This is a genomic window from Micromonospora sp. DT178, assembly GCF_049841695.1.
Taxonomy (GTDB): domain Bacteria; phylum Actinomycetota; class Actinomycetes; order Mycobacteriales; family Micromonosporaceae; genus Micromonospora.
This window is the reverse complement of record NZ_JBNCKV010000005.1, coordinates 167,229-280,332: the sequence shown is the minus strand read 5'-3', so window position 1 is coordinate 280,332 and position 113,104 is coordinate 167,229. Positions and strand designations below refer to the sequence as shown.

The following is a 113,104-nucleotide window of genomic DNA, read 5'->3' as shown; positions in this document are numbered from 1 at the left end:
AGCGCCCCGGAACTGCTCTCCGGGCCCGGCGTGGCCGGCCCGGCGGTCACCGTGGGCGTGCTGGGCGTCGCCGCGATCGGCGTACGCCACGCCCTGCGGCACAGCCGGCTCGTCGAGCGGGCCGTACCGGCACGGCCCGCGTCACCGCGAGCGGCCGGGCCCCTGCACGTATAGCAGTTCCAGGATCGCCCGGGTCGCCTCGAACCAGCGGTCGAGCCAGCCGGGCGGCGGGACGCTGCCCTTCGGCGGCAACTCCATCAGCAGCCCGCGCAGCAGCGGGTGGTCGACCAGCGACTCGGTCGGCTCCACCGACCAGTTGCCGGGCGGGAACGACGGCTCGGTCAGCGGGTTGGGGTCCAGCGAGGGCAGGGAGAGCGGCGGACCGGGCTGCTCCGGCGGGGCCGCCGGGCTCTCCCGGCCCCCCATCTCGGTGTCGGTCGACACCACCTCCGTGAGGACGGTGTCCCGCCGTGCCCCCCGGTACTTGCCCCCGAACCGTTCCGGCTTACCCGGCCCGTTGGTGAGGTTGTCTGACCCGATCGTCGTCATCCGTCTCGCCCTGCCTCGCTCGGTTGCCGATCCCTGCGGCGGGTTGTCGACCAGCGCCGTACCGAGGGGTACAACGACACGGGACCCGATGTGGCGACGCCGAGGGCGGGACGTCTTCGCGGTCGGCCCGGACGCGGGCACGGCGATGCCCCCGCCCGGCTTCGTCGCCGGACGGGGGCATCCCGTCATGTCCCGGTCCGTCAGCCCTTGTCGAACACACCGCCCCTGGCGCCGGCGACGAAGGCGTGCCAGCCACCCGGGGCGAAGACCAGGGCCGGGCCCGTCTTGTCCTTCGAGTCCCGCACGCCGACCGCCCCCGTCACGTACGCCACCTCCACGCAGTTGTCACAGTTCGGCCCGCTCTTCGAGCTCTTGAACCACGTCGCCTGCGTCAGGTCCACGGGGAACCCATTGGTCGCCATTTCCACAACGGCTCCTCTGCCAGTTTCGCGATGTGTGCGATGGACTCCTCTGGACGTATGGCCGCCGCTCGGACGTGATCGAAGATGAAGCTGTACTTCTGCAGTTCGTCACTCTTCTCCAGGAAGAGCCCACCCGTGGCATTCTCCGCGTACACGACATCCGGATCACCGGGCTCAGGGAAGCTGAGGATCGTGAAGGTGCCGTCCATGCCGGCGTGCGCCCCCACCGTGAAAGGCAGGATCTGGAGCGTCACGTTCGGCAGTTCCGCCACCTCGACCAGGCGTTTGAGCTGGTCACGCATTACCTCGTCCCCGCCCACCGGACGGCTTACCACCGCCTCATCGAGCACCACCCACAGATCGACCGGATCATCCTGCGTCAACAACGACTGACGGCCCAGACGGACACGCACCCGTTGCCGCACCTGTTCGGGAGTGAAGTCGGGCCGGGCGGCCCGGATCATCGCGCCCGCGTAATCCTCCGTCTCCAGGAGCCCGGGCACCACCTGCTGCTCGTAGGCCCGGATCGAGCTGGCCGCCGCCTCCAGTCCGACGTACGCGCCGACCAGCACCGTGCTGTAGGGGTGCCACCAGCCCTTCTGCCGCGCCTCCCGGGCGATCTGCACCAGCTCGTCGCTCTCGGCACCCACCACGCCGTAGATCCGCAGCATGTCCCGCACGTCGCGTGGCGTCGCCGTGGTGTGGCCGGTCTCGATCCGCGAGACCTTCGACGCCGAGCACTCCAGCTGCTCGGCGACCGCCTCTATGGTGATACCGGCCGTCTCCCGCTGCCGGCGCAGTTCGGCGCCGAGGCGACGCCGCCGGATGGTGGGGCTGCGCCGCTCGCTCACGACACGACCCCGCCCACTGGTCGGGACCACCGCCTGTCAGGCCTCATCCGGTCCACCTCCGCCTCGCCGTGCGCCACTGTCGTCACCCGCCAGGGGCGCGACCGTCGTACGGCGGGCGTCGTTCGCGGCGTGGGGTGGTGCCGGTCATCGGCCGGCCGCGACGGGCGAAACCGGCTCCCAGTGTGCCGGGCATACGTGAACGGCTTCAAGCGCTGCTTTGCACGAGCCGCTCACGTATCGGCAAAAGTCGACGTGCAACTTGCATGAAGCACGTCGCTGATGCACTCTGTCCGTATGGCACGGGTTACTCACCGTCTTCGTCCGCTTCCTCGCCGTGGTGACCCCACGGGCCGCGGGACGCGCGGCGGTGGGACCGCCCGACAGTCGACAACCAGACCTGCCCCGGGTTGATGACCCCGCCGCTGCACGCCAGTTGGCTGCGGCGGCGGGAGCGGTACCCGGAGCAGCCGGGTGTTGGTCGGGTGGCGGTTCGCCACCAGCGGGTACGGCCCGACCACCACCGCCCGCACCACCGGTCCACGAGGCACGACCCCGCCACGGGCCATCGACGTCCCCCGACCCTCACCGCCGGCCCGTCGGCCGGCCGACCCTTCCCAGGAGCCCATGTGCTTCCCCGCTCCGGTGACGTACTGCACGTGACTCGCGCGGCGAGTGTCCAGTTCCTCAGGCCCATCATGTTCCGGGTCATCCGGGTGCTCGACTGGCCGACCTACGACGGCTGGATCTGGCTCGAAGGCTACGAGTTGAACGCATCGGGGGACGCGGTCAGCCGGCGGTCGATCTTCGTCCAGCGGGAAGGGCTGCGCCACCTGCGGTCGGCCCCCGAGCCGCGGCCGCACACCGTGCGCGCGCCGCGCCGGCCCGTCGCCCGCACCCCGGTCCGGGTGGGCTGACCTGCGCGATCGGCAACCGGGGGGCGTGCCGTCGCCATAGGATGAGGTACGCCCACCCCGGCACGTTCCACCCCGCGCGTCCAGGACCCCGAACCTGGGATGGCCATGGTCAATCAGCCCGCCGCGCGGCGGCACCACCGCTCCCGTATCGCCTACGCCTTCGGACTACTGGCGCTGATCGGCGCCGCCACCACGCTGGTGGTCGTGGTCCGCGATCCCGCCCTCTCGTCCACCACACGGCTGACCACCCCGGTCCCGGCACCGGAGATCACCGTGGTGGACGAGGACCCGCCCGACGGCGACGACGGGCCGGACGCCCTCGACGCCCCGTACGCACTGACCGGACCGGACGAACCGGACGCGCTCGGCGCCGCCGACGAGTCCGGGCCCGCCGCCGGGGCCGGCGTTCCCGCAAACTCCACGAGCGGCGCGGCGCATGCCGCCCGCCCCGCGCCGGACGACGTCCGCCGTTCCCTCTTCTGGTCCGGCATCTTCGGACTGGCCATCTCGCTGGCCGGGCTCGGCATGGTGGGGACGAGACGACGAATGTGGTGACCGGCGAGGCAGGTGGGTGACGCAGAGGCGCAGGTGGTGACGCGGCGGCGTCCCCGCCGGCGGCGCGGTCAGCGGCTCACCGGGTGGCGGTCGGTTCGACCGACGGCGTGATCCCGCCGGTCGGCGAGGCGGCGTCGCGGGCCACCACCAGCGTGACCTCCTCGTCCTCCGGCACCAGTTCCCCCGCCTCCGGCTCGGTGCGGATCACCGTGCCGGCCGGCCGGTCCGACGTCTCGTACTCCACCCGGTGGTCCAGCCCGACGTCGTCCAGGATGGCCTGCGCCGTCTCCAGCGGCAGGTTCACCACCGGCGGCATCGGCAGTTCGGCCGGCACCGAGGGCGTCGGGGACGCCGAGGGCGACGAGCTGGTGGGGGCGGCCGAGGTCGGCGCGGCGGTGGTCGGCGACGCGCGGGTCACCGACGGCGACGGCGACGGCTCCGGCCCGCTCGGACCGTCGTCCGCCGACCGGAGGGCCAACCACAGCCCGGCGCCGAGCAGGCCAAGCAGCAGCAGCACGAGCACGCCCCACAGGATCGGCAGCCACCAGCGCCGCGCGTCCTGCTCCTCGGCGTACCACTCGGCCTCCGGCTGGTCGACCGGCCCGCCGGGACGCACCTCCGCCCGGCCGGACCACGCCGCCGGCCCGGACCGCTCCGGCGGCCCGGCGGCCGTACGGTCCAGCGGGGCGGTGCCGTCGACGGGCATCGGTCGGGTGGCGTCGCCGCCGTCCGGGGCGCTCCGGTCGGGGCGGGGCAACGGCTGCGTCCGGTCGGGTTCAGGCCCGGCCGAGGGACCGCCCGGCGGCAGCGGGCGGGTCCGGTCGTCGTGTTCCCCGGCGGGCGGTTCCTGGCGGTCGTCGCTCATGCCAGCACTCCGCTGCGCTGCGTGCCGACCTGAGACACCACCACGCCGTGCCGATGACTCGCTCGCTGACGCTCACTCATGCCGGCACTCCGCTGCGCTGCGTGCCGACCTGAGACACCACCACGCCGTGCCGACGATTCGCTCGCTGACGCTCACTCATGGCACGTCCTCTCCCGGCCCGGGCGGGCGTCGCGGGCCCCTGACCGCCAACCTAGCGGTCCCGGAGGCCATCGGCCGGGATCAGCGTGCCGGACGCTCCGTCACGGCGTCGGGGAGGGCGAACCGCCGTCCTCCGGCGCGTCGCCGCACCAGATCGACACCTGGTCGTTCCACCGGCCCGCACCGTCGCCGGCCGGATCCTGGCGGCTGACCTTGCCGGTCTTGCCCGTCCGGTAATGCGGGTAGAAGCCCTCGTCGACGAGCTCGTCCGCCGCGTCGTCGCAGTCGTCGCCCACCACGTCCGGCACGGTGGCGGACGGCGCCGGGCCGCTCACGTAGAGCGTCACGGTGCGTCCGGGCTGCACCTCGGAACCCACCTCCGGTGAGGTGCGCTCCACGGTCGTTCCCGTGCCCCGACCGAAGACGAGCCGCCAGCCCAGCCGCTGCTCGCGCAGCTCGTCGCGGGCGTCCGTGAACTCCTCGCCGACGACCGGCGGGACCGTCAGCCCGGCGGAGCGGCTCGGGGCGGTCGTGCGGGGAGCCTGTGGCGCGGACCGGCCCGGGGTCGGCCGGGCTGCGCCCGGGGTGCCGGTGGAGGGCAGACTCTCCGCCGCCGCCGTCGGCGGGGCCGGCGGGTCGTCCTCGCCGGCCAGGAGCCAGCCGCCGGTCGCGCCGACGGCCGCGAGCAGCACGACGGCCAGCCCGCCCCTGAGCAGCAACGCCGACCGGTCCGGCCCGGCGTCGTCCCGCGCGCCCGTGTCCCCGTCCGTCATACGCCCACCCCGCCTCGATCACCGGCGACCGTACCCGCTCCCGTCGGCACCGGCGTCATCGCGGTCGCCCCGGCCGGACCGCCACGACTCGCCGCGCCGACCACGGGACGTTACGCTCCCCGGCATGGCCAGACGGGGCTGGGGAGGATCGATCGCGACCGCGGTCGGCGTCGCTGCCGGCGCGGGCGCGGCCCAACTGGGCTTCGGCTACGGGCTGGGCATCATCAACTGGGCGCCGGCGGACGCGACCGCCGGCGCGACCGCCTGGGTGGCGGGTCTGATCTGGGCCACCTGGATCGCGGCCACCTCGACGGTCTTCGGCGCGGTCTGCGCGCAGCGGCTGCGCGACCGCGCCCCGGCACCGGACACCGACCCCGCCGACCCGGCTCCGGCCGGACCGGGTGGGGGCGCCCTCGGCTCCGTCGCGCTCGCCGTGGCCGCCGGGGTGGGCGCGCTGATCACCGTGCTGCTGGTGGCCGTACCGGCCCGGGAGGCGGTGACGGTGGCGGACACCGGCTCGCCCCGGAACGTCGCGGCGGCCTACGCGGCGGTCGGCGTGCTGGTCGGGGTGCTGACGGCGGTCTGGGCGCTGCGCTCGCGGGCCGCCGCGAACAACGTGATCGCCACCGTCGGCTGGCTCTGGCTGCTCGCCGTGATCGCCGTCGTGGACGGCGTACTGGCCGGGCGCGGCCTCACCAGCGCCCAGCTCGGCATCTGGCAGCTCGGCCCCGACGACGGGCGGTACTGGATCCGCGACTACTTCTACTGGCCGGGTGCGCTGCTGTCCCTCGGTTCCGCGCTGGTGATCGGTGCCCTCGCGGCCCGTCGGGACGCCCGGGATCCCGACCACCGGGTCGGGGCGGCCGTTTCGGGTGCGGCCGGGCCGCTGCTCGTCGCGACCGCGTACTTCCTGGCGGTGCCGAGGCTGACCGCGATCAGCCCGGAGCAGGTGTCGGCGCACCTGATCGCGCCGTACGCGGTGATCATCGGGGTCGGCGGCGCCGTCCTGGTCACCGCCCTCGCCCAGCGGGCCGCCCGACGGGCCGCGGCCCGGGGAACGGTGCGGGTGCCCCGCCAACGCACCGGCGAACCCGCCGACCACCCGGGCAACCCCAGTCCGGGGCGACACACCTCTCCGGCCGACGGCGACGCCCAGGCGACGCCCGCCGGCAGCGACACCCTCACGCCGCCGGGCGGTGGCGCCGCTTTCCCAGGGCCGGGCGGCGGCGACACCTCCAGCACGCCGGGCGGCACCGCGCCGGACGGGGACGCCGTCGCGGCGGGCGGAGGAGCCCTCCCGGCTTCCGCCGCCGACCGCGAGCCTGCGCCCGACCCCGCCGAGGGCGAACCCGCGCCGGTCCCCGCCGCCGCGAGGCCCGCGGCCACCTCCGGCACTGCCGGGGAGCCGGCCGCCCCGGCCACCGGGGACGGCACGCCGGCGTCGGCGACGACCGGGGAGCCGCCCGCGCCGGCCGCCGACGATCCGGCGGAACCGCAGCCCACCGGCCGCCGACCCCGCTCCGGCCGCCGCGCACGCTGAACCCCGCGGTGCCGCCGAGGCGACCGCCCCGCTGGGGGTCGGCCGCGCCGAACGACGAGGAGTGACGGCGTCGGGGCGCCACCGCCGCGGAGCACGGGGTAGGACGGGTGCGACCGGAGCGTCAGGGGCCGGAAGCGCGGGCGGTCGCGTACCGGGACTCGCGCCGGACCGGATCGGCGCCACCGCCGCGGAGCACCGGGATGCGGGTCAGCTGCGGCGCACCGGGACGCGGGTCAGTCGACGGGCCAGGTGTGCACGGGCTCGTTGCTGCGTTGCAGCTCGGCGTAGCGCTGCACCATGTGGTGCAGGGCGGCGTCCCGGTCCATGCCGCGGTGCCGCTCGGCCGCCCAGACCGCCTCGGTCTGCCAGACCGCGCCGTTGCGGCCCGTACGGCAGCGCTGCTCGATGATGCCGAGCAGCCGGTCGCGTTCGGTCGGGGACACCCCGAACCGGTCGAGCCCGGCGGCCGCCTTGGGCAGCAGGACGTCCAGGACCAGCTTGGTCACCGGCACCTCGCCGAGGCGGGGCCAGTGCAGGACGGCGTCCATGCCGCGCCGGGCGGCGGCGTGGAAGTTCTCCTCGGCGGAGCTGAAGGTGAGCTGGCTCCAGATCGGCCGGTCGGACTCCGCCAGCCCGCGCGCCAGCCCGAAGTAGAAGGCGGCGTTGGCCAGCATGTCGACCACGGTCGGGCCGGCCGGCAGCACCCGGTTCTCGACGCGCAGGTGCGGGCGGCCGTTCATGATGTCGTAGACCGGCCGGTTCCACCGGTAGACGGTGCCGTTGTGCAGGCGCAGCTCGCCCAGCTCCGGTACGCCGCCGCCGTGCAGGACCTCGACCGGGTCCTCGTCCTCGCAGATCGGCAGCAGCGGCGGGAAGTAGCGGACGTTCTCCTCGAAGAGGTCGAAGATCGAGGTGATCCAGCGTTCGCCGAACCAGACCCGGGGGCGTACGCCCTGCGCCTTCAGCTCGTCCGGCCGGGTGTCGGTGGCCTGCTCGAACAGGGCGATGCGGGTCTCCGCCCAGAGCTGCCGCCCGTAGAGGAAGGGCGAGTTGGCCCCCACGGCCACCTGCACCCCGGCGATGGCCTGGGAGGCGTTCCAGTAGTCGGCGAAGCTGTCCGGGGCGACCTGGAGGTGGAACTGGAGGCTGGTGCAGGCGGCCTCGGGGGCGATCGAGTCGGTGTGGGTCTGGAGGCGTTCGACGCCTCGGATGTCGAGCTCGATGTCCTCGCCCCGGGCGCCGACGATCTGGTCGTTGAGCACCCGGTACCGCTCGTTGGTGGAGAGGTTGTCCTCGACCAGGTGCCGCTCGGTGAGGGTGGGCAGGATGCCGACCAGGACGATCTTCGCGTCCGACTTGGCGGCCCGCTCGTCGGCGCGGGAGAGGCTGCCGCGCAGGTCCTGCTCGTAGTCGGCGAACCCGCTGCCCTCGATCAGCCGGGGCGGCGCGTTCAGCTCCAGGTTGAACTGGCCCAGCTCGGTCTGGAAGAGCGGGTCGGCGATGTCGGCGAGGATCTGGTCGTTGCGCATCGCCGGCTCGGCCGCCGAGTCGACCAGGTTCAGCTCGATCTCCAGCCCGGTCATCGGCCGGTCGGCGTCGAAGCCGAAGTCGTCCAGCATCAGGGCGAAGACGTCCAGGCACCGCCGGACCTTCTGTCGGTAGCGGACCCGGTCCTCCCGGGAGAAGGCGCCCTGCTCGACGTCCCTGCCCATGTTTCCTCCCGGCGCGAGGCGCAGTCGGACCGTGCCGGCCCGGTAAGCGCGTGGTGAACCCTCCACGTTAGGAGTGTCGGCATCGCCGGGACCAGAGGAGGTCGCGGCGATCCCACGGCCGGGACGACCGTACTCCGGTCGGCGGACGCGCTCCCGGCGGCATCTCTACCCAGCCGGTGCCGCCCGGCACCCGATCGAACCGCGAATGAGTCGTGACAAATCGCACCCGGTCGGCGGCCCTCACCCTGCGTACGCGCGTCGGGCCCGCGCCGTGATGCGGCGCGGGCCCGGAAGCGGTACGGCGGATCAGGCCTGGCGGACGGCCTCGCCCTCGATCTCGATCTTGATCTTCTTGCCGACCAGCACGCCCCCGGTCTCCAGGGCGACGTTCCAGGTCAGGCCGAAGTCCTCGCGGTCGATCTCGGTGGACGCGGAGAAGCCGAAAATGTCCTGCCCGAACGGGCTGCGGCCGACGCCCTCGAACTCGACCTCCAGGTCGACCGGGCGGGTGACGCCCTTGATGGTCAGCTCGCCGGAGAGGACGAACTCGTTGCCGTCGCGGGACTTCACGGCGGTGCTGCGGAACTCCAGGGTCGGGAAGGCCTCGGCGTCGAGGAACTCGGGGCTGCGCAGGTGCGCGTCCCGGTCGGCCTGGTTGGTGTTGATGGTGGCCGCCTGGATGGTGGCGCTGACCGTGGACTGCATCGGGTCCTCGGCGACGGTGATGGTGGCGCTCGCGTCAGCGAACTCACCGCGTACCTTGCTGACCATCATGTGCCGGGCGACGAAGCCCACGCGCTTGTGCGCCGCGTCCAGCAGGTAGGTGCCGGCGGTCGGGATCGTGAGGCCGTCCCAGTCGCGGGTGACCGGTGCGGTGCTGCTGGTCATGAAGCTGCCCTCCGTGGGGAAAGTTGTTTAGTAGCCCAACGACTGCCGCAGCAACTATAGGCATAGCAATATTCCTCGTGTCAAGTACTGCTACGATGGGCGCGTGGACCAGAACGTGTTCGACGACCCCCGGATCACCGCCGTCGGCCTGCTCGTCGAGGCGCACGCCGGGCTCTCGGCCCGGTTCGCCGCCCAGTTCGAGGAGCACGGCCTCTCACCGGTCGAGTTCGAGGTGCTGACCAGACTCGCCCGCTCACCCGGCAACCAGTTGCGGATGACCGACCTCGCCGCCCAGACCTCGCTCTCGACGAGCGGCGTCACCCGCGTGGTGGACCGGATGGAACGCGACGGGCTGCTCGCCCGCCGCGCCTGTCCCTCCGACCGGCGCAGCTCGTTCGCCGTGGTCACCGCCTCCGGCCTGCAACGCCTCGACGAGACCCTGCCCGGGCACCTGCGGATCATCGAGCAGTGGTTCACCGGCCAACTCGACCCGGAGGCCCTGGACGCCCTGCTCGACGGGCTGCGTCGGGTCCGGGACGCGGTGCACCCCGGCGCCACCGCCGGAAGCACCGGGTCCGCCGCCGACTGCGACGGGACGGTCCCGCCCTCCTGACCCGCCCGGCACCGGCAGAAAGAGCGGCAGAACTGCCGTACCCACGGGACGATAGACGTTCAAACCGGACGAAGCCGCGTGCGGGCGGTGGCTAGTCTTCGGGCAGTGGGGACGCACCGGGGGGTGACGGCGCGGGCGACGAGCGAGGGGTAGCAAGAGGGGCTTCGTCGCCCGCGTCCCCCCGGTCGCTCCGCGGAACTCCCGCACGGCACCGGCCCCGACGCCGGCACGGCCGGTCTGCCCGGGTCACCCGCTCCGGCTCGCGGCCCACGGGCGCAACTGCTCCTCCTCGTGCGGCAGCAGCCGCACACCACTCTGCCGGAAGGCCCGGTCGAGGCGGTCCAGCACGGCGGGATCGCCCGAGCTGGCGGCCAGTCCCACCAGCGCCTCCACCACGTCACGCCGATCCTGACCGCCGGCACCGGCTTCCGCGGCCGCGGCGAACCACTCCGCCGCCAGCTCACGATCGCCCCGGCACAGCGCCAGGTTCCCCTCGATCAGCGCGCAGATCCCGTCCTCCGGGCGCACCCCGGGCGTCGGCGCACCCGGCGCGCGCCCGGGCGACCAGACCTCCTCGGGGCGGGGCACCGGCGGCCCCGGGGGCGGGCGCAGCTCGGCCAGCACCCCGGCCGCCTCGGCGGACCGGCCGTCGCGGGCCAACGCCAGCCCCACCGTGCCGAGCGCCCGGCGACGGTGGCCCGGGTCGCCGAGGTCCGCCAGCGCCGCCACCACCCGCCGGCCCTGGTCGACGGCGTCCGCGTACCGGCCCTCGAGGCGGGACACCTCGGCGAGGTTGGCCCGCGCGAGCACCCGCAGCCGCTGCTCCCCGACCTGCGCGGCGAGCCGGTCGACCGTGGCCAGCCGGCGCCGGGCAGCCGCCAGGTCACCGACCCGGATGTCGTGCCAGGCGAGGTTGTTCTGCGCCACCGCCATGTCCCGGACCCGCCCGTGCCGGACGGCCAGCGCGAGCACCGCCTCGGCCTGCGTCCGCACCTCGTCGTGCTCGCCGAGTGCGATCAGCAGCGCGCAGAGCACCGCTCGCGCCTCCAGCTCCCCGGTGACGTCGCCCGCGTCCCGAAACGCGGCCAGCGCTCCCCGCGCGGCCGGCAGCTCCTCCGCCCCAGCACCGTGCTCGGCGGCGAGCCGGGCCACCCCGAGGAACGCCCACGCCCGCAGCACCGGGTCGACATCGGCGGTACGCGGATCCGCCAGCAGGCGCCGGAGCCACTGCCTGCCGGGGACGTCACGCCCCCGGAACCGCCACCACCGGGACAGCGCCGCCGCCAACCGCAGCGCCGTCAACGGGTCGTCGACGGCGGCGTGCGCCAGGGCGGAGCTGATGTCGCCGGTCACCTCGTCCAGGCGGTGCACCGCCGCCGGCAGGTTGGCCCCGACCAGCTCCGGTGCGGTCCGCGCCACCAGCCGGGCGACGACCTGCGCGTGCCGGCGCCGGATCGCGGTCAGCTCGCCGGCGCCCGTCGCCTGCTCGGCGGCGAAGTCCCGCACGGCGTCGAGCAGGCGGAACCGGAACGGCCCGGCGCCCCGGACGCTCAACAGACCGAGTTCCACGAGCCGGTCGAGCAGCGGCACCGGGTCCACGACCACCGTCCCGTCCCGGTCGGCGGGGTCGGCGAGCATCTCCTCGGCCAGCTCGACCGACCAGCGGTTGCCGAACGCGGAAAGCCGGCGCAACGCGGCCCGCTCGTCGGGGGCGAGGAGGCGGTAGCTGACCGCCACCGCGTCCCGCAGGGTCTCCGCCACCGCCGCCCGCGGGCTCTCCGGACGGCCCGGCTCCGTGCTGTCCCAGCCCGGCCGCCCGGCCGCCCCCGGCGAGGTCGTCAGGTCGAGGACGCGGTCGCCGTACCGGTCGAGCAGCTCGTTGAGATCGAGGATCCGGCCCCGGGCCGCCATCAGCTCGATGGCGAGCGGGAGCCCGCCCAGGCGGCGTACCAGGGCGGCGAGGGCAGGCAGCTCGGCGGGACCGGGCGGCTCCCGGCGGACCTGGGCGAGCCGGGCGGTGAAGAGGGCCACGGCGGGGTAGCCGGCCAGCGCCGCCGGGCCCTCCCGCTCGCTGCCCGGCGGCGGTACGTCGAGCGGGGCGACCGGCCACACCCGCTCCCCGGGCAGGCCGACCGGGTGCCGGCCGGTGACCAGCACCCGCAGCGACGGCACCGCCCCGGCGAGCCGGTGCACCGTCTCGGCGACCGCGTCGGGGGCCCGCTCGGCCGCGTCCACGAGCAGCAGCGCCGGCCGGCCGTCGAGGCGGACGGTCAGCTCGGGCAGCCGGGCGACGCCGAAGACGGCGACCGAGGCGGAGAGCATGTCGGCCGCGTCCGAGCCCTCGCCGATGAGCACGCCGGCCGCCCCGCCGGGATGCTCGCCGGCGACCGCGTGGGCCACCGAGAGGGCCAGCGCGGTCTTGCCCACGCCGGCCAGCCCGACCAGGCTGACCAGCCGGGGCCCGCGCCCGTCGGTGAGCAGCCCGACCAGCTCGGCCAGGTCGCGGTCCCGGCCGACCAGCGCGACCGGGGGCGGGAGCGCGGCCGGCGTACCGGCGTGGTGGTCGAGGTCGACGCGGGCCGGCGGGGCGCCTCCGGGGGTGGCCGGCGGGGCGGCCGGGACCGGCCCCCGGGCGGCGGCCAGGAACGCCGACCGGACGGCCCCGGCCAGCTCCAGCGCGCCGGCGAGCAGCTCGACAGTGGTGCGCTGCGGCCGGGACGAGCGGCCCCGCTCCAGGTCGCGGACGGTCCGGACGCCCACACCCGCCCGGCCCGCCAGCTCGGCCTGCGTCAGGCCGGCGGCGAGCCGGTGCCCGCGCAACAGCTCCGGCAGCCCGGTACGACCGCCCGGATGCGGCGAACGATCATGATCCGGCGTCATGGGCAGGAAGGGTACGGACGGGGTACGACCGCCGGCAGCCGAGCGTCGCCCTGCCGACGCCCCGGTGCGGATATCCGACAGCGGGCCGGACGGACGACGACGCGGAACGGACCCGGCGGCACGAAACGGACCGGCGGCAGGGACCGTCACCCCTGGGCCGGTGCCGGCTCCGGGGTCCGGGCCGGTCACGCCGGACGGGCCGGTCACGCCGGACGGGCCCGGCGGTGCGGAGGCGGCTGCCCCGACGCCACCGGACCCGTCGCCGTCACATGCCCAGATCGCGCGCGATGATCATGCGCTGCACCTCGGACGTGCCCTCGCCGATCTCCAGGATCTTGGAGTCGCGCCAGAACCGGGCCACCGGGTACTCGTTCATGAAGCCGTAGCCACCGTGGATCTGGGTGGCCTCGCGGGCGTTGTCCACCGCGATGGTGCTGGCGTGCAGCTTGGCGATGGCGGCCTGCCGCTTGAACGGCTCACCGGCGAGCATCCGCGCCGCCGCGTCGTAGTAGGCCAGCCGGGCGGTGTGCGCCTTCATCTCCATGTCGGCGATCTTGAACTGGATCGCCTGGTAGTTGCCGATCGGCTGGCCGAACGCCTGGCGCTCCTTCGCGTACCTGATCGACTCGTCGACGCAGCCCTGCGCGAGGCCGACGGCCAGGGCGGCGATGGCGATCCGCCCCTCGTCGAGGATGCGCAGGAACTGGGCGAAGCCCCGGCCGCGCTCGCCGAGCAGGTTCGCCGCCGGCACCCGGCAGTCGTCGAAGGTCAGCTCGTGCGTGTCCGAGGCGTTCCAGCCCACCTTGGAGTAGCCCGGCGCGATGGTGAAGCCCGGCGTACCCGAGGGGACGATGATGGTGGACAGCTCCTTGGCGCCGTCCGGGCGGGTGCCGGTGACCGCGGTGACGGTGACCAGCGCCGTGATGTCGGTGCCCGAGTTGGTGATGAAGGCCTTGGAGCCGTTGATCACCCACTCGTCCGTGGACTCGTCGAGCACCGCGCGGGTCTGGGTGCCGCCGGCGTCCGAGCCGGTGCCCGGCTCGGTCAGTCCGAAGCCGGCCAGCGCCTCGCCGCTGAGCAGCTTCGGCAGCCACGTCGCCTTCTGCTCGTCGGTGCCGAAGCGGTAGATCGGCATCGCGCCGAGCGAGACCGCCGCCTCCAGGGTGATGGCGACGCTCGAATCGACCCGGGCCAGCTCCTCCAGCGCGAGGCAGAGCGCGAAGTAGTCGCCGCCCATGCCGCCGTGCTCCTCGGCGAAGGGCAGGCCGAACAGGCCCATCTTGCCCATCTGCCGGATCACCTCGTACGGGAAGGTGTGCTTCTCGTAGTGCTCCGCGATGACCGGGGCGACCACCTCGCGCGCGAATTCCCGCACGCTCTCCCGCAGCGCCTCTTGCTCCTCGGTGAGCCGGAAGTCCATGGAATCCTCCTGTGTGGATGGGCCGCCGGGCGCTCGTGACGCCGGGAACGGACGGGTCGCTGGTGCGGTGCGGGCCCGCGCCGGCCGGGTGGGCCGGCGGCGGGATCAGACCGGGGTGACGCCGTGCCGGCGCCGGGAGAAGTGCCGCTCCTTGGTGCGGGCGGCGGCGAACCGGCGGACCAGCTCGGCGCGCAGCTCGTGCGGCTCGACGATCGCGTCGATGACCAGCTCGCTGGCGAGCCGGACCACGTCGATGTCGCGCTCGTACTCCTCGCGCTTCGCGGCGACGAACGCGGCCCGCGCGGCCTCGTCCCCGATCGCGGCGATCTTGTTCGCGTAGACCGCGTTGACCGCCGCCTCCGCGCCCATCACGGCGATCTTGGCGGTGGGCAGCGCGATCGTGGCGTCCGGCTCGAAGCCGGGACCGGCCATCGCGTAGAGACCGGCGCCGTACGCCTTGCGGACCACCACGCAGATCTTGGGTACGGTCGCCTCGGAGATCGCGGTGATCATCTTGGCGCCGTGCCGGATGATGCCCTGCCTCTCCACCGCGCTGCCGACCATGAACCCGGGCACGTCGGAGAGGAAGAGCAGCGGCACGTTGAACGCGTCGCAGAGCTGCACGAAGCGGGTCGCCTTGTCGGCCGAGTCGACGAAGAGCACGCCGCCCTTGAACATCGAGTTGTTGCCGACCACGCCGACGACCTCGCCGTTGAGCCGGCCGAAGCCGATGGTCAGCTCCTTGGCCCAGAGCGCCTGGATCTCGAAGAAGGAGCCGTCGTCGAGCAGGCCCTTGACGTACCGCCGCATGTCGAACGCCTGCCGCTCGCTCGCCGGCACCAGCGCGGCCAGGTCGGCCTTCTCCGGCGCCTCGACGGCGGGCGCGGCCGGCGGCTGCTGCGTCCAGTTCGCCGGCAGGTACGACAGGTAGCGCCGCACCACGTCGAGCGCGTCGGCCTCGGTCTTGCAGAGGAAGTGCCCGACGCCCGACTCGGCGCAGTGCACCTTGGCGCCGCCCATCGCCTCCAGCGTGGTCTTCTCGCCGGTGACCATCTCGACCATCCGGTCGGAGCCGAGATACATGCTGGCGTTGCCGTCGACCATGGCGACCACGTCGCAGAACGCCGGGATGTACGCCCCGCCGGCCGCGCTCGGCCCGAACAGCGCGCAGACCTGCGGGATGGAGCCGGAGGCGCGGACCTGGTTCCAGAAGATCTTGCCGGCGCCGCGGCGGCCGGGGAAGAGGTCGACCTGGTCGGTGATCCGGGCGCCGGCCGAGTCGACCAGGTAGACCATCGGCACGCTGGTCGAGTAGGCCCGCTCGATGATCCGGATGATCTTCTCGACGGTGCGGGCGCCCCAGCTGCCGGCCTTGACCGTGGAGTCGTTCGCCATCAGGCAGACCGGTCGGCCGTCGATGGTGGCGGTGCCGGTCACCACGCCGTCGGCCGGGAGGCCCTCGGCCATCGCGTTGGCGTAGAGGCCGTCCTCGACGAAGGAGCCCTCGTCCACCAGGAGCGCGACCCGCTCCCGGGCGAAGAGCTTGCCCTTGGCGGCGTTCGCCGCGTGGTACTTGTCCGCACCGCCGGCCCGGGCCCGCTTGCGCAGCTGCTCCAGTGCCTCACCGTCGAGCGTCACGCCGACTCCCTCGCCACCTGAGCCGGCCACCTCGCGGGCGGACCGACTGACCTGAACGATCGTTAGGCTAGCGCATCCCCCCACCCCCCGGCGACCCACGGACGGCGGCGGCGACATCGCCCTGTCGCGACCCTCGGCGAGGCATTGAAAATCATGAATTTATAGGGCTACGCTCCGGACACCCCTCCTCCCGGAATGGAGTCAACGATGACCTCACGGCTCAACCGGCTCGCGGTCGCGTTCGTCGCGACGGCACTCGCCACGCTCGGCGTCACGGTCGCCAACCCGTCACCCGCCTCCGCCGCCATGACCATCTGCTACAACACCAGCCAGGCGGGGAGCTTCGCCGGCACCGCCAACCAGGCCGCCTCGATCTGGAACAACGCCACGTCGAACCTGACGCTCACGGCGAACTGCGGCTCCAACCTGCGGATCTACCAGATCACCGGCGGCGGCTCGTACGCCGTCCGGACCAGCCTGGGCAACGGGCGGGTCTACATCGACACCCAGCAGGCCCAGCAGTACAGCCCGCTGCGGATCATGACCCACGAGATCGGGCACATCCTCGGCCTGCCCGACAACTACAACGGCAACTGCGCGCTGCTGATGTCCGGCGGCAGCGCCGGCACCAGCTGCACCAACCCGTACCCGAGCACCACCGAGGCCAACCGGGTGACCAGCCTCTTCGCCGGCACCCTCAGCACCAACCGCGCCGGGTCCCAGATCTTCCGCGACAGCTGGCCGGCCGCGCTCACCACGGTGGGCTGACCGACCGGGCACGTCGGAGGGGCCGGCACGACGCCGGCCCCTCCCCGCGTCTCCGAGCGGTCAGCCCGGCAGCGGCGTCAGCCGGGTACGTGGGCCCGCGCGGAGCACCCCCGACGGGAGCCGCTTGCCGACCAGCTCCTCGGCCAGCTCGGCCACCTCGACCAGGGCGTCCAGGTCGATGCCCGTGTCGACGCCCATGTCGTGCAGCATGTGCACCGCCTCCTCGGTGGCCAGGTTGCCGCTGGCCCCCGGCGCGTACGGGCAGCCGCCGAGACCGCCGACGCTGGCGTCGAACTCGGTCACGCCCAGCTCCAGCGCGGTCAGCATGTTGGCCAGCGCGGTGCCCCGGGTGTTGTGGAAGTGCAGCAGCACGGGAACGTGCGCGTTGCGGTCGCGTACCGCCGTCAGCAGCTCGCGGACCCGCCGGGGCGTACCCATGCCGGTGGTGTCGCCGAAGGCCACCCGGTCGGCGCCGTCGCGGACCACCCGGTCCACGATGGCGGCCACCCGGGCCGGGTCGGTGTCCCCCTCGTACGGGCAGCCGAAGCTGGTCGCCACGATCACCTCGGCCTGCGCGCCGGCGCCGTGCAGCAGGTCGATCAGCTCGGCGATGTCGTCCAGCGACTCCTCGGTGGAGCGGTTCACGTTGCGCCGGTTGTGCGTGTCGCTGGCCGAGACCACCACCTCGATCTCGGTGAAGCCGGCGGCCAGGGCCCGCTGCGCCCCCCGGGTGTTCGGCACCAGCGCCGAGTAGCGCACGCCGTCGGCCTTCGCGGCCCGCTGCCACACCTCGTCGGCGTCGGCCATCTGCGGGATCGCCTTCGGGTGCACGAACGAGACGGCCTCGATCCGCTTCACCCCGGTGCCGGAGAGGGCGTCGAGCAACCGCACCTTGGCCTCGGTCGGGATCGGCTCCTCGTTCTGGAGCCCGTCGCGCGGCCCGACCTCCCGGATCGACACGGAGTTCGGCATTTCCGCCATAAGGGGTCACCTCACTGTGACGCAGTGCTTGTGCTGGGTCCCCCCAGCCTCCCACCCACCCCGCCCGTTCCGCACCCAACAGCGTCGATCATGAGGTTGACCGCGACGACAGCGACGAATCGCACGGCCAACCTCATGATCGACGCGGCAGCCCCGAAGGGTCAGCGCATGCGGGAGACGATGCCCGTGTCGTAGTCGCCGGAGAGGAACTCCTCGTTCTCCAGGAGTTCGGCGAAGAAGGGGAGGTTGTTCTTCGGGCCGGCCAGCTCGAACGCGGCCACCGCCGCCCGCGCCCGCTCGACCGCCTCGGCCCGGGTCGCGCCGCTGACGATCAGCTTGGCCATCAGGCTGTCGTAGAACGGGGTGACGGTGTTGCCCTCGACGTAGCCCGAGTCCACCCGGACGCCCTCGCCGGTCGGCTCCACCCAGGTCCTGATCACGCCGGGGCCGGGCAGGAAGCGCTTCGGGTCCTCGGCGTTGATCCGCAGCTCGATGGCGTGCCCGCGCGGGGCGAGCGTGTCCGGGTCGAAGGTGGGCGCCAAACCGGCGGCCACCCGCAACTGCTCCTCCACCAGGTCGACGCCGTAGACCAGCTCGGTGACCGGGTGCTCCACCTGGAGCCGCGTGTTCATCTCCAGGAAGAAGAACTCATCGGAGTCGGGGCCGTCACCCCTGGCGTCCCGCGGGACCAGCAGGCACTCGACCGTGCCCGCGTTGCGGTAGTCCACCGCCTCGCCGGCGCGCACGGCGGCGGCCAGGAGGCGCTCGCGCAGCTCCGGGGAGACCGCCGGCGACGGCGACTCCTCGACCAGCTTCTGGTTGCGCCGCTGCACCGAGCACTCCCGCTCGCCGAGGGCGACCACCCGGCCGTCGGCCAGGCCGAGGATCTGCACCTCGACGTGGCGCACCCGGGGGAAGTACCGCTCGATCAGCACCGAGCCGTCGCCGAACATCCGCTCGGCGAAGGAGCGCACCTTGTCGTACTCGGTGCGCAGCGCGGCCTCGTCGGTCGCCACGCCCATGCCCATGCCGCCGCCACCGGCCGCGGCCTTGACCATCACCGGGTAGCCGATCTCCGCCGCCGCGGCGACCGCCGCGTCGAGGTCGGCCGCCGGGTCGGTGGTGCCGGGCGCGACCGGCACGCCGGCCGCCGCCATCAGGTTCCGCGCGTTGATCTTGTCGCCCATCGCGGTGATCGCGTCCGCGCCGGGCCCGACCCAGATCAGCCCGCTCGCCTCGACGGTACGGGCGAAGTCGGCGTTCTCCGACAGGAAGCCGTAGCCGGGGTGGATGGCCTGCGCCCCGGTCGACTTGGCGGCGGCGAGGACGGCCTCGACGTTGCGGTAGCTCTGGGCCGGGTTGGCCGGTCCCACGCACACCGCCTCGTCGGCCTCCGTGACGAACGGCAGGCCGGCGTCGGCCTCCGAGTGCACCGCGATCGCGCGGACGCCGAGCCGCCTGGCGGTCCGGATGATCCGGCGGGCGATCTCGCCCCGGTTGGCGACCAGCAGCGACTCGATCATGTTTCCTCCCAGCGTCCAGGGTCGGGACGGTGCTAGGGAACCACGGCCGGGAGGTTACCGACGAGTTGGGGCCGGCGTCAGGATCCGGGGTGGGCCAGGAGGGCGGCCAGGGTGGCGGCGCGGAGCAGCTCGGCCCGGCGGCGCCGGTCCACCTCGCCGCCCAGGAACGGCGTCGAGTTCATCAGGCCGAACGCGGCGTGGGCCAGCACCCGCGCCTCGCCGTCGGGCATGCCCGGATGCAGCGTGGTCAGCACCGTCACCCACTGTTCGACGTAGAGCCGCTGGAGCCGGCGGATCCGGCGGCGGGGCTCGTCGGGGAGCCGGTCCAGCTCGTGCAGGTGCAGGGCGATCACCGCCGGGTTGGCCAGCGCGAAGTCGACGTGGAAGTCGATCAGCGACTCCAGCGCGCCGCGCGGGTCGTCGGGATGACCGGTGGAGCGCTGCTGGCCGCCGGCCAGCAGCTCCTCGCTGACCGGGATCAGCGCGGCGACCAGCATGGCCTCCTTGCCCGCGAAGTGGTGGTAGAGCGCCGGGCCGGTGACCCCGGCGGCCGCGCCGATGTCGTCCATCGAGACGCCGTGGTAGCCCCGGGAGGCGAAGAGGCCGACCGCGATCTCCAGGATCTCGTCCTTGCGGGACCGGCGCCGGCCCGCCCCCGCGGCACCGTTCGCCCTGCCCCGTGCCTGCTGCTCCACCGTCACCGGGCAAGCGTAGACCTCGACCGGCCCGGCGTGGAGCCTTCGCTACCCGTCGGTTGGCTCACGTCCGGACCGGTACCGGACACGTCGGGTACCGGTGTCCGATCCGTCCCGGCCCTTGACCCTCGACCCGGTCGAGCCCCAAGGGTCGCCGGCATGACCGCACCTCCGCTCGGCCGCGACTACCGGCTGCTCTGGTCCGCCGCCGTGTCCTCGCGGCTCGGCGACGCCCTGCGTACGCCGGCACTGGCGCTGCTGGCCGCGACGCTGACCCGCGATCCCCGGGTGATCGCGGCGGTGACCGTGGCCGGGCAACTCCCGCCGCTGCTGTTCGGCCTGCTCGGCGGCGTGTACGCGGACCGCTGGGACCGCCGCCGGACGATGGCGGTGGTGGACGGGCTGCGCGCCGCCGTGGTCGGTGGGCTCGCCCTCGCGGTTGCCCTGGACCGGGCCGGCGTCGCCGCGCTGGTGACGGTGGCGTTCCTGCTCGCCGCGCTCGGCACCCTCTTCGACGCCGCCTCGTTCGCGATGCTGCCGTCCGTGGTGCCGCCGGCGGCGTTGGCCCGGGCCAACGGCCGCCTCCAGGCCGGCTCGGCGGTGGCGGGCGGCTTCCTCGGCGCCCCCGCCGCCGGCGTGCTCTTCGCCCTGGCCGCCCCGCTGCCGTTCGCCGTGGACGCCGCCACCTTCCTCTGCGCCGCCCTGCTGACCCTCGCCCTCCGCCCGGCCCCGCCGCGCCCCCGCTCCCACCCCGGGCGACGGCGGTCGGTGTGGCGGGAGGGCGTCGAGGGGGTGCGGTGGGTACGCGGCGACGCGATGCTGTGGCGGCTGACCGTGGCGACCGCCGGGAGCAACCTGGCGATCAGCGGGCTGATGGCGGTGCTGGTGCTCTACGCGCTCGACGTGCTGCGGGTGCCACCGGCCGGGTACGGCCTCTTCGCCGCCGGCGCGGTCCTCGGCGGGCTGGCCGGTGGGCTCGGGGCGGGTCGGCTGGCCGCCCGGCTCGGCACGATGCCCGCGCTGCGTGTCGTGCTCGCCGGCCAGGCCGTCGCGCTGACCGGGCTCGCGCTCGCCCGGCACCCGGTGCCCGGCGGGCTGGCGCTGGCCGTGTTCGCGGCCGGCACCACGGTGTGGAACGGCCTGTGGGCCTCGTACGGGCAGCGCCACGTGCCGCCCGCCCTGCTCGGCCGGGTGGGCGCCGCCCAGCGGATGGTCGGCCTGCTCACCGCGCCGGTCGGGGCGGCCCTCGCGGGCGTGGCCGGCGCGGCGTACGGGGTGGGACCGGTGGCGGCGGCGGTGGCCGGGATCTTCGTGCTGGTCACCCTCGCGGCGTGGCGGGCGCTGCGACCGGCCGCGCCGGCACCGGCCGCCGGGCCCACCAGCGTCGGGACAGCAGCCCGGCCAGGGCGGCGCCCGTCGCGTTGAGCAGCACGTCGTCGGCCGAGGAGACCCGGCCGAGGTCGAGCGCGTACTGGAGCGACTCGACCAGCACGGAACCGGCCGCCCCGAGCAGGAACAGCCGGCCGACGCCGGCCAGCGCGGCCAGGCGTACCGGGGCGAAGAAGCCCAGCGCGGCGAAGACCAGCAGGTTGCCGACGACCTGGACCACGGCGGTCGTCGGCGGCCCGGTCAGCAGGTCCACCAGGTCGCGCAGCGGCACCGGGTCGACCTGCCGGGGCGCGGGCCGGGGGGTGAGGATCATCCACACCCACGGCAGGGTGCCGGCAACCGCGCCCACCTCGGCGACGCTGCGCCGCCAGGACTCCCCGGCCGTCGCGGCGTCGCGCCGGTGACGCGCCAGCACGGCGGTGAACAGGGCGAGCAGGGGCAGCCCGGCGGCCACGGCGAGCAGCACGCCACCCCAGTCACGCCACACCTGACCCACCGGGGCAGCCTAGCCGCGCGTCCCGTCGCGCCGGTCGAGCCCGGAGAGGTGCTCCGGCTAGCCCCGATGGTCGACGCCGACCCGGCCGAGCTGGTCGCCTGGGTCGCGCCGACCGTCCAGCGCTACCTGCGCGGCGCACCCGACGCCTGACCCCGCCGACCACGGGCCACAGCACCCGCGCCGGCCGCCGTCGCACCCGGCACCGCGGCTGCCCGGCACCGGCGCGGCGAGCAGCCGGCGCCCCGCCCAACCTTTCCGGGCCCCGGTGCGTCTAGGTGGTGACGCGAACGCGCGACGGCCGGCCGGAGGGAGGGCGGATGGGACCGCCGACGATCGACGACGGGCGGGACGGCTACGTCACCTTCGTCGAGTGCCACCAGCACCGGCTGCTGCGCGCGGCCTACCTGGTCTGCGGCAACCGGCACCAGGCCGAGGACCTGCTCCAGGAGGCCCTGCTCAAGCTCGCCCTGCGCTGGCCCTCGGTGCGGCACGGCGACCCGGCCGCGTACGTGCGGACCATCCTCTACCGCGACGCCGTCTCCTGGTGGCGCCGACGCCGCCGGGAGTGGCTGGCCGCGTACCCGCCGGAGCGGGCCACGGCCGAGGGCGACGGGGAACTGCGGCTCGCGCTGCGCGACGCCCTCGGGCACCTGCCGCCCCGGCAGCGGGCCGTGCTGGTGCTGCGCTACTTCGAGGACCTCACCGAGGCCGCCACCGCCGAGGCGCTCGGCGTCACCGTGGGCACCGTCAAGAGCCAGTGCCACGCGGCGCTGCGCCGGCTGCGGGAGGTCGCGCCGGATCTGGGACGCGACGAGGGACGGCCCGGCGGCGGCCTGGTCACCAGGATGGAGGTGAACCCGTGAGGGAAGAGGAACTGCACCGGCTGCTCACCGTCGCCGCCGAGGACGTCCGGCCGGCGCATCCCGCCGCGACCGGCTGGGAACGGGCCCGCCGGGTGCGTCGCGCCCGCCGCGCCGCCGGCGCCACCGTGCTCGCGGTAGCCCTGCTCACCGGCGGTACGGCACTGGCGCTGCGCCCCACCGCGCCGCCGCCACCGGCCACCACCGCGACACCGGAGGGGAGCCCGACCCCGCACCCCGTGCCCGTGCAGACGCCCCCGGCCGACCTGGCCTATCCCGGGCACCCGCTGGGCCGACTCGGCGACCCCGTCGGCGCGACGCTCTCCGACCGGCCGGTACGCCGGGCGCTGGCGCTGCACCAGCCGATCGACCCGGCGACCGGCGTCGCCGGCCGGATCCGGGTGCTCGGCGACGACGGCGTCGTACGCGACCTCGACGTGGTCACCCCCGCCCCGACCCGCGACGCCGCGGGCAACGAGGCGGTGCCGTTGAAGAGCGGGAGCCTCTCCCCGGACGGGCGGACGGCCGCCTTCGCCCAGACCGACGAGGTGATCGTGGTCGACCTGACCACCGCCGCCGTGCGCCGCCACCCGCTCAAGGGCTACCTGGAGCACGTCCTCTGGTCCGGCGACCGGCTGCTCGTCGGCGACACCGACACCACGTACGAGCTGGACCGGGCCACCGGCACCGCCCGGAAGGTGCCGGTGTCGCCCTGGGACGTGGTCACGCCCGACCCGACGGCCCCGCCGAACATCCTGCTCGAACTGGGCGGCACGCCGCCGAACGGAGTGCAGGTCCGGTGGGGCGGCGACGGGACGTACCGGAGCAACGGCGCGATCGACTTCCGCGCGCTACCGCCCGGTCACCGGGTCGACGAGTTCTACGGGCGGGGCTGGCAGCGCGGCGACCGGGTGGCCCGCGCCGGCTGGATCAGCACCGGCACCATGGGCGGGGTGGAGGGCGTCGCGCTGCTGAACGCCCGGACGCGCGTGGTGACCCACCTGCTCGACCTGGGCCGGGACCGCTGGAAGGGCTGCTGCGAGGTGCTCGGCTGGGACTCCGACGGCGCGGTGCTGCTGCGCCACAACCCGGGCGGGCTGCTGCGCTGGCGGCCGGAGACCCGCGAGGTCACGGGCGTGACGCGGAACCTGTTCGGGGCGGTGTCGCTCCCCGCCGGTTGAGCGGGTCGCCCGTGCCGTCGTACCACCGCAGGGGCCGGTCCCCGCGCGACCGCGACGGGCGCGCGGGGACCGGCCGGCGCGTCAGCCCGCCAGGCCGCCGGGCTGGTCGCCCTTCACGACGGGGGCCCGGACCAGGTTGCCCCACTCGGTCCACGAGCCGTCGTAGTTGCGCACCTGCGGGTAGCCCAGCAGGTGCCGCAGCACGAACCAGGTGTGACTCGACCGCTCGCCGATCCGGCAGTAGGCCACGATGTCGTCGTCCGGGCTCAGCCCGAGCTGGTCGGCGTAGATCGCGCGCAGCTCGTCCGCCGCCTTGAACGTGCCGTCGTCGTTGGCGGCGGACTTCCACGGCTTGCTGACCGCGCCCGGGATGTGCCCGCCGCGCAGCGCGCCCTCCTGCGGATAGTCCGGCATGTGCAGCATCTCGCCGGTGTACTCGCCCGGCGACCGGACGTCCACCAGCGGGCGGCCCGCCGCCACGTGCGCCATCACCTGCTCGCGGTACGCCCGCACGGGCGCGTCGTTGCGCTGCGGCACCGGATAGTCGGCGTGCGGCCGGGCCGGCTTGTCCCGGGTCAGTTCACGGCCCTCGGCGACCCACTTCTGCCGGCCGCCGTCGAGCAGCCGCACGTCCGGGTGGCCGAAGAGGGTGAACACCCACAGGGCGTACGCGGCCCACCAGTTGAAGTTGTCGCCGTAGAAGACGACGGTGTCGCCCCGGCCGATGCCCTTGGCGGCGCACAGCTCGGCGAAGCTCTTCGCGTCGAGGTAGTCGCGGGTGACCTGGTCGTTGAGTTCGGTGTGCCAGTCCACCTTGACGGCACCCGGGATGTGGCCGGTGTCGTAGAGCAGCACGTCCTCGTCGCACTCGACCACGACGAGGCCCTCGTCGCCCAGGTGCTCGGCCAGCCACCCGGTGGTGACCAACCGCTGCGGGTCCGCGTACGACTGGAGTCGGGGATCGGGATCGCTCGGCACAGACATGATCCCCAAGGTACGCCGCATCGCGGGCCGGCGGCCGGCCATCGGGAACAGCGTCGCCGGACGGTCAGGCGCGGCGGTGGGCGATCCGGCCGGCGACCACGGTCACCAGGCAGGTGCCGTCGGCGTCGAGGACCGCCAGGTCGGCCCGACCGCCGGGTGCCAGCGCCGGCGGTACGGCGGCGGGCAGCACCAGCAGGTCGCTGCGCTCCACGGCGGCCCGCAGCGCCGGATCGGTCAGGTGACCGGCCAGCACGGCGGTCACCCCGAGGCGCAGCAGCGCGTGCACCCGCTCGCGGGGGGTGTCGGCGGCCGGCAGCGGCCCGTCGTGCACCAGCCCCGGCCCGAGCGTGCCCGGCCAACGGCGGATCCGGGCTCCCGCGTACTCCCCGGTCAGCTCGGCCAGCGGACCGACCGCGACGATCCGGTCGGCCCGGACCGCGACGGCGGCCCCGGCGGTGGGCGGGGCGTCGGGCACGGTCCGCAGCAGCGGCGCGGTGTGCAGGGTGAGCACGTCTCAGTCGGCGATCGGGCCGAGCAACGGGCGCTTGGCGGTGACGGTGTCGCCGGAGGAGCGGCCGGTGAGCCGACGCTTGATCCACGGCGCCAGGTGCCGCCCGGCCCAGCGCAGGTCGGCGGCGCGGGCGGCCAGCCAGGGCGTCGGCGCCGGGTGCGGCGGCACCATCAGCCACTCCTCGTCGCAGCCGACGCCCAGCGCGTTGAGCACCTGCGCCGCGACCCGCCGGTGCCCGGCGGCCGACAGGTGCAGCCGGTCGGTGCTCCAGAGCATCGGGTTGAGGTACGCGTCGTCGGCGTACAGGTCGACCAGGATGGCGCCGTGCCGCTCGGCGGTCTCGCCGACGGCCCGGTTGAGCAGTTGCACCCGGGGCGCGACGAGGCGCTGACCGGGCAGCCGGGCCATCACGTCGGCGAACCGGAAGAGGACCACGTCGGCGCCGCCGGAACGCAGTCTCCGCACGACGTCGTCGAAGCGGGTGACCAGGGCCTCCGGGTCGAAGGTGCGGCGGAGCACGTCGTTGCCGCCGGCCGCGAAGCTGATCAGGTCGGGCTTCATGGCGAGCGCGGCGGGCACCTGCTCGGCCACCACGCCCGGGAAGAGCCGACCCCGGATGGCCAGGTTCGCGTACCGGAAGTCGGGGCCGGCCTCGGCGGCCAGCCGGGTCGCCACCAGGTCCGCCCAGCCCCGGTAGCTGCCGTCCGGGTACGCGTCGTCCATGCCCTCGGTGAAGCTGTCCCCGACCGCCACGAAACTGCGCCAGCGCACCTGATCATCCCTCCGACGTGCGGCAGGGAAGGGCGCCTCGTCATCGCTTCCGGTGGAGGAAGGGTCCCTTCCCGACGCGGGACAGTCTTCACCAGGAGGGCCGGCGGCGGGGGTGGCCGACGGACAAACGTGGCGGAGGTCATCGTGGACGGCCGGGCCTGGTCTTCGCTCCGCTCGCGATCAAGGAGTTCGATGGCGCTGCCGGCCATCCGTCGGAGCGTTCCATTTGCGGGGACTGCCGGCCGGTCGGCTCGGTCCGGTCAGGTGGATGGCGACGCCAGCAGGTGCGCCGCGGCCCCCGGTGTGCGAGCCTCGTCCAAGCCCTTTTCACGAGGTCGTAACACCTGTCACCGCCGGGTCACCCTCTGCTCAAGACGGCGACGCCGCCCGTAAGTTCTGGGAGAAACACCGTGCCGAACCTCGACATGGCACTGAAAACCGCGATGAGCATCGACGGCGCGATCGGCGCCGCACTCGTCGACTACAACAGCGGGATGACGCTGGGCGTGGCCGGAGGAACCGGGGAGATCGACCTCACCGTCGCCGCCGCCGGCAACACCGATGTCGTCCGCGCCAAGCTGCGCACCATCGAGATGCTCAAGCTGAACGACGAGATCGAGGACATCCTCATCACGCTCGGCACCCAGTACCACCTGATCCGCCCGGTGACCAGCCGCACCGGCAAGGGGCTCTTCCTCTACCTGATGGTGAGCAAGAGCCGCGCCAACCTGGCGATGGCACGCCACCAGCTGCGCAGCATCGAGGAGAACCTGGAGTTGTGAGCGGGATCGACGACACCGAGACTCCCCTTCCCCGCCGCAGCGCACGTACGGGCACCCTGCCGCCACCCCGGCCGTTGCCCCCGTCGCTGGCCGGGAACACGTCGCTGCCGTACCCGGCGATCGGGCACGAACTGTCGGAGCTGCGCCTCCAGATCCCGGGGGTGCACGGCTGCGTCCTCGGCGGCGTGGACGGCCTGCTCATCACCCACAACCTGCAGACCGACGTCGACCCGAACGACCTGGCGGCGCTCGCCGCCACCACGTACGGGCTGGGCCGGCAGGTCGGGCTGCGGCTGGGGCAGGGCGCCTTCCAGCAGTCCACCGTCCGCAACGCCGGCGGCTACCTGAGCGTCTACGCGGTCAGCCCGCAGGCGCTGCTCGCGGTGGTCGGCGAGGACAGCATCAACGTGGCCCGGCTGCACCTGCACGCCCCGCCGGTGGCCGAGCGGCTCGCCGCTCTGCTGGATCAGTCCGTCCACGCCGGCCAAGGGTCCTGAGGGCAGACCCTCTTCGGTGGCACGCAGGGCTGCCGCCGACGGTCGGGCGGAACGCGGGCCCGCTCCGCCCGACCGGCTCCGGCAGATCGTCGGCCCGGGCGCGGGCCGCGTCGACCGGTCAGGTCGCCGACGACCGCCGCCCGCCGCGCAGGCGGACGGCGAGCAGCGCCAGGGTGGCGCCGGCCAGCGCCGCCCCGGCCAGGAACGTGCCGCGCGTCGAGGTGGCCGCCTGGACCGACCCGAGCAGCAGCGGCGAGACGAACAGGCCGGCGAAGGTGGCGCTGGCCAGCAGCGCGGTGGCCTGACCGCGCCGGGCGGGCGGCGAGTGTTCGGCCACCAGCACGGTCAGCGCCGGCACGACCAGCCCCATGCCGACTCCGAACACGGCCGGCGCGACGAGCATCAGCGCCGGCGAACCGGCCAGCCCGAGGGTGACCAGCGCGACCGCGAAAACTGCCAGGGTGACCGCGAGCAGCCGCGCCTGCCCCAGGCGGGCACGGGCCCGCGCGTAGCCGAGACCGACGACGCTCATGGCCAGCGACGGGGCGGCCGTGAACAGCGCCACGGCGGCCGTCTCGGTGATGCCGACCTCGGCCAGCCGCTGCGGCAGGAACACCAGCACCCCGTACAGCAGCAGGCTGGTCACCGCCTGGAGGCCGTAGATCCCGACGAGCGGGGGGTGCTGACGGAGCAGGTTCCACAGCGACCCCGACCGGCCCGGTGGCGCGCCGGAGCCGACGGCGGCGCGACGGGCCGGGAGCACCCGGAGCGTGACCAGGCCCAGGGGCACCCCGGCCAGGTAGACGCCGAAGGGGGCGTGCCAGGAGAGCCCGCCCAACACGCCGCCGAGCAGCGGAAAGAGCACCCCGCCGAGGCTGATCGCGGTGGACCGCCAGCCCATCGCCCGGTCGCGGGCCGCCCCCGCGTAGAGGTCGAGCAGCCCGAGCGTGGTCCCCGCGAAGACCAGCGCCGCGCCGACGCCGAACAGCAGTCGGGTGACGATCAGCAGGGGATAGCTGTCGGTGACCAGCCCCGCGCCGCCGGCGAGCCCGTACACGACCAGCCCGAGGGCCAGGGGGGTGCGCACCCCCCACCGGTCGATGGCGCGGCCGACCAGCGGGCCGGCGAGGGCGAGGGAGAGTCCGTGCGCGGTGAGGACGAGCCCGGCGGCGGCGCCGGTGAGCCGGAGTTCGCCGCGGATCAGCTCGACCACCGGGGTCAGCACCGCGCCCGCGAGCACGGTCAGCAGGGAGCCGGCGAGCAGGACGGCAGTCGCCGCCCGGCGGCCGGCGACGGGGCCGGTGGCGGCGGGAGCCGCGGCGACGCCCGTCACGAGCGGGCCGCCTGTTCCGCCCCCCGCCGGGCGGGGTCGGCCCCGGGCGGCCGGGCCGGATTCGCCGTCACCGACGGGGCCGGGGCCTCCGGCGCCGGCCGGCGGACCGGGGCCAGGGCCACCGCCCAGGTGAGCAGTTCGTCGAGCATCGCGGCCAGGCTGCGTTCCTGGTGCGCGGCGGGGGTCGGGCGCTCCCCGGTGAAGTCGGTGGGCAGGGACAGCCCGACGGCGGTACGGACTCCGGCGACCCGGACCTCCGCCAGCACCAGGCGCAGCGCCTCGACGGCCCGCCAGCCCCCGGTCACGCCGTAGGAGACGAAGCCGGCCGCCTTGTGGTGCCACTCGGCGCACAGGTAGTCGATCGCGTTCTTGCAGGCGGCCGAGGTGGAGTGGTTGTACTCCGGGGTGACGAAGACGAACCCGTCGCACGGCTCGACGGCGGCGGCCCAGGCCCGGGTGTGCGGGTGGCGGTAGTCGCCGAACGCCGCCGGGACCGGCTCGTCCAGCAGGGGCAGGTTGAAGTCGGCGAGGTCGAGCATCCCGAACGCGACACCGGGGTGTCGCTCGCGGGCGAGGTGGTGCACCCAGTCGGCCACCGCCCTGCCCCGCCGTCCGGGCCGCGTCGACCCCACGACGATTCCGATCCGTGTCGGCTCCATGATGCGAGTCTTCAACCTCGACCATGGTCGAGGTCAAGCCGTTAGCATGCCGACATGGCGAGCCTCCCGCCCCACCACACCGAGCTGACCGTCGGCCAGGTCGCGGCCCGCACCGGCGTCGCCGTCACGGCCCTGCACTTCTACGAGGCCAAAGGGCTGATCCACAGTCGACGCACCAGCGGCGGACAGCGCCGCTACCCCCGCGACGTGATCCGGCGGGTGTCCTTCATCCGGGTCGCCCAGCGGGTCGGCATCCCGCTCCGGCTCGTCGCCGAGGCGTTGGCCGGTCTGCCGGACGGGCGTACCCCGACCCGGGAGGACTGGGCCCTGCTCTCCACCACCTGGCAGGCCGAGCTCGACCAGCGCATCGCCCAGCTCCAGCACCTGCGCGACGACCTGACCGACTGCATCGGGTGCGGCTGCCTCTCCATCGACCGCTGCCTCCTGCGCAACGCCGACGACCACCTCGGCGAGACCGGTCAGGGCCCGCGCCGCCTGCTCGGTCCGCGAGCCGTGCCGGACGAGCGCCCCGGCACCTCTCCCACGCCCTCGGAGGCTGATCCGACCCGGAGCCGTCGCGTCCCATGACACGACGGCTCCGGCGACAGGGGCCAGTCGGGGGAGCCGGACGACGGCTCAGGGCACGTACGCCAGCAGCGCCATGTTCCGCAACGAGGCAGTCTCGGCGACCGTGCCGCGCGGTGCGAAGGTGCTGTCCAACACGCTGATTCCGGTGGTCCGCTTGACGATCACCCGGTTGTCGACGGTGAACAGGATGCTGCGGATCTCATCCCGGCCCGGCAGCTCCACCACCTTGCTCGTGGTGGTGTCGACCACCGCGAAGCTGCCGTCCCTACGGGACGGGTCGGTGCCCAGCCACCCGACCGCCACGTACCGGCCGTCGATCGACACGCTCTGGGCCCGCCAACCGCCCCAGCGCGCGGCCTCCTCCTTCGGCGGCGTGTAGCTGTACTGCCGCGACTGCGTCCCGTCGGTCACGAACGGCGCGTCCTCCACCATCGCGGCCAGCCAGCCACCATCGGCTGACCAGCACCGGTCGGTCTCCTGCCCCGGGTCACCGTTGACCCGCTTGCCGGCCGCCACGTCGAGCAGCACCGACTGCCCGCTCTTCTTCCGCACCATCAGCAGGTCGCCGCCCTGCCAGACCAGCGGCCTGGCGTCGAGGCAGTTGACGTCGTCCAGCAGCCTGGTCGCCCCCGGCTTCCCGATCGCGCCGGCCATGAGCACACCACTGGTGTTGCCGTCGGTGCTGTCCTGCACCCAGGCCACCCGCTTGCCGTCCGGCGAGATGGTGAGGGTGTTCCACTCGCAGCCGTAGGTGTCGTACTCGACCTGGTGGACCACCTGGTCGGTGCTGCCCCGGACGGCGTGGATCCGGGCTCTGGTGGACGTGGTCTCCAGGTAGTACCGGGTGCCGGCGAGAACGGACGCCGGCAACGCCTGTGAGTTGGTCGGCGAGGCGCTGTCCGACGGCTCCGAGGTCGGGGTGGCCTCGACCGGTGGCCAACTGCTGGTGATCGACGGGCCGGCCGGCGCGGGCACGGGCGCCTGGCCGCTGGGCCGGATGGCGAGCGCGGTCCCGGTCGCGGCAGCCACCAGCACCAGTGCGGCGGCGCAGGTCGCGACGGCCCGCTGGATGCCGATCCGGCGGGACGTACGCAGGGCCCGGTCCCGCAGGTCGACCGGGGTGACCTCGTCGGCGAGGTCGGTGAGGTCGAGCCGGAGGCGGTCGTCGTTCATCGGGCGCTTCCTTCCAGGACGTACAGCTCGGCGAGTTCCGGGGCGACGGTGCGCAGCTTGGCCAGGGCCTTGAAGGTCTGGCTCTTCACGGTGCCGGCGGTCACGCCGAGCAGCTCGGCGGTCTCGGCCTCGCTGCGGTCCTCGAAGAACCGCAGGACCAGCACGGCGCGCTGCTTGGCGGAGAGCTTCTGCAACGCGCCCCGCAAGGTGAGCCGGAGCGTGGTCTGCTGGGCGTGGTCGGGGGGCGAGTCGCCTCCGCGCGGCTCGGGCATCTCGCCCGGCATCGACTCGGCCACCCGGCGGCGCCGCCACCAGGAAACCTGCAGGTGGTACATGGTCCTGCGGGTGTAAGCCTCGGCGTTTCCGCTGTGGTGCAGCCGGTTCCACGAGCGGTGGGTCCGGGCCAGGGCGGATTGGACAAGGTCCTCGGCGAGGTGCTGGTCGCCGGTGAGCAGGTACGCCGAACGCAGCAGCGCGGGCGTACGGGTCCGCACGAACGAGTCGAACTCACTCAGGAGAGGGTCCACACGAGCCGATCCTTGGGGTAGGCGGTGCATCATCGTGACGCCCTCCCAGACGTCACCGTGACGCAGCAGGGTTGCCGTGGACGGCAGTTTCGTGCGTCGCGGGGAACAAATCGGATCGCCGGCCGCCGGTACCCGCCGTACGCTGCGCCAATGCTGCTACGCATGTCGACCCTGCTGCTCCGGACCCTGCGCGAGGACCCGGCGGACGCGGAGGTGCCGAGCCACCGGCTCCTGTTGCGCGCCGGCTACATCCGTCGCGCCGCACCGGGCGGCTACACCTGGTTGCCGCTGGGCAAGCTGGTGCTGGACCGGGTCACCGAGGTGGTCCGGCAGGAGATGACGGCGATCGGCGACCAGGAGGTGCACTTCCCGGCGCTGCTGCCGGCCGAGCCCTACCGGACCAGCGGCCGGTGGACGGAGTACGGCGACGACATCTTCACCCTCGCCGACCGGCGCGGCGCGGAGCACCTGCTCGCGCCCACCCACGAGGAACTGGCCGCGCTGCTGGTCAAGGACCTGTTCAGCTCGTACCGGGACTTCCCGGTGACGCTCTTCCAGATCCAGACGAAGTTCCGGGACGAGGCCCGGCCGCGCGCCGGACTGCTGCGCGGGCGCGAGTTCCTGATGAAGGACGCCTACTCGTTCGACCTCGACGAGGCGGGCCTCGCGGCGGCGTACGAGCGGCACCGCGGGGCGTACCGGCGGATCTTCGACCGGCTCGGGCTGGAGCACACCGTCGTACGCGCGACCTCCGGGGCGATGGGCGGTTCGGCCTCGGAGGAGTTCCTGGCGGCGACGCCCGTCGGCGAGGACACCTTCGTCGGCTGCACCGCCTGCGACTACGCGGCCAACACCGAGGCGGTGACCACGCCCGCCCCGCCGGCCGGTGACCCGGACGCGCAGCCGGCGGCCGAGGTGCACGACACCCCCGAGACCCCGACCATCGCCAGCCTGGTCGAGCTGGCCAACGCCCGACGCCTGGGCGGGCGGGACGACTGGACCGCCGCCGACACCCTGAAGAACGTGGTGCTCGCCCTGCGCCGTCCCGGCGCGGAAGAGGCCGAGCTGCTGGTGGTCGGGCTGCCCGGCGACCGGGAGGTCGACCTGAAGCGACTCGGCGCGGCGGTCGCCCCGGCCACCGTGGACGTCTTCGACGGCTGGGACGCCCGCCCGGAGCTGGTCCGTGGCTACATCGGCCCGCAGGTCATGGCGAAGCTGGGCATCCGCTACCTGGTCGATCCCCGGGTGGTGCCGGGCAGCGCGTGGCTGACCGGCGCCAACGAGCCGGGCCGGCACGCGACGGGGGTGGTCTGCGGCCGGGACTTCGTGCCGGACGGCACGATCGAGGCGGCCGAGGTGCGGCCCGGTGACCCCTGCCCGGCCTGCGGCACGGGCGAGCTGACCATGCGGCGGGGCATCGAGATCGGACACATCTTCCAGCTCGGTCGCCGCTACACCGACGCCTTCGCCGTCGACGTGCTCGGCCCCGTCGGCAAGCCCGTCCGGCCCACCATGGGCTGCTACGGGATCGGGGTGTCCCGCGCAGTCGCTGCGGTCGCCGAGCAGCACCACGACGAGCGGGGACTGGTCTGGCCGGAGGCGGTCGCGCCCTGCGACGTACACCTGGTGGCTGCCGGGAAGGGACCGCAGCTGGACGCGGCGCTGGAGCTCGGCGGGCGGCTCGCCGCCGCCGGCCTGCGGGTGCTGGTCGACGACCGGACGCACGTCTCCGCCGGGGTGAAGTTCACCGACGCCGAGCTGATCGGCATCCCGCGCGCCGTCGTGGTCGGCCGCCGTTTCGCCGAGGGGTACGTGGAACTGCGCGACCGGGCGTCCGGCGAGCGCGTCGAACTGCCGGTCGACGGGGTGGCGGACCAACTCGTCGAACGGGTACACCGGGAGCGCGGGGACGTGGTGTAGCGAACGTGTCACGGGGTACCGCAGTCCGATCGACTGAATGCGTTCTGGAGGCTCTCATGACCGGTTACCGGGTCAGCGACGTGATGACGAAGCAGGTCATCTACCTGCCCGCCGAGACCACCCTGGATGAGGCGGCCAGGGTGATGAAGGAGGCGGACATCGGCGACGTGGTGGTCACCGACGGCGCCACCCTCGCCGGCATGCTCACCGACCGCGACATCGTCGTCCGGGCGGTGGCCGAGCGCAGCGACCCGGCCACCACCACGATCGGCTCGATCATCACCCGCGAGGTGGTGATGATCGAGCAGCACTCGACCGCGGCCGAGGCGGCGGCCCTGATGCGGGAGCGGGGCATCCGGCGGGTGCTGGTCTGCGACGCCGAACGCAAGCTGGTCGGCATCGTCTCCCTCGGCGACCTCGCGATGCAGCTCGACCCCAACTCGGCGTTGAGCGAGATCAGCGAGCAGGCGCCCACCGTCTGAGATACGCGGAAGGACCCTTCCTGACGCCCGTGGCGCAGGAGGGGTCCCCTGCCGACGGCGGTAGCCTCGGAGTCATGTCATCCATGCCGGCCAGGCTTTCCGAGATCGTCGACGAGTTCGCCGCCGCGCCCCGCGACGTGGTGCTGGAGATGCTGCTGGAGTACGCCGACGTCATCCCGCCGCTGCCCGCCGACGCCGCCGACCGGGAGGGCATGGAGCAGGTGCCGGAGTGCCAGACGGCGTTCTTCCTGCGCGCCCGGGTGACCCCGGAGAAGACGGTGGAGACGCTCTTCGACTGCCCGCCGGAGGCGCCCACCACGCGTGCGTTCGCCGGCATCCTCGCCGAAGGGCTGGCCGGGGCGAGCGCGGACGAGGTGCTCGCCGTGCCCGACGACCTCTACCAGCGGATGGGACTGGCCCAGGCGATCAGCCCGCTGCGGGTGCGCGGCGGCACGGCCATCCTGGCCCGACTCAAGCGGCAGGTCCGGGAACAGACCAGCTAGACGGAGGGTTGTCACCCGACATGGAGATCGAGATCTACGCCGACGTCGTGTGCCCCTGGTGCTACATCGGCAAGCGTCGGCTGGAGCAGGCCCTGGAGTCGTACGACGGCGAGGTGACCGTCCGCTACCGGCCGTTCCAGCTCGATCCGTCGCCGGTGCCGGAGCCGCGCCCGCTGGTCGACGCGATGGCCGCGAAGTTCGGCGGGCCGGACCGCGTCCGGCAGATGTTCGGTCAGGTGACGGAGGTGGCGGGCCAGGTCGGCCTGAAGCTCGACTTCGACCGCGCGGTCGCGGCGAACACCTTCGACGCGCACCGCCTGGTCGCCTGGGCCACCGACCGGGGACGCGCCGCCGAGATGGTCGACGCGCTCTACCGCGCCCACTTCACCGACGGCGTCGACGTCGGCTCCCGGGACGCGCTCGCCGCGCTCGCCGCCGAGGTGGGTCTGGACGCGGCCGAGGCGCGCCGCTTCCTCGACTCGGGCGAGCGGGTGGCGGAACTCTCCGAGGAGCTGGCCACCGCCCGGCAGATCGGGGTGACCAGCGTGCCCACCTTCGTGCTGGCCGGCAGGTACGCGGTCACCGGCGCCCAGGAGCCGGAGACGCTGCTCGCCGCCCTGGCCGAGGTGAACCGCCGCGAGGCCGAGGCCGACTGACCCGCCGACGGCGGCGAGGCCGACCTCCGACGACAGACATCGACGGGCGTGATGTTTCACGTGCAACGACATCGACGCCCGTGATCGGTCAGGCCGGCCTGGCCAGCCCTTCCACCACGCGCGCGCCGGGCAGCGCGCCGAGCGCCGGCCCGGGCAGCGCGATCTTGCTGTGCCGTACGCCCGACCCGATGATCACGTGCGGGGCGGCGATCACCCGCGCGTCGACCAGGATCGGCCACTGCTCCGGCAGGCCGATCGGGGTGATGCCGCCGTACTCCATGCCGGTCAGCTCCACCGCGTCGGCCATCGGCGCGAAGCTCGCCTTCCGCACGTCGAGCGCGCGGCGGGCCACCCCGTTGACGTCCACGCGGGTGGTGGCGAGCACGACGCAGGCCGCGTAGCGCACGACCCCCTCACGCTTGCCGGCCACCACCACGCAGTTGGCCGACTCGTCCAGCCCCACCTCGTACGCGGCGCAGAAGGCGGCGGTGTCGGCGAGCTCGGCGTCGATCGGCGCCACCAGCACGTCGTCGACGTCCACCGGCGCCTCGGCGGGCCACTGCCCGACGGCGGCGGCGACCGGCGGAGCGAGCAGGTCGAGCCGGCTGCGGGCGGGTTCGGTCTTCAGCGTCCCCATCACGCCTGCGATCCTCGCACCCGCCTACGCCCGGGGTTCCACCACACCACCAGCGACCGGAACCGTCGTCGACAGGGGGTCACCCCTATCGATCCGCAGACGGGCCCCGGCGGCGTGTGGGAGCGGGTGATGCCGGGTACCGGCGATCGGCATGAGTGAACTTCCGCTGCACATCCTGACCGACGCAGGCTTTACCACCGACGAGGCGAACTCCATCGTCGATCACCTCCTCAAGGGTGTCGACGCCCACGACGGGAGGGGCGAGACCGACCGGATCGACGTCGAGTCGCTCCCGGAGGAGAAGAAGGCGGCCATCGACAAGTTCAACCTGGCCGTGGCCGCCGACTTCTAGTCACCCGGACCACCGGTCCCGTCCCGGAGCATCGGTTCCGTCCCGGAGCACCGGTTCCGTCCCGGGGGCCGCCGGGACGGGCCGGCCGGGAACGGGGAAGACCCGGGACGGCCGGGACGGGACCGGTCAGTTGCCGGTGAGGAAGCCGTTGTCGCGGAGCAGCGCGCGGTCCCGGACGGAGGCCAGTTCCTCCGCCCGCTCGGCCTGGACCCGGCGCACCTCCATTTCCTCCAGGGCGTGGCGGATGGCGAGCCGGATCACGCCGTAGAGGAAGACGAAACCGGCGACGTACAGGATGACGGTGGCGACCATGGCGAACATGGCGTCACGGTAGGCCGGACGTGAATGCGCGGGCCGTTCATCTTGCGCCGGTTCCCCCGTACGTGTCGGCGAGGTGGTCGGCCCAGGTCCGGACGCCCTTCGGAGTCGCCCCGGTGACCAGGCCGCCCGAGCGCAGGGCGCGGCCGAGCCCGCCCGGTATCCGGACCGGGAGCAGCGGACGGCGGGACCGCCGGGCGGCCGTCCACGCGCGGGCCGCGTCGTCGAAGCGGAGCACCTCCGGGCCGCCGTACTCCTCGACGCCACGCAGCGGGCCGGCGGTGAGCCGCCGGACGAGGCGGTCCGCGACCTCGCCGGGGTCGACCGGCTGGGCGAGTACGGCCGGGTCGCCGATCACCGGACCGAGGCGGCTCGCCCCGCGCAGCATCCCGTCGAGGAACTCCGGGAACTGGGTCGCCCGCAGCACCGTCCACGGCACCGTCCCGGCCGCCACGACCTGCTCGGCGGCCAGCTTGTGCCGGTAGTAGGGGATCGGCACCCGGTCCACCCCGACGATCGAGACGTAGACCAGGTGCCGTACGCCCGCCTGGCCGGCGGCGACGACCAGCCGGCGGGTGCCGAGCACGTCGACCCGGTGGGTCTGCCGCCCCCGGTTCGGTGCCGAGGCCAGGTGCAGTACGGCGTCCACGCCGGCCACCGCCTCGACCACCCCCTCCCCGGTGGCCAGGTCGGCGACCACCCACCGCACCGACGAGCCGGTACGCGCCCGCCGGCTCGTCGCCCGGACGTCCCAACCCTCGGCGCACAGCCGGGGCAGCACCACCCGCCCGAGCCGACCGGCCGCCCCGGTGACCAGCACCCGCATGGTTCCCTCCCTCTCCGGCCGTCGCGCGCCCGCCGCGCGACAGTGGTGGTGACGGCGCCCGGCCCACGCGTGTGACCGGCTGTGCGTCGGCTCACCGCGACAGGCCGGCCCACCGCAGCAGGCCGGCCCACCGCAGCAGGCCGGCTCACCGCAGCAGGTCGGCCGCCGTCAGCACCACGAAGAACCCGATGACGATCTCGCTGACCACCCAGGAGTGCCGCCCGGCCCAGTTCCGGATCCGGGGCAGCACCGCCTCGGCCCGGTGACCGAGCAGCAGCAGCGCCAGCAGCGGCAGGGCCAGCAACGCCAGGGTGAGCAGGACGAACGGCAGCAGGTGCCACCAGGACAGGTCGTGCCGGGCGGCGCTCGCCCCGACGGTGAGCATGGTGAGGTCGTCCGTCGGCATGGCCAGGAAGAGCAGCACGCCGAGCCGCAGCGCGTACGCCGGGCTCGCCCGCTGGAGGCCGCTCATCCACTTCGGCGGGCCGGCGGTGTGCCGGCGCAGGAGGACGACCACCGCCAGGACGACCAGCAGCGCCAGCACGACCACGTCGATCCGGCTCTCGACCGCGCGCCGCCCGAGCCCGGCACCGACGTCGACCTTGACGGCCCGGGTGACCAGCCAGCTCGCCGTCACCCCGCCCGCCACGACGAGCCCCGCCCCGCTCAGGTAGCCCAGCGACGCGGCACGCGGCCGGTCCGCCGAGGCGAGGAAGACCGCCGCGACCAGCTGCGTCCCGGCGACCATCACCACGGCCATCGGCAGGATGGTCAGGAAGTTCATCGCCCGCCCATCCTCCCGGGCCGGCGGTCGCCACCGGACCGGATCAGGCACATCGCCGCCGGCCGGACCGGTCGGGAACCCGGCGGGCGGTCGGCCGGATCGGGCCCGGCGGGCGGTCAGTCGGATCGGTACCCGGGCGGGCGGTCAGCCGGCGCGCATCCCGGCCGCGCCGGGCACCACCCGGCCGGCGAGCACCACACCCAGCAGGGCGAGCCCGCAGGCCACCGCAAGCGTGCCGGCGTAGCTGGCCGGTCCCGGGGCCGCACCGGCCGCGAGCACCGCACCGGTGAGCGCCAGCACGGTCGCCGCGAAGAGCGAGTCGCCCAGTTGCAGCGAGGAGCTGTTGCGGCCCTGCTCGCCGGGGGCGGACAGCTCCAGCGTGAGCACCGACAACGAGGGGTAGAGCAGCCCCATGCCGAGACCCGCGCCGGCCCAGCCCAGCACGCCGACCCAGACCGGCACCGCCGGCGCGACCGCGAGCGTGACCACGGCCGTACCGGCGGCGATGCAGGTCAGCCCCGCCCTCGGCAGGGTGGCCCGGGAGCGCGGCGCGGGCATCCGCCCCTGCAACCAGGAGCCCGCCGACCAGGCGAGCGCGCCCGTGGTCAGGACCAGGCCGGCGGCGGTCGGCGACAGTCCCCGCTCCCGGGAGAGCATCAGCGGGATCACCACCTCCGCGCCGACGAACGCGGCCGAGGCGAGACCGCGCAGCCCGACCACCGTGGGCAGGCCCCGGCCGGCACGCAGGAACCCGGCGGGTAGCAGCCGGGGCGCGCAGACCAGCAGCCCGACCAGCGCCAGGGCCACCAGCCCGACGGCGGCGGCGCCGCGCTGCTGCCCCCCGATGTGCAACAGTGCGGCGCTCACCCCCGCCCCGCAGGCCCAGCCGATCCGGGCCGCCGCGCCGGACGGCAACCCGGTCACCGTGGCCGCGCCGATTGTCCGCAGGCCGGGGTGGATCAGCAGCACCGCCGGCACCGCCACGGCCGGCACCGCCAGGAAGACCCAGCGCCAGCCGAGGTGCTCCACGATCAGGCCGGCCAACGCCGGCCCGACCAGCGACGGTACGACCCACGCGGCGGCGAACGCCGCGAAGATCCGCCGGTGCAGCGCCTCCGGGTACGACTGCCCGACGATCACGTAGAGCGCCACCGAGAGCAGGCCGGAGCCGAAGCCCTGCACGATCCGGCCCGCGACCAGGACGCCCATGGTGGTGGCGCCGCCGGCGAGCACCAGCCCCAGCACGAACCAGCCGAGCCCGTGCCACATCGGCGCCCGGGGGCCCCGGAAGTCGCACCAGATGCCGGAGGCGACCATGGCCAGCACGCCGGCGGCGAACGGGCCCCCGAAGGCGATCCCGTAGAGGGCCAGCCCGTCGAGGCTGCGGGCGACGGTCGGCATGGCGGTGCCCACCGCCAGTGCCTCGAAGGCGAGCAGCGAGATCAGCGCGACGCTGCCCACGGTCATCGCGCGCAGCCGCGGCGCGAAGAGCCCGGCCTCGTCGGCGACCGGGGCGGCCGGCACCGCCGTCCCGGTCACCTCCGCTCCGCCGGGCGCGGCAGCCACAGCGGTCGGTGGCCGAGGCGGGCCCGTGGGTCCGACGGACCCGCCTCGTGGCGGAGCAGCTCGATCAGCATGCGACCAGCCTCTGACCTCAACCCGGATTGAGGTCAAGGGTGACCCGACTCTCTCCGGCCCACCCGGTGAACTTCCGCCGCTCCGAGGGCATGACGGACGATCAACCGGGAAGGCAGGCCGCCGGAGCGCGAGGCGTGGGGGGCGAGATGGCGTACGGCGGCAGCAGCGGCAGCGAGGGGCCCGACGGGCGCCTGTCCGGTCGTACGCCTCGATGATCTCACTGGTCCGCACGGCCGGCCGACTCCTTCCGCCGGTCACGGTGCCGCCGGTCGTCGGCGAGGCGACCCGGAACGTCGGTGCCGTCGCGGCCCGGCTGGCGCGTGCGGCCGGGCTGAGCCGCCGTCGGGTCTGGTCCCGCCCCGGCCGGCACCACATCGAGGTGCTCGGGGTCTGCCAGGACGGCGGCGACGTCCTCGCGCGTCAGGTCGAGGCGGCGCTGGAGCGGATGCCCGGCGTCCAGTGGGCACGGGTCAACGCCCCGTCCGGCCGGGTGGTCGTCGCCGTCGGTACGCCGGAGCCCGCCCTGCGGGACCTCATCGCGACCGTCGCCCGTACCGAACGCACCTGCCCGCACGAGCCGGACCCGCAGATCCCGCCGCCGCACCCGCCCGAGGAGGGACCGCGCACGCCGCGCACCCTCGGCGCGCTGGCCTCCGACGCCCTCGGCCTGACCCTCTCCGCGGCCACCCGGATCCTGCCGTTCACGCCGGTGCCCGGGGAGGTCGCCGGGCTGCTCGGCGCGGTCGACCTGCACCCGAAGCTGCACGCGCTGGCGGACCGGGGACTACGCGCCGACCCCCGCGCTGATCTGCTCTTCCCGCTCGCCGAGGCGGTGGTGCAGGGCCTGACGGGCAGTTGGACCGGGCTCGTGCTCGACGGCGCGCACCGGGTGGTGCAGTGGGGCGAGGCGCGCGCCCAGCTCCGCGCGTGGGAGCGGGCCGAACCCCGGCTGACCGGGCATCCGGAGCGGGCCGCCGCCCCCGCGCTGAAGATCGAGCGCCCCCGGCCGAAGCCGGACGGCCCCGTCGAGAAGTACGTCAGCCGGACGCTCGACGCGGGCGCCGTAGCGGTGGCCGCCGCGACGCCGGTCGTGGGTTGGAAACGGGCCGCCGCGCTGGGCCTCTCCGCGCTGCCGAAGGCCCCCGGCAGCGGACGCGAGGGCTACGCCGCGCACCTGGGCCTGATCCTCGCCCGGCGCGGGGTGATCGCGATGGACCGCAGCGTGCTGCGTGAACTCGACCGGATCGACACCCTGGTGCTGGACGCCGCCGTGCTCGGCTCCGACCGGGGCGTGCTGGCGGACCTGGCGCCGCTGGCCGGTGCGGACACCGGGCAGGTGGCGGCGCGCGCGTTCGCCCTCTTCGACCCCGCCGCGCCCCGGGAACCGCGGCAGGCCGACGGCTGGCGGCTCGGGCCGCTGGACGCGCTGGACGTCGAGGACCCGGGCGACACCGCCGACAGCCGGCGGCTGCGCGACGCGGGCGGCCCCCTGCTCGGCCTGTCCGACGGCGGCGCCCTCGTCGCCGTACTGCGGGTCGAGCCGGAGCCGGCGCCGGGCGTCGACGCCCTGCCGGCCGCCGCCCGCCAGGCCGGCCTGCGGCTGGTCGTGGCCGGCGACGACGAGCGGCGGTACGACTTCGCCGACGCCCACCTGCCCGGGCGCGACCGGCTGGCCGAGTCCGTGCGGGAGCTGCAACGCGACGGGGCAGTGGTGATGGTGGTCTCCGGCGACCGCGCCGCGCTCGGGGCCGCCGACTGCGGGCTGGGGCTCTCCGCCGACGAGGACCTGCCGCCTTGGGGCGCGCACCTGCTGGTCGGCGCCGACCTGCGGGTGGCGGCGCTGGTGGTCGAGGCGGCCGGGGTGGCCCGCCGGATGGCACGGCAGAACATCGGCCTGGCCATGGCCGGCACCGGCCTCGGCGCGTTGGGGGCGCTCACCGCCTCGCGGGCGCGGCTGCCCGGCCGCGCCGTCGCGGCCGTCAACGGGGCGGCGGCGCTGGCCTTCGCCCACGGCGTTTTGCGGGCGCACCGGCTGCCCGGCCCGGCGGACTCCCCGGCGCCGGCCACCACCGCGTGGCACCTGATGCCGTCCTCGACCGTGCTGGACCAGCTCGACACCGGCCCGGACGGGCTCGCCACCGACGAGGCCGAACGCCGCCGGGGCGACGGGAGCGTACGGCCGACGGGGCCGACGGGGCTGCTCCGCGCCTTCGTCGACGAACTGGCCAACCCGCTCACCCCGGTGCTGGCCGCCGGAGCGGTGCTCTCCGCCACCTTCGGCTCGCCCGTCGACGCCGCCCTGGTCGGCGGCGTGGTCGGCGGGTCGGCGCTGCTCGGGGCGGTGCACCAGCACAACACCGAGCGGTCGCTGGCGGAGCTGCTGTCCCGCTCGGCGGTGACCGCCCGGGTACGCCGGGACGGCGCGGAGCGGATCCTGCCGGCCGAGGACCTGGTGCCCGGGGACGTCATCCTCCTCGAATCGGGGGACGCCGTCCCGGCCGACTGCCGGGTGCTGGAGTCGGCCGGGCTGGAGATGGACGAGTCCTCGCTCACCGGCGAGTCGCTGCCGGTCGGCAAGACCGACCAGCCGGTGGTCGCCGCCGCCGTCGCCGACCGGCGCTCGATGCTCTACGAGGGCACCAGCGTCGCCGCCGGCCACGGGACGGCGGTGGTGGTGGCGACCGGCGCGGGCACCGAGGCGGGGCGGAGCCTGGCGATGGCCCGGCAGACCCCGCCGGCGAGCGGCGTGGAGGCGCGGCTGGGCCGGTTGACCCGGGCGGCGATCCCGCTGGCCGCCGGCTCGGCGGTGGCGGTGGCCGGCGCGGGGCTGCTGCGGGGCGTACCCCTGGCCCAGACCGCCGCGACCGCCGCGAACCTGGCCGTCGCGTCCGTGCCGGAAGGGCTGCCCTTCCTGGTCAGCGCCGCACAGCTCGCCGCCGCGCGGCGGCTGGCGGAGCACGGCGCCCTGGTCCGCAACCCGCGCACCATCGAGGCGCTCGGGCGGGTGGACGTGCTCTGCTTCGACAAGACCGGCACCCTCACCGAGGGGCAGCTGATGCTCGCCGGGGTCGGCGACGACGGCCGGTACGCACCGATGGACCGCCTCGACGACGGCCTGCGGCTCACCCTCTCGGCCGCGCTGCGCGCCACCCCGGGCGCCGACGCCCCCCACGACCTGGCCCAGCAGACCGACCGGGCGGTCCGGTCCGGCGCGCAGGCCGCCGGGGTGACCGAGCAGACCGGCGCCCAGGGCTGGGAGCCGGTGGGTGGGCTGCCGTTCGAGCCGTCCCGTGGCTACCACGCCACCGTCGGCCGGGCCGGGGACCGGCTGCTGCTCAGCGTGAAGGGGGCGCCGGAGTCGGTGCTGCCCCGGTGCTCGGGCTGGCGTACGCCGGGGGGACGCGACGAGCCGCTCGACGACTCGGGCCGCGACGGGCTGCACGCCATGCTCGCCGACCGGGCGGGGGCGGGACACCGGATCCTCGCCGTGGCCGAGTGCCGGGTCTCCTCACCCGACGTCACCGACGATCAGGTGCACGACCTGACCTTCGTCGGCTTCCTGGCCCTCGCCGACGGGGTACGCGAGAGCGCCGCCCCCGCCGTGCGCCGGATCCGCCAGGCCGGCGTGCATACCATCATGATCACCGGTGACCATCCGGCGACCGCCGAGGCGATCGCGGCCACCATCAGCGACCACGAGGAGCAGCGGGTGGTCACCGCGACGGAACTCGACCAGCTCGACGACGAGGCCCTCGCCGGGCGGCTCGCCGTCACGGACGTGGTGGCCCGGTGCACCCCGGCGCACAAGGTCCGGATCATCCAGGCGTTGCAGAGGTGCGGACGTACGGTGGCGATGACCGGCGACGGCGCCAACGACGCCGCGGCGATCCGGCTGGCCGACGTGGGCATCGCCCTCGGTCAGCGGGGCACCCCGGCGGCCCGGGCGGCGGCCGACCTGGTGGTCACCGACGACCGGCTGGAGACCATCATCGCCACCCTGGTCGAGGGCCGGGCGATGTGGTCCTCGGTACGCCACGCGCTCAGCATCCTGGTCGGCGGGAACCTCGGCGAGATCGCGTTCAGCGTGCTGACCGCCGCCGCGACCGGCCGCTCGGCGCTCACCGGCCGGCAACTGCTCCTGGTCAACCTGCTCACCGACCTGGCGCCGGCGTTGGCGATCGCGGTCCGGCCACCCGGCGCGGACCATGCCGACGGCCTGCTCCGGGAGGGCCCCGACACCTCGCTGGGCGAGACGATGACCCGGGAGATCGGGCTGCGCGCCGCCGCCACGACGCTGGGCGCCACCGCCGGCTGGACGTTGGCCCGCTACACCGGGCGACGCAGGCGTGCGGGCACCGTCGCGCTGGTCTCGCTGGTCGGCACCCAGCTCGGACAGACGGTGCTGGCCGGCGGCACCAGCCCGGCCGTACTGGCCTCCACCGCCGCGTCGCTCGGGGTGCTGGTGGTGGTCGTCCAGACGCCGGGGGTCAGCCACTTCTTCGGCTGCACGCCGCTCGGCCCGGTCGGCTGGACCATCGCGACGGGCTCCGCGCTCGGCGCCACCTTCGCGAACGGCGCGCTCACCCGCCTGGTGGAACGCCTGCCCCAGTCGGGATCCGCGACGGCGGACCGGCCGGACCCTGACGGGCCGGCGGGGGCGTGACCGCCGCCGATCGGCATGACCGTGCCGATCACGGGTACGGCTGCGGGTGGAGGTACGCCTGTTGACGACGCAGCCGGAGGCCACGTTCATCGGCACCGCCACCACGGTGCTGCGGATCGGCGGGTTCACCCTGCTCACCGACCCGAACTTCCTGCACCGGGGCCAACGCGCATACCTGGGCAAGGGGCTCTGGTCGCGGCGGCGCACCGACCCCGCGTTGCGGATCGCCCAACTGCCGTCGCTGGACGCGGTCGTCCTCTCCCACCTGCACGGCGACCACTTCGACCGCGTGGCCCGCCGGGAACTCGACCGGGAGCTGCCGATCGTCACCACCCCCGCCGCCGAGCGGAAGCTGCGCCGCTGGGGCTTCCGGGCCGCCGAGGGGCTGCCCACCTGGAACTCCCGGGAGCTGCGCCGCGACGGCGAGACGCTGCGGCTGACCTCGATGCCGGGCAGGCACGGGCCGGGCGCGCTGGACCTGCTGATGCCCGACGTGATGGGCACGATGATCGACCCGGAACGCGACGGCAGCCGCCAGTTCCGCCTCTACGTCACCGGCGACACGCTGAACCGGCCGATGCTCGCCGACATCCCCGAGCGGTACCCGGACATCGACGCGATGCTGATCCACCTCGGCGGCACGCGGATCGCCGGCATCCTGCTCACCATGGACGCGCGACAGGGCACCGACCTGGTCGAGCTGGTCCGGCCGAAGCTGACCGTGCCGATCCACTACGACGACTACCCGGTGTTCCGCTCGCCGCTGGGCCACTTCGTGGCGGAGGTACGGCGGCGCGGCCTCGCCGGGAGCGTCCGCACCATCGCCCGGGGCGAGACCGTCCCGCTGACCCCGCCGGACTGAGCCGCCACCCCGTCCGATCCCGCCGGGCCGGCGGTGCCCGCGTACGCCGATCGCCGCCTCCCGGCCGGGGCCGGAGGGCGGCGATCGGTCGTGACGTGCGGTCAGGCGCGCTCGGAGATGGCCTCGATGAGGTCGCCCACCGGGCGCTCGGGCAGGGAGCGGGCCACGTCCGCGACGGCCACGATGCCGACGAGATCGTGCCCGTCGATCACCGGCAGCCGGCGCACCTTGTGCTGGCTCATGGTCCGCAGGATCTCCGCCGCGTCGTCGTCGGCGCCGATCGTCACCGCCTCGCCCTGGGCGAGTTCACCGGCGGTGACGCGGCCCGGGTCGCGGCCCTCGGCGAGGACCTTCACCACGATGTCGCGGTCGGTCAGCATTCCCTTGAGCCGGTTGTCGTCCCCGCAGATCGGCAGCGAGCCGACGCCCAGCTGGGCCATCTGCCTGGCGGCCGTCTTGAGGTCGTCCTGCTCACGGATGCAGGTCACATCGTTCGTCATGATCTCGCGTGCGGTCGGCATTGGCTGACACCTCACTTCCAGGGGGTCGTTGCCGTTTCTCCTACCCCCGTCCTCCCCGCCCATGCACGCGGAAGGTGGGACCGCCGACGCGCCGCCGCTGAGCCGGGCGGCGTCCCGTCGCCGAGGCGGGCGGCCGTCCCGCCCCCGCCTCACCCCGCCGGATGCCAGGTGGCGGCGGCGCGGCGCAGCCGGTCGTTGACCGCCCGGCCGACGCCCACCTCGGGGACCGGCTCGACGAGGATCTCGTCGACCCCCGTGGCGTCCAGCTCGTGCAGCGCGTCGAACAGCCGCGCGGCGGCCTCGGTCAGGTCACCGGCGGCGGAGAGCACCTCCACGGCCGCCCAGTCGCCCGCCGGCCGGTCCCGGAAGGCCAGGAAGCCGCGCCGGACCCCGTCGGCCGCCGGCGGCTCGCCGCCCGGGACCAATCGCAGCGGCGTACGCGGGGCGTAGTGCGCCGCCAGCGTGCCGGGCGCGACGGGCTGCCCGGAGCTGCCCGGGCGTACGGTCACCGGGCCGGCCGCCTCCTCCAGCGCCTCGACCGGCAGCGCGCCGAGGCGCAGCACCACCGGCTGCCCGCCCCGGGCGTCCACGATGGTCGACTCGATGCCGCACCTCGTCGGCCCGCCGTCGAGCACCACGTCCACGGCGGCGCCCAGGCCCCGCACCACGTGCTCGGCCCGCGTCGGGCTGAGCTGGCCGAACCGGTTCGCGCTCGGCGCCGCCACCGGCACCCCGGCCTCGGCGATGAGCGCCCGCGCGTACGCGTTGTCCGGCACGCGGACCGCCATCGTCGCCAGTCCGGACGTGACGATCGGCGGGATCGCCGCCGGCCGGTCCACGATCAGCGTGAGCGGTCCGGGCCAGAAGCGCCCGGCCAACGCCGCCACCGCCGCCGGCACCGTCCCCACCAGCTTCTCCAGCTCGGCCGCGTCCGCGAGGTGCGTGATCAGCGGGTCGAAGCTGGGCCGCGCCTTCGCCTCGAAGATCCGGGCGGCGGCCCGGGCGTCCAGCGCGTTCGCGCCGAGCCCGTAGACGGTCTCGGTGGGAAAGGCCACCAACCCGCCGGTACGCAGGACGGAGGCCGCCTCGGCGATGCCGCTGTCGGCCGGTAGCACGCGTGGGGATCCGGTGGTCACACCTGCGACGCTAACCTGCCCGGGACGGCGTCGGCTCCGCGGTGGCCCGGTTCCGATCTGTGCGGCGCGGCCTAGGATCGGGCCATGTCCCTGACGGCGGACGACGTCGAGCGGTTCGAGGCCGCCAGGCCCCGCCTGGAAGCCATCGCCTACCGTCTCCTCGGCTCCGCCACCGAGGCCGAGGACGCCGTGCAGGAGACGTTCCTGCGCTGGCAGGCCGCCGACGTCGAGCGCATCGAGGTCCCCGAGGCCTGGCTGACGAAGGTCCTCACCAACCTGTGCCTCAACCAGCTCGCCTCCGCGCGGGCGCGCCGGGAGACCTACCCGGGCCAGTGGCTTCCCGAGCCGCTGCTCGCCGGGGATTCGATGCTCGGCCCGGCCGAGACCGCCGAGCAGCGCGAGTCGGTCTCGTACGCGGTGCTCACCCTCCTGGAGCGTCTCTCCCCCGGCGAGCGGGCGGTGTACGTGCTGCGGGAGGCCTTCGACTACCCGCACCGCGACATCGCCGCGATCCTCGACATCACCGAGGCCGCCAGCCAGCAGATCCTCCACCGCGCCAAGAAGCACGTCGCGGACGGCAGGGCCCGTGCCGAGATCGACGAGGCCGCCGCCCGGCGGGTCGTCGAGGAGTTCCTGGCGGCCGCCACCGGCGGCCGGATGGAGCCGCTCCTGCGCCTGCTCACCGAGGACGTCGTCGCGATCGGCGACGGCGGCGGGAAGGTCCCGGCCCGCGCCAAGGCGTTCGAGGGGGCGGTCGCGGTCGCGAAGTTCCTGTGGGGCCTGTTCAGGCCAGGCAAGGCCAAGCGCGCCCTGGTCGGTGGCACGCCCGAGGTCCACACCTGGACCGCCAACGGCGGCCCCGCCGTCGTGGCCGTCGTGGACGGCCGGGTCGTCGGCGTCATGTGCCTGGAGGTCACCGCCGAGGGCATCGCCGCGTTCCGTAACCAGGGCAACCCGGACAAGCTCGAACGGGCGACCGCGCAGTGGGGTGCCACCGACCACGGCGAGCCCCTGTTCCACGCCTTCTGACCGTCATGTGACGTGCTTCACGAGCGGTTCCTGTCAGGAATCGGCGGGCCACCCGGTTCAAGTGGCAACCCGCGCGAGACAGGAGCATGGACATGCAGCACCGCATCATCGTCCTCGGAGCCGGATACACCGGAGCCATCGCCGCTGGCCGCGTCGCCAGACGGCTCCACCGTGAGGACGTCTCCATCACCGTCGTCAACGAAGGGGCCGACTTCGTCGAACGCGTCCGCATGCACCAACTGGCGGCCGGCCAGGACCTCAAGCCCCGGCCGCTGCGTGAGATGTTCGCGGGCACCGGCGTCGGGCTGCGGCTCGCGAGGGTCACCGGCGTCGACGTCGACCGCAGGACCGTCGCCGTCGTCGACGCGAACGGCGCCGACGAGCTCGCCTACGACACGCTCGTCTACGCCCTCGGCAGCGGCTGGGACCCACGGGACGTCCCGGGGGCAGCCGAGTACGCCCACGAGCTCTCCAGCCGCCCCGGAGCGCTCCGGCTACGCGAGCGCCTGACCCGCCTCGACGCCGGGCAGACCGTGCTCGTCGTCGGGGGCGGCCTCACCGGCCTGGAGGCCGTGACCGAGATCGCCGAGGCCCGCCCGGACCTCGACGTCGCCCTCGCCGCCCGTGGCGGCCTCGGCGACTGGCTCTCCCCCAGGGGCCGCGAGCACCTGCGGAAGGTCCTCGACAAGCTCGGCATCACCGCGTACGAGCACACCACCGTCACCGGCGTCGAAGCCGACCGCGTCGCCACCGCCGACGGCAGGGCCATCCCGGCGGCGGTCACCGTGTGGACCACCGGCTTCGCGGTCCACCCGATCGCAAGGGCGACCGCCCTGGAGGTCACCGACTCCGGCCAGATCGTGGTCGACGGGACCATGCGGTCGGTCTCGCACCCGGACGTGTACGCCGTCGGCGACGCCGCCATGGTGACGGGTCCCGGGGACAAGCCGCTGCGGATGTCGTGCGCCTCGGGAGTCCCGACCGCCTGGCAGGCCGCCGATGCGATCGCGGCGCACCTGGCCGGGGGCAGGCCACCGACCAGCCGGATCCGCTACTTCAACCAGTGCATCTCGCTCGGCCGCAGCGAGGGCCTGATCCAGTACGTAACCGCCGACGATCGCGCCCTGCGGGCGGCCCTGACCGGACGCCTCGCGGCCGTCTACAAGGAGTTGGTCTGCAGGGGTGCCGCCTGGGGCGTCGCCAACCCGACGCTCGCGCTGCCCACCCGGCGCCGCCGCGTCACGCGGACAACGGCGGGCTCGACCGTCGACGCGCTGGCGTAGGGCTCACCCCGCCGGTCCACCAGCAGCCGCCAACCGTTCCGGGCAGTCCGACCACGGCGAGGGGGATCCTGCGGCCACGCCCACCGGGCCGCGGGACCCTCTCGTTTCCCGTCCCGGTGCGCGAGGATGACGGGCATGCTGCGTACCCCTCGGGCTCTCCTGCTGGACTTCGGCGGCGTCCTGGCCGACGCGCCACCCCAACCGCCGGCCCCGCCGGGGCTGGTCCGGCGGCTGTCAGAGCTCGTCGACGGAGCGGTGCCGGACGAGCAGATCGCCCGGGACCTGGGTGAGGGCGCGCGGGCGTACGCCCTGTGGCGCGACGACGTGGGCAGGACGGACGACCCGGTCGAGCTGCCGCACGGCCAGGTGTGGGCCGACTTCGTGACCCGGTCCTGGCCGCGGGAGGCCCGCGCCGCCGTCGAGCGGGAGGCGACCCCGCTGGCGTACGCCTGGACCTGGCGCCAGGAGTGGGCCGTGCGCCCCGGCATCCCCGAGGCCCTGCGGCACGCCGCCGACGCCGGCCTGCCGATGGCGGTCGTCAGCAACACGCTCTGCGGCGCCGCCCACCGGGACTTCCTCGCCGCCGCAGGGCTTTCCGGGCTGTTCGGGGCCGAGTTCTACAGCGACGAGGCCGGGCCCAGGAAGCCGAACCCGGAACTGGCGCTGCTGGCGGCCCGCGCCATCGCGGTGCCGATCGGCGACTGCTGGTTCGTCGGCGACACCGTGAATCGCGACGTCGTCTGCGCCCGCCGCGCCGGCACCGCCGCCGCGATCCTCATGCGCTCGCCCCGCACCGACCGGGAGGCGGCGCTGCCGGGAGTCGAACCGGACGCGCGGATCGAGGACGGCCACGGGCTCCTCGCGCTGCTGCGGGAGCACGCCCGCCCGTGACCGTCCGGACCGACTGGCAGGCGTGGCACGAGCCCTACGCCGACGCGAGCTCTCCGCTGTCACGTCGACTGCGGCTGGTGCAGCAGCACATCGCCTCGTGGCTCGACGAGCGCGCCGAGGAACGGCTGACGGTGGTCAGCGCCTGCGCGGGGCAGGGCCACGACCTCATCGGCGTCCTGGCCGCACGGCCCGACACCCGACGCCTGCGCGTGACCCTGCTCGAGTACGACGCCGGCAACGTGGCCGCCGCGCGGGCCGCCGCCGACCGGGCCGGGCTCTCCCACCTCGTGATCAGGCAGGCGGACGCGGGCCGGCCCTCCTCCTATGCCGGGGCGGTTCCGGCGGATCTGGTGCTTATGGTCGGAGTCTTCGGCAACATCTCGGACGCCGACGTGGAGCGGACGGTCGCCGCTCTGCCTCAGTTCTGCGCAGCGGGTGCCACCGTGATCTGGACCCGGGCGCGGCGGACGCCGGACCTGACACCCGCCGTACGGAGATGGCTTCGCGACGCCGCCTTCGCGGAGGAGGCGTTCCACGCTCCGGACGACGTGCGGTTCTCCGTCGGCGTCCACCGGTTCGAAGGCACACCGCATCCCCTGGACGCCACGGGGACGCTCTTCACCTTCCTGCGCTGACCGGTGCCCCTGCTGGCCGCGTCAACCTGCCGCCTACCGTTTCAGGCGCCCCGGCGAGCATCGCGTACCTCGCAGGTGCACGGACGTTCTCTGCCGTCGGAACCGGCCGGCATGCGAGCGCCGGAAGGACGCGGGGCTGCGGCGCAGGCGCCTTCCTGGCAGGGTGCTCGTGTGTCGGACAGCCATGGCAGCGAGGCGCACGAGGCCAACGCCCCCGTTCACGTCAAGCCCTACGATGCGGCAGGGCCCGAGCGGTTCGCCGCCGAGGCCGGCGTCATCGGCCAGACCATCGGTCCGTGGATCACTGGCGGCATCCACCACGTGGGCAGCACCGCAGTGCCCGGGCTCGCCGCCAAGCCGGTCATCGACATCATGGTCGGCGTCGCGGACCTGGAGTCCTCACGCCCCTGCATCGAACTGCTGAGGCCCCTGAACTACTGCTACTGGCCCTATCGCGCCGAGGTCATGCACTGGTTCTGCAAGCCGCGCCCCAGCCACCGCACCCACCACCTGCACCTGGTGCCGACCGGCTCGCCGCGCTACCTCAACGTCCTGGCGTTCCGGGACTACCTACGAGCCCGTCCTGACGCCCGTGCCGACTACGAAGCCCTGAAGCGAGAGTTGGCCGACCGCTTCCCGCACGACCGTGAGGCGTACACCGAGGGCAAGACGGAGCTCATCGGCAAGCTGACCGAGACGGCCCGGGCCTGGTCACAGGTCCACCCCTGATGCCGAAGACGGGCAGGCAACGACTGCACACCGGCCTCACCTCACCTGTCCACGGTGATCAGCAGACAGAGGTCAACCGGTGGAGGTGCTGGTGGAGCCCGGGGGACTCGAACCCCCCTAACTCCTGCCCTTGCAAAGATCAAGACTGCTGGGAGCCTGCGTCGGTGACTGTCGCCGAGCTGCTCACCGCGTCGTCTGCCGTCGACCCCCGGACGGTGTCCGTCGGCGGGCTTGGCTGTGCGAATGGCTGTACTGACCGCTCTACTCGGCCGGCTCCATGACCTTGAACGGCTCTCGGAGTATGGCGGGCAGGTCGCCCAGGGTAGCGAAAGCCGGCCCGCCCCAGCCCGGGTCTGTGTCGTTGTGCTCCGTGGTCTGGAAGACAGTCATGGCGACCGCTGCCGCCCCGGCCAGCTCACCGTCTGCGCCGTCGCCAACAAAGACGCACTCCGCGGGCCCAACACCCAGGCGCTCGGCGGCAAGGTGATAGATCGCAGGGTCGGGCTTGGCCAGCCCGACATCGCAGGAGAAGACCGCGACATCGAACCGTTGGGCGAGCGGACTCTGCGGCCATGCCTCGGCAGTGTCCGCGGTGGCGTTGCTGATGAGGGCCAGCGGATGCCCGTCGCCGCGTAGCGCGTCGAGAACGTCGAGGGTGGCGGTCGAGACGCTGTCCAGCACCCGGCGCCCGAGGGCTCGTCGATGCTCACCGGCCCGTGTCACCTGTTCGTTGGTTGGTGTGCCGCCGAGGCGTCCGGCAAGGATGCGGATGGTCTCCTCCACGTCCCACCGGACCAGCCGGTCCCGCCAGGTGGCGTGGTACGCGGAGACCAGCTCGGCCGGAGCTACCCCGACCATGACCGCCATCTCGCCGACTACCCGGTCACGCTCCTCGTCGGCCCCCTCGATCAAGGTATGGAAGAGGTCGAAGATCACTGGTCGAGACATCTCAGAATCCTACTGAGATCGTCACCGCTGACAGGAGCTGCGCACGGTGATGGAGCTGCTCGGGCAGTCACGATCCTGATGACGGCCGACACGTACGGCACGTCCTACCGGCGCGAGCTCGCCAGGCTGCCTCCGCCATCGACCGGATCCTTTGGCGAGGAGGGGACACCCGTGACCGCTTGGCTGCACGAATGGCTGCACCCGGAACCGAGATCAACCAAGGAAAGTGCTGGTGGAGCCCAGGGGACTCGAACCCCTAATGCCGTGGACCGGGTAGAGATCATCCGGAATCGGGCAGATCTGGCCCCTGAACAGGGCTGGAGCCCGTAGCTCCTCTCGACGTTCTACACGGCTTCTTCGGGTGCCGTGGCGCGGTGCTTTCCCGGCGAACGCAGAAACTGTCCCAACCGCATGCGCGAGGTGACGTCCGGCCCAGATGTGTGCCCTGTCCTTGGGCTGACCGGCGGGCGCGGTGCCGTCAAGCCATAGCGGGAAGGATGACCCGTTCCAGCACCGTCAGCGGGGTCCGCCACTGGTCGGGATCGTCGTAGTTGCCGGCGGTGATGGCCACGGTGAGGTCCAGTTCGGGCAGGACGAACAGGCGTTGGCCGCCATTGCCCATGCCGGCCACCAGCCGATGACCCTCGATGGAATCGATGTACCACTGGTAGCCGTACTGCGCGCCCCAGCTGGTCTGCAGGCGTGGCTGGAGCATCGTGTGGATCCAGTCGGCGGGGACGATCCGCTGACCGTCCCAGGTTCCCTCGGCCAGCACCAGCTCGCCGAGCCGGGCCAGGTCGCGGGGCGCGAGTCGCAGCCCGGACGCGGCGGAGGCCACTGCGTCCGCGCCGGTCATCCACTCAAAGCTGCCGATGCCCAGCGGCGCGAACAGCACGGCCTGCGCGTACTGCGGCAGTGACTGCCCGGTGCCGTCGGCGATCAGTCGGCCGAGCAGAGCCGTGGCACCGCCGCAGTAGGTCCATCGGGTGCCGGGCGGCTCAAGAATCGGCCGCTCCAGGATGTACCGGTACCGGTCCGGCGCCAGCTCCATCGCGATCTCGGCGTTGGCCGGGCTGTTGTACGGGAGATCTTCGCACCACTCCACGCCCAACGACATTGTCAGTGCGTGCTCGACGGTGAGCCGGGCACGCCAGGGGTCAGCCGCCAGGTCGGGGTACTGCGGGAACCGCTGCAGGAGCGGCTCCGCCGGCGGCGGGACCAGCCCTTCGCCGAGCGCGATGCCGTACAACAGGACGGTCACGCTCTTGGTGACGGACCGGATGTCGTGTAGGACCCCGGGCCCGAACTCGACGACGCCCAGCGAGTCGCCCCAGGCGAAATCCTCACCGGCCCCGTAGTACTCGAGCACGGTTTGACCACCGCGAACCGCCGCGACGGTGTGCAGACCGCCGACCTGGCCAGCCCGAAGTACTTCGTCGAGACGGTCACGCAACTGCGTCGTCATGGGTCACTCCGAGGGGGGCGATGCCAGCCAGCGGAACAGCATGCTCGTTATACCGGAGTTTCCGCTTTTGAAGCGACCGGTTGGGGGCGCCAAGCCCGGCCCGCCGCAGATATCCGCCGCAGCCATGATTCAGTCACGAGAGACGGCCACCTCCTGGCGCAGAGCCTCGACGTCGACGAGCTGCGGGCCGCTCAGCGCGACCCGCACCGTCCGCCGCACCACCGACCATCCCGTCCGGAACCTGAAAGCCAGCCGACCCCGCAAGGTCACCCTCAATGTCCAGACCAACCGTCAAGCGTCAGCTGGGACGCATCCGTCAAGCATGTGCTGGGACTAGACAGCTCCAGCCATGTGTCCTACGCCGGTTGACGGTTGGCACTGCGGCCTCGGATGATGCTTGACGCCGTGGCGATGTATCGCCGGCTCGGCTGTAATGGCGGGCTAATTCCGATGACGGCCTCTGGGCGGGCAGCAAGGATGGCGCATCGAGGGGGTGTGACCAAGGATGGCGCTCATGGATGGCATGGATCAACAGCATCGACCCGTCGCTCTGGTTACCGGTGCCGGCCGTAGCGCGGGCATCGCTGCATCAGTGGTGCTGACGCTGGCTCAGACCGGCTGGGATGTCGGATTCACCTACTGGACCCCGTACGACGAGCGGATGCCCTGGGGTGTCGATCCTGAGGCCGTGACGCAGCTCAACAACCAAGCCGTCAAGCACGGGGCGAAAACTGTCGCGATCAAGGTGGACCTCAGTGATCCTCACGCGATGGCTGGCATCTTCGAGACCGTGGAGCGAGAGTTGGGCGCAGTCAGCGCGCTCGTCCTCGCCCACTGCGAAAGTGTCAACTCGGGCCTGCTCGACACCAGCATCGAGAGCTTCGACCGTCACTTCGCGGTCAACACCCGGGCGAGTTGGCTCTTGATTCGCGAGTACGCCCAACGGTTCCAAGGGGCACATGGCACGGGACGCATCGTCAGCCTGACCAGTGACGCCACCGTCGGCAACCTTCCCTATGGAGCCAGTAAAGGCGCTCTCGATCGGATTACCCTGGCCGCTGCTCAAGAGCTGTCCCACCTCGGCGTGACCGCCAACGCCATCGATCCGGGTCCAACCGATACCGGCTGGATGACCGCGGAGATCAAGGCTGCCGTCCTACGGTCCACGCCGCTCGGTCGCCTCGGGCGCCCACAGGACTGCGCGAACCTCGTCGCGTTCCTGTGCTCACCTGACGGGGGCTGGATCAACGGCCAACTCTTGCACAGCGACGGCGGCATCTCCTGACCAACGCTGCGCCTTGGAAAACGGCAGGGCGAACCCGAGACCAAGTTGAGTCGACCTGAGCCGTCACCTGTATCCGGTGTTTGGTGACCGCCCGCTTCGGTTGATCCGCCTGACCGGGGTGCTGGAGTGGTTGACTCGGCGGTTGGACGAGGGCACGCCGAAGTCGTCGCTCAAGCTGCACTTCGAACTGCTGGATGCGGTGCTCAACGCCGCCGTCCCCGACCAAGATCATTGCTGACAACCCATGCGATGGGGTGCGGCTCTCTCAGGTGCTGCGGGGCATGTCCCGGGTCCCGAAGTGGGTCCCGACTGAGGGCGAAGTGCTTGCGCTGCTGGACGCCGTGCCGGCGCGATACCGCGCGGCCGTCTCGCTGGGTGCCGGCCAGGGTTGCCGGTTCGGTGAGATGTTGGGGATGGAGGCTGGCACCCGGTGTGTCGACCGGGGGCGCGGGGAGTCGCACGTGCCAACAAGGCGACCATCCGGCCGCAAGATCATGACTGACCTGTGCCCGACTTGTGCCCGTTGATCTTGCGAGGACGAATCGCCTAGTCAGAGGCGATATTGGTGGAGCCCAGGGGACTCGAACCCCTAACCCCTGCCTTGCAAAGATCAAGACATCTGCCGGTCGGCGTCGGTAACTGCCGCTGGCCTGCTCGTCATGTCGTCCACCGTCGGCCTCGGACCGTGTCCGTCGGCCGGCTTGGCTGTACGGATGGCTGTACAGCCAAGCCGATCGCTTCGGTGTGAACTGTCGGCGAGCTGGTCGGATCGGGCTGGATGCGCGGTCAAGCGGGCTGCTAGCGCGCTTCTCGACTCGGTTCGGTTAGCAAGGCTGCTGTACTTCACTGCTGCACTGCTGGCATCAGGCAAGGCGCTGGATGCCCACCTTCGGCTGCATGTTCGCGCACGACCCGGGACCAGTGGTCACGCCAACCACACCAGACCTCCCTCACACCGAGGGGCGCTACAGACTGACACTCACTACAATTCTGTGGCGAGCATCACACCACTTGATGGCATTCACTTCTTTCATTACGCTGCCACCATTACTCGTCGTCATGGCGCCCTCACAGAAGGTCTGGCCTACTTCATCATCGCCCGCCAACTGCGAGCCCGCAGACAGGGAAGGAGAACTCGTGAGGTTCCTTCGTAACGCATCTTTGGTTCTCGCGCTCGTGTTCGGACTCGGCTTGGCCGCTCCAGCACCCGCGAGCGCTCATCACAATTACAGCACCCAATGTGCGACCGGACGGGTTGAATCGCTCGCAAATAATCTGCCACTCCGATACGAGCCCAACATCAACGCCGCAGTCTACACGTGGGCGCAGATGGGATACCAGTACAACTGTTCCCAATTCGACCCCATCGTTAACGATGGCCCGGGGACGAGGTACACGGCCTGCGGACACACCAATGCAAACGGCTGGATCGTCATTAAGTTCGGTGGCAACGTACAATATTTCACATACATGACCTGCCTGAAGGACGTCTGACGGGCACCGCTTGGATTCGGCGATAAGGAAGTTGAGTCCACAGGCATCGAACCATTCCGCCCCATGTCCGAGGTGATGACCGGAAAGAGAAGTAAGGGCCACCCTTCCTCTTGCGGTTATTGCAATAATAGGCAGCAACATCAACGGGCTTAGATTTAATTTGATTTGGCTTCAGTCCCACAAGCCGTACGGCTACTGGCAGGACTGACGGAGCCGAGATCAATGCCATCCCGTCTGCCGCCGACCCACACATCGTGGAGCGGGCCAGGGCCAGGGTGACAAGGTGGAGCGCCCTACCGGACGAGTCTCAATGGTTGTTGTCAAGCGGGCTGTGCGGTGGGCAGGGTCTCCTCGGTCGGGCAGGCATGTTCCTGCCTGGGGTTCTCGGTCGGGTCAAGGCTCGCCGAAGGCGACCGCGTAGCGGCTTGGCCTTGACCTGGCCGGGGTTCTCGGGCAGCGCCTTGGGGTGCCCGAGCGAGGAGACCCGTTGCGGTCTCTGAGGGAGGGTCGGGGGGCGGGGCAGCGCCCCGCTTCTTCTGAGAGGGCAGGGTTGGTGGTGTCGACCGTGGTGCCTGTCTGGGTCAGGGCTGAGTACCGCGCCGTGCTACGAAATCCAGAAAGTCTGGTGCCTCCAGCGTCGGGTCGTCGGCGTCGTGGTAGTGGAACCACACCTCGGCACTGCACCGGCCGTCGAGGACGGGGAAGCACCAGTAGTCGCCTGTGCCGACGGGTGCCACCGCGACGAACGACCCATCCGGGAACTCGGCCTGACTGACGGAGACGACGTTGTCGACGTGGTGTGCGGACGCTGCTGTGGGTATGGGCAGCAGGTCGAGGAATCCGAACTGCCCGCCGCCGTAGCGCATCATGAATGCCTTATACGGCTCAGGCAAGGTCGCGCCCAGCGCTCGCTCCGCCTCGGTGATGTCCTCCGCCGACGCGGTCAGCCCTTCGATCACCTTGAAGTCTTCGATTTCCTCGAAGCCGGATTCGGCCGTCCGGGTGCGGAGTGATTGAACGTGCTGGTCGAACTCATCGAGGTCCACGCCGTCGATCATCTCCGACTCCTAGCCGGGTGTTGAAGGAGCTGGTGGTTGGAGTTGGAAGCAGCGGTTGTCGCGGAGCAGTGCCCAGAGGACGTCGACGCGGCGGCGGGCGAGGGCGATCAATGCCTGTTGGTGCTTGCGTCCCTCGCCGCGTTTGCGCTGGTAGTAGTCCCGGTTCGGGCCGTTCATCCGCAGAGTGCTCAGCGAGGACATGTAGAACACGTGGCGCAGCCGTCGGTTGTAGCGCTGTGGCCGGCGTAGGTTGGCAACGCGCTTGCCGGAGTCACGGGCCACCGGCGCCAGACCTGCGTAGGCGGCAAGGTGATCAGGGCTGGCGAAGGTCGACAGGTCCCCGACCGCGACGATGAACTCCGCCGCTGCCAGTGCTCCCATGCCGGGCAGGCTGCGGATGATGCCGGCCTGAGGGTGGCTGCTGAAGGCGGCCTCGATCGCTTTGTCGGTGTCCCGCATCCGTCGGTGCAGTCGCAGCAGGTGGCTGGCCAGCTCAGCGGCGAGGGCAGCAGCGGTGTCCTGTCCCGGCAAGGTGAGATCCTGTTCAGCCGCGGCGGCCAACGCCTGATCGGCGACCTTGGCGGCGTTCACTGTCCGGTGCCGGCGCAGATGCGCCACGAGCTGCTCGCGACCGGCGGCGCGGATCTGCTCGGGCGTTTGATAAGCGCTGATCAGAATCAACGCCGCAACATTGGTAAACGTCAGCGCCCGTTCCAACACTGGGGAGATTCCGAGCATCAGGCGGCGCAGCCGGTTGACGGTGCGGACCCAGTCTTCGACCAGGTCGGCGCGGTGCGCGACCAGCAGCGCCAGCTTGGCGATCAGCTCCGTCGGCGTCTCGACCCGCAGGAAGTCATGCCGCATCCGGGCCGTGTTGGCGATGACCACCGCATCACGCGCGTCAGTCTTCGCCTCGCCGGCGAACCCCGCCGACATCGTCTTGACCGTCCGGCCCGGGATATACACCGTCTGCTGCCCCGACAACGCCAACATCGCCCGCAGCAGAGCTGTCTCACAGCCGACCAGGTCGACGGCCCACACCACCTCATCATCCGCGCTGACACGGGCGACCAGGTCCGCGATCGCCTGCTGATCGTTGGCCACCCGCGTCGACCACAGCACCCGCCCGTCCACGTCCACCGCCGCGGCGTGGTGAGCCTGCTTGCCCGCGTCGACACCTACCCATACCTGCGCCAAGCCGTCCTCCCGAAGCACCCGAATCCAGGTCACCACGGACGACCCCGCCGGCAGTTCCTTAGCAAGCGACGACTCGCAGATCTCAATCAGCGGCCAAGGCGCCCTAGGCTGGCTGGGCGGCCGCTCGTCCATGGCCACCTGACGGCAAACGACCTTGAGCCACACCCAACCAACCCGGCGGCCCGGAACACCATCCAGACGCAAGAACCCTAAGGTACGACCTTGTCGCCCTGGCCCTGGTCTGCTCGGCTTGCCTGGGTCGGTGGCTGGCGGGATGGCATCCCACCCCAACCACCCACAACCGCAACCGTTCGGCAACTCCATCCTGGAGTCGTTGCGCCCCCGCCGGAGGCAGCTCTAACCCCAACCCCACACCAACCCTCCGCCCTCCTCCTGCCTCCACCCCTTCCTCACCTCGGACCGTGAGCGGCCTGACGGATTCCGTTCGGCAACTCGATCCGACCGGCCGTCGACCGGTCCGGTGAGACGTCACCAGGGCTGGAAGAGAGGGAAGGTAGAGCTGTCGCATGGTCCCGGTCATCTCCGGGACTTGTCACTGGGGTCCCTTCACGGACCCAGGGGTGACGCGCGGGGCGGGGTGTGGTTTGCGGGCCGGCTGACTTTCCGCCCCGGCGCCGTAGGCGGCCGGGGCGGCGGCTCCGTAGGAGCCGGTTGCCGCGCCCCGGCCCGCGCCGCGCGGAGCGCCTTGGTGTTCGCCAGCACGATCGGCACGCCGATGGAGCCGCGGAACGTGAACCGGCGCTTCGAGCAGCTCCGCGCGACGGCTGGGCTGGAGTGGCTGCACCTGCACGACCTGCGGCACGCCTTCGCCACGTTCCTCCTCGACCAGGGCGAGGAGCTGCGCACGGTGATGGAGCTGCTCGGGCACTCCACGATCCGGATGACGGCCGACACCTACGGGCACGTCCTGCCGGCGCGGGCTCGCCAGGCTGCCTCGGCCATCGACCGGATCCTTGGCGAGGAGGGGACGGCGTGACCGCTTGGCTGTACGAATGGCTGTACTCGGGGGCGAGATCAACCAAGAAAAGTGCTGGTGGAGCCCAGGGGACTCGAACCCCTAACCCCTGCCTTGCAAAGGCAGTGCTCTGCCAGTTGAGCTAGGGCCCCCGGGGCGGACGACGCCGCCGGTGCCGGCAGTGCCAGCGGGATCAGCGCAGGTCGGGCGCGGTGGTCGCCTCGTGCCAGAGGGCGCGCTCGTCGTTGGAAGCCTTGACCTTCCTGGCCACCACTGCTGCCACACCGACGATGCCGGCCAGGATCAGAAGCTTCTTGAACATGGGGCCTACCCTCGCGCTCGACTGCCGTCGGACGATGTGCGGTGGGGCTAGCTGGAATCGAACCAGCGACCTCAGAGTTATCAGCTCTGCGCTCTAACCGACTGAGCTATAGCCCCGCGTGGCGACGAGCAAGGTTAACCCATCCGTCCGTCCGGCCCCAAATCGGGGGCCGCTGCGACGTCCGGGCGTTTGCCGTCGCCTCTGAACCTACCGGAGGCTCCGCATCCGGCCCACCCGATTACGCCGCCGTGCGGCCCGGTGACGTGCCGCAAGACGCACGGAAGCCGGGGCTCCGCGCTCGGCGGTGCCCCGGCTTCCGAGGTGGTTCAGTCGCGCTCGGCCAGGGTCAGCTCGATGCCGCCGACCAGGTCCGCGCAGACGTTGTAGACGAACGCCCCGAGCGTGGCGAGTGCCGTGAACAGCACGACGTTGACCAGGCCGATCAGCGCCGAGCTGAGGATCACGCCCTTGGCGGTGATCTGGAAGCCGCTGGTGCTCTGGCCGCCGCCCGCGCTGACCAGGTCGGTCAGGCTGTCGTTGACGCTGGTGAACACGCCCATCGCGTCGAGGGCCAGGTAGAGCACCGAGGTGGCCACCACCACGACGATGAAGAGCACCACCGAGACCGCGAACGCGAACTTCATGACGGACCAGGGGTCGATCCGCTTGAGGTTCAGCCGGGCCCGGCGCGGCCCGCGCGACGCGGCCGAGCTGACCGACGTACGCGCGGCGCGTACCGCGTCACCCACGCGGGCCGCCCCGACGGCTGCGGCGCCGCCGATCCCCGGCGGCAGGCCGCCCCCGTTGGCGGGGCGGCCGGCGGCGGTCGGGCGCGCGCCGTCCGACTGCGGCTTCGCGGTGCCCGTGACACGCGGCTGGGTGCCCGTGGCGCCCGTGACCCGCGGCTGTGTCCCGGTGGTGCCGGTCGACTGGCCGGCACCGACCTTCAGCGGCTGCGTCGTCGTCGGTGTGGCGGCGGCCGGCTTGGCGGCGGGGGCCGGCTTGTCGACCCCCACCGCTTCGGTCCGCTCCGGCGCGTCCCCGTCCTCCGAGGGCTTGTCCGGAGGCGGTGTCATTCCGGGAGCCCGGGTGAATTTCGGGGCAGGCGCGTCGGCGGGGACGGTGGCCCGACCCACGGCCGCGCGGCCGGTCGCTGGTGTGCCGCTCTTCGCGGCCTCCTCGTCGACCGGGGTGGCCGAGGTCCCCGTGTTCCCCGACTTCGCCTGTGTCTCCGTCATTCAACTAGTCCTGTTCGTCAGGCTCGTCGGCATTGCGAGCAATCGCCACGATAGTCACGCCATCCGGAAGGTCCATCAGCTTGACCCCCATTGTGTTCCGGTCACGCGTACGGCGTACAGGCTTCACCGGAGTCCGGATGACACCACCGTTGCTGGTGATCGCGAACAGCTCGTCGTCCGGGTCGATCACCACCGCGCCGACCAGACCACCGCGCCGCTCGGTGATCTTCGCAGTCAGCACGCCCTTACCTCCCCGGCCCTGCACGGGGTATTCCTCGATCGGGGTGCGTTTCGCGAATCCCCCGTTCGTGGCCACGAGGACGTCCAGCCCTTCGCGGACCACCTCCATGGCCAGCAGGACGTCGTCCTCGCTGAAGCGCATGCCGATGACGCCCGAGGTGGCCCGCCCCATCGGGCGCAGCGCCTCGTCGCTCGCGTTGAACCGGATCGCCTGCGCGTTCTTCGACACCAGCAGCAGATCCTCCTCCGGCGCGACCAGCGCCGCCCCGACCAGCTCGTCCTCGTCGCGCAGGTTGATCGCGATGATGCCGCCGGACCGGGGGGAGTCGAACTCCTCGAGCCGAGTCTTCTTCACCAGGCCGTTCTTCGTGGCAAGTACCAGGTAGGGGGCCACCTGGTAGTTCGGAATCTCGATGATCTGCGCGATCTGCTCGTCGGGCTGGAACGCGAGCAGGTTGGCCACGTGCTGGCCCTTGGCCACCCTACTGGCCTCGGGAAGCTCGTACGCCTTCGCCCGGTAGACGCGCCCCTTGTTGGTGAAGAAGAGCATCCAGTCGTGCGTCGAGCATACGAAGAAGTGGCTGACGATGTCGTCCTGCCGGAGCGTCGCCCCGCTGACGCCCTTGCCGCCGCGGCGCTGGGACCGGTAGAGGTCGACCTTGGTCCGCTTCGCGTAACCCGTACGGGTGATCGTGACGACCACGTCCTCGCGGGCGATGAGGTCCTCCATGGAGACCTCGCCCTCGAACGGCACGATCTTGGTGCGCCGCTCGTCGCCCCACTTGGCGACGATCTCGCCCAGCTCCTCAGAGACGATCCTGCGCTGCCGCTCGGGCTTGGCGAGGATGTCCTTGAGGTCGGCGATCTCCAGCTCCAGCTTGGCCAGGTCGTCGAGGATCCGCTGCCGCTCCAACGCGGCGAGCCGGCGCAGCTGCATGTCGAGGATCGCGGTCGCCTGGATCTCGTCGATCTCCAGCAGCCGGATCAGGCCCTGCCGGGCATCCTCGACGGTGGGCGAGCGCCGGATCAGGGCGATCACCTCGTCGAGGGCGTCCAGGGCCTTGGACAGACCGCGCAGGATGTGCGCCCGCTCCTCCGCCTTGCGCAGCCGGAACGCCGTCCGCCGGCGGATCACGTCGATCTGGTGCTCGACGTAGTAGCGGATGAACTGGGCCAGGTTCAGCGTGCGCGGCACCCCGTCGACCAGCGCCAGCATGTTGGCGCCGAAGGTCTCCTGGAGCTGGGTGTGCTTGTAGAGGTTGTTCAGCACCACCTTGGCGACCGCGTCGCGCTTGAGCACGAGCACGATCCGCATGCCCGTACGCCCGGAGGACTCGTCGCGGATGTCGGCGATGCCGGCGAGCTTGCCCTCCTTGATCAGCTCGGCGATCCGCTCGGCCAGGTTGTCCGGGTTCACCTGGTAGGGCAGCTCGCTGACGACCAGGCAGGGGCGGCCCCGCTTGTCCTCCTCGACCTCCACCACGGCCCGCATCCGGATCGACCCGCGCCCGGTGCGGTACGCGTCCTGGATCGCCTGCGTGCCCACGATCAGGCCGTGGGTGGGGAAGTCGGGCCCCTTGACGATCTCCAGCAGCGCGTCGAGGGTGGTGGCCTCGTCCTCCTCCGGGTGCTCCAGGCACCACTGCACCGCCGCGCCGATCTCGCGCAGGTTGTGCGGCGGGATCTTGGTGGCCATGCCGACCGCGATGCCCTCGGAGCCGTTGACGAGGAGGTTCGGGATCCGCGACGGCAGGATGGTGGGCTCCTTGGCCCGGCCGTCGTAGTTGTCCTGAAGATCGACGGTGTCCTCGTCGATGTCCCGCAGCATCTCCATGGCCAGCGGGTCGAGCTTGCACTCGGTGTAGCGCATGGCGGCAGCAGGATCGTTGCCCGGCGAGCCGAAGTTGCCGTTGCCGTCGACCAGCGGGTAGCGCAGCGACCAGGGCTGCGCCATCCGGACCAGCGCGTCGTAGATCGCCGAGTCGCCGTGCGGGTGGAACTGGCCCATCACGTCGCCGACCACGCGGGAGCACTTCACGTAGCCCCGGTCCGGCCGGTAGCCGGAGTCGAACATGGCGTAGAGGATCTTGCGGTGGACCGGCTTGAGCCCGTCCCGGACGTCCGGCAGCGCCCGCCCGACGATGACGCTCATCGCGTAGTCGAGGTAGGAGCGCTGCATCTCCACCTCGAGCCCGACCGGTTCGATGCGGTCGTGCGCGACGACGGCGGCGACGGTCTCGGGGAGCTCGGGCTCGTTGGGTGTGGACTCGGGGATATCGGTCACTGTTAACCCTTATCAGACTCAGAGTCGTTTTCGTGCTGTGGATAACGGCTGTGGATACCGGCCGCTCTGTGGATAACTCTGTGGATCGGCGGGCTGGCCGGTGGACGACCGGCCGGCCCGCCGGGACCTGTCAGATGTCCAGGAACCGGACGTCCTTGGCGTTGCGCTGGATGAACGAGCGGCGCGCCTCGACGTCCTCACCCATCAGCACGCTGAACAACTCGTCGGCGGTGGCCGCGTCGTCGAGCGTGACCTGACGCAGCGTACGCGTTGCCGGATTCATCGTGGTCTCCCACAGTTCGGGGTAGTTCATCTCGCCGAGGCCCTTGAACCGCTGGATGTCGTCCGGCTTCGCGTTCGGCTTCTTCTGCTGGCGCAGCGCGATCAGGCCGTCCCGCTCGCGGTCCGAGTACGCGTACTGCGCGTCGTCGCCGCGCTTGTTCCACTTGATCTTGTAGAGCGGCGGGGCGGCCAGGTAGACGTGCCCCATCTCGACCAGCGGGCGCATGAAGCGGAAGAGCAGCGTGAGCAGCAGCGTCTGGATGTGCTGGCCGTCGACGTCGGCGTCGGCCATCAGCACCACCTTGTGGTAGCGCAGCTTCTCCATGTCGAAGTCGTCGTGGATGCCGGTGCCCAGCGCGGTGATCAGCGCCTGGACCTCGTTGTTCTTCAGCACCCGGTCGATCCGGGCCTTCTCCACGTTGAGGATCTTGCCGCGGATCGGCAGGATCGCCTGGGTCCGGGGGTCGCGGCCCTGCTTGGCCGAGCCACCGGCCGAGTCGCCCTCGACGATGAAGACCTCGGACTCGCGCGGGTCGGTGGACTGGCAGTCGGCAAGCTTGCCCGGCATCGAGCCGGACTCCAGCAGGGACTTGCGCCGGGCCAGCTTGCGCGCCTGCTGCGCGGCGATCCGGGCCCGGGCGGCCTGGGAGGCCTTCTGGATGATGATCTTCGCCTCGGCCGGGTTGCGGTCGAACCAGTCGACCAGCCACTCGTTGCAGACCCGCTGCACGAAGCTCTTCACCGGGGTGTTGCCCAGCTTGGTCTTGGTCTGGCCCTCGAACTGCGGGTTGGCCAGCTTGACCGAGATGATCGCGGCCAGGCCCTCGCGGATGTCCTCGCCGGAGAGCTTCTCGTCGCCCTTGAGCAGCTTCTTGTCGGCGCCGTAGCGGTTGACGACGCTGGTCAGCGCGGCCCGGAAGCCCTCCTCGTGGGTGCCGCCCTCGTGCGTGTTGATGGTGTTGGCGAAGGTGTAGACCGACTCGCCGTACGACTCGTTCCACTGCATGGCGATCTCGACCGACATGCCCTCCTCCTCGGAGCCGAACTCGACCACGGTCTTGTGGATCGGGTTCTTCGAGGCGTTGAGGTGCCGGACGAAGTCGGCGATGCCGCCCTTGTAGCAGAAGGTGACCTCGCGCGGCTTGCCCTCCTCGCCCTCCGGGACCCGCTCGTCGAGCAGGTGGATGGTGAGGCCCCGGTTGAGGAAGGCCATCTCCTGGAGCCGCCGGTAGATGGTCTGGAAGTCGAAGTCGACCGTCTCGAAGACGTCGGCGTCGGGCCAGAAGGCGACCGCGGAGCCGGTGCGGTCGGTGGACTCGCCCTTCTCCAGCGGGGTCGGCTTGGAGTTGTGGTACTCCTGCCGCCAGACGAAGCCGGACTTGTGGATCTCCACCGCCATCTTCGTGGAGAGGGCGTTCACCACGGAGACGCCGACGCCGTGCAGACCGCCGGAGACCGCGTACGCCTTGCCGTCGAACTTGCCGCCCGCGTGCAGCACGGTCAGCGCCACCTCGACACCCGGCTTCTTCAGCTTCGGGTGCAGGTCGACCGGGAAACCCCGGCCGTTGTCGGTGACCCGGACCCCGCCGTCGGCGAGCAGCACCACGTCGATGGTGTCGCAGTGGCCGGCCAGCGCCTCGTCCACCGCGTTGTCGACGACCTCCCACACCAGGTGGTGCAGACCGCGCTCACCGGTCGACCCGATGTACATACCGGGGCGCTTCCGGACCGCCTCCAGCCCCTCGAGAACGGTGATCGACCCGGCGCCGTACTCCTGCTTGTCCTGCGCTGCCACCCTCGGCCACTTTCTCGCGCCGTCCGCACCTGGTGGCGCGTCGGGCGCGGGTTCGGCGGACAGGACGCGACGTCGACGCGCGGACCGGCACCGGGGACAATTCCGGAGTACGGGTCGAACGCGCCGGTCGCCGCGGTTGCCCGCGGATCGCGATCGGCTCGACCCGACGTGGACAATGATCGCGGGCCCCGCTCCGGGCCCGTGTCTCGTCGCTCCGCACCGGGTCTTCGTCTCAGGGTCAATCTTACTGTGCGCGGACGACAGAACCACCACTCGGCACCCCTGCGAGGGGGCTGAGACCGACGTAGCCGGCCGAACCGCGCCGCCCGCGACTCCCCCTACACGCCAGGGGGCGATCGGGGGCGCCGCCGCCTGACGATCGGTGCCGGTCGGACGGCCGGGAACGCCACCGGCGCCACGCCGTCGGCCCGGCCTTGATCTTTTCGGGCCGGAACCGGACGATCGAGCCGATACGAACTACCCGTGCTCTCGAAGAGGTGACGCCAGATGGGGCTGGACAACGTCGCGGTGCAGTGGCCGCGGACCGGCCGCTTCTACGATCCGGTCGCGCCGGCCGAGTTCGTCGACTTCGGCGACATCGTCGACATGCCCCGCATCTCCGCGCCGACCGCGGCGCTCGCCGAACTGATCGCCAAGACCGGCACCGTGCGGGCGACCGCGTACACCGAACTGGTCGACCTCCTGCTCGGCCTGGAGGGTGTGCTCTACGCCACGGACGCGGCGGCCGAGGACGAGGATCCGGTGATCGATCCGGACGGCTGCGCCTGGGTCGCCGGCGGCATCGAGCGGTTCGTGGCGGGCCACCGCCCGTACGGCGAGGCCGTCACCTTCGACTCGGTGAGCCAGGTGCTGCGGTCGCTGCTCGCCGACGGGCGGTTGGCCGAGCAGCAGCTGCGCTGGCTCGACAGCCGCCTGGACGCGCTGCGCGACGAGAGCGGCGAGCCGCCGCAGTGGAACTTCACCTGCGCCGAGCTGGCGGTGCTGGCGGCCTTCTACCGGCGCTGCGCCGACCGCGGCTTCGCCGTCTACGCCGACGCCTGACCTCTTCCGGCGGCGGACCCGCCCGCGCGGTTGGCGGCGTCGATGACGCGGGTCAGCACGGCGTGCAGGTGGCGCAGGTCCTCGACCGGCATGCCGAGCCGTTCGACGATCGCGGGCGGAATCTGCTCGGCCCTATCCCGCAGGGCCCGACCGGCGGCGGTCAGCGTCACCGCGAGGCTCCGCTCGTCGTCGGGGTCCCGCTCGCGCCGGACGTAGCCGGCCGCCTCCAGCCGCTTGAGCAGGGGTGACAGCGTGCCCGGGTCGAGCTGGAGCAGGCGGCTGAGGTCGCGTACGGACAGCGGCGCGTGCTGCCAGAGCGCGAGCATCACCAGGTACTGCGGGTGGGTGAGCCCCATCGGCTCCAGCAGCGGCCGGTAGACGGCGACGACGCCGCGCGCGGCGACGGAGAGCGCGAAGCACACCTGCTGTTCCAGCGCCAGGGGATCCCCGTCGAGCTGGTCGGTCACGGTCGGGCCTCCTCGTCGTCGTTGCGAGCGTACCAATGATTGGTGTACCAATGGTTTGTACGCCAAACGTTCCCGTCGTTCCGGAGGCCAGGCGATGACCGACGAGAAGCCCACCCCGAAGGCCCCGGGCGAGGGCGGCCGCCTGATGGCCTGGGCGTTCCGGCGCCTCGCGGGCCCGCCGGAGGTCCAGGGAGCGGTGCAGGGCGGCTCGAACCACGCCCGGGAGGCGTGGAAGCGGGACCTGGAGCGGCGCAAGCAGTGGAGCCGCGAGCAGCGGGAACGCAAGCGCGCCGAGCGGGAGGCCCGGCGCGAGGGTCGCTGACCGTCAGCCGTAGGTGTCCCGCGGTCCGCGGCCGCGGACCCGGCGCGGGCCCTTCGACCAGGAGGGCGCGGCGGGGCCGTGGATGTGCAGCTTGCGCACCACGTTGTGGCCGACCTCGCTGGCGATCTGCTTGAGCAGCGAGCCGGCCAGCAGCCGCAGCTGGGTGGCCCACGCGGTCGAGCGGGCCTCCACGGTCAGCTCGCCGTCCTCCAGCTTCACCGGCCGGCTGTGCTGGGCCACCTCCGGGCCCACCACCCGCTCCCAGGCGCCGAACACCGTCGCCTCGGCTGCCGGCTGCTGCCAGCCGCGCGCCTTGACGAGCCGGTTGAGCACCGCGCCGAGCGGCTGCGGGTCGCGCGGGTCCGGCCCGGGGCCGGAGTATCCGCGCAGGCGCCGCTGGCCGCCCTCGCCGTCGCCGCCACCCCCGCCGGGGGTACGCCGACGCGTCCGGGCCGCCGACTCGCGGCGGGCCCGCGCCGCGTCCAGCACGGCCCGCGCCAGCTCGGGGCCGCTCGCCCCGGCCGCGTCGCCGCCCGCCGCGCTGCCGGAGTCGCCGCCGGTCGTTCCGCCGCCACGGCCCGGGCCGAGCCGGGCCGGCGGAAGCTGCTCATCCGACACGTCGCACCGTTCCCTCGCCCACGGCGTACCGGGTGCCGCGCAGGGACACCGGCACGTCCTCGTCGACCGCGCAGGTCACCAGCAGCTGGCTCGCCCCGCCGACCAGCTCCGCCAGCCGCTCCCGCCGCCCGGCGTCCAGCTCGGCGAAGACGTCGTCGAGCACCAGCACGGGCTCGATGCCGTCGGAACGCAGCAGGTCGTAGCCGGCGAGCCGCAGCGCCAGGGCGTACGACCAGGACTCACCGTGGCTCGCGTACCCCTTGGCGGGCAGCGGGCCCAGCGTGAGCGCCAGCTCGTCGCGGTGCGGGCCGACCAGGGTGGTGCCCCGCTCCACCTCGGCGGCGCGGGACTCGACGAGTGCGGCGGTCAGCGCCGCCGCCAGTGTCTCCCGGTCGGTGGTGGGCTCCGCCAGCTCCACCGACGGCCGGTACGCGATCCCGGCGGCCCCCCGTCCCGCCGCCACCGCGTCGTACGCCTTCGTCACGTGCGGGCTCAGCGCCGCGACCAGTTCCAGCCGGCCGGCGAGGAGTTCGGCGCCGTGTCGGGCCAGATGCGTGTCCCAGACCGCCAGGGTCGACAGGTCCCCGCCCCGCGACCCGCCCGTCTTGCGGGCCAGGTACGCGGTGCGCAGCAACGCGTTGCGCTGCTTGACCACCCGCTCGTAGTCGGCCCGCACCCCGGCGTACCGGGGCTGGCGGCTGACCAGCAGGTCGTCGAGGTAGCGGCGGCGCTCGGCCGGGTCGCCCCGGACGAGTTCCAGGTCCTCCGGGGCGAACAGCACGAGCCGCAGCGCGCCGAGCACGTCCCGTGCCCGGCGGGCCGGCGACCGCCCCAGCCGGGCCCGGTTGGCCTTGCCCGGGACGATCTCCAGCTCGATCAGCAGCTCGCGCCCCTCGTGCACGACCGCGCAGCGGATCACCGCCGAGGAGGCGCCCATCCGGACGAGGGGGGCGTCCGTGGCGACCCGGTGCGAATCCAGGGTCGCCACGTAGCCCAACGCCTCGACCAGGTTCGTCTTGCCGACGCCGTTGGCGCCGGTCAGGACGTTCGCCCCCGGCTCCAGGTCCACGCCGACCCGCTCGTACGAGCGGAAGTCGACCAGTTCGAGCCGGCGGACGTACACAGGCGCGTGGATTCCGGTCAGCGCTTGCGGACGGCGTGCCCGCCGAACTGCTGGCGCAGCGCGGCGACGGCCTTCATGGCGGGCGAGTCGTCCTGGCGGGAGGCGAAGCGGGCGAAGAGCGAGGCGGTGATCACGTTCAGCGGCACGGCCAGCCGGACCGCCTCGTCGACCGTCCACCGGCCCTCGCCCGTGTCCTCCGTGTAGCCGCTCAGCTCGGCCAGCTCCGGGTCCTCGTCGAGGGCCCGGTCCAGCAGGTCGAGCAGCCAGGAACGGACCACGGTGCCCTCGCGCCAGGACTTGAACACCCCCGGCACGTTGGTGACCAGCTCGGACTTGGCCATCAGCTCGTAGCCCTCGGCGTAGGCGTGCATCAGGCCGTACTCGATGCCGTTGTGCACCATCTTGGCGTAGTGCCCGGCGCCGACCGGCCCGGCGTGCACGAAGCCGAACTCGCCCTCCGGCTTCAGCGACTCGAAGATCGGCATGAGCCGGTCGACGTGCTCCTGGGCGCCGCCGACCATCAGCGCGTAGCCGTTCTGCCGGCCCCAGACGCCGCCGGAGACGCCGGCGTCGAGGTAGCCGATGCCGCGCTCGTTGAGCCGCTCGGCCCGGGGCGCGTCGTCGCTGAAGCGGGAGTTGCCACCGTCGATGATGATGTCGCCCTCGCCGAGGACGTCGGCGAGCTCGTCGATGGTCGCGTCGGTGACGCCGGCGGGGACCATGACCCAGATCGCGCGGGGCGACTCCAGCTTCTCCGCCAGCTCCGCCAGGGTCGCGACATCGCTCAGCTCCGCGTTGTGGTCGAAGCCGACCACCTCGTGCCCGGCGGCGCGCAACCGCTCGCGCATGTTGCCGCCCATCCGGCCGAGCCCTACCAGGCCGAGCTGCATGTGTTCCTACCTCCGTGCGTCGGGGTCTTCTCGGGGTGCGATCAGCGGGAGACGCGGATCGGCATGATGAGGTACCGGTACCCGGGGATGACCTCGCCATCCTCACCGGCGGGCGAAATCACCGCGGGCTTGAAGGCATCGACGAACGAGAGCACGGCGAACTGGGCCCCCAGGTTGGTCAGGCCGTCGATCAGGTACTGGGGGTTGAAGCCGATGGTCAGCGGGTCGCCGGTGAAGGTGGCTTCCATGGCCTCGCTGGCCCGCGCCTCCTCGGTGCCCCCGGCCTCGACCACCAGGCCGTCGGTGCTGAAGCTGAGCAGCACCGGGGTGGTCCGCTCGGCCACCAGGGCGACCCGCTTCACGACCTCGATCAGGGTGCTGACGGGCACCCGCGCCTCGGCGTTGTGGCTGGCCGGGAAGAGCGAGCGCACCGGCGGGTAGTTCGCGCCGTCGAGCAGGCGGCTGGTGGTGCGCCGGGTGCCGCCGGCGAAGCCGATCATTCCCTCGCCGGCCGCGCCCTGGGAGAGCGCCATGATGACCTGGCCACCGATCGGGCCAAGGGCCTTGGCGGTGTCGTGCAGGGTCCGGGCGGGCACGAGGGCGTTGACGCTCACCTCGGGGTCGTCCGGGTTCCACTCCATCTCGCGCAGGGCCAGCCGGTAGCGGTCGGTGGCGAGCATGGCCAGCGTGCCGCCGGAGAGCTCGATGCGTACGCCGGTCATCATCGGCAGCGTCTCGTCGCGCCCGGCGGCGATGGCGACCTGCGCCACCGCGGCGGCGAAGGCGGCGGCGTCGACGGTGCCGGTGCTCTCCGGCATCTCCGGCAGGGACGGGTAGTCCTCGACCGGCATGGTGGGCAGGGTGAACCGGGCGCTGCCGCAGACCAGCTCGAGGTGGGCGCCGACGGCGGCGATGTCCACCGGCTTGGCGGGCAGCGCCTTGGTGATCTCGGCCAGCAGCCGGCCGGAGACGAGGGCGGCGCCGTCGGCGTCCCCCTGCACCTCGACGGTCACCTGGCTGGAGACCTCGTAGTCGAAGCCCGAGACCTGCAGGTTGCCGTCGGTGACGCGCAGCATCACGCCGGCGAGCACCGGTACGGACGGCCGGTTGGGCAGGCTCTTCGCGGTCCAGGCCACGGCCTCGGCGAGCGCGTCGCGCTCCACTCGGAACTTCATCAATGCCTCCGCGTCGACGTCAGCGACAACTCTCTCATGCCGACCGCTGCCTACCGACCCGCCTGTCCGTGCGGGTACCCATCGCACCTTATGGCGCGCGGGCATCGGCCGTGCGTCCGACCCCGTGGATCCAGGTGCCGGGGCGACCGCCGACGGCGGCGCACGGCCCGATCCACAGGAAGTCCAACGGTGATGATTGGTTTTTGTTCTCTTAGAAGAGATAACTCGTCATCTTCATCGCACCTGTGCAAACTGTGGAGAACCCGCGTCTGCGCAGCTCAGACACGTTATCCACCGGTGGTTTACCTGTGGAGAACCCGGGGTACAACTCGCCTCCCGGTCCACAGGCGGCCGGCACCCCCAGGTTGTCCACCGTTGTCCACCGGTTATCCACCGGTAATCCACCGACTTTCTCCCCAGACCTGTGGACAGGCGGAAGCCGTGCGGACGGCGTCATCCCCAGAACCTTCAACAGGTTCCCCACAGGTCGACCGTCGTCGGTGGACAACCGCCGGGTTGTCCCCAGGCGTCCACAGGCTCGTCCCCAGGGTTTGTCCACAACCTGTGGGTAACCATGGGGTGGACGGGCGGTAGTTTTCCACAGGCGGTGGACAACGAGATGTGGACAACGATCGGGGCGGTGGACGGTCACGGCTCAGATGCTGTGGCCTGGACCATGTCGAGGGTCAAGCCGGGCCGGCTGTGGAGAACGAAAAAGCGCCCGACCGGTGGTCCGGTCGGGCGCGTCCGTCGCCGCGCGGCGAGCTGAGGCCGTCGCTCAGGTGTTCTGCTTGATCCGGTTGGTCAGCTCCGCGATCTGGTTGTAGAGCGACCGGCGCTCGGCCATCTGCTGACGGATCTTGCGGTCGGCGTGCATCACGGTCGTGTGGTCGCGGCCGCCGAAGGCCTGCCCGATCCGGGGCAGCGACAGGTCGGTCAGCTCCCGGCACAGGTACATGGCCACCTGGCGGGCGTTCACCAGCACCCGGGAGCGAGAGTGGCCGCGCAGGTCCTCCAGGCTCACCCCGAAGTAGTCGGCGGTGGAGACCATGATCTGGTCCGCGGTGATCTCCGGCCCGGCGCCGTCCGGGATGAAGTCCCGCAGCACCTCCTCGGCCAGCGCCAGCTCGACCGTGGAACGGGTCAGGCTGGCGAACGCCGTCACCCGGATCAGCGCGCCCTCCAGCTCCCGGATCGAGTTCGACACCCGCGAGGCGATGAACTCCAGCACGTCCGGCGGGGCGTAGAGGCGCTCCTGCGCCGCCTTCTTCTGCAGGATCGCGATCCGGGTCTCCAGGTCCGGCGGCTGGATGTCGGCGAGCAGTCCCCACTCGAAGCGGGTACGCAGCCGGTCCTCCAGGGTCGCGAGCTGCTTCGGCGACCGGTCGGAGGTGATCACGATCTGCTTGTTGGCGTTGTGCAGGGTGTTGAACGTGTGGAAGAACTCCTCCTGCGTACGCTCGCGGTTCTCCAGGAACTGGATGTCGTCGATCAGCAGGATGTCGACGTCGCGGTAGCGCCGCTGGAACGCACTGGTCTTGTCGTCCCGGAGCGAGTTGATGAAGTCGTTGGTGAACTCCTCGGTCGAGACGTACCGGACCGAGCGCGCGTTGCCCAGCGTCGTGGCGTAGTGCCCGATGGCGTGCAGCAGGTGCGTCTTGCCGAGCCCCGAGCTGCCGTAGATGAACAGCGGGTTGTACGCCTTCGCCGGCGACTCGGCGACCGCGACGCTCGCCGCGTGGGCGAAGCGGTTGGACGAGCCGATGACGAACGTCTCGAACATGTACTTCGGGTTGAGCCGGTTGCCCCCGCCGTCGGCGCCGGGCATGCGGCGGTCGTCCCGGCCACCGGGCCGGTGATCCGCGCCACCTCGTCCGGGCCCGTTGTCGGTGCCGGTGTCGCGGGGCAGGGCCCGGATCACGTGCTGGTCCCGGGGGGAGACGGCGTCCTCGCGGTAGCGCGGCTCGTACCCCCGGGTGTCGGCCGCCGGCGGGTCCAGCCGGGCGGCCTGCTCGTCGTAGCCCCGGCGCTCGGACGGGTGCCGCGGCGGCGCCGACCGGTCGGGGCGCGGCGGCTCGGCGAAGGCGGTGCTGAACAGGGCCTCCTGCCCGCCACGGTCGCCCAGCCGGTGCCCGTCGTCGCCGGGCGTGGGCGAAGACGCGTCGGGCCGGCGCTGGGGGTGCGCCTGCTCGGGGATGAGTGGCGGCTGCCCGGCGTCGTGGGGCCCGCCGTCCCGCTGCCCGGCCATCCCGTCGTAGTCGGCGTCGGCGTAGCCGCGCGGCCCGCCGTCGTGGTCGGCCGGCCCCGGTTCGGGAACACTGCGGTAGACGGTCCCCGCCGGGCGGCCGGAGCCGTCCTCGGGCAGGCGTACGGTCACCGCGACCTGGATCGGCCGGCCCAGCCGGCGGGTGAGCGCATCCGTGATCGCCGGGCGCAGGCGGGACTCGATCACGTCCCGGGTGAAGGCGTCCGGGACGGAGAGCAGCGCCGTGTCCTCGACGATGGCCCGCAGCCGGGTCAGCCGCAGGTACGCCCGCTGCTGCGCGGAGATGATCTCGTCGGCGAGTTCGTCGGTCGTCGCTGTCCACACCGCGGCAAGGTCGGTCGTACCGGTCACCGTCGTGCCACCCCCTCGCCTCTGCTCCGCCGACGCCGCCGTCTTCTCCGGTCGGCCGTCCCGGGCCCGCCGCGTACGCGCGGGTGGAACGACACCCACCGGACGGCCGACCGGTTCTCGTCCACAAGTTATCCACAGCCTGTGTACGCACCGATTGTGGCCGCCCGCCGGACGCGGGTCGGACCTGCCCCCTGCCTGAACGGGCGCTGAAGCGGGTTCACCGTGCCGAACGATTCACTACCTTGTCCGGTCTTGCCCGCCGGCGACGACCGGACCTTTCGACGCTGACCGCAATCGGGCACGGTAACAGCGTTGTCGGCGCGCCATCAACCGCCGACGCGCGGCGGCCCTTGCCGACATCAGCGAAAACCGTCGCTTTGGTCGCCGGGAAGGCCCGGTGTCCGCCCTGCTGAGGGTGTTTGACGGTGGTTGCCGCCCTGCGTAGGCTGGAATGGCTGCTCTCTCGCCCTCTGCTAGGGTGTTAGGTGCTTGCTGTCCGCGGTCGCTTCCCCGCATCGCCGAGGTCCCGCGCCGCCGGGCAGCACCGATCGGGGGCCACCGCCGAGGTGGCCTGGACCACCACACGATCCCGGCGACCCCTCGCCCGGGGCGTACGAAAACGGAGAGCCTGACGTGAGCAAGCGCACCTACCAGCCGAACAACCGCCGGCGCGCGAAGACCCACGGCTTCCGGCTGCGCATGCGCACCCGTGCCGGCCGCGCCATCCTTTCGACCCGTCGCTCCAAGGGCCGCGCCCGCCTGTCGGCCTGAGGCCGACCGGTCAGGTCCGGGGGACGTGGGCAGTCGTGCTGGCGGCCGCACAGCGACTGCGGCGCAGCACTGACTTCGCCGCAGCGGTCCGGGGTGGTCGACGCGCCGGCCGTGGCGCGGTCGTCGTCCATCTGAGTCTGCCGACAACCCCCGACGCCCCGACAGCAACCTCGCCGGAGCCGGCGCGGAGCAGCGGTACGGAGCAACCCTCCGCACCTGCCCGCGCCGGCTTCGTCGTGTCCAAGGCCGTCGGGAACGCCGTGGTCCGCAACCGGGTCCGGCGTCGCCTGCGACACCTGGTCCGCGAGCGGCTGGCCGGTCTGCCCCCGGGAAGCACCCTGGTCGTACGCGCGCAGCCCGCCGCTGCCGACGCCTCGTACCCGCGACTCGGCGCCGACCTGGACGCGGCGATCGTCGCCGCGAAGGCGCCCCGCGGGCGGCGGTCCCGGTGACCACCGGACCGGCCGGGCCCCGGCCGACGACGATCGGTGCCCGGGTGCTGAGCGGGCCCGTCATCGCGTACCGTCGGTGGATAAGTCCGGCTCTGCCGGCCCGCTGTCGGTTCTACCCGTCGTGCAGCGCCTACGCCCTGGAGGCGGTGGCGGTGCACGGCGCGATCCGGGGAGCTGGCCTGACGGCCCGGCGGCTGTTGCGCTGCCACCCCTTTCACCCAGGTGGACACGACCCGGTGCCGAAGCCGGGCGGCCGCCGCCGCGCCGATGTGACTGGAGCCTGAGAATTGAGTCTGGACTGGATCTACTACGCGATTTCGTGGATCCTGCTGGTCTGGCACGGGGCCTGGGACTTCGTCGGGGTGCCGGATCCGGCGGTGATCGGCACCAACTGGGCCTGGATCCTCGCCATCATCTTCCTGGTGGTCACCGTCCGGGTGATCCTCTTCCCCGTCTTCGTCAAGCAGATCAAGTCGCAGCGGGCGATGCAGGCGCTCCAGCCGCAGGTGAAGGCCCTGCAGGAGAAGCACAAGGGTGACCGGGAGACGCTCCAGAAAGAGATGATGGAGCTCTACCGGAAGGAAAAGGCCAACCCGCTCATGGGCTGCCTTCCGATGTTCCTCCAGATTCCCGTCTTCCTGGGCCTCTTCCACGTGCTCCGGCGGCTCAACCCGGACAAGAGCGAGGCCGGGAAGACCCTCTACGGCTGGACGATCAGCCAGTTCGAGAGCGCCTCGTCCGCGAAGCTCTTCACCGCGCCGATCGCCGGCAAGTTCGGCTCCACCGCCGAGGAACTGGCGCGGCTCGGCGCCAACGGCACCACCGTGAAGATCATCGCCGGCATCCTCGTCCTGGTGATGATGGGCACCACGTACCTCACCAGCCGCCAGATGATCCTGAAGACCGGCTGGGCCGAGGACCCGCAGCAGCGGATGATCCAGAAGCTGATGCTCTACGGCATCCCGCTGTCGCTGCTCGTCTCCGGTGCCATCTTCCCCATCGGTGTGATCATCTACTGGGTCACGAACAACCTCTTCACCCTCGCGCAGCAGCAGTGGGTGCTGCGGAAGTTCCCGCCGCCGCCCACCATGAGCAAGCCGGGCACCTCGGCCCGCAACCCGGTGCAGCCGGCGAGGACGGGCGGCCTGCTGGGTCGCGCCAAGTCGGCCCCGCCGGCCCCGGTCAAGCCGGCCGCGCCGAAGGTCGCCGGCCCCAAGCCGGGCGCCAAGCCGGTCAACCCCAAGAAGGGCCCCGCCAAGCGGCAGGGCTGAGGACATCCGGGCCGCCGTCGGGAGACCGGCGGCGGCCCGTTCCGCACCGCGCAGCCGCCGTACGGCCGGCGCCGGGCGGAACCGCCGCGCGCGGCGCGGCCACGGGCGAGACTGCCCGTACGACAGACGTGCCCGTGGACACCGGCGACCTCCCGCCGGCCCCGGGAAACCAGCGGACCCGACGGTCCGGCCGAGCGAGTACGGAGATGAGACCGTGACCGACACCAGCACCCCCCGCGCCGACGAGTCCCTGGACGAGGAGGGGACCGAGCCGACCGCGGTGAACGGCGAGACCGAGGAGACCGACGAGGAGTCGGGCACCCGGGAGAAGAAGGCCGTCGGCGAGAGCGAGCTGTTCCGGCAGAGCGAGATCGCGGCCGACTACGTCGAGGGCCTGCTCGACATCCTCGACTACGACGGCGACATCGACGAGCTGGTCTCCGGCGGTCGCCCCGTCGTCGAGGTGGTCGGCGGTCGTCTGCAGAACCTCGTCGGCCAGCGCGGCGCCACCCTGGAGGCGCTCCAGGAGCTCGCCCGGCTGGCCGTCTTCCGGCAGACCGGCACCCCGAGCCGGCTGCTGCTCGACGTCGGCGGCTACCGGGCGACCCGTCGCAAGGAACTCGCCGCCGTCGCCAAGAACGCCGTGGAGAAGGTCAAGGAGTACGGCGAGCCCGTGCGCCTGGAGCCGATGTCCGCGTTCGAGCGCAAGTGCGTGCACGACGTGGTCAACGCGATGAACGGCGTGGAGAGCGAGTCCGAGGGCGTCGAGCCGAATCGGCGCATCATCGTCCGGCCGGCGGACTGACCGGGTGACCCACGACGACACCACGGCCGGTGCCGTGGACGGCCCGGGTGGCACGCCGCCCGGGCCGTCGCCTGTCCGGCCCGAGCCGACCGTGACCGCCGACACCGCGCCGTCGACCGACGCCTCCGAGGGCGCGCCGCCCTCGGCCGTCGCCCCTGAGGACGCGCCGTCACCGACCGACACTTCCGAGGGCGCGCCGCCCTCGGTCGTTGCCCCTGAGGGCGCGTCTGCGACCGTGGCGGTACTGCCGCCGGAGTTGGCCGGTGCGGCGCGCACCCTCTTCGGCGACCGCATCGACCTGGCCGCCGCGTACGCCGAACTGCTCGCCACCGACGGCGTGGTCCGCGGCCTGATCGGCCCGCGCGAGGCACCCCGGATCTGGGATCGCCACCTGCTCAACTGCGCGGCGGTGGCCGAGCGCATCCCGGAGGGCGCGACGGTGCTCGACGTCGGTTCCGGGGCCGGCCTGCCCGGCCTGGTGCTGGCCATCGCCCGACCCGACCTGACGGTGACCCTGATCGAACCGCTCTCCCGGCGCACCTCCTTCCTCATCGAGGCGGTGCAGCACCTCGGGCTGGCGAAGATGGTCCGGGTGTTCCGGGGGCGCGCCGACGAGGCGGCGACCGGGGCGACGGGCCTCGGTCCGTTGAGCGGGGACGTGGTCACCGCGCGCGCTGTCGCACCGCTGGACCGGCTCTCGACGTGGTGCCTGCCGCTGGCCGTGCCCGGCGGTCGGCTGATCGCCCTCAAGGGGGCGTCCGCCGCCGAGGAGGTTGCCGAGCACGCGCAGACCGTGGCCCGACTCGGTGGTGGTGAGCCCGAGGTGCACCGCTGCGGCGAGGGAGTGATCGATCCGCCGACCACCGTGGTGGAGATCGTGCGGGAGCGGATGGTCGGGCCGGCCCGGCCGAAGGCCGCGAAGAGGTCGCGCGGCGGCCGGTCCCGGCGGCGTTGAGTCCCTCTCGGACCTTCCGGGATGTCCGCCTACCGGCTTCCCGGCCGGCGGTTGGTTCGTTGAACCGGTACGGGTGGACGGAAGGATGAGAACCCGACGTGGACCGGCTGCGCCCGTGAGCCGTAGGCTGGCTGCGCGTCGATAGTGTGGAGCGGGCGGCAACGGACGTTCACCGGTCCCGCCGCTCCCGCCGGGCCGTACGCTCCGCGGTGCGATCGCGTACGGCCAGTTGACGGGGTGCGGACCGACCATCCGAAGCGGGCAGGGATGACAGGTGCATGACGACGGAAGGTACGACGATCCACGCGTGACCGGGTCAGCGGGCGACCCCGTTTCACGTGAAACCGACTACCCGAGCTGGTCGCCCGAAGGGCCGTCGATCCGGCCGCCGGACCGGGATGCGGCGGCCCGGCCGGGCGGCGTCGAGCCGGTCGTGCCGGAGCCGCCGGCGACCCGCGCCGCACCCGACGTGCCGCGGGCCGGCAATTCTGCCGGCGGTCGGGTGATTCCCATCCGGCGCAACGCCTCGGCCTCGGCCCGGTTCGAGTCCGCCGTACCGCAGCAGCCCACCCCGGACTCCGTGCCGGATGCGACTCCCGAACCCGTTCCCGTCACTGACCCGTCCGCGCCCCCGGTCGGCTCCCCCGGAGCCACTGCCGCCGAGGCCGCGTACGTTTCACGTGAAACCCCGACGCGCGAAGAGGATGACCCACCGTTGGCTATGGAGGCGATGCGCGCCGTGCAGATCCTTAATCCGAGTGGCGAGGTGACGATGCCTCGGCCGGAACGGACCCGGGTCATGTGCGTCGCGAACCAGAAGGGCGGCGTGGGAAAGACCACGACCACGGTGAACCTTGCGGTGGCCCTCGCCCTGCACGGCAACCGGGTGCTGGTGGTCGACCTGGACCCGCAGGGAAACGCCTCCACCGGGCTGAACGTCCCGCACCACACCGGTGTGCCGGACGTCTACGACTGCCTCATCAACAGCGTGCCGCTGGAGGAGGTCGCCCAGGGCGTCGAGGGCATCCCCAACCTCTGGTGCGTACCGGCGACGATCGACCTCGCCGGCGCGGAGATCGAGTTGGTCTCAGTGGTCGCCCGCGAGTCCCGGCTGGCCCGGGCGATCGCCGCCTACCCCGGCCACTTCGACTACGTCTTCATCGACTGCCCGCCCTCGCTCGGCCTGCTCACGGTCAACGCGCTCGTGGCCGCGCAGGAGGTGCTCATTCCGATCCAGTGCGAGTACTACGCGCTGGAGGGGCTGAACCAGCTGATCAACAACATCAACCTGGTCCGCCAGCACCTGAACCCGAAGCTCGACGTCTCCACCATCCTGCTGACCATGTACGACCGGCGCACCCGGCTGGCCGACGCCGTCGAGCAGGACGTGCGGAACCACTTCGGCGACAAGGTGCTCCAGGCGGTCATTCCCCGCAACGTCCGCGTCTCGGAGGCACCCAGCTACGGCCAGTCGGTGATGACCTACGATCCGGGATCGCGGGGGGCGACGAGCTACTTCGAAGCCGCCCAGGAGATCGCCGAGCGTGGCGTCAAGGAGCCGGTGGGCCGGAATGCGTAGTGCGGAACAGTCGCTGGGAGGCGTGGCATGAAGAACCGTCCTCGGGGCGGTCTGGGACGAGGCCTGGGGGCGCTCATCCCGACCGGGCCGGCGCCGACCGCCGTAGTTGAGCCGACCACGGCCGCCGAGCCGGTGGAGACGGCAGAGACGTCGACCGGTGCCGCCGCCGGTACGCCGACGGAGGCTCTGCCCGCCGCGGCGACTCCGCCCGTGGCGGCGCAGCCCGAGCCGCAGCCCGAACTCAGCCCCGTGCCGGGGGCCCGGTTCGCCGAGATCCCGGTCGACGCGATCGTGCCGAACCCCAAGCAGCCGCGCCAGGTCTTCGACGAGGACGCCCTGGAGGAGCTGAAGACCTCGATCCAGGAGGTCGGCTTCCTCCAGCCGATCGTCGTACGGCAGCTCGACGAGGAAAAGTACGAGCTGGTGATGGGCGAGCGGCGCTGGCGGGCCGCGCAGGCCGTCGGGCGGGAGAGCATCCCCGCCATCGTCCGGGACACCCGGGACGACGCCATGCTGCGCGACGCGCTGTTGGAGAACATCCACCGGGCGAACCTGAACCCGCTGGAAGAGGCAGCCGCGTACCAGCAGCTGCTCGACGAGTTCGGCGCCACCCACGAGGAACTCGCCCGGCGCATCGGGCGGAGCCGGCCGCAGATCTCGAACACCATCCGACTGCTCAACCTGCCCGCGCCGGTGCAGAAGCGGGTCGCGGCCGGCGTTCTCTCCGCCGGGCACGCCCGGGCGCTGCTGAGCCTCGACGAGCCCGAGGCGCAGGAGCAGCTCGCACTCCGGATCGTCGCCGAGGGCCTGTCGGTCCGCGCGACCGAGGAGATCGTCGCGCTGGCCCTGAGCGACGGTACGAGCAAGAAGGAAGCCGCCAAGCGCCGTCCGAAGCCGCACGCCCCCGCTCTCACGGATCTGGCCGACCGGCTCTCCGACCGGTTCGACACCCGGGTGAAGGTGGACATCGGCCGGAGCAAGGGCAAGATCACCATCGAGTTCGCGACGGTCGACGACCTGGAGCGGATCGTCGGCCTCATCGGCGTCGGCCAGGAGGAGGAGCCGGAGGCCTGACCCCGGTCGGTGCGGCTCGGCTCCACGGCCGGGCCCCGCGCCGCCGCGTACGGCACCACCGCCGGCCGCGTGATCCCCGGATCACGCGGCCGTTCCATGTGCTGCGGGGTCGAGACGTCGGGCGTTACCCGTACCAGCGGGTTCAAGCACTTGAGGGCAAGCGGCGCCGTTTCACGTGAAACCCGGACCTGGGTCGGAGCGGTTCTTGGGGCCCTCTCGAGCGGTTTCACGTGAAACCCGGCCGGTTCCTGCGATCTGCGATGCGATGGGTGCCGGCACGAATGATGGCGGGACCCTGAGGGCCGAGGAGCTCTGATCGGGTCCGACCCTTGCCGCGCCCTTCGGTGAACACGAGGCCGGTGGCGGAAGCACCGCCCGGAGGGAACCCCCCCACCCGCCTCGTCGACGCCCTCAGCGCGCGTTGAGGACTCCGGCGGTGCCGAGCGGTACCGCGGGGGTGGGATGCGCCAGGCGGGACCGCTCAGCACCGCGAGAGACCCCGGCTCACCACACCGGCGCCACCCTGCCCGGCACTCCGCTACTCACCGACAAGACGCGGCGCCCAGTGTCCACGCCTCACCGATGGCCTGATGTCTTGTCGTCTTGGCCGACCCGTCGCCCTGACCGTCTTATTCTTCGGCCGTCTTGTTGGCCGGCCGTTCCGTTGTCTCGGCGGTTCTCTGCCTCGGTCTTTCTCTCCTCGGCCTCCTCTGTCTCGGCCTCCTCTGTCTCGGCCAGGCAGGGTGTCCGGGTTCGTTGAGGTGGGCGCCGATCTCGGCGAGGCGGGCTCGGAGTGCAGGGTGTAGCCGACGCCGACGCCGACGCCGACGCCGACGCCGACGCCGGGCAGCGGCACGTTCCGTCGTGTCGGCGGTTCTGTCGACTCGGACGTTGCGTCGTCTCGGCGGTTCTGAGGTCTCGGATGTTCTGCGGTCTGTCGCGACGCAGCACGGCACAGAGGGTTCAAGGGTATCGAGCGCGAAAGCGATGGACGGTCCCCGCTGGTTCGCGGCGACGACGTGGAACGGCGGAGTTCGGGTCTGAAGCCGACGGCGATTTCCGCCGATGGCGATGCCGACCACCGCCATCCCGCTGACGATGCGGACGGTCGTGGCGGCGACGGGAAGAGGCCCACGGGGACGCATGAGTGGGCCTCGGCGAAGACGGCTGCGGGCCTGTCCGTCGTTCCCGCGTCCGGCGCTTTCTCCAACCACCGATCCCAGCGCTGGCCCCAGCCCCTCGGCGGTCCCGACCTATGGCGGCTCGCGAGCGGCCGCTCGGTGGTCCCGACCTTCGGGTGGCTCGCGAGCCACCGGAGGACTCCAGCGGCCGTCGACGAGCGAGGACGGAACCGCCCGACGCCGCCTCCCGGTTTCACGTGGAACCGGCTACTCCACCTCGGCGCAAGAATCCGGGATCGTGCCCGAAAGTTATCCACAGCAGTTATCCACAGGCAGCCCCGTTTCACGTGAAACCCCGCGTGGAATGGGGTGACAGCCTGTGGATGACGGGGTGTGTCCGGCGTCTCATCAGCCTGTGGACGACTGTGGATACCTGTGGACAGAGCCGCTCCCGGCTCTCCCGTCACGGCCGGAGCGGGACCGCCCGGTCGATCGTTCGGGTAGGGACAGCGGTGCCGGAACCGGTTAGTGTCAGCGTCGTGCACGACACCCCTCCCTCTGTTCCGGACTTCACCCAGTGGCCGTCCTTTCCCTTCGAGGGCGACCTTCGTGTCAAGCAACTCGATGATCCGGTCCCGGTCGAGCCGCCGCGCAAGGGCGAGGGACACCGGGAATGCACCGCCTGCAACGCCCCCGACGACGCCTACATCTGGGTGGGTGAGCGATGGCGGGTACGCGCCATGGACCGCCCCACCGGGCTGCCGATGGTGCTGATTCTGGAATCCCGCTCGCATCTGGACCTCGGCGACCTGCCGAACCTGCTCGCCGCCGAACTGGGGGTGATGACCGTACGGCTGGAGCGGGCCATCCGGTCCCTCGACGGGGTCGCCCGAGTGCACGTCAACCGCTGGGGCGACGGCTCGGCGCACCTGCACATGTGGTTCCTCGCCCGGCCCTACGGGCAGCTCCAGTTGCGGGGGACCTTCCTCTCCCTGTGGGATTCGATCCTGCCGCCCATCTCCGAGGCGCGGTGGCGGGAGAACCTTGCCATGGTCGCCGCCTGGCTGGCGGAGTTCGGAGGCCGCCCGCTGGCCGAGCCCCCGCGTATCCAGTGGCAGGCGCCGTCCAGCTTCACGGGGCAGGCCCCGGCGGAAGTCGAGCCGACGGAGGGCGAGGCGGTGTCCGTGATCGAGTCCGCCGAGGAGACCCCGCCGGCACAGGAGCCGGAGAGCGAGACGTCCGCCACGGACGCCGGGCGGTCGGGCACCTAGGGCGCGTCCTGCCGGTCATGAGCTCTGCGGATCGTCCGGGGCAGCGCGACCTGTGACCGGATGCCATAGTGCCGCCATGAAGGCAGACCTGCACAGCTACCTCAAGGGCGGCCGCGACGCGCTGCTGTGGAAGCTCGAAGGGCTCAGCGAGTACGACATCCGGCGCCCGCTGACCCCGACCGGGACCAACCTGCTCGGTCTGGTGAAGCACTCGGCGGTCTGTGAGTCCCTCTACTTCGGCGTCGTGTTCGGCCGGCCGTTCGAGCAGGAGCTGCCGTACGTCGGCGACGGAGCCGAGACCAATGCCGACATGTGGGCGACCGCGGATGAGACCCGCGAGGAGATCGTCGGACTGTACCGTCGCGTGATCGCCCACGCCGACACCACCATCGAAGCCCTCGCACTGGATGAGGTCGGCCGCGTGCCGTGGTGGGGCGACGCAGCGGTTACGTTGCACCACGTCCTGGTTCACGTCACCGCGGAAACACAACGGCACGCCGGCCACGCTGACATCGTGCGCGAACTCATCGACGGCGCGGCCGGGCTGCTGCCCAGGAACGACAACCTGCCCCCCGCCGACGAGTCGTGGTGGCGGGACCACCGCCAGCGGGTGGAGCAGGCCGCCCTCGACGCCGGCAAACGCGGCAACTAATTTCTCTGCCGATCGTGGAAGCCAGATGACGGCGGGCGCCCGCATCACCGGCTCGGGAACCGGTCGGTCAGGGGCGCCGGGTCGCGGCGCGGGCCACCAGGGTGCCGACCATCCTGCCGAAGTCCAAGCCGGCGGCCTGGACCGCGAGCGGCAGCAGCGAGGTCTCGGTCATCCCCGGCGAGACGTTGACCTCCAGCACGTGCGGCTGCCCGGCGGAGTCCACGATCAGGTCGACGCGGCTCAGGTCGCGCAGCCCCAGCGCGGTGTGTGCGGCCAGCGCGACGTCGGCCACCGCGCCGGCCACCTCCGGCTCCAGCCGGGCGGGGGTGTGCCAGGTCGTGCGGCCGGCGGTGTAGCGGGCGGCGTAGTCGTAGACGCCGTTGCGGGGCACGATCTCCACGGCGGGCAGGGCGCGCGGTCCGTCGCCCAGGTCGACCACCGAGACCGCCACGTCCATGCCGGGCACGTACCGCTCGACCAGCGCCGTCGGGTCGTACGCGAAGCAGCCGACCATCGCGGCCGGCAGGGACGCGGCGTCCCGGACCACGGCGGCGCCCAGCCCCGAACCGCCCTGGGCGGGCTTCACCATGAGCGGCAGTCCCAGCCGTTCGACGATCCGGTCCAGCACCGCCACGGCGCCCAGCTCCGAGAAGCGGTCATGCGGAAGGGCGACCCAGTCCGGAGTCGGGATGCCCGCCTCGCGGAGCACCGCCTTGGCCGAGGGCTTGTCCCAGGCGAGCCGGGACGCACGCGCGTCGCACCCCACGTACGGGATGCCGCAGAGGTCCAGCACGCCGCGCAGCGACCCGTCCTCACCCGTGGCGCCGTGCAGGGCGATCACGACGGCGTCCGGCGGGTCGGCGCTCAGGGCCGGCAGCAGCGCCACGTCGGCGTCCCGCAGCTCGGCGTCCATCCCGACGGCGCGCAGCGCGTCGAGCACCCGGCGACCGGACCGCAGCGAGACGTCACGTTCGTAGGAGAGCCCCCCGGCGAGCACCAGCACCCGCAGGTCGGCGGTGACGGCGGAGTCGGTCACGACGGGACGGTCGGCAGCGGTGGGAACCATGCCGGAATCATGCCAAGTCGGGTCCCGGCGTGTCCGAGCCGGCCTGCCCGCGCCGCGCTCCGGGGCGGCCGACCGTGCCGAAGACCCGCCGCATGGCGATGTCCTGCTCCATCACGCCGGCCAACCGGCGCACGCCCTCGCGGATCCGCTCCGGGGACGGGAACGAGAAGTTGAGCCGCATGTTGCCGGTGCCGGTGCCGTCGGCGTAGAAGCCGGTGCCCGGGACGTACGCCACCCGGGCGGCGATGGCCCGGGGCATCATCGCCTTGGAGTCGAGGCCGTCGGGCAGGGTCGCCCAGACGAAGAGGCCGCCGGCCGGCGTCGTCCACGTCGTGCCGGCGGGCATCAGGTCGTCCAGCGCGGCGAGCATCGCATCGCGCCGTTCCCGGTAGACCTCGCGGTAGACCTTGAGCTGCTCCCGCCAGGGCATGGTGCCGAGGTAGGTGGAGACGGCGGCCTGCGCGTAGCCGCTCGGGCAGAGGATCTGCGCCTCGCTGGCGATGACCAGCTTGTCGCGGACGGCGTGCGGCGCGAGGATCCAGCCGACCCGCAGGCCGGGGGCGAAGGTCTTGGAGAAGGTGCTGAGGTAGAAGACCCCGTCGCGGCGCCGCGCGCGCAGCGGTGCCGGCGCGTCCCCCTCGAAACCCAGCTGACCGTACGGGTCGTCCTCGACCACCAGCAGGCCGGCGCGCTCGCAGATGTCGAGCACCCGCTCCCGCCGCTGTTCGGTCAGCGTCACGCCGGTCGGGTTCTGGTAGGTCGGGATGGTGTAGAGGAACTTGACCCGCCGGCCGGCCCGCGCCTGCTCGGCGATGACCGCCTCCAGCGCCTCCGGGATCAGCCCGTCGTCGTCCATCGGCACGTGCACGACCTGCGCCTGGGCGGCCTGGAACACCCCGAGCGCGCCGACGTAGGTCGGGCCCTCGGCGAGCACCACGTCCCCGGGGTCGAGGAAGAGCCGGGCCACCAGGTCGAGGGCCTGCTGCCCGCCCACGGTGACCACCACGTCGTCCGGGGAGGCGCCGCAGGCGGCGTCGATGCCGGAGAGCGCCATCACCTCGCAGATCCGCTCGCGCAGCTCCAGGGTGCCCTGGCCGATGCCGTACTGGAGGGTGGTGGCGCCGTGCTCGGCGCCGAGTCGGCCGAGCATCTCGCCGACCGCGTCGAGCGGAAGCGCCGCGATGTAGGGGGCGCCACCGGCGAGCGAGACCACCTCCGGCCGACTCGCCACCGCGAAGAGCGCGCGGATCTCGGAGGCGGTCATGCCCCGTACGCGGCGGGCGTACCGGTCGGTGTAGTCGTCGAGCGTCGTGCCGGTCATGACATCACCTCGATGGCTGCTCGGGTGGCTCCCGCCCCGGCGTACCCGGGACACCTGCGACCATGGCGACGCGGGACGCCGAGTGTCGATCCTAGTCGCCGTCTGCCAGGGGCGTAACCGCGACGTGAGCGGCGTCCACATCGCGGACCCCGGCCGGCGCCCCAGAAGGAGGGGCATTCGCGCGTCCCCTCCCGCGGCGTCCGTTTGCGGCGTACGATCGCTCGTCGGGGGCAGGAAGGCGGCGTTGTCGTTCCGTGCCGGTCTCACCTCCGAGCCTAGTGTGGGGATGCACCAATGTCGCGACGTCTGGTCAGCTTGACCCTCGACACCCTGGAGGACCTGCCCCGTCCGTGCCGGCAGTGCGTCTACTGGGAGCTTGATCCGGTATCGGCGGACCGGGCCTGCGCCGGGGGTGACCCGGGGCTGGAGAAGGAGGCCTGGGTCTCGCAGACGCTGCTGGAGTGGGGCTCCTGCGGCAAGCTCGTCTACGTCGACGGCATGGCGGCCGGCTTCGTCCTGTACGCCCCGCCGGCCTACGTGCCCCGCTCGATGGCCTTCCCCACCTCCCCGGTCTCCGCCGACGCCGCGCTGCTGATGACGGCCAACGTGGTGCCCGCCTTCGCCGGCGGCGGGCTGGGCCGGATGCTGGTCCAGGGCGTCGCCCGGGACCTCACCAAGCGCGGCATCAAGGCGATCGAGGCATTCGGCGACGCCAAGTTCGGCGACGCGGCCGACCCCGCCGGCACCTGCGTCGCCCCGGCCGACTTCTTCCTCTCCGTGGGCTTCAAGACGGTCCGCCCGCACCCGCGCTTCCCCCGCCTGCGGTTGGAGCTGCGTACGGCGTTGAGCTGGAAGTCCGACGTCGAGTACGCGCTGGAGAAGCTGCTCGGCTCGATGAGCCCCGAGACGCTGCTCCGCCCGGTCCGTCCGGCCCCGGCCACCCGCTCGACCGCCGGCTGACCCCACGCCGGGCGACTCCGGGCGACAGGCGGCAGCGGGATCAGTCCACCACCGTGCCGGCGGCCACCACCGCCCGCAGTGCGCTCACGTCGATCGAACCGGTGGGGACGTCCCGCTCGACGGGGAAGTACATGCGCTGCACGGCGGCGACGACGGCCTCCACCACCCTGTCCCGGAACCGGGGGTCGACCAGTCGGGCCCGGTCGGCGGGCGAGGTGAGGTAACCGACCTCGACGCGTACGGCCGGCATCCGGGTGAGCCGGAGGAGGTCCCACGCCTTCGCGTGCGTACGGCAGTCGCGCAGCCCGGTGCGGGCGACGATCTCCCGCTGCACCAGCCCGGCCAGCCGTTCCCCGGTCGCCGAGGTCACCCCGTTGTCGGTGCCGTAGTGGTAGGTCGCCACCCCCTCGGCCTCCGGGTTGACGTGCTCGTCGAGGTGCAGCGAGATGAACACGTCGGCGCCGAGCGAGTTGGCCAGCTCCGCCCGGCCGACGTCGGGCAGGCAGTCCTCGGGAGACGGCCCGCGGGTGAGCTGCACCCGGACGCCGGCGGCGGCGAGCCTGCCCTCCAACCGGCTGGCCAGGTCGTGCACGAGATCCGCCTCGGTCCACCGCAGCGACCCGTCCGGCACCACCACGCCCGGGTCGGTGCCCCCGTGCCCGGGGTCGATGACGACGGTCCGGCCCACCAGCGTCGGGCCGGACTGCCGGATGGCGTCGGACTCGCGCAGCCACTGCGGTCGGCCGCCGACGACCTTGCGGCCGAGCCGGCGCAGCGCGTTCATGGTGTGCGGACCGCACGAGCCGTCGGGAGTGAGCCCGACCTCGCGCTGGAACTGGGCGACCGCCCGGGAGGTCCGTACGCCGTAGATGGCGTCCGCGCGCCCGACGTCGTACCCCATCTCCAGCAGCCGCTCCTGGAGCGAGCGGACGTCCTCACCGGTGAGCGGCTCCGGCACGGCGTGGTAGAGCGTGCGGGCGCCGAGCCGCCAGCGGGCGGCGTCGAGGGCCCGCCAGGTCTCCGCACCGACCCGGCCGTCCACGCTGAGTCCACGCGACTGCTGGAAGGCCCGCACGGCCCGTTCGGTGTGCGGGTCGAACTCGTCGGCGCCCGCCGCCGTCGGGGCGAGCAGGTCGAGGCCGGTCAGCACCGTACGGATTTCGGTGACGGCGGGTCCACGGTCACCGGGTCGGATCGGACGCACGCACGACCCCCTCTGCACGGACGGTTGCTGGCCGGGCGGCCCCGGCTTGAGGTTATGCGCTCCGGGGGCTCCGGGTGCCCCACGTCGGGAAAAACGCGTCGACCCCGTGCCCGGCGGACCGGGTACGGGGTCGACGCGTTTCGGTGCTGCTCAGAGCGCCGATTCGATGAGCTTGACGAGCTCGCCCTTCGGCTTCGCGCCGGCGATCGACTGCACCGGCTCGCCGTTCTTGAAGACGGTGAGGGTGGGGACCGACATCACCCGGTAGGTGCGGGCGGTCTCCGGGTTCTCGTCGATGTTGAGCTTGACGATGGTGACCTGGTCGCCCATCTCGCCGGCGATCTCCTCCAGCAGCGGCGACACCTTGCGGCACGGGCCGCACCACTCGGCCCAGAAGTCCACCAGAACCGGCTTGTCGGACTTCAGCACGTCGGCGGCGAAACTCGCGTCGGTGACCGACTTCGTTGCTCCCACTATGACCCTCCTCCGGGATGTTTTCGGTTGTTCAGCCCTGCAGCGTGGCGATGAAGCGCTCGGCGTCCAGCGCGGCGGCACAGCCCGTGCCGGCAGCGGTGATCGCCTGCCGGTACGTGTGGTCCACCAGGTCGCCGGCGGCGAAGACGCCGGGCACGCTGGTCCGGGTGCTGGGCGCCTGGACCTTCACGTAGCCCTCGTCGTCGAGTTCCACCTGCCCCCGGAAGAGCTCGCTGCGCGGGTCGTGACCGATGGCCACGAAGACGCCGGTGACGTCGAGGACCTTGGACTCGCCGGTGTGCGTGTTGCGCACCCGCACCCCGCAGACCTTGCCGTCGTCGCCGAGGATCTCCTCGACCACGGTGTTCCACTCGACCTTGATCTTGTCGTTGCTCAGCGCCCGCTCGGCCATGATCTTGCTGGCCCGGAAGGAGTCCCGGCGGTGGATGATGGTGACCGAGTCGGCGAACCGGGTGAGGAAGCTGGCCTCCTCCATCGCCGAGTCACCGCCGCCGACGACCACGATGTGCTGGTTGCGGAAGAAGAAGCCGTCACAGGTCGCGCAGGACGAGACGCCGTGGCCCAGGTACTCCTGCTCGCCGGGCACGCCGAGCGGACGCCACGCGGAGCCGGTGGTGAGGATGACCGCCCTGGCCCGGTACGCGGTCTGGCCCACCCAGACGGTGCTGACGGCGTCGGAACCCAGGCTGCCGGTGTCCTTCAGCTCGACCCGCGTCACGTCGTCGGTGAGGAACTCCGCGCCGAACCGCTCGGCCTGCTTGCGCATGTTGTCCATCAGCTCGGGGCCGAGAATGCCGTCGGCGAAACCGGGGAAGTTCTCCACCTCGGTCGTCGTCATCAGCGCACCGCCGGACTGCACGCCCTCGATGATGAGCGGCTTGAGGTTGGCGCGCGCCGCGTAGACCGCCGCCGTGTAACCGGCCGGCCCGGAGCCGATGATGATCAGGTTGCGGACCTCGTCCACTGCCGTCTCCCGATTGTGTTGTTCGCCATCGGCGCGCACCGATGCCGATCCGATGCCGACGCCCCTCGGTGCCGGCACTTCGATGTGCAGAACGTCATCGTACGAACCGGGGATTCCCGAGCCGGTCATCCGGTGGGTCAGGTCACGTGGACGGTCAAACGCCCGGTGACCGCGAATTCACCCTACCCGCGTGCGGTAACGGCTGTCCGAGCCGGACCCGGGCACACCGCATTCCGGTCCGCTCGCCCAGGCCCAGTGCGCTCCCGTGGCGTCGGTGAAGCGCACGATCAGCGCCGGACGGCCCTGGAACCGGGCGTAGTCGACCACCTCGACCACCAGCGGGCCCCGGCCGTGCTCGGCCTTGATCTCGCCGATGCAGGCGCCGAGTGCGGCGGGGTCGGTGAGCCGGTCGAGCCCGGTGACGGAGCCGGGCAGCCGCCCGCCCTCCGCCTGGACGCCGGGCTGCTCCACGGACGGACCGCCGGTGAACGGTCGTGACTTCGGCGACGACGGAAGGGCGGCCAGGGACTCCGGCGTGTAGTCCGTCCCGCTGCGCACCGACGGCTCGCCGGAGATCCGGAACGGCGTGGCGGCGGCGGGGCCGGCGTCCTCACGGGGCACGGCCCCGGGCAACGCCGAGTCCGCGGCTCCGCCCGTCTGCCCGTCCCCGGTGAGCTGGCTGACGCCGAGGCCGACCGCCGCGATCGACACGGCGGCCAGCGCGACCGGCCCGGCCAGCCGGGTCCAGCGGCGCCGCCGTCGGCCCGGCCCGGTGGCCCCGCCGCGGCCCGGCTCCGACCGGGGTACGCCGGCAGGACGTCTCCCGGACCCGCCGAGCGGCTGCGTCGGCACCGCCCCGATGCCCGTCCTGACCGCCGGCTGTCCCTCGGGCCGTTCCCCGGCGGACGCCGCGTCGTCCTCCGCCCCACGGCCGCCCGGCTCGGCTTGGCCCGGCCCGGATGGGTCCGGAGCGGCGGAGTCGACGGTGCCGGGGCCGGACGCGGTGACGTGGGCCAGGGCGGCGACGATCCGGTCGGCGACGTCGGCCGGCATCTCGGGCGCGGACGCGCCCCAGGCGGCCAGGTCCGCGCGGACGTCCGCCACGGCCGGGGCCAGCAGCGCGTACGCCTGCGCCCAGTCGGCGTCCTCGTCGACCAGTCGGGCGACGAGATCCTCGTCCGGGGTGCCGTCCAGCGCCCCGCCGAGGTAGTCGGCGAGCAGGTCGTGGTCGACCTCCCTGTACCCCCCGGCAGTCACGCGTCCTCCTGGTGGAGATCCCGCCGGGACCGTCCCGACCCCGATCGGACGCCCTCGGGCGACCGCGGGTTCCCTCGGGTGACGGCCGGCACGTTCGGATCCGTCGTCGGGGCCGGCTCCGCCCGCTGCGGGGTGGACCGCGGCTCCGTCTGCTGCGTCGTGGCCCGGGGGCGCAGGTGCCCGAGCTGCGTCGCCAGGCGGGCCCGGCCCCGGGCGCACCGGCTCTTGACCGTCCCCTCTGCCACGTTGAGGATCCGGGCCACCTCGGCGACGGGGTAGCCCTGCACGTCGACCAGGATCAGCGCCGCGCGCTGCTCGGGCGGCAGCTCGGCGAGCGCCTGCCGGACCACGAGCGCCGTGTCGTGGTCCTGGACGGGTGCCGCCGGCTCGACGCCCCCGGTGCCGGAATCGGTGTCCCGGACCCCGTCCGGCAGCGGCACCGTCGGGTGCGCCTGGCGGCGGCGGATCCGGTCCAGGCACGCGTTCACCACGATCCGGTGCAGCCAGGTGGTGACCGCCGAGTCGCCCCGGAACCGGCCGGCGGCGCGGTGGGCGGACAGCAGGGCGTCCTGGAGGGCGTCGGCGGCCTCCTCGCGGTCGCCGAGCGTGCGCAGGGCCACCGCCCAGAGCCGGTCCCGGTGGCGGTGGAAGAGCTCGGCGAAGGCGTGCGGATCGCCGGCCACGTGGGCGTGCAGGAGGTCGAGGTCCGCCGCCCCGGGCGGCGGCACCGACGACGAGACCGGCGGACCCGCTGGTCCACCGGTCACCCCTTCCCCGCGTACGCCCATCACCACGTCCGGCGGATGCGGTGCCCGGAGCGCGGTGGCCGCCTCACGATCCCTGGACCGTGATCTCCTGGACGCCGAGCTTGAAGCCGCCGTCGCTCGAAGGCAGCTCGGTGATCCAGAACAGCAGGTAGCGGTACTTCACGTCGGCGTTGAAGCCGTTGAAGGTCATCTTGGTGCCTTCGTGCTCCTCGAACGGCTGGCCGATCGCCGTCTTCTTGTAGTCCGCGAAGAGCTGGGCGTCACCGGAAGACGACGACGGCCGGTCGGTGGTGCCGGCGTAGAGCTGGGCGGAGGCGCCCCGGGCGGAGAGAATGACCTGCACGGACTTGACCGTGTGCTCGCCGCCGAGGTCGACCCAGACACCCATGCCCTTCTTGAGGTTGCCGAAGTTGGCCCGACCCTTGTAGGTCTGGGTCTCCCAGCCCTCGTCCACATCCCCGTCGAACACCTTGTCGGCGTTCCTGACCTCGGTCCGGTCGCCCTCCGGGTCGATGATCCGGGCATTGCTGATCTTCAGCGGCCCGGCAGTGACGGCGGCCGGGGTGGCGTCGCCGGCGGGCGCGTTCGACGAGGGCGCGGCGACCGGATTGGGCTGTGGTCCGTCGTCACCGCCGCCCAGGGCGGTGATGCCGATCAGCAGGCCGACCAGGGCGACCGCGAGCAGGCCGGCGATGCCGATCGCGACCTTGCGTCCGCCGGCGGCGGCGAGTGGCGACGGCTCCTCGCCCGTGTCGGCCGTGAAGCGCAGCGGGCCGCCGTTGTCGAGGAACTGCTCGTCGGCCGGCACGTCCAGCCGGGCCAGCTCGGCCGCGAGCACGTCCGACGAGGGCGGCTCGATCTCGGCGTCGAGCAGGTCCATGGTGAGGTCGTCGAGGTACGCGGGCACGCCCGCCCGCACCTGCCGGGGAGCGGCGATCGCGCCGCCCGCGTCGCGTACGGCGTCGGGGATGGCGGCCCGGCCGTGGCCGGCGGTGGCGCCACGCAGCGGGGCCTCGGCGTGCGGCCAGTGCCCGGTCAGGGCGAAGTAGAGGACCCCGCCGATCGCGCGGACGTCGCTCTGCTGGCTGTCGGCGCCGTCGGTGCGCGCGTCGGCCAGCACCACCCGACCGTCGTCACTGACCATCACCGTGCCGGGGTGGACGTTGCCGTGCACCATGCCGGTGGCGTGCACCGCGGCGAGGGCGCTGGCGACCGCGTTGCCGATGGTGGTGGCGCGCGCCGGGTCCAGCGGCCCGTCGGTGACCAGCTCGCGCAGCGACTGCCCGTCGACCCACTCCCGCACCACGTACGCCCGTTCGGCCTCGTCGATCGCGTCGTAGACGCCGACGAGGTTGGGGTGGATGACGCGGCTGGCCGCAACGGCGCCCTGGAGCATCTCGGTGGCCGAGTCGCCACCGGGGTAGCGCAGCACGACCGCGACGGGGCGGCGCAGGATGACGTCGACCCCGCGCCAGACCAGTCGACCCGCACTGTCGTTGTTGATGTGCTCGACCAACTCGTAACGCTCGGCGAGGATCTCACCGGCCGTGGGAGCACCGAAGGTCATGACCTGAGGAGCGCTCTCCTCCGCCTCCTGACCTTCGCCGACCTGGGTCACCCGTCCTCCCTCGGTGATCGTGTCGATCGATGGACCCGCGCTGCTGGGCATGTGGCTTCCCGCTCTGCCTTCGAAGGAACCGGCCGACCGGTGTCGACGCGGAGCGCCGGCGCCTGCCGTACCCGTCGAGAGCGACCTTACCCGGGTTGGCCGTCTCCCCGACATGTCATCTTCGCGCCGCTCCCGGGCCGAGCTGCCGGCAGGCGGCCGACTTGTCCGGTTGCTACCGTTGTCAGCCACGTTGCTGGCACATGTACTGGCCAATCTAGAGGTTGACCGCAAGCGCCCACAGAGAGGGGGCCGGCCAACACGGCGATCGCGCCGACGCTGCCGGGTTCCCCCCGACCGGGCCACCATGCTCAGCCGTACGGCTGGTTATCCACAGGCCTTTTTGGTGCCTGAGCGGTGAATCGCGGAGTTATCCACAGGCGCATCCCCAGGCTGGTGATCCTCGTTCACAGAGAGTGGAGTCCCCCCGCAGGACGCCCGCCGTTCCGGAGTCGGGCTTCGGTCAGCGGCCCAACCGGCGGCGGACCATGCCCACGACCTCGGTGATCTCGCCGATCCGCAGGACCATCGCCAGCCCCAGGTACGTCCCGCCGATCACCGCGCCACCGACCACGAGCTGGACGACGGCCTCCAGGCGGCTCGGCGTGTCGTCGCCGGGCAGCAGCTTGACCACGATCAGGCCGACCACCGCCGCGCCGAGGGCCGCGACCGCGACCCGCCCGCCGGTGCGCATGATCTCGCCGAGGCCGATGCGACCCACCCGGGGACGCAGCAGCCAGGCGGAGGCGATGGCGGCGGCCAGGTAGGAGACGGCGTTGCCGATCATCATGCCGGCGCCGGCGAAGCTCGCCGAGAAAACCACGAAGAGCGCGATCTGCACCCCGATGCGCAGCGCCACCACCGGAATGTTGATCAGCGCCGGGGTGCGGGTGTCGGGCAGGGCGTAGAAGGCGAAGGTGAAAAGTTGGCTGACCGCGAACGGCACCAGGGCGAGCGCGGCGGCGAGCAGCACCACCGAGGTCGCGGCGGCGTTCTCCTCGTCGAAGGCGCCCCACCGGAACAGGGTGAACGCGATCGGGGAAGCGAGCACGGCGTAGCAGACGGCGATCGGCGCGAGCACCGCGGTGACCGTCCGGGTGCCCCGGGACAGGTCGGCGGCCAGGTCGGCGTACCGGCCGTCGGCGGCGGCGGCGCTCATCCGGGGCATCAGCGCGGTGATGATCGAGACGGCGATGATGCCGTGCGCCGTCATCAGCAGCAGGAACACGTTGTTGTAGATCAGCGGACCGGCGGCGTTCTCCCGGCCGGCACGGTTCAGCAGGTTGAACAGCACGATCAGGCCGATCTGGCTGACCGCGACGTAGCAGAACATCCACGCCCCGAGCCGGCCCAGCTCGCGCAGGCCCAGCTCGCGGAAGTCGAAGCGCAGCTTCCAGCGGAAGCCGACCTTGCGCAGCGCCGGCAGCAGGCCGGCGGCCTGGATGGCGACGCCGAGCAGGGTGCCGCCGCCGATCAGCAGGATCCGCCCGGTCGTCATCTCGTCCGGCTCGATGATGTCCGCGCCGAAGATCGCGATGTAGAGACCGGCGGTGGCGATCACCACCAGGTTGTTCAGGATCGGCGCCCACATGGGGGCGGCGAAGTGCCCCCGGGTGTTGAGCACCGCGCTGATCAGCGCGCTGAGGCCGGAGAAGAAGATCATCGGCAGCATCAGGCGGGCCAACGACGTGACCAGCTTCGAATATTCGCCGGCCGACTCGCCGCTGCCGTAGAGCATGGTCAACCACGATGCCGACAACACTGCCAGCAACGCGGCCACGCCGAGCGCCAGCACCGCCAGGGTGAGCAGCCGCTGGGCGTACGCCTGGCCGCCGTCCGCGTCCGACTTGCGCCGCCGCACCAGCACCGGGATCAGCACGCTGGTGAGGACGCCGCCGAGCAGGAACTCGTAGACCATCCCGGGCAGGATCTGCGCGGTGGTGTACGCGTCACCGACCAGTGCGCCGCCGAGCGCCGCCGCGATCACCAGGTTGCGCAGGAAGCCCGTACCGCGGCTGACCAGGCTGCCGATCGCCATCACCGCGCTGTTGGTCGCGGCGCTGGCCTCGCCCACCTGCTCCTGCGGCGGCGCGGTCGACTCCATGGCCGGCTGGTTGAGCGGCTCGGCGGAGATGAACGTGGCGCCGTCTGACGGCCGGCCGGGCGCGGCGCCGCCCTGGGCGGCGTTCGCGCTGCGGTAGAGACCGCCGCTCATCTTGTCGCCTCCAAGGCAGAGAGGTACGTCGGAGCCGGGGCACGGCCCGCACGTCACAGACGATAGTCAACGGCCACCCGTTACCCGCGCCCGGCGGACCGCATCCCCGCCGGGACCGATAGTCTGGCGCTCCCATGTCCGAAGCCTCCGCTCCCCACGCCGCCGACCGCCGCGAACTCACCGCCGCACAGCGCAACGCCGTCGCCGAACTGCTCCGGGTCTCCCCGGTCGCCGACGAGTTGGGCCGCCGGTTCGCGCGGGCCGGCCACGAGCTGCACCTGGTGGGCGGTTCGGTACGCGACGCCCTGCTCGGCCGCCTCGGCGACGACCTCGACTTCTGCACCGACGCGCACCCCGACGAGACCCTGCGCATCGTGCGCGGCTGGGCCGAGTCGATCTGGGAGACCGGCCGGGAGTTCGGCACCATCGGGTGCCAGCGCGACGGGCTGCGGCTGGAGATCACCACCTTCCGCGCCGAGTCCTACGACCAGGTCAGCCGCAACCCCGTCGTCGAGTACGGCACCGACCTCGCCGAGGACCTGCGGCGGCGCGACTTCACCATCAACGCGATGGCGGTCAGCCTGCCCGAGCACCGGTTCACCGACCCGCACGGCGGGCTCGACGACCTGGCCGCCAAGGTGATCCGCACCCCGGGCACCCCGGCGGAGTCGTTCGGCGACGACCCGCTGCGGATGCTGCGCGCGGCCCGGTTCGCCGCCCAGCTGCGCTTCGCGGTGCACCCCGACGCGTACGCGGCGATGACCCGGATGGCCGGCGACCTGGACCGGATCACGGCCGAGCGGATCCGCGACGAGTTCACCAAGCTGCTCTGCGGCGTGGACCCGATCACCGGGCTGCGGCTGCTGGTCGACACCGGGCTCGCCGAGCGCTTCCTGCCGGAGCTGACCGGGCTCAAGCTGGAGATCGACGAGCACGCCCAGCACAAGGACGTCTACGAGCACACCCTGACCGTGGTGAGCAACGCCGTCTCGTACGAGACCGAGGGGCCGGACTTCGTCCTGCGGATGGCCGCGCTCATGCACGACGTCGGCAAGCCGGCGACGAAGGCGGTGGGCTCGGACGGCCGGGTCAGCTTCCACCATCACGAGGTGGTCGGCGCCCGGCTCACCAAGGCCCGGATGAAGGCGCTGCGCTACCCGAAGGAGATCACCTCCAAGGTCACCGCGCTGGTGGCGCTGCACCTGCGCTTCTACGGCTACGGCCGGGGCGAGTGGACCGACTCGGCGGTGCGCCGCTACGTCGCCGACGCCGGTGACCTGCTGCCGCGCCTGCACAAGCTGACCCGTTCGGACTGCACCACCCGCAACCGGCGCAAGGCGGCCCAGCTCGCCGCCGACTACGACGCGCTGGAGGAGCGGATCGCCCGGATCGCCGCCGAGGAGGACCTGGCGCGGGTCCGGCCCGACCTGGACGGCAACGCCATCATGGAGCTGCTGGGCGTACCGCCGGGGCCCGTCGTCGGGCAGGCCTGGAAGCACCTCAAGGAGCTGCGCCTGGAGCGCGGCCCGCTGGACCGCGACGAGGCCGAGGCGGAGCTGCTGCGCTGGGCCCGCGACGAGGGCATCGTCGAGTAGCCCCGCCGGGCGCCACGGGACCCGGCACCGACCACGTCGACCTTCACGAGCCGGTCCGACGTGGGCCGCGCCCGACGAGACGAGAAGGGCGCCGCCCCCGGCCGGGGACGGCGCCCTGTCGCACTCAGCGGATCCGACCGCTGCGGGGTCGCGTCAGCGGGTCTCGACCGCCGTGCCGTCGACCGCCGGCTTGCCGTTGCCCGGGGTCGCCGCCGCCGAGCCGAGCTTCGCCAGCAGGCCGGCGAGGTCGATGCCGGTCAGGTCGCTGCCGAGCTGGAGCCCCTGGGCCACGTTGCCCGCCACCGACTTGGTCAGCGACGAGGCGCCGTCGGTGGAGATGACCGTCATCTTGTCGATCGCGCCGATCGGGGCGCTGGCCGCCTCGACCACCTGCGGCAGTACCTTGACCAGCAGGTCCAGCACGGCGGCCTCGCCGTACGCCGCGAAGGCCTCGGCCTTGCGGGCCATCGCGTCGGCCTCGGCCTGCCCCTTGGCCAGGATGGCGGCGGCCTCGGCCGCACCCTCCCGCTCGACCGCCTCGGCGATGGCGGAGCGGCGGCGCTGCTCGGCCTCACCCTCCTTGGCGCCCTCGATCGCGTTGGCCTCGGCCAGCGCGGCCCGGCGGGCCCGCTCGCCCTCACCGGTGAGCCGGGCCTGCTCGGCGGCGGCCTGGGCGGCGGCGATGACGGCCTGGCGCTGCGCGTCGGCGTTCAGCACGGCCGCGTTGCGGGACGCCTCGGCCTCCTGCTCCACCTTGTACCGGGCGGCGTCGGCCGGCTTGCGCACCTCGGTGTCGAGCTGACGCTGCTTGAGCTCGGCGTTGCGCTCGGCGACCTTCTGCTGCTCGGAGAGGATCGCCTGGTCCCGCTCGGCCTGGGCCAGCGGCCCGGCGGCGGCGGACTTCGCCTTGGCCGCGTCGATCTCCGCCTGGATGGCGGCCTGCTTCAGCGACAGGTTTCGGTTGGCCTCGGCGATGGCCTCCTCGGCGAGCAACCGCTCCTGCTCGGCCTGCTGCCGGGCCCGCGCCTCGGCGATGGCCGCGTCCTTGAGCACCCGGGCCGCCTCCGGCCGGCCCAGGTCCTGGAGGTAGGAACCCTCGGCCAGGATGTCCTGGAGCTGGAAGGTGTCCAGCACCAGGCCCTGGTTGGTCATCGAGTGCTCGGCCTCCTCGGCGACCGCGCTGGCGAACGCCGCCCGGTCCCGGATGACCTCCTCGACGGTGAGCCGGCCGACGATCGAGCGCAGCGCGCCGGCCAGCACCTCCCGGGTGAAGTCCTCGATCTCGTCCTGCTGGTGCAGGAAGCGCTGCGCGGCGGCGCGGATGGCGTCCTCGGTGCCGCCGACCTTCACGATCGCGACGCCGTGCAGGTCGGCGCGGATGCCCTGCTTGCTGACCGCGCCCTTGATGCCGACGTCGATCCGCCGGCTGGACAGGTCGAGCGACTGGAGCTTCTGCACCACGGGCAGGACGAAGACGGACGCGCCGAGCACGACCTTCTGCCCGGAGTTGTCGGTCGACCGGCCGCCGTCGGCGGTCTGCGTGGTGCGGCCCTTGCGGCCGGTGACGATGAAGGCCTCGTTCGGCCCGGCGACCTTGATCCGGGAGAGCACGAAGAGCACGAGCACGAGGACGAGGAGGACCGCGCCGCCGATGGCGATGAGAAGGGGCATGTGACCGTCCTGTTTCTTTACGAGGGGGGTTCAGTAGGTCTCGACGTGCACGCTGGTCTCGCTGAGCGCCTCGACCACGAAGATCTGGGCGCCGACCGGGATCGGTCGGTCGGCGCGGGCGTTGAGCTTGACCGGCTGGCCCGCCACCCGGACCCGGACCTCGCCGTAGCCGTCGGCGGGCACCGGGGTGACCACCAGGCCGAGGGCGCCGACCAGGTGGTGGCGGGTGGGGGTGGGATCGGTGCGCATGTCGCGGGCCGCCCGGCTCAGCCGGGACGCGGCCCAGGCGGTGGGCACGGCCGCGACGACGCCGCCGGCCAGGGCCACCGCGATCATGCCGGGGGTACGCCCACCGATCAGCTCGTTGACGATCGCGGCGCCGAAGCCGAGCGCTCCGGTGAACCCGGCGACCGCCTCCACCGACACCGGACCGTCGAATTCCGGATTGCCGAGATGGAGCAGTTCGCCGCCGAGCAGGGCGAGCGCCAGCACCGCGACGCCCGCGCCGCCGATGATGAGGAAGATCAGCGTCCCCGTGGCCACGGCCTGCACGGTATCGGTGCCCCGCAACGTCGGCCGGGGCGTCGGCCCGGCCGACGTTGCGATCGGGGCTGGTCAGCGGGGCGCGACCGCCAAGGTCAGGTTGACCTCCAGCGACGCGGGGAGGGCCTGCCGCGCCAGTTCCCGTCCGTCGAGGTCGACCAGCGCCATCTCGGCCGTCCAGCCGACGCGGTGCAGCAGCCGGTCGTCGGCCACCCACACGGCGTCCTGGGCGGGAGCCGGGCCGATCACCCGGCCGGTCGCCACCTCCGCCACCTCCGGGCCGTCCTGGCCCTTGATCACCACGAGCCGGCCGTCCGGCGACCACGACCAGGGGCCGGCGGGGTCGCCGGGGACGGGCACGAACCGGGTCGGCCGGCCGTCGCTGGCGGAGAAGAACTGCACGCCCCGCCGCGCGTGCGGCCGGGACTCCGAACGGGGGACGTCCGGGTCGGTCTGCTGGAGCGCGACCTCCCGGCCGTCGCGGGCCCAGGTGAAGAAGCACTGGTCGGTGCAGAAGTACCGGTCCGTGTCCACCGGGAAGGTGCGGTAGGCGCCGGTGGCCGCGTCGAGCACGCCGAGGGAGAACCGGGCGCTCTCCTTGTCCAGCAGGGTCAGCGCCAGCCGCCGCCCGTCGGGCGACCAGTGCGGGGTCATGATGTGGCTGCCGGTGTGGACCCAGCGGACCGTCCCGTCGCCCAGGTCGAGCAGGCCGATCTCGCCGGCGCGTTCGTAGTCGACGACGGCGGCGGTCCCGCCCCGGGGCGCGGCCCAGGTTTCCTCGTACCGGCGGTCGACGGCGACGTACCGGCCGCGTTCGCGGTCTAGGGCGTACCCACGCTCGGCGGGGGTGCCGGTGGAGGTGGCGCCGGTGAGCACCCAGCCGCCGGGCAGCGTCACGACGGCACGCGTCCAGTCGCCGGCCGGCGCGGGGACGACGGGCATCGTGCGCGGGGCGGCCGACACCGTCGCCGCCAAGGTGACGACCGGCGCCGCGGCGGCGGTCTCCTCGGTTGCGCCGGGGCGCAGCCAGGCGTACGGCCCGACGAGGGCGACCAGTGCCGCGAGGGCGCCGCCGGCCGCGGCCGTGCGGCGACGGCGACGCAGCCGTCGGCCCCGGCGCAGGGCCCGGTCGGCGAGGTCGGGCACCGCCCGGGCCTCGGCCGCGATCTCCCGTACGGCCGAACGCAGGACGTCCTCCCCGGAGCCGTTCATCGGACCTCCTCCGTGACGCTGTCGTCGAGGGCGGGTACCAGTTGTCGCAGTCTGGCCAGCGCCTTCGAGGTCTGGCTGGCGACCGTGCCGGCCCGGCAGCCGAGCAGCGCGGCGGTCTGCTCGACGCTGAGGTCCTCCAGGTAGCGCAGGGTCAGCACGGCGCGCTGCCGGGGCGGCAGCGACAGCAGCGCGTCGCGCAGCAGCATCCGCAGGTCGGCGTCCTGCCCGCTGTCCCGGCTTCCGACCCGCTCGGGCAGCACCGCGACCGGCACCTCCGGCCGCCGGGACCGGTGCCGCCAGCCGGAGACCTGGTCGTGGTAGAGGATCCGTCGCACGTACGGCTCGGCGTCGCCGCGGATCCGGGGCCACCGGGCGTACGCCTTGGCCAGCGCGTTCTGCAGCAGGTCCTCGGCGCCGTGCTGGTCGCCGGCCAGGGCGTACGCGATGCGCAGCAGGACGTTTCCCCGTTCGTTGACGAACGCGGTGAACTCCCCGTCGGTCCCTTCGGTCACCGCCCACCTCCGGTAGCTCTGACGCCCCCGGGCGTCCGAACTTTGCCCCCGCCAGCAATCTAGCTGTTGACAAGATTCGGGCGGAGCGCCAATCTTGACATCGACAAGAAGGAGGTTCCCGTGTCCTCGGCAACCCTGACCACCGCCGGCATCCTGCTGATCACCGTCGTCACGATCGCGTACGGCGGGCTGACCCTGCTCATGCACCTCACCCGGCGCAAGGCCGGCTACCTGGACAATCCGGTGCGCCGTGGGCTCTGGACGGCCGGGCACGCGCACGCCGGGGTGCTGGTCCTCTTCGCGCTGGCCGTGCTGCCCTACGTGGACCAGGCCGACGCGTCCGACGGCACGCGCACGCTCATCCGCGCCCTGCTCGTGGCCGCGCCCGTCCTGATGCCGCTCGGCTTCTTCCTCTCGGTGGCCCGACCGCGGGACACGAAGCCGAACAGGCTGATCTGGCTGACCGTCGCGGGCGGTGCCAGCCTCAGCGCCGGTGCCCTGCTGCTCGGCTTCACCCTGCTCTGACCGGCCGGACGTCTCTCGTCGGCAGCCCGGACGTAACGGTGGCCCGCCCGGCGGCTCGGGCGGGAGGCCCTGTCGGGCGCCGGGGGACAATGGGGGGATGCGCTGGACCGTGCTCGACTCCCCGATCGGCGAGTTCTCCGTCGCCACCGACGGGACCCACGTGCGCCGGGCCCACTTCGGCCGGGTCGACGGAGCCACCGGGGAACCGGGCGACGAGGCGGCCCGACAGGCGCTGGCGGAGCTGCGGGCGTACTTCGCGGGCGAGCTGACCGGCTTCGCGGTGCCGCTGGCGGCGCCGGGTGGGTCCGACTTCGAACGGGGCGTCTGGCGGGAGATGACCCGCATCCCGTACGGGGAGACGCTCACCTACGGCGAGGTGGCCCGCCGGCTCGGCGACCCGGGTGCCGCCCGCGCGGTCGGGGTGGCCTGCAACCGCAACCCGATCCCGGTGCTCGTGCCGTGCCACCGGATCGTCGGCGCCGGCGGCAAGCTGGTCGGTTTCGGCGGCGGCCTGGACCGCAAGGTGAAGCTGCTGGAGTTGGAGGCCGGGGTCGCCCTGCGACGCGCCTGGTCCTGAGGCGACGCGACGCGGTCCTGCCCGCACCCCGCCCGGGTCAGCCCGGGGCGGGCAGGCAGCCGCCGTCGGCGATGCGCGCGCCGATCTCCACCGTGACGTCGCCCGCCCGGACGCTGCCGAAGACGCATGCCCGGCCGGTCCAGCCCGCGAAGACCAGCCCGTCGGCGGGGCCGAGGTCGAGTCGACCCGGTGGCCGCACGGTGACCTCGGTCAGCCCCGTCGCCACGATCGCCCGCCGGACGGCCCCCTGGCCGGGCTCGTCCCGACCGCCGGCGGTCAGCAGGTTGAGGCTTCGCCTGACATCCGCCGCGCAGGCCCGGGCACCGCTGGCCGCCTCCTCGGCGAGCGTGCCGCGCTGCCGGAAGGCGTCGTTGGCCGCCTGCTGGCGGCGGAGCTCCTCCGCGCGGCGCTGCTCGTCGGTCAGCGGATGTCGGGTGCCGGGTGGCCGCGACGTGGCGGCCGGGGCACCGCCGCCGGGCCGGGCGACGTCCCCGGGGCGCGCGACCGGCGTCCCCGCCCTGACGCAGTCGGCCTCGACCGGCGCTGCGGAGGTGGCCGGGCGGGCCGATGCCACGTCGCCGTCCGATGCCGCGCCGCCATGCGAAGCCACGCCGCCTGCCGGTGTGGTGGCCGGATCGGTGCCCGGCGCCGCGCAGCCGACGAGGACCGGCAGGAACACCGCGCCGGCGACCGCCCCGATGACCCGTAGTGCCGCGCCGCGCGAGCCGCGGCGAGCGAGGGATGTCACGTCGGTCAGCCTAACGGCAGGTCGCCGACCGTTCGACCCCGTGTGACGGCGAGGTCGTCGCGCGTACGGCTGCGGGGGCCGGACGCGGCGAGGGCCGGGTCCGCACGGACCCGGCCCTCGATGGTGCTGGTGTCGGCGCGTCAGCGCTCGACGTCACCGGCGATGAACGCCTCGACGGCGGCGTGCGCGTCGTGGTCGGCGTACTGCACCGGCGGGGACTTCATGAAGTACGACGAGGCCGACAGGATCGGGCCGCCGATCTTCCGGTCCAGCGCGATCTTCGCGGCGCGGACGGCGTCGATGATGACACCGGCCGAGTTCGGCGAGTCCCACACCTCGAGCTTGAGCTCGGCGTTGAGCGGGGTGTCGCCGAAGGAGCGACCCTCCAGGCGGATGTACGCCCACTTGCGGTCGTCCAGCCACGGCACGTGGTCCGACGGGCCGATGTGCACGTCGCTCTTGCTCATCTCGTGCGGGATCTGCGAGGTGACCGACTGGGTCTTCGAGATCTTCTTCGAGACCAGGCGGTTGCGCTCCAGCATGTTCATGAAGTCCATGTTGCCGCCGAAGTTGAGCTGGTACGTGCGCAGCAGCTCGACGCCCCGGTCCTCGAACAGCTTCGCCAGCGCCCGGTGCACGATGGTGGCGCCGACCTGGCTCTTGATGTCGTCACCGACGATCGGCAGGCCCGCGTCCTCGAACTTCTTGGCCCACTCAGGGTCGGAGGCGATGAAGACCGGAAGCGCGTTGACGAACGCGCAGCCGGCGTCGATCGCGGCCTGGGCGTAGAACTTGTCGGCCTGCTCGGAGCCGACCGGCAGGTACGAGACCACGACGTCGACCTGCGCGTCGCGCAGCGCCTGGGCGACGTCGACCGGCTTGGCGTCGGACTCCTCGACGATCTCGCGGTAGTACTGGCCCAGACCGTCGAAGGTCGGACCGCGCTGCACGGTGACGCCGGTCGGCGGCACGTCGCAGAGCTTGATGGTGTTGTTCTCGCTGGCGACGATCGCCTCGGCGAGGTCCATGCCCACCTTCTTGGCGTCCACGTCGAACGCCGCGACGAACTGCACGTCCGAAACGTGGTAGTCGCCGAAGGTGACGTGCATGAGACCCGGGACGCGGTCGTTCGGGTCGGCGTTGCGGTAGTACTCCACGCCCTGCACGAGGGACGAGGCGCAGTTACCCACACCGACGATGGCGACGCGGACGGAGCCCATAGCGTCTGCCTCCTTCTTCTTCATCACGGCCGCTCTTTCCTGGACTCTCCAGGCGGAGGCGGGCTGTTGTCTTCTCGTCGGCCGCCGGCCGTCCCGGTTGACGGGACCGTCGGGGCACGGCCGGAGCGCTCGTTGGCGATGAGCTCCTCCAGCCAGCGGACCTCGCGCTCACAGGCGTCCAGGCCGTGGCGCTGCAGTTCCAGCGTGTAGGCGTCGAGCCGCTCGGCCGCCCGGCCGAGCACGTCGCGAAGCCCCTCGCGGCGTTCCTCGATCTTTCGCCGGCGACCCTCCAGGATGCGGAGTCGGGTCGCCTGGTCGGTCCGGGCGAAGAACGCGAAGTGCACGCCGAAACCCGTGTCGTCGTACGTCTCCGGCCCGGTCTGTGCGATCAGTTGGGCGAAGCGTTCCTTGCCCTCCGCGGTGATTTCGTAGACCACCCGACCTCGTCGGCTGGTCAGCGCGGGAACCTCCTCGACAGTGGCGGGTGCCTCCGCGGCCTCGGTGATCCAGCCCGCCGCCTGCAACCTGCGCAGCGTGGGATAGAGCGAGCCGTAGCTGATCGCCGCCCTGATCGCGCCGAGCTTGGCGGTCAGCTCCTTGCGCAGCTCGTAGCCGTGCATCGGAGACTCCTGCAGGAGGCCGAGGATGGCGAGCTCGAGCACGGGCCATCCTCTCTGTACCCTCTACGCGGAGCGGTAACCGCCGCGATGTATCGGACCGATACATCGCACGCTAGCGGATCGTCGTGATCAGGGCAAACCCCCGCTCCGAGGTTCTCCCGTCACGCATCGTCACCGTGGTCGCCCCGTCCGACGAGACCGCGTACCCTTCTCCGCATGCGTACGCAGCGCCAGGTGGTCGACTACTCGCTCCGGAAGCGAGCGGTGCTGCGTGAGCTCCTCGCGGGCCGGGTCGGCACGTACGACGTCTGCGACGCCTCGCCCTACCTCAAAAGCGCCGCCCGCTTCCACGGCGAGCCGACCGACGAGCGGTGTCCGATCTGCCGGAGCGAGAACCTGACCCACGTCCACTACATTTACGGCGACGAACTCAAGCAGTCCGCCGGGCAGGCCCGGACACTGGCCGAGTTGCCGGTGCTGGCGATGACGGTGCGTGAGTGCCAGGTCTTCGTGGTGGAGGTGTGCCTCGGCTGCAACTGGAACCATCTCGTCGAGCAGTACCTGCTCGGCCGGGACGGGCTGACCGGGAGCCCGGAGGGCGGGCAGGATCAGGACGCGGTGGGCGGCGCGGCCGCCTCGGGCAACGGTACGGGCAGTCGACGGAGGCGAGAGGCGCAACGGTGATCTTCGCTCGATCGGCCGACCCCGGCCAGCGTACGCACGCCCGGGGAGACCGACGGATCGTTGGTCTGATTGGCCCGATTGATTCGCAAGTGGCACTCGTCGACCGGCACGCGCGTGCCGCCCTCGACGGGTGTCCCATCTCACGGCAAACCGGTGGCGGCGCAGTCGCGTCCCACCGCGACGGCAGGGTGTGAGGAATGAACTCGTACGGCGATTCCAGTTCCCCGCGCGGGCGGGCCCAGATTCCGGGCCAGCACGGCGACCCCGGCGGTGACGCCTCCGGGGGCGGCTGGTCGGCTGCACAGGAGGGTACGGCACCCGCGGGGCGCGCCTCGGTCGCGCCCCGGGCCGGCACCGGCGGACGGGCCTCGGTCGGCGGCTCGGCCGCCGTTCCGCCGCGCGGCAGTTCCGGTTCGGCGTCGGCGGCCGTTCCGCCGCGTGCCGGCTCGGCCTCGGTGGGCTCCGCCTCGGTGGGTTCGGCCTCCGTCGGTCGGGCGGTGCCGGGCCGGGCCTCCGTGCCGGTCTCTCCGGCGCCGGCCGCGGGTCGGGCGGCGGGCGCGGGCCGCGCGTCGGTGCCGGTCTCCCCGGCGGCCGGCGGGCCGGCCGGTCGTGCCTCGGTGGGCTCCGCCGCCGTCGGCGCCGCACCGGCCGGACGGGCCAGCGTCGGGTCGGCGGCGGTCGGCGGCGTCAGCGGCCGTGCCTCGGCCCGGGCGAGCGTCTCCCCGGCCGCGGGCGGCCCTGGTGGGCCCGGCGGGCCGCCCGGCCCCGGCCGGCGTGGGCGCGGCGCGGGTGATCCGGCCGGCGCGTCGCGGGCGAAGAAGCGCAAGCGGGTCAACATGCTGATCGCCGCCTTCGCCGTGTTCATCATGCTCGCCGGGCTCGGCGTCGTCGGCTTCACCTACTACTCGACCAACGTCGTCCTTCCGGAGGACACCACGCCGCCGCAGGCGACCACCCTCTATGCGGCCGACAACAAGACGATCATCGCCAAGGTCGGCACGCAGAACCGGACGCTTGTCACCATCGACCAGATCCCGCAGCACGTGCAGGACGCGGTCGCGGCGGCCGAGGACCGCAACTTCTACGAGCACTCGGGTGTGGACTACAAGGGCATCGTCCGGGCCGCGTGGAACAACGTCTCCGGCGGCAGCAAGCAGGGCGCCTCGACGATCACCCAGCAGTACGCGCGCAACGCGTTCGACAACCTGAAGGACGACACCTACGCCCGGAAGGTCAAGGAGGCGATCTTCGCCTCCAAGCTGAACGACGAGTACACCAAGCCGCAGATCATGCAGCACTACCTGAACATCATCTACTTCGGGCGGGGCGCGCACGGCATCGAGGCGGCGGCGCAGACGTACTTCGGCAAGCCGGCGAAGAGTCTGAGCGTCGCCGAGGGCGCGGTCCTCGCCGCGCTGATCAAGCAGCCGGAGGCCGGCGCGGGCCACAGGGGCTACGACCCGGCGGTCAACCCCACCGACGCCAAGTCCCGCTGGGAGTACGTGATCAACGGCATGGTAGCCGAGGGTTGGCTGAACGCCCCGGGCAAGCCGGCGGCGCCTACCCTGGCCGAGTACCCGACGAAAACCCTGAAGAAGCCGAACCAGGGCGGCGCCGGCATCGACTACGGCGTCAACACCCCGTACGGCAACGTGATCAACTACGTCAAGCAGGAGATGCGGGACAAGGGCCTCTGCGTCGACAAGGAGGATCAGGTCACCGACGCCAAGCCGCTCTGTTCCCAGGCGCTCATGTCGGGCGGCTACAAGATCCGCACCACGATCGACACGAAGATCCAGAAGGCGGCGATCGAGACCGCCCAGCGCAAGACCAAGGGGTCGGAACTCTCCGATCAGCCGCCGAACCTGATGGCGGCGGTGGTCGCCATCGAGCCGAAGACCGGTCGCGTGCTCGCCTACTACGGCGGCGACAACGGCACCGGCACCGACTACGCCGGCAAGAACACCGATGCCTCCGGCAACCCCTACGGCGGTCACCCGCCGGGCTCGAGCTTCAAGATCTACACGCTGGCGGCGGCGCTCAACGAGGGCAAGGCCCTCGAGTCCCGCTGGAAGGGCAAGGCGTTCACCCCGAAGGGCACCAAGTTCAAGGTCAGCAACGCCGGCGTCGACAACCCGGAGTGCGGCGACTCCTGCACCCTGACGGTCTCCACCCTCAAGTCGCTGAACGTGCCGTTCTACCACGTCACCCAGGCGATCGGCCCGGACAAGGTCGTCGACATGGCGGCCAAGGCCGGGGTCAGCATGATGTGGCGCTCGGACACCGACCCGCCGAAGGGCTACGACCTCACCAAGGAAGACCCGAAGAAGATCGCGCCGAGCCCGTTCTTCCACGTCGTCGGCTACGGCCAGTACCCGATCACCGTCCTGGACCACGCCAACGGCGTCGCCACCTTCGCCAACCAGGGCCGCTACAACAAGGCCCACTTCCTCTACTCCGTCGAGAAGCGGGACGAGGTGACCGGCAAGTGGAAGAAGATCGCCGACGAGGGGTCGCTCAAGGGTGAGCAGCGCATCGACAAGAACGTCGTGGCGGACGTGACCTCGGTGCTGGAGCAGTACCCGGCACAGGTCGACCACAAGCTCGACGACGGCCGGAAGGCCGCCTCCAAGACGGGCACCTGGGAACTCAAGGCGGACAGCGACGACAACGGCGACGCCTGGATGATCGGCTACACCCCGCAGATCGCCACCGCCGTCTGGGTCGGCAACCTCAAGGACCGCAAGCCGCTCAAGCTGAAGAACGGCAAAAAGATCAGTGGCGGCAACCTGCCGGGCACCATCTGGGAACGGTTCATGGACGAGGCACACAAGGTCAAGGACTGGGAGAAGAAGGACTTCCCGCCCGCAGCGAACGTCGGCGACCCGAACACCGGCAACGGCGAGGCGCCCCCGCCCCCGCCGCCCACGCCGGGCCAGCCGAACTGTGACCCCCTCGGCCTGTTCTGCCCGCCGGGCGGCAACAACGGCGGTGGGAACAACGGCGGTGGCAACCCTCCGGGCGGCCCCGGTGGCCCCGCGCCCACCGCGCCCACCGTCCCGACCGATCCGCGCCCCGGCCGGGACGGCGGCGGCGGCGGGCTGCTACCGAGCCTGACGCCCAGACCGGACAACGACTGATCGACGAACGCCGCCGGCGGCCGGAGCACCTCTCCGGCCGCCGGCGGCGTTTCGCGTATCGACGTGTCGTGAGAGGGAGGGGACGCGGAGGCCCGATGTACGGCAGGATGCACCTTCATGAGCACGCAGTCGACGCGAGGCATCGACGACGCCGGTGCCCCTGACCATCCGTCCCGCTCCGACGGCTTCGTCCGGGGCCTCTCCGGCGCCATCGGCGGCCCGCTGGGCGACCACGCCGTCGCCCTGGACCGGCCCGCCGGGCGGGAGAGCCGGTTCTGGACGGCGACCCGCATCGTCCTGGCCCTGGTCTGCCTGACCCTGGCGTTGCACTGGGTGCAGAAGTCGCCCTGCCAGGATGGCGCCTGGCAGAACAACGTGCAGTACACCCGGTTCTGCTACACCGACGTGCTGGCGCTCTACTACGCCGAGCGGCTCAACGAGGGTGCGGTCCCCTACCAGGACCATCCCGTCGAGTACCCGGTGCTTACCGGGTACTTCATGGGCGCCCTCGGCCTGCCCGTGCACGCCCTCGGCCAGAACGACCCGGGGCTCAACCAGGGTATGTGGTTCTACAACCTGAACGCGCTGGTGCTCGGCGCGCTGGCGGTCGCCACCGTGGCGGTGCTCCTCGCCCTGCGCCGCCGCCGACCATGGGACGCCGCGCTCTTCGCGCTCGCCCCCGCGCTGATGCTCACCGCCACGGTCAACTGGGACCTGCTCGCCATCGGCCTGGCCGCGTTCGGCCTGTTCGCCTGGGCCCGCCGCCAGCCGCTGGCGGCCGGCGTCCTGCTCGGTCTCGCCGGGGCGGCCAAGATGTGGCCGCTGTTCATCCTCGGCCCGATCCTGGTGCTGGGGCTGCGCGCCGGGCGGCTCCGCGCCGCCCTCACCGCCTTCGGCGCGGCCCTCGTCTCCCTGGTCCTCGTGAACCTTCCGGTCGCCATTCCCTACCGGGAGAACTGGGACCGCTTCTTCGAGCTGAACTCGACCCGGCCCATCGACTGGGGCACCCTCTGGTACATCGGTCGCTACCTGGACGGAAAGTTCGGCAACGCCAACCCCGCCGACCTCGGGCCGTTCGAGTGGCTGAACGTCAACATCCCGACGCTGAACACCCTGTCGTACGCCCTCTTCGGGCTGGCCTGCCTCGGGGTGGCCGCGCTGGGGCTGCTGGCCCCGCGCCGGCCCCGGCTCGCCCAGCTCGCGTTCCTGGTGGTCGCCGCCTTCCTGATCTTCAGCAAGGTGTGGTCGCAGCAGTTCGTGCTCTGGCTGCTGCCGCTGGTGGTGCTCGCCCGCCCGAAGTGGGGCGCCTTCCTCGCCTGGCAGGTGGCCGAGGTCTGCTACTTCGTGGCCTTCTACGGCGAACTGCTCGGCGCGGCGACCAGCAAGCCGGTCTTCCCGGAGGGCGTCTTCGTGCTGGCGTCGACCCTGCGCCTGACCACCGTGGTGGTGCTCTGCGTGCTGGTCGTCCGGGAGATCCTGCGGCCGGAACTCGACCCCGTGCGGCGGACCTACGCCGACGACCCGGACGGCGGGGTGCTCGACGGCGCCCCGGACGCGCCCTGGCTCGACCGCTGGCGACGCCGCCCCGAGGTGCCGGCCGAGCCGACGCCCGCCGCCGTCTGACCGCTCCCGGCCGTCGGAGGCGACCCCGACGGCCGAAAGAACGCCGGTCAGAGGCGGTAGACGACCACGTCGCCGATCTCCTCGCGGGTGATGCCGAGCCCGTCGACCGGTGCGTCGACGGTGACCTCCCATGGCGTGCCGGCGACCTGGTCGCGCATCAGCAGCACGTTGCGGACCCCGAGGACGCGCAGGTAGTCGACGCTGACCTGGTCGGGGAAGGAGACCGTCACCCGGCGTACGTCGTCGAGTTGGCGCGGGGTGAAGCCGCTGCCCCCGTTCACCACGTCCTGGAACCGGGTCGTGGACCAGAGCATCACCGGCTGGTCGAGGCTCTGGTTGCTCGGCAGCACCAGCAGCGGCCCGTCCACGGTCCGCATCGCCGCCGGCTGGGGCGGCACGACCGGGTGCGGCGTGGAGTTCAACCCCTCGCCGATCACCAGCACCAGCGGCAGCAGGGTGGCCAGCCGCAGCCACGGGCTCGGCCAGGAGGGGATCCGCTCGGCGTAGACCTCCCGGACCCGGGTGGCGAACGCGCTGACCGCGCCCGCCGCGAGCAGCCCGAGCAGCAGCGTGGTCCAGAGCATCAGCCGGCCGGGAGTGCGGATGCCGTTCCACCCGGGCAGGTACTCGAACAACGGCACGTAGGTGAAGGTGCCGTCGAAGAACCAGGTGCCCATGGCGAGCACCATGGTCACCACCACTCCGGCGAACAGGAGCACCCGGTGGCGCACCTTCCAGATCGAGAAGAAGAGCCCACCGATGGCGAGCGCGTAGAGCGCGAAGCCGGGCAGCAGGGTCATCTCGGCGTGCGAGGCCAGTGCGGCCCGCGCGCCCTCGTGCAGCGCGCCCCAGACCCGCGACTCGGCGGGTGCGGTCAAGAAGCCGGTCGCCGGCGGGGAGTAGAGGTCGATGTCGCCGATGGACCGCTCCGCGTGCGGGTGTAGCTCCGCCACCTTGAAGTACGGGATGGCCAGCAGCGCGCCGACGCCGGCGAACAACAGACCGCCGACCAGGTCCGCGATGAACAGCCGGCGGCCGAACGGGCGCTTGACCGGCCGGATCACCCACCGCCGCAGGAACCAGGTGACAGCCGCGACCAGCACGGTCCCGGCGAGGAAGTACGCGAACGGCAGCCCGATGCCGAAGCCGAGACTCAGTTGCCAGGACGCGACCAACCAGCCGGTGTAGACCCAGCCGTCGTGCCGGCGCTCGGGGCGGTACCCGTACCGCAACGACCAGCCGTGCCCCCGGGCGAGCATCGCCAACGCCAGCGGGATGCCGCCGTTGGAGATCACGTGCAGGTGCCCGGCCTGGGCCAGCAGCCACGGCGCGTACGCGAAGCTCGCCCCGGCCACCGCGGAACCGATCCGGCCCGCGCCGAGCTGTCGGGCCAGCGCGTACGCCCCGAGCGTGGCGAGCGCGTGGGCCAGCACGAACATGATGTTGTAGCGGAGCACGGCGGCTTCGGGGCCGGTGCCGATCATGCCCGCCGGGGCGTACCCGAGCAGGGTGTCGGAGAAGGCGAAGCTCCAGGACTCCGGGAAGAAGGTGTTCGACTGCCACAGCTGCGCCGGATTGGTCAGCAGGATGTGCCCCGACCAGGCCATCTGCCACGTCTGCAGGCTGGGGTCCCAGTAGTCCTGCGGCAACGTGTGTCGCGGGTAGCGCAGCGTGGGCCAGGTCATCAGCACGGCCAACGCCAGCGAGGCGAACGCCGCGACCGTCCACTCGTGGATCAGCAGGCGGCCGACCGCCCGCGCGGCGCGCCCGATCCGGGAAGGCACCGGTTCGGGGGCGGACGCGAAGGCCTCCCACCTGTCCGGCTTGCCCTCCTTGTCGCCCCCGTCCTCGTTCTTGCCGGCAGCCTTGTCGCTGCCCTTGCCCTCGCTGCCCGCCCCGGCTGAGCCCGCCTTCGCGTCCGCCTTGCCGGCCGCGTCCTTGGCACCGTCCTTGCCGGTTGAGCCCGCCTTCGCGTCCGCCTTGCCGGCCGCGCCCTTGGCGCCGTCCTTGCCGGCTGAGCCCGCCTTGGCGTCCGCCTTGCCGGCCGCGCCCTTGGCGCCGTCCTTGGCGGCTGCGCCTGCCTTGGCGTCGTCGTTGCCCGCCTTGGTGGCGAGCTCGTCGGCCCCACTCGCCGTGGTGCCGGCCTTACCGTTCCCCGTCTCGATCGCGCCGACTCTGTCGGCCCTGACCGCCTTGGCTTCCGCCCCGGCCCTGGCCTGGACCGTGTCAGCACCGGGTCGGGTTCCACCGGTGTCGGATTCGGTTGCCTCCGCCTTGGGCTTGGCCGCCCCGGCCTTGGGTTCGGCCGCCCCCGCCAAGGATTTGGCCGCCTCAGCCTTGGGTTCGGT

General features: G+C 72.7%; 105 protein-coding genes, 2 tRNA genes and 1 pseudogene (2 of these 108 only partly in view). 47 read left to right on the top strand and 61 right to left on the bottom strand.

Going from position 1 to position 113,104, the window contains the following annotated elements; all coding sequences use genetic code 11:
* On the top strand, window positions 1-174 hold the 3' end of the coding sequence (locus ACLQ22_RS12170; protein ID WP_425692361.1) for a hypothetical protein. It extends 426 nt beyond the left edge of the window; only the last 174 of its 600 coding nucleotides appear in the window; the start codon falls outside the window, past its left edge; it ends in the stop codon at window positions 172-174.
* On the opposite strand, the gene ACLQ22_RS12165 is transcribed toward ACLQ22_RS12170, so the two are convergent.
* From ACLQ22_RS12165 to ACLQ22_RS12155, 3 genes are all read right to left on the bottom strand, one after another.
* The gene (locus tag ACLQ22_RS12165) at window positions 142-549 is read right to left on the bottom strand and encodes a hypothetical protein (protein WP_121397337.1); all 408 of its coding nucleotides are present in this window, start codon (window positions 547-549) and stop codon (window positions 142-144) included. The two genes, ACLQ22_RS12170 and ACLQ22_RS12165, sit on opposite strands and share 33 nt — an antisense overlap.
* 200 nt (window positions 550-749) lie before the next feature.
* Window positions 750-971, bottom strand: coding sequence for a DUF397 domain-containing protein (locus ACLQ22_RS12160; RefSeq protein ID WP_121397338.1), 222 nt, complete (start codon window positions 969-971; stop codon window positions 750-752).
* Window positions 941-1,822 carry a helix-turn-helix domain-containing protein gene (locus ACLQ22_RS12155; RefSeq protein ID WP_366641454.1) on the bottom strand — a complete coding sequence of 294 codons (882 nt, stop codon included), beginning with the start codon at window positions 1,820-1,822 and terminating at the stop codon, window positions 941-943. The genes ACLQ22_RS12160 and ACLQ22_RS12155 overlap by 31 nt, the downstream gene beginning before the upstream one ends.
* Before the next feature lie 626 nt (window positions 1,823-2,448).
* On the opposite strand from ACLQ22_RS12155, the gene ACLQ22_RS12150 reads away from it, so the two are divergent.
* Both ACLQ22_RS12150 and ACLQ22_RS12145 read left to right on the top strand, forming a co-directional pair.
* On the top strand, window positions 2,449-2,736 hold the full coding sequence (locus ACLQ22_RS12150) for a hypothetical protein (protein WP_089002741.1): 288 nt from the start codon (window positions 2,449-2,451) through the stop codon (window positions 2,734-2,736).
* Between the two features lie 99 nt (window positions 2,737-2,835).
* The gene (locus ACLQ22_RS12145) at window positions 2,836-3,291 is read left to right on the top strand and encodes a hypothetical protein (RefSeq protein WP_425692360.1); all 456 of its coding nucleotides are present in this window, start codon (window positions 2,836-2,838) and stop codon (window positions 3,289-3,291) included.
* Window positions 3,292-3,367: 76 nt separating this feature from the next.
* On the opposite strand, the gene ACLQ22_RS12140 is transcribed toward ACLQ22_RS12145, so the two are convergent.
* Together ACLQ22_RS12140 and ACLQ22_RS12135 are read right to left on the bottom strand one after the other, a co-directional pair.
* Complete coding sequence (locus ACLQ22_RS12140; RefSeq protein ID WP_425692359.1) at window positions 3,368-4,156, bottom strand: PASTA domain-containing protein; 789 nt, start codon at window positions 4,154-4,156, stop codon at window positions 3,368-3,370.
* A gap of 260 nt (window positions 4,157-4,416) precedes the next feature.
* Window positions 4,417-5,088, bottom strand: a complete 672-nt coding sequence (locus ACLQ22_RS12135; protein WP_425692358.1) for a PASTA domain-containing protein — start codon at window positions 5,086-5,088, stop codon at window positions 4,417-4,419.
* Between the two features lie 124 nt (window positions 5,089-5,212).
* Between ACLQ22_RS12135 and ACLQ22_RS12130 the strand changes: the two genes are divergently transcribed.
* On the top strand, window positions 5,213-6,628 hold the full coding sequence (locus ACLQ22_RS12130; RefSeq protein WP_425692357.1) for a hypothetical protein: 1,416 nt from the start codon (window positions 5,213-5,215) through the stop codon (window positions 6,626-6,628).
* 233 nt (window positions 6,629-6,861) lie between these two features.
* Here ACLQ22_RS12130 and ACLQ22_RS12125 read toward each other — a convergent pair whose 3' ends face one another.
* Together ACLQ22_RS12125 and ACLQ22_RS12120 are read right to left on the bottom strand one after the other, a co-directional pair.
* Window positions 6,862-8,340 (bottom strand): glutamate--cysteine ligase, encoded by a 1,479-nt coding sequence (locus ACLQ22_RS12125; RefSeq protein ID WP_425692356.1) that lies wholly within the window; start codon window positions 8,338-8,340, stop codon window positions 6,862-6,864.
* 306 nt (window positions 8,341-8,646) lie between these two features.
* Window positions 8,647-9,228, bottom strand: coding sequence for a YceI family protein (locus tag ACLQ22_RS12120; RefSeq protein WP_425692355.1), 582 nt, complete (start codon window positions 9,226-9,228; stop codon window positions 8,647-8,649).
* Between the two features lie 103 nt (window positions 9,229-9,331).
* On the opposite strand from ACLQ22_RS12120, the gene ACLQ22_RS12115 reads away from it, so the two are divergent.
* Window positions 9,332-9,841, top strand: coding sequence for a MarR family winged helix-turn-helix transcriptional regulator (locus ACLQ22_RS12115; protein ID WP_425692354.1), 510 nt, complete (start codon window positions 9,332-9,334; stop codon window positions 9,839-9,841).
* A gap of 246 nt (window positions 9,842-10,087) precedes the next feature.
* On the opposite strand, the gene ACLQ22_RS12110 is transcribed toward ACLQ22_RS12115, so the two are convergent.
* The 3 genes from ACLQ22_RS12110 to ACLQ22_RS12100 all read right to left on the bottom strand — a co-directional run bounded on the left by ACLQ22_RS12110 (window position 10,088) and on the right by ACLQ22_RS12100 (window position 15,779).
* The gene (locus ACLQ22_RS12110) at window positions 10,088-12,721 is read right to left on the bottom strand and encodes an ATP-binding protein (RefSeq protein ID WP_425692353.1); all 2,634 of its coding nucleotides are present in this window, start codon (window positions 12,719-12,721) and stop codon (window positions 10,088-10,090) included.
* A gap of 265 nt (window positions 12,722-12,986) precedes the next feature.
* Complete coding sequence (locus ACLQ22_RS12105; protein ID WP_425692352.1) at window positions 12,987-14,141, bottom strand: acyl-CoA dehydrogenase family protein; 1,155 nt, start codon at window positions 14,139-14,141, stop codon at window positions 12,987-12,989.
* 105 nt (window positions 14,142-14,246) lie between these two features.
* Window positions 14,247-15,779: an acyl-CoA carboxylase subunit beta gene (locus tag ACLQ22_RS12100; protein WP_425692351.1), complete on the bottom strand. Its 1,533-nt coding sequence runs from the start codon at window positions 15,777-15,779 to the stop codon at window positions 14,247-14,249.
* Window positions 15,780-15,986: 207 nt separating this feature from the next.
* Here ACLQ22_RS12100 and ACLQ22_RS12095 point away from each other — a divergent pair, with 207 nt between their 5' ends.
* Complete coding sequence (locus ACLQ22_RS12095) at window positions 15,987-16,547, top strand: snapalysin family zinc-dependent metalloprotease (RefSeq protein ID WP_425692350.1); 561 nt, start codon at window positions 15,987-15,989, stop codon at window positions 16,545-16,547.
* A 60-nt stretch (window positions 16,548-16,607) separates the two neighbouring features.
* Here ACLQ22_RS12095 and ACLQ22_RS12090 read toward each other — a convergent pair whose 3' ends face one another.
* The 3 genes from ACLQ22_RS12090 to ACLQ22_RS12080 form a co-directional block, all read right to left on the bottom strand.
* Window positions 16,608-17,528, bottom strand: coding sequence for a hydroxymethylglutaryl-CoA lyase (locus ACLQ22_RS12090; protein ID WP_425692349.1), 921 nt, complete (start codon window positions 17,526-17,528; stop codon window positions 16,608-16,610).
* A 161-nt stretch (window positions 17,529-17,689) separates the two neighbouring features.
* Window positions 17,690-19,051: an acetyl-CoA carboxylase biotin carboxylase subunit gene (locus tag ACLQ22_RS12085; protein WP_425692348.1), complete on the bottom strand. Its 1,362-nt coding sequence runs from the start codon at window positions 19,049-19,051 to the stop codon at window positions 17,690-17,692.
* 77 nt (window positions 19,052-19,128) lie between these two features.
* On the bottom strand, window positions 19,129-19,752 hold the full coding sequence (locus ACLQ22_RS12080) for a TetR/AcrR family transcriptional regulator (protein WP_366641466.1): 624 nt from the start codon (window positions 19,750-19,752) through the stop codon (window positions 19,129-19,131).
* A 153-nt stretch (window positions 19,753-19,905) separates the two neighbouring features.
* Between ACLQ22_RS12080 and ACLQ22_RS12075 the strand changes: the two genes are divergently transcribed.
* A complete protein-coding gene (locus ACLQ22_RS12075; RefSeq protein ID WP_425692347.1) occupies window positions 19,906-21,171 on the top strand; it encodes an MFS transporter in 1,266 nt (421 codons plus the stop codon).
* On the opposite strand, the gene ACLQ22_RS12070 is transcribed toward ACLQ22_RS12075, so the two are convergent.
* Window positions 21,065-21,631, bottom strand: a complete 567-nt coding sequence (locus ACLQ22_RS12070; protein WP_425692346.1) for a VanZ family protein — start codon at window positions 21,629-21,631, stop codon at window positions 21,065-21,067. The genes ACLQ22_RS12075 and ACLQ22_RS12070 overlap by 107 nt on opposite strands.
* Before the next feature lie 317 nt (window positions 21,632-21,948).
* On the opposite strand from ACLQ22_RS12070, the gene ACLQ22_RS12065 reads away from it, so the two are divergent.
* Both ACLQ22_RS12065 and ACLQ22_RS12060 read left to right on the top strand, forming a co-directional pair.
* Complete coding sequence (locus ACLQ22_RS12065; protein WP_425692345.1) at window positions 21,949-22,494, top strand: SigE family RNA polymerase sigma factor; 546 nt, start codon at window positions 21,949-21,951, stop codon at window positions 22,492-22,494.
* A complete protein-coding gene (locus ACLQ22_RS12060) occupies window positions 22,491-23,672 on the top strand; it encodes a hypothetical protein (RefSeq protein WP_425692344.1) in 1,182 nt (393 codons plus the stop codon). Before ACLQ22_RS12065 ends, ACLQ22_RS12060 begins: the two co-directional genes overlap by 4 nt.
* An 81-nt stretch (window positions 23,673-23,753) precedes the next feature.
* Here ACLQ22_RS12060 and ACLQ22_RS12055 read toward each other — a convergent pair whose 3' ends face one another.
* The 3 genes from ACLQ22_RS12055 to ACLQ22_RS12045 all read right to left on the bottom strand — a co-directional run bounded on the left by ACLQ22_RS12055 (window position 23,754) and on the right by ACLQ22_RS12045 (window position 25,938).
* Window positions 23,754-24,656, bottom strand: coding sequence for a sulfurtransferase (locus ACLQ22_RS12055; protein ID WP_366641473.1), 903 nt, complete (start codon window positions 24,654-24,656; stop codon window positions 23,754-23,756).
* Window positions 24,657-24,720: 64 nt separating this feature from the next.
* Complete coding sequence (locus ACLQ22_RS12050) at window positions 24,721-25,167, bottom strand: imidazolonepropionase-like domain-containing protein (RefSeq protein WP_425692343.1); 447 nt, start codon at window positions 25,165-25,167, stop codon at window positions 24,721-24,723.
* Between the two features lie 3 nt (window positions 25,168-25,170).
* Complete coding sequence (locus ACLQ22_RS12045; RefSeq protein WP_425692342.1) at window positions 25,171-25,938, bottom strand: SGNH/GDSL hydrolase family protein; 768 nt, start codon at window positions 25,936-25,938, stop codon at window positions 25,171-25,173.
* Between the two features lie 410 nt (window positions 25,939-26,348).
* Here ACLQ22_RS12045 and ACLQ22_RS12040 point away from each other — a divergent pair, with 410 nt between their 5' ends.
* Window positions 26,349-26,720, top strand: coding sequence for a hypothetical protein (locus tag ACLQ22_RS12040; protein ID WP_425692341.1), 372 nt, complete (start codon window positions 26,349-26,351; stop codon window positions 26,718-26,720).
* On the top strand, window positions 26,717-27,217 hold the full coding sequence (locus ACLQ22_RS12035; RefSeq protein ID WP_425692340.1) for a roadblock/LC7 domain-containing protein: 501 nt from the start codon (window positions 26,717-26,719) through the stop codon (window positions 27,215-27,217). The genes ACLQ22_RS12040 and ACLQ22_RS12035 overlap by 4 nt, the downstream gene beginning before the upstream one ends.
* 118 nt (window positions 27,218-27,335) lie before the next feature.
* Here the strand turns inward: ACLQ22_RS12035 and ACLQ22_RS12030 are convergent, their stop codons facing one another.
* On the bottom strand, window positions 27,336-28,550 hold the full coding sequence (locus tag ACLQ22_RS12030; protein ID WP_425692339.1) for an MFS transporter: 1,215 nt from the start codon (window positions 28,548-28,550) through the stop codon (window positions 27,336-27,338).
* On the bottom strand, window positions 28,547-29,209 hold the full coding sequence (locus ACLQ22_RS12025) for an NADPH-dependent FMN reductase (RefSeq protein WP_425692338.1): 663 nt from the start codon (window positions 29,207-29,209) through the stop codon (window positions 28,547-28,549). Before ACLQ22_RS12025 ends, ACLQ22_RS12030 begins: the two co-directional genes overlap by 4 nt.
* 54 nt (window positions 29,210-29,263) lie before the next feature.
* Between ACLQ22_RS12025 and soxR the strand changes: the two genes are divergently transcribed.
* On the top strand, window positions 29,264-29,797 hold the full coding sequence (soxR, locus tag ACLQ22_RS12020) for a redox-sensitive transcriptional activator SoxR (RefSeq protein WP_425692337.1): 534 nt from the start codon (window positions 29,264-29,266) through the stop codon (window positions 29,795-29,797).
* A gap of 48 nt (window positions 29,798-29,845) precedes the next feature.
* Here the strand turns inward: soxR and ACLQ22_RS12015 are convergent, their stop codons facing one another.
* Together ACLQ22_RS12015 and ACLQ22_RS12010 are read right to left on the bottom strand one after the other, a co-directional pair.
* Window positions 29,846-30,970 (bottom strand): hypothetical protein, encoded by a 1,125-nt coding sequence (locus ACLQ22_RS12015; RefSeq protein WP_425692336.1) that lies wholly within the window; start codon window positions 30,968-30,970, stop codon window positions 29,846-29,848.
* On the bottom strand, window positions 30,967-31,497 hold the full coding sequence (locus ACLQ22_RS12010) for a SigE family RNA polymerase sigma factor (RefSeq protein ID WP_425692335.1): 531 nt from the start codon (window positions 31,495-31,497) through the stop codon (window positions 30,967-30,969). The genes ACLQ22_RS12015 and ACLQ22_RS12010 overlap by 4 nt, the downstream gene beginning before the upstream one ends.
* Window positions 31,498-31,647: 150 nt before the next feature.
* On the opposite strand from ACLQ22_RS12010, the gene ACLQ22_RS12005 reads away from it, so the two are divergent.
* The 4 genes from ACLQ22_RS12005 to ACLQ22_RS11990 all read left to right on the top strand — a co-directional run bounded on the left by ACLQ22_RS12005 (window position 31,648) and on the right by ACLQ22_RS11990 (window position 35,058).
* Window positions 31,648-33,417 carry a proline--tRNA ligase gene (locus ACLQ22_RS12005; protein WP_425692334.1) on the top strand — a complete coding sequence of 590 codons (1,770 nt, stop codon included), beginning with the start codon at window positions 31,648-31,650 and terminating at the stop codon, window positions 33,415-33,417.
* Between the two features lie 56 nt (window positions 33,418-33,473).
* A complete protein-coding gene (locus ACLQ22_RS12000) occupies window positions 33,474-33,899 on the top strand; it encodes a CBS domain-containing protein (protein ID WP_121397374.1) in 426 nt (141 codons plus the stop codon).
* 74 nt (window positions 33,900-33,973) lie between these two features.
* Window positions 33,974-34,402, top strand: coding sequence for a SufE family protein (locus tag ACLQ22_RS11995; protein WP_327030052.1), 429 nt, complete (start codon window positions 33,974-33,976; stop codon window positions 34,400-34,402).
* 20 nt (window positions 34,403-34,422) lie between these two features.
* Window positions 34,423-35,058, top strand: a complete 636-nt coding sequence (locus ACLQ22_RS11990; protein WP_425692333.1) for a DsbA family oxidoreductase — start codon at window positions 34,423-34,425, stop codon at window positions 35,056-35,058.
* Window positions 35,059-35,146: 88 nt separating this feature from the next.
* On the opposite strand, the gene ACLQ22_RS11985 is transcribed toward ACLQ22_RS11990, so the two are convergent.
* Entirely contained in the window at window positions 35,147-35,695 is a 549-nt protein-coding gene (locus ACLQ22_RS11985; RefSeq protein ID WP_121397377.1) for a YbaK/EbsC family protein, read from the bottom strand.
* Window positions 35,696-35,846: 151 nt separating this feature from the next.
* Here ACLQ22_RS11985 and ACLQ22_RS11980 point away from each other — a divergent pair, with 151 nt between their 5' ends.
* On the top strand, window positions 35,847-36,047 hold the full coding sequence (locus ACLQ22_RS11980; protein ID WP_425692332.1) for a hypothetical protein: 201 nt from the start codon (window positions 35,847-35,849) through the stop codon (window positions 36,045-36,047).
* A gap of 126 nt (window positions 36,048-36,173) precedes the next feature.
* Here the strand turns inward: ACLQ22_RS11980 and ACLQ22_RS11975 are convergent, their stop codons facing one another.
* The 4 genes from ACLQ22_RS11975 to ACLQ22_RS11960 form a co-directional block, all read right to left on the bottom strand.
* Complete coding sequence (locus ACLQ22_RS11975) at window positions 36,174-36,368, bottom strand: hypothetical protein (protein ID WP_121397379.1); 195 nt, start codon at window positions 36,366-36,368, stop codon at window positions 36,174-36,176.
* 37 nt (window positions 36,369-36,405) lie between these two features.
* Complete coding sequence (locus ACLQ22_RS11970; RefSeq protein ID WP_425692331.1) at window positions 36,406-37,191, bottom strand: SDR family oxidoreductase; 786 nt, start codon at window positions 37,189-37,191, stop codon at window positions 36,406-36,408.
* 145 nt (window positions 37,192-37,336) lie between these two features.
* Window positions 37,337-37,975: a GAP family protein gene (locus tag ACLQ22_RS11965; protein ID WP_425692330.1), complete on the bottom strand. Its 639-nt coding sequence runs from the start codon at window positions 37,973-37,975 to the stop codon at window positions 37,337-37,339.
* Window positions 37,976-38,119: 144 nt separating this feature from the next.
* Window positions 38,120-39,514: an MFS transporter gene (locus ACLQ22_RS11960; protein WP_425692329.1), complete on the bottom strand. Its 1,395-nt coding sequence runs from the start codon at window positions 39,512-39,514 to the stop codon at window positions 38,120-38,122.
* Window positions 39,515-39,824: 310 nt separating this feature from the next.
* Here ACLQ22_RS11960 and ACLQ22_RS11955 point away from each other — a divergent pair, with 310 nt between their 5' ends.
* Together ACLQ22_RS11955 and ACLQ22_RS11950 are read left to right on the top strand one after the other, a co-directional pair.
* Window positions 39,825-44,276 (top strand): HAD-IC family P-type ATPase, encoded by a 4,452-nt coding sequence (locus ACLQ22_RS11955; RefSeq protein ID WP_425692328.1) that lies wholly within the window; start codon window positions 39,825-39,827, stop codon window positions 44,274-44,276.
* A gap of 61 nt (window positions 44,277-44,337) precedes the next feature.
* Window positions 44,338-45,138 carry an MBL fold metallo-hydrolase gene (locus tag ACLQ22_RS11950; RefSeq protein WP_425692327.1) on the top strand — a complete coding sequence of 267 codons (801 nt, stop codon included), beginning with the start codon at window positions 44,338-44,340 and terminating at the stop codon, window positions 45,136-45,138.
* A 101-nt stretch (window positions 45,139-45,239) separates the two neighbouring features.
* Here the strand turns inward: ACLQ22_RS11950 and ACLQ22_RS11945 are convergent, their stop codons facing one another.
* Complete coding sequence (locus ACLQ22_RS11945; protein ID WP_366641488.1) at window positions 45,240-45,659, bottom strand: CBS domain-containing protein; 420 nt, start codon at window positions 45,657-45,659, stop codon at window positions 45,240-45,242.
* A 149-nt stretch (window positions 45,660-45,808) separates the two neighbouring features.
* Window positions 45,809-46,795, bottom strand: coding sequence for an L-threonylcarbamoyladenylate synthase (locus ACLQ22_RS11940; protein ID WP_425692326.1), 987 nt, complete (start codon window positions 46,793-46,795; stop codon window positions 45,809-45,811).
* Between the two features lie 84 nt (window positions 46,796-46,879).
* Between ACLQ22_RS11940 and sigJ the strand changes: the two genes are divergently transcribed.
* From sigJ to ACLQ22_RS11915, 5 genes are all read left to right on the top strand, one after another.
* Window positions 46,880-47,824, top strand: a complete 945-nt coding sequence (sigJ, locus tag ACLQ22_RS11935; RefSeq protein ID WP_425692325.1) for an RNA polymerase sigma factor SigJ — start codon at window positions 46,880-46,882, stop codon at window positions 47,822-47,824.
* A gap of 92 nt (window positions 47,825-47,916) precedes the next feature.
* Window positions 47,917-49,107, top strand: coding sequence for an NAD(P)/FAD-dependent oxidoreductase (locus ACLQ22_RS11930; RefSeq protein ID WP_425692324.1), 1,191 nt, complete (start codon window positions 47,917-47,919; stop codon window positions 49,105-49,107).
* Window positions 49,108-49,242: 135 nt separating this feature from the next.
* Window positions 49,243-49,998, top strand: coding sequence for an HAD family hydrolase (locus ACLQ22_RS11925; RefSeq protein WP_425692323.1), 756 nt, complete (start codon window positions 49,243-49,245; stop codon window positions 49,996-49,998).
* Complete coding sequence (locus ACLQ22_RS11920; protein ID WP_425692322.1) at window positions 49,995-50,633, top strand: SAM-dependent methyltransferase; 639 nt, start codon at window positions 49,995-49,997, stop codon at window positions 50,631-50,633. Before ACLQ22_RS11925 ends, ACLQ22_RS11920 begins: the two co-directional genes overlap by 4 nt.
* A 171-nt stretch (window positions 50,634-50,804) precedes the next feature.
* Window positions 50,805-51,362 carry a GrpB family protein gene (locus ACLQ22_RS11915; protein ID WP_425692321.1) on the top strand — a complete coding sequence of 186 codons (558 nt, stop codon included), beginning with the start codon at window positions 50,805-50,807 and terminating at the stop codon, window positions 51,360-51,362.
* A 261-nt stretch (window positions 51,363-51,623) separates the two neighbouring features.
* On the opposite strand, the gene ACLQ22_RS11910 is transcribed toward ACLQ22_RS11915, so the two are convergent.
* A complete protein-coding gene (locus ACLQ22_RS11910) occupies window positions 51,624-52,298 on the bottom strand; it encodes an HAD family hydrolase (RefSeq protein ID WP_425692320.1) in 675 nt (224 codons plus the stop codon).
* 490 nt (window positions 52,299-52,788) lie between these two features.
* Window positions 52,789-53,775, bottom strand: coding sequence for a serine hydrolase domain-containing protein (locus ACLQ22_RS11905; protein ID WP_425692319.1), 987 nt, complete (start codon window positions 53,773-53,775; stop codon window positions 52,789-52,791).
* A 514-nt stretch (window positions 53,776-54,289) separates the two neighbouring features.
* Between ACLQ22_RS11905 and ACLQ22_RS11900 the strand changes: the two genes are divergently transcribed.
* From ACLQ22_RS11900 to ACLQ22_RS11890, 3 genes are all read left to right on the top strand, one after another.
* Window positions 54,290-55,060: an SDR family oxidoreductase gene (locus ACLQ22_RS11900; protein WP_425692318.1), complete on the top strand. Its 771-nt coding sequence runs from the start codon at window positions 54,290-54,292 to the stop codon at window positions 55,058-55,060.
* 76 nt (window positions 55,061-55,136) lie between these two features.
* A complete protein-coding gene (locus ACLQ22_RS11895; RefSeq protein WP_425692317.1) occupies window positions 55,137-55,298 on the top strand; it encodes a hypothetical protein in 162 nt (53 codons plus the stop codon).
* 899 nt (window positions 55,299-56,197) lie between these two features.
* A complete protein-coding gene (locus ACLQ22_RS11890) occupies window positions 56,198-56,554 on the top strand; it encodes a hypothetical protein (protein ID WP_425692316.1) in 357 nt (118 codons plus the stop codon).
* A 581-nt stretch (window positions 56,555-57,135) separates the two neighbouring features.
* Here the strand turns inward: ACLQ22_RS11890 and ACLQ22_RS11885 are convergent.
* Window positions 57,136-57,612, bottom strand: coding sequence for an SMI1/KNR4 family protein (locus ACLQ22_RS11885; RefSeq protein ID WP_425692315.1), 477 nt, complete (start codon window positions 57,610-57,612; stop codon window positions 57,136-57,138).
* Between the two features lie 9 nt (window positions 57,613-57,621).
* Window positions 57,622-58,974 carry an IS110 family transposase gene (locus tag ACLQ22_RS11880; protein ID WP_425692314.1) on the bottom strand — a complete coding sequence of 451 codons (1,353 nt, stop codon included), beginning with the start codon at window positions 58,972-58,974 and terminating at the stop codon, window positions 57,622-57,624.
* Between the two features lie 316 nt (window positions 58,975-59,290).
* Here ACLQ22_RS11880 and ACLQ22_RS11875 point away from each other — a divergent pair, with 316 nt between their 5' ends.
* A complete protein-coding gene (locus tag ACLQ22_RS11875) occupies window positions 59,291-59,806 on the top strand; it encodes a tyrosine-type recombinase/integrase (RefSeq protein ID WP_425692313.1) in 516 nt (171 codons plus the stop codon).
* Window positions 59,807-59,861: 55 nt separating this feature from the next.
* On the opposite strand, the gene ACLQ22_RS11870 is transcribed toward ACLQ22_RS11875, so the two are convergent.
* From ACLQ22_RS11870 to gyrB, 6 genes are all read right to left on the bottom strand, one after another.
* Window positions 59,862-59,937: transfer RNA gene (locus ACLQ22_RS11870), tRNA-Ala, on the bottom strand.
* A gap of 41 nt (window positions 59,938-59,978) precedes the next feature.
* Window positions 59,979-60,107 carry a DLW-39 family protein gene (locus ACLQ22_RS11865; protein WP_231920970.1) on the bottom strand — a complete coding sequence of 43 codons (129 nt, stop codon included), beginning with the start codon at window positions 60,105-60,107 and terminating at the stop codon, window positions 59,979-59,981.
* A gap of 42 nt (window positions 60,108-60,149) precedes the next feature.
* Window positions 60,150-60,223 (bottom strand) — tRNA-Ile (locus ACLQ22_RS11860).
* Window positions 60,224-60,433: 210 nt separating this feature from the next.
* Window positions 60,434-61,345, bottom strand: coding sequence for a DUF3566 domain-containing protein (locus tag ACLQ22_RS11855; RefSeq protein ID WP_425692312.1), 912 nt, complete (start codon window positions 61,343-61,345; stop codon window positions 60,434-60,436).
* Window positions 61,346-61,349: 4 nt separating this feature from the next.
* Window positions 61,350-63,869, bottom strand: a complete 2,520-nt coding sequence (gene gyrA, locus ACLQ22_RS11850) for a DNA gyrase subunit A (RefSeq protein WP_425692311.1) — start codon at window positions 63,867-63,869, stop codon at window positions 61,350-61,352.
* A gap of 130 nt (window positions 63,870-63,999) precedes the next feature.
* On the bottom strand, window positions 64,000-65,946 hold the full coding sequence (gene gyrB / locus ACLQ22_RS11845; RefSeq protein WP_425692310.1) for a DNA topoisomerase (ATP-hydrolyzing) subunit B: 1,947 nt from the start codon (window positions 65,944-65,946) through the stop codon (window positions 64,000-64,002).
* A gap of 507 nt (window positions 65,947-66,453) precedes the next feature.
* Here gyrB and ACLQ22_RS11840 point away from each other — a divergent pair.
* A complete protein-coding gene (locus ACLQ22_RS11840; protein ID WP_366641497.1) occupies window positions 66,454-67,008 on the top strand; it encodes a hypothetical protein in 555 nt (184 codons plus the stop codon).
* Here the strand turns inward: ACLQ22_RS11840 and ACLQ22_RS11835 are convergent.
* Window positions 66,993-67,475 carry a MarR family winged helix-turn-helix transcriptional regulator gene (locus tag ACLQ22_RS11835; RefSeq protein ID WP_425692309.1) on the bottom strand — a complete coding sequence of 161 codons (483 nt, stop codon included), beginning with the start codon at window positions 67,473-67,475 and terminating at the stop codon, window positions 66,993-66,995. The genes ACLQ22_RS11840 and ACLQ22_RS11835 overlap by 16 nt on opposite strands.
* 94 nt (window positions 67,476-67,569) lie before the next feature.
* Here ACLQ22_RS11835 and ACLQ22_RS11830 point away from each other — a divergent pair, with 94 nt between their 5' ends.
* Window positions 67,570-67,797, top strand: a complete 228-nt coding sequence (locus ACLQ22_RS11830; RefSeq protein WP_425692308.1) for a hypothetical protein — start codon at window positions 67,570-67,572, stop codon at window positions 67,795-67,797.
* A 3-nt stretch (window positions 67,798-67,800) separates the two neighbouring features.
* Here ACLQ22_RS11830 and ACLQ22_RS11825 read toward each other — a convergent pair whose 3' ends face one another.
* The 5 genes from ACLQ22_RS11825 to dnaA all read right to left on the bottom strand — a co-directional run bounded on the left by ACLQ22_RS11825 (window position 67,801) and on the right by dnaA (window position 74,193).
* Window positions 67,801-68,415: a DUF721 domain-containing protein gene (locus ACLQ22_RS11825; protein WP_425692307.1), complete on the bottom strand. Its 615-nt coding sequence runs from the start codon at window positions 68,413-68,415 to the stop codon at window positions 67,801-67,803.
* Window positions 68,405-69,538: a DNA replication/repair protein RecF gene (recF, locus tag ACLQ22_RS11820; RefSeq protein ID WP_425692306.1), complete on the bottom strand. Its 1,134-nt coding sequence runs from the start codon at window positions 69,536-69,538 to the stop codon at window positions 68,405-68,407. Before recF ends, ACLQ22_RS11825 begins: the two co-directional genes overlap by 11 nt.
* A gap of 17 nt (window positions 69,539-69,555) precedes the next feature.
* Window positions 69,556-70,428 (bottom strand): phosphogluconate dehydrogenase (NAD(+)-dependent, decarboxylating), encoded by an 873-nt coding sequence (gnd, locus tag ACLQ22_RS11815; protein ID WP_366641500.1) that lies wholly within the window; start codon window positions 70,426-70,428, stop codon window positions 69,556-69,558.
* 41 nt (window positions 70,429-70,469) lie between these two features.
* Window positions 70,470-71,603, bottom strand: a complete 1,134-nt coding sequence (gene dnaN / locus ACLQ22_RS11810) for a DNA polymerase III subunit beta (protein ID WP_425692305.1) — start codon at window positions 71,601-71,603, stop codon at window positions 70,470-70,472.
* Window positions 71,604-72,381: 778 nt separating this feature from the next.
* Window positions 72,382-74,193, bottom strand: a complete 1,812-nt coding sequence (dnaA, locus tag ACLQ22_RS11805; RefSeq protein ID WP_425692474.1) for a chromosomal replication initiator protein DnaA — start codon at window positions 74,191-74,193, stop codon at window positions 72,382-72,384.
* A 660-nt stretch (window positions 74,194-74,853) separates the two neighbouring features.
* Between dnaA and rpmH the strand changes: the two genes are divergently transcribed.
* From rpmH to ACLQ22_RS11755, 10 genes and pseudogenes are all read left to right on the top strand, one after another.
* Window positions 74,854-74,991: a 50S ribosomal protein L34 gene (gene rpmH / locus ACLQ22_RS11800; protein WP_089002791.1), complete on the top strand. Its 138-nt coding sequence runs from the start codon at window positions 74,854-74,856 to the stop codon at window positions 74,989-74,991.
* Between the two features lie 35 nt (window positions 74,992-75,026).
* Window positions 75,027-75,443: a ribonuclease P protein component gene (gene rnpA / locus ACLQ22_RS11795; protein WP_121397402.1), complete on the top strand. Its 417-nt coding sequence runs from the start codon at window positions 75,027-75,029 to the stop codon at window positions 75,441-75,443.
* A 44-nt stretch (window positions 75,444-75,487) separates the two neighbouring features.
* Complete coding sequence (yidD, locus tag ACLQ22_RS11790) at window positions 75,488-75,727, top strand: membrane protein insertion efficiency factor YidD (RefSeq protein ID WP_207914193.1); 240 nt, start codon at window positions 75,488-75,490, stop codon at window positions 75,725-75,727.
* 3 nt (window positions 75,728-75,730) lie between these two features.
* A complete protein-coding gene (yidC, locus tag ACLQ22_RS11785) occupies window positions 75,731-76,714 on the top strand; it encodes a membrane protein insertase YidC (protein WP_425692304.1) in 984 nt (327 codons plus the stop codon).
* Between the two features lie 214 nt (window positions 76,715-76,928).
* A complete protein-coding gene (locus tag ACLQ22_RS11780; RefSeq protein WP_425692303.1) occupies window positions 76,929-77,519 on the top strand; it encodes a protein jag in 591 nt (196 codons plus the stop codon).
* A gap of 235 nt (window positions 77,520-77,754) precedes the next feature.
* On the top strand, window positions 77,755-78,474 hold the full coding sequence (gene rsmG / locus ACLQ22_RS11775) for a 16S rRNA (guanine(527)-N(7))-methyltransferase RsmG (protein WP_425692302.1): 720 nt from the start codon (window positions 77,755-77,757) through the stop codon (window positions 78,472-78,474).
* 502 nt (window positions 78,475-78,976) lie between these two features.
* A complete protein-coding gene (locus ACLQ22_RS11770; protein ID WP_425692473.1) occupies window positions 78,977-80,053 on the top strand; it encodes a ParA family protein in 1,077 nt (358 codons plus the stop codon).
* A gap of 27 nt (window positions 80,054-80,080) precedes the next feature.
* Entirely contained in the window at window positions 80,081-81,127 is a 1,047-nt protein-coding gene (locus tag ACLQ22_RS11765) for a ParB/RepB/Spo0J family partition protein (protein WP_425692301.1), read from the top strand.
* A 1,660-nt stretch (window positions 81,128-82,787) separates the two neighbouring features.
* Window positions 82,788-83,382: pseudogene (locus ACLQ22_RS11760) on the top strand (hypothetical protein); the annotation flags it as partial.
* Window positions 83,383-83,595: 213 nt separating this feature from the next.
* The gene (locus ACLQ22_RS11755) at window positions 83,596-84,171 is read left to right on the top strand and encodes a DinB family protein (RefSeq protein ID WP_425692300.1); all 576 of its coding nucleotides are present in this window, start codon (window positions 83,596-83,598) and stop codon (window positions 84,169-84,171) included.
* Between the two features lie 67 nt (window positions 84,172-84,238).
* Here ACLQ22_RS11755 and ACLQ22_RS11750 read toward each other — a convergent pair whose 3' ends face one another.
* Both ACLQ22_RS11750 and ACLQ22_RS11745 read right to left on the bottom strand, forming a co-directional pair.
* Entirely contained in the window at window positions 84,239-85,237 is a 999-nt protein-coding gene (locus ACLQ22_RS11750; protein WP_425692299.1) for a D-alanine--D-alanine ligase family protein, read from the bottom strand.
* Between the two features lie 7 nt (window positions 85,238-85,244).
* Entirely contained in the window at window positions 85,245-86,558 is a 1,314-nt protein-coding gene (locus ACLQ22_RS11745; protein WP_425692298.1) for a PLP-dependent aminotransferase family protein, read from the bottom strand.
* A gap of 294 nt (window positions 86,559-86,852) precedes the next feature.
* Here ACLQ22_RS11745 and ACLQ22_RS11740 point away from each other — a divergent pair, with 294 nt between their 5' ends.
* Window positions 86,853-87,518: a GNAT family N-acetyltransferase gene (locus ACLQ22_RS11740; RefSeq protein ID WP_425692297.1), complete on the top strand. Its 666-nt coding sequence runs from the start codon at window positions 86,853-86,855 to the stop codon at window positions 87,516-87,518.
* A gap of 40 nt (window positions 87,519-87,558) precedes the next feature.
* Here the strand turns inward: ACLQ22_RS11740 and ACLQ22_RS11735 are convergent, their stop codons facing one another.
* The 7 genes from ACLQ22_RS11735 to murJ form a co-directional block, all read right to left on the bottom strand.
* Complete coding sequence (locus tag ACLQ22_RS11735; protein ID WP_425692296.1) at window positions 87,559-88,722, bottom strand: N-acetylmuramoyl-L-alanine amidase; 1,164 nt, start codon at window positions 88,720-88,722, stop codon at window positions 87,559-87,561.
* Window positions 88,723-88,872: 150 nt separating this feature from the next.
* Window positions 88,873-89,196, bottom strand: coding sequence for a thioredoxin (gene trxA / locus ACLQ22_RS11730; RefSeq protein WP_088996685.1), 324 nt, complete (start codon window positions 89,194-89,196; stop codon window positions 88,873-88,875).
* A 31-nt stretch (window positions 89,197-89,227) separates the two neighbouring features.
* Window positions 89,228-90,181, bottom strand: coding sequence for a thioredoxin-disulfide reductase (trxB, locus tag ACLQ22_RS11725; RefSeq protein WP_121397414.1), 954 nt, complete (start codon window positions 90,179-90,181; stop codon window positions 89,228-89,230).
* A 177-nt stretch (window positions 90,182-90,358) separates the two neighbouring features.
* Window positions 90,359-91,438: a hypothetical protein gene (locus ACLQ22_RS11720; protein ID WP_425692295.1), complete on the bottom strand. Its 1,080-nt coding sequence runs from the start codon at window positions 91,436-91,438 to the stop codon at window positions 90,359-90,361.
* Window positions 91,435-92,205: an RNA polymerase sigma factor SigM gene (gene sigM, locus ACLQ22_RS11715; protein ID WP_425692294.1), complete on the bottom strand. Its 771-nt coding sequence runs from the start codon at window positions 92,203-92,205 to the stop codon at window positions 91,435-91,437. The genes ACLQ22_RS11720 and sigM overlap by 4 nt, the downstream gene beginning before the upstream one ends.
* Before the next feature lie 64 nt (window positions 92,206-92,269).
* Window positions 92,270-93,874 (bottom strand): protein kinase family protein, encoded by a 1,605-nt coding sequence (locus ACLQ22_RS11710; protein WP_425692293.1) that lies wholly within the window; start codon window positions 93,872-93,874, stop codon window positions 92,270-92,272.
* Window positions 93,875-94,334: 460 nt separating this feature from the next.
* Window positions 94,335-96,086: a murein biosynthesis integral membrane protein MurJ gene (murJ, locus tag ACLQ22_RS11705; RefSeq protein WP_425692292.1), complete on the bottom strand. Its 1,752-nt coding sequence runs from the start codon at window positions 96,084-96,086 to the stop codon at window positions 94,335-94,337.
* 134 nt (window positions 96,087-96,220) lie between these two features.
* Here murJ and ACLQ22_RS11700 point away from each other — a divergent pair, with 134 nt between their 5' ends.
* Entirely contained in the window at window positions 96,221-97,681 is a 1,461-nt protein-coding gene (locus tag ACLQ22_RS11700; protein WP_425692291.1) for a CCA tRNA nucleotidyltransferase, read from the top strand.
* A 153-nt stretch (window positions 97,682-97,834) separates the two neighbouring features.
* Here the strand turns inward: ACLQ22_RS11700 and ACLQ22_RS11695 are convergent, their stop codons facing one another.
* From ACLQ22_RS11695 to ACLQ22_RS11680, 4 genes are all read right to left on the bottom strand, one after another.
* On the bottom strand, window positions 97,835-99,352 hold the full coding sequence (locus ACLQ22_RS11695; protein ID WP_425692290.1) for a flotillin family protein: 1,518 nt from the start codon (window positions 99,350-99,352) through the stop codon (window positions 97,835-97,837).
* A 30-nt stretch (window positions 99,353-99,382) separates the two neighbouring features.
* Window positions 99,383-99,904, bottom strand: coding sequence for a hypothetical protein (locus ACLQ22_RS11690; protein ID WP_233599726.1), 522 nt, complete (start codon window positions 99,902-99,904; stop codon window positions 99,383-99,385).
* A 63-nt stretch (window positions 99,905-99,967) separates the two neighbouring features.
* Window positions 99,968-101,107, bottom strand: a complete 1,140-nt coding sequence (locus ACLQ22_RS11685) for a hypothetical protein (protein WP_425692289.1) — start codon at window positions 101,105-101,107, stop codon at window positions 99,968-99,970.
* Complete coding sequence (locus ACLQ22_RS11680) at window positions 101,104-101,619, bottom strand: SigE family RNA polymerase sigma factor (protein WP_425692288.1); 516 nt, start codon at window positions 101,617-101,619, stop codon at window positions 101,104-101,106. Before ACLQ22_RS11680 ends, ACLQ22_RS11685 begins: the two co-directional genes overlap by 4 nt.
* 120 nt (window positions 101,620-101,739) lie before the next feature.
* Between ACLQ22_RS11680 and ACLQ22_RS11675 the strand changes: the two genes are divergently transcribed.
* The gene (locus ACLQ22_RS11675) at window positions 101,740-102,144 is read left to right on the top strand and encodes a hypothetical protein (protein WP_425692287.1); all 405 of its coding nucleotides are present in this window, start codon (window positions 101,740-101,742) and stop codon (window positions 102,142-102,144) included.
* A gap of 97 nt (window positions 102,145-102,241) precedes the next feature.
* Window positions 102,242-102,721, top strand: coding sequence for a methylated-DNA--[protein]-cysteine S-methyltransferase (locus ACLQ22_RS11670; RefSeq protein ID WP_425692286.1), 480 nt, complete (start codon window positions 102,242-102,244; stop codon window positions 102,719-102,721).
* A gap of 37 nt (window positions 102,722-102,758) precedes the next feature.
* Here ACLQ22_RS11670 and ACLQ22_RS11665 read toward each other — a convergent pair whose 3' ends face one another.
* The 3 genes from ACLQ22_RS11665 to ACLQ22_RS11655 all read right to left on the bottom strand — a co-directional run bounded on the left by ACLQ22_RS11665 (window position 102,759) and on the right by ACLQ22_RS11655 (window position 105,351).
* Entirely contained in the window at window positions 102,759-103,469 is a 711-nt protein-coding gene (locus tag ACLQ22_RS11665; RefSeq protein WP_425692285.1) for a hypothetical protein, read from the bottom strand.
* Between the two features lie 140 nt (window positions 103,470-103,609).
* Window positions 103,610-104,689 (bottom strand): inositol-3-phosphate synthase, encoded by a 1,080-nt coding sequence (locus ACLQ22_RS11660; RefSeq protein ID WP_121397427.1) that lies wholly within the window; start codon window positions 104,687-104,689, stop codon window positions 103,610-103,612.
* Window positions 104,690-104,712: 23 nt separating this feature from the next.
* Window positions 104,713-105,351, bottom strand: coding sequence for a PadR family transcriptional regulator (locus ACLQ22_RS11655; protein WP_121397428.1), 639 nt, complete (start codon window positions 105,349-105,351; stop codon window positions 104,713-104,715).
* A gap of 174 nt (window positions 105,352-105,525) precedes the next feature.
* Here ACLQ22_RS11655 and ACLQ22_RS11650 point away from each other — a divergent pair, with 174 nt between their 5' ends.
* The 3 genes from ACLQ22_RS11650 to ACLQ22_RS11640 all read left to right on the top strand — a co-directional run bounded on the left by ACLQ22_RS11650 (window position 105,526) and on the right by ACLQ22_RS11640 (window position 110,756).
* Complete coding sequence (locus ACLQ22_RS11650) at window positions 105,526-105,993, top strand: DUF5318 domain-containing protein (RefSeq protein ID WP_425692284.1); 468 nt, start codon at window positions 105,526-105,528, stop codon at window positions 105,991-105,993.
* A 197-nt stretch (window positions 105,994-106,190) separates the two neighbouring features.
* A complete protein-coding gene (locus ACLQ22_RS11645; RefSeq protein ID WP_425692283.1) occupies window positions 106,191-109,133 on the top strand; it encodes a transglycosylase domain-containing protein in 2,943 nt (980 codons plus the stop codon).
* Window positions 109,134-109,250: 117 nt separating this feature from the next.
* A complete protein-coding gene (locus ACLQ22_RS11640) occupies window positions 109,251-110,756 on the top strand; it encodes a glycosyltransferase family 87 protein (protein ID WP_425692282.1) in 1,506 nt (501 codons plus the stop codon).
* A gap of 47 nt (window positions 110,757-110,803) precedes the next feature.
* Here the strand turns inward: ACLQ22_RS11640 and ACLQ22_RS11635 are convergent, their stop codons facing one another.
* Window positions 110,804-113,104, bottom strand: the 3' portion of a protein-coding gene (locus ACLQ22_RS11635; RefSeq protein WP_425692281.1) for a hypothetical protein. Its footprint extends 159 nt past the window's final position; 2,301 of the gene's 2,460 nt are visible here — the last part of the coding sequence; its start codon lies off the right edge, out of view — the gene reads right to left on this strand; the stop codon is at window positions 110,804-110,806.

What these genes read in the sequence shown, in the direction of transcription:
- ACLQ22_RS12055 (WP_366641473.1), bottom strand. Translation starts at nt 24,656, where the DNA reads ATGTCTGTGCCGAGCGATCCCGATCCCCGACTCCAGTCGTACGCGGAC.
- ACLQ22_RS12160 (WP_121397338.1), bottom strand. Translation starts at nt 971, where the DNA reads ATGGCGACCAATGGGTTCCCCGTGGACCTGACGCAGGCGACGTGGTTC.
- ACLQ22_RS11640 (WP_425692282.1), top strand. Translation starts at nt 109,251, where the DNA reads ATGAGCACGCAGTCGACGCGAGGCATCGACGACGCCGGTGCCCCTGAC.
- ACLQ22_RS12140 (WP_425692359.1), bottom strand. Translation starts at nt 4,156, where the DNA reads ATGAGCGACGACCGCCAGGAACCGCCCGCCGGGGAACACGACGACCGG.
- ACLQ22_RS11830 (WP_425692308.1), top strand. Translation starts at nt 67,570, where the DNA reads ATGACCGACGAGAAGCCCACCCCGAAGGCCCCGGGCGAGGGCGGCCGC.
- ACLQ22_RS12005 (WP_425692334.1), top strand. Translation starts at nt 31,648, where the DNA reads ATGCTGCTACGCATGTCGACCCTGCTGCTCCGGACCCTGCGCGAGGAC.
- ACLQ22_RS11930 (WP_425692324.1), top strand. Translation starts at nt 47,917, where the DNA reads ATGCAGCACCGCATCATCGTCCTCGGAGCCGGATACACCGGAGCCATC.
- ACLQ22_RS11745 (WP_425692298.1), bottom strand. Translation starts at nt 86,558, where the DNA reads ATGACCGGCACGACGCTCGACGACTACACCGACCGGTACGCCCGCCGC.
- ACLQ22_RS12145 (WP_425692360.1), top strand. Translation starts at nt 2,836, where the DNA reads ATGGCCATGGTCAATCAGCCCGCCGCGCGGCGGCACCACCGCTCCCGT.
- ACLQ22_RS12110 (WP_425692353.1), bottom strand. Translation starts at nt 12,721, where the DNA reads ATGACGCCGGATCATGATCGTTCGCCGCATCCGGGCGGTCGTACCGGG.
- murJ (WP_425692292.1), bottom strand. Translation starts at nt 96,086, where the DNA reads ATGAGCGGCGGTCTCTACCGCAGCGCGAACGCCGCCCAGGGCGGCGCC.
- ACLQ22_RS12015 (WP_425692336.1), bottom strand. Translation starts at nt 30,970, where the DNA reads ATGAACGACGACCGCCTCCGGCTCGACCTCACCGACCTCGCCGACGAG.
- dnaN (WP_425692305.1), bottom strand. Translation starts at nt 71,603, where the DNA reads ATGAAGTTCCGAGTGGAGCGCGACGCGCTCGCCGAGGCCGTGGCCTGG.
- ACLQ22_RS11700 (WP_425692291.1), top strand. Translation starts at nt 96,221, where the DNA reads ATGTCCGAAGCCTCCGCTCCCCACGCCGCCGACCGCCGCGAACTCACC.
- ACLQ22_RS11955 (WP_425692328.1), top strand. Translation starts at nt 39,825, where the DNA reads ATGATCTCACTGGTCCGCACGGCCGGCCGACTCCTTCCGCCGGTCACG.
- ACLQ22_RS11840 (WP_366641497.1), top strand. Translation starts at nt 66,454, where the DNA reads ATGGGGCTGGACAACGTCGCGGTGCAGTGGCCGCGGACCGGCCGCTTC.
- ACLQ22_RS11980 (WP_425692332.1), top strand. Translation starts at nt 35,847, where the DNA reads ATGAGTGAACTTCCGCTGCACATCCTGACCGACGCAGGCTTTACCACC.
- ACLQ22_RS12000 (WP_121397374.1), top strand. Translation starts at nt 33,474, where the DNA reads ATGACCGGTTACCGGGTCAGCGACGTGATGACGAAGCAGGTCATCTAC.
- ACLQ22_RS11905 (WP_425692319.1), bottom strand. Translation starts at nt 53,775, where the DNA reads ATGACGACGCAGTTGCGTGACCGTCTCGACGAAGTACTTCGGGCTGGC.
- ACLQ22_RS11740 (WP_425692297.1), top strand. Translation starts at nt 86,853, where the DNA reads ATGTCGCGACGTCTGGTCAGCTTGACCCTCGACACCCTGGAGGACCTG.
- ACLQ22_RS11685 (WP_425692289.1), bottom strand. Translation starts at nt 101,107, where the DNA reads ATGAACGGCTCCGGGGAGGACGTCCTGCGTTCGGCCGTACGGGAGATC.
- ACLQ22_RS12085 (WP_425692348.1), bottom strand. Translation starts at nt 19,051, where the DNA reads ATGATCGAGTCGCTGCTGGTCGCCAACCGGGGCGAGATCGCCCGCCGG.
- ACLQ22_RS12130 (WP_425692357.1), top strand. Translation starts at nt 5,213, where the DNA reads ATGGCCAGACGGGGCTGGGGAGGATCGATCGCGACCGCGGTCGGCGTC.
- ACLQ22_RS11975 (WP_121397379.1), bottom strand. Translation starts at nt 36,368, where the DNA reads ATGTTCGCCATGGTCGCCACCGTCATCCTGTACGTCGCCGGTTTCGTC.
- ACLQ22_RS12125 (WP_425692356.1), bottom strand. Translation starts at nt 8,340, where the DNA reads ATGGGCAGGGACGTCGAGCAGGGCGCCTTCTCCCGGGAGGACCGGGTC.
- ACLQ22_RS11965 (WP_425692330.1), bottom strand. Translation starts at nt 37,975, where the DNA reads ATGAACTTCCTGACCATCCTGCCGATGGCCGTGGTGATGGTCGCCGGG.
- ACLQ22_RS12120 (WP_425692355.1), bottom strand. Translation starts at nt 9,228, where the DNA reads ATGACCAGCAGCACCGCACCGGTCACCCGCGACTGGGACGGCCTCACG.
- sigJ (WP_425692325.1), top strand. Translation starts at nt 46,880, where the DNA reads ATGTCCCTGACGGCGGACGACGTCGAGCGGTTCGAGGCCGCCAGGCCC.
- ACLQ22_RS11650 (WP_425692284.1), top strand. Translation starts at nt 105,526, where the DNA reads ATGCGTACGCAGCGCCAGGTGGTCGACTACTCGCTCCGGAAGCGAGCG.
- soxR (WP_425692337.1), top strand. Translation starts at nt 29,264, where the DNA reads ATGGCGAGCCTCCCGCCCCACCACACCGAGCTGACCGTCGGCCAGGTC.
- ACLQ22_RS11855 (WP_425692312.1), bottom strand. Translation starts at nt 61,345, where the DNA reads ATGACGGAGACACAGGCGAAGTCGGGGAACACGGGGACCTCGGCCACC.
- ACLQ22_RS12025 (WP_425692338.1), bottom strand. Translation starts at nt 29,209, where the DNA reads ATGGAGCCGACACGGATCGGAATCGTCGTGGGGTCGACGCGGCCCGGA.
- ACLQ22_RS12075 (WP_425692347.1), top strand. Translation starts at nt 19,906, where the DNA reads ATGACCGCACCTCCGCTCGGCCGCGACTACCGGCTGCTCTGGTCCGCC.
- ACLQ22_RS11970 (WP_425692331.1), bottom strand. Translation starts at nt 37,191, where the DNA reads ATGCGGGTGCTGGTCACCGGGGCGGCCGGTCGGCTCGGGCGGGTGGTG.
- ACLQ22_RS11670 (WP_425692286.1), top strand. Translation starts at nt 102,242, where the DNA reads ATGCGCTGGACCGTGCTCGACTCCCCGATCGGCGAGTTCTCCGTCGCC.
- ACLQ22_RS12095 (WP_425692350.1), top strand. Translation starts at nt 15,987, where the DNA reads ATGACCTCACGGCTCAACCGGCTCGCGGTCGCGTTCGTCGCGACGGCA.
- ACLQ22_RS11710 (WP_425692293.1), bottom strand. Translation starts at nt 93,874, where the DNA reads ATGCCCAGCAGCGCGGGTCCATCGATCGACACGATCACCGAGGGAGGA.
- gnd (WP_366641500.1), bottom strand. Translation starts at nt 70,428, where the DNA reads ATGCAGCTCGGCCTGGTAGGGCTCGGCCGGATGGGCGGCAACATGCGC.
- ACLQ22_RS11765 (WP_425692301.1), top strand. Translation starts at nt 80,081, where the DNA reads ATGAAGAACCGTCCTCGGGGCGGTCTGGGACGAGGCCTGGGGGCGCTC.
- ACLQ22_RS12065 (WP_425692345.1), top strand. Translation starts at nt 21,949, where the DNA reads ATGGGACCGCCGACGATCGACGACGGGCGGGACGGCTACGTCACCTTC.
- ACLQ22_RS11945 (WP_366641488.1), bottom strand. Translation starts at nt 45,659, where the DNA reads ATGCCGACCGCACGCGAGATCATGACGAACGATGTGACCTGCATCCGT.
- ACLQ22_RS12135 (WP_425692358.1), bottom strand. Translation starts at nt 5,088, where the DNA reads ATGACGGACGGGGACACGGGCGCGCGGGACGACGCCGGGCCGGACCGG.
- ACLQ22_RS11925 (WP_425692323.1), top strand. Translation starts at nt 49,243, where the DNA reads ATGCTGCGTACCCCTCGGGCTCTCCTGCTGGACTTCGGCGGCGTCCTG.
- ACLQ22_RS11865 (WP_231920970.1), bottom strand. Translation starts at nt 60,107, where the DNA reads ATGTTCAAGAAGCTTCTGATCCTGGCCGGCATCGTCGGTGTGGCAGCA.
- ACLQ22_RS11985 (WP_121397377.1), bottom strand. Translation starts at nt 35,695, where the DNA reads ATGGGGACGCTGAAGACCGAACCCGCCCGCAGCCGGCTCGACCTGCTC.
- ACLQ22_RS11660 (WP_121397427.1), bottom strand. Translation starts at nt 104,689, where the DNA reads ATGGGCTCCGTCCGCGTCGCCATCGTCGGTGTGGGTAACTGCGCCTCG.
- ACLQ22_RS11995 (WP_327030052.1), top strand. Translation starts at nt 33,974, where the DNA reads ATGTCATCCATGCCGGCCAGGCTTTCCGAGATCGTCGACGAGTTCGCC.
- ACLQ22_RS11755 (WP_425692300.1), top strand. Translation starts at nt 83,596, where the DNA reads ATGAAGGCAGACCTGCACAGCTACCTCAAGGGCGGCCGCGACGCGCTG.
- ACLQ22_RS11900 (WP_425692318.1), top strand. Translation starts at nt 54,290, where the DNA reads ATGGATGGCATGGATCAACAGCATCGACCCGTCGCTCTGGTTACCGGT.
- ACLQ22_RS11645 (WP_425692283.1), top strand. Translation starts at nt 106,191, where the DNA reads ATGAACTCGTACGGCGATTCCAGTTCCCCGCGCGGGCGGGCCCAGATT.
- ACLQ22_RS12105 (WP_425692352.1), bottom strand. Translation starts at nt 14,141, where the DNA reads ATGGACTTCCGGCTCACCGAGGAGCAAGAGGCGCTGCGGGAGAGCGTG.
- ACLQ22_RS11750 (WP_425692299.1), bottom strand. Translation starts at nt 85,237, where the DNA reads ATGGTTCCCACCGCTGCCGACCGTCCCGTCGTGACCGACTCCGCCGTC.
- ACLQ22_RS12090 (WP_425692349.1), bottom strand. Translation starts at nt 17,528, where the DNA reads ATGGCGGAAATGCCGAACTCCGTGTCGATCCGGGAGGTCGGGCCGCGC.
- ACLQ22_RS11990 (WP_425692333.1), top strand. Translation starts at nt 34,423, where the DNA reads ATGGAGATCGAGATCTACGCCGACGTCGTGTGCCCCTGGTGCTACATC.
- ACLQ22_RS11695 (WP_425692290.1), bottom strand. Translation starts at nt 99,352, where the DNA reads ATGCCCCTTCTCATCGCCATCGGCGGCGCGGTCCTCCTCGTCCTCGTG.
- ACLQ22_RS12165 (WP_121397337.1), bottom strand. Translation starts at nt 549, where the DNA reads ATGACGACGATCGGGTCAGACAACCTCACCAACGGGCCGGGTAAGCCG.
- ACLQ22_RS11885 (WP_425692315.1), bottom strand. Translation starts at nt 57,612, where the DNA reads ATGATCGACGGCGTGGACCTCGATGAGTTCGACCAGCACGTTCAATCA.